Here is a 115,343-nt window from a genome sequence, read left to right on the forward strand (position 1 = left end):
TTTTCCATCAGCTATATGGTTCATTCCGTCAAATCCAGATGCTCCAGTAGTATAGACTCTCTCTTTATAAGAATCTTTTGGAGGAGTAATACAGTTTGTTGTCATAAGTATTGGTCCATTAAAACTTTCAAATTCTGAATTTTGTTTCCACCATGCATTTCCGTAATTACCTACTAGGTGAGTATATTTTTTAAATGCTGGGTAATAGTTTGCTGGTAACATTTCACTATGAGTATATACATCTACCCCTGTACCCTCTGTTTGTTTTAATAATTCTTCCATATCCTTTAAATCATGTCCACTAATTAATATTCCTGGGTTATTACGAACTCCGATATTTACCTTTGTAATTTCCGGATTACCATAAGTCGTAGTATTAGCATTATCAAGTAATGCCATAGCGTCTACCCCATATTTACCACACTCAAGTGTTAATGCAACTAGTTCATCAACGGATATTGTATCATCAGTAGTTTGAGCTAAACCCTTTTGCATAAATGCATATAAGTCACTGTTTTCATATCCTAAGTTGAATGCATGATCAGCATAAGCCGCCATTCCTTTAATACCATAAGTTACAAGTTCTCTTAAAGATCTTATATCTTCATTTTCTGTTTTAAGGACTCCTACCTCTATAGACTTAGCTTCATACTCTAAAGGCGTACCTATCCATGTTGCACATTCAGGTAAATTGGCATCTATTACTCCACCAGCATTTACAAGTTCAGTTTTAATTACCTCGCGTAATTCTAATGCCTTAGTTATTGCTTCTACAAATCTAGTTTTACTAAAATTGGCATTTGTTATAGTCATAAACAAACCGGTTACTACAAATTTGTTTACTCCTTTATTTTCTACTCCGAGTTCCCTAGCTCTTGTGCTATAAATCGATATTCCTTTTAAAACATAGATTAATAAATCTTGCATATTAGCTACATCATCTGTTTTACCACAAACCCCTTTTATCGTACAGCCTGTGCCCTTTGAAGCTTCTTGACATTGATAACAAAACATACCCATTATAAATTCCCCCTATTTTTTTGGATAGACAATAATTTTATATAATTATCTTCCATATATTAAAGTTTATTATTTTACTAACTAACTTCATCATAAATAATGTAACTGACCCGATGAACTACCTTTATTATACTTTGGGATACATTAAAAGTCGGTAACAAATGTTACACTAATACAGTTTTATATATATTATTATTTTCTTCCATCATTTTTTTGAATACCTTCATTAATAGTATATTAATGATTAATAGTATATTATGGTATAATAGCATGTAAAACAATTTAGGAGTGGATATTATGAAACATAGAACTGTTAATGATTTAATAAAATCAAGCCTTTTTCTTGCGCTTGCTATAGTATTTCAAGTAGTTGGAAAAAGCTTTCCAGGGATAAGCCAATTATTTGTTGGTCCAGCCGTTAATGCTATTCTTATACTTACAGCTGTTATTTGTGGCGGTACTTATGGGCTATTAATAGGTTTTTTGACACCCCTACTAGCCTTTCTAACAGGTCAACTTGCTAGTGCTCTAGGACCTTTTATCCCCTTTATAATTGCTGGCAACATATTATTTGTACTTAGCTTTATAATTTTAAGTAAGAGAGGTAAATACGGAAAATATTTAGGAATAATAATTGGAGCTTTTATAAAATACATCTTTCTATCTATTTCAGCATCAAAACTTATTCCCCTATTTGAACTAAATATTCCTACAAAAATAATTAACAAATTAGCAATCACTATGGGAATACCTCAGCTTATAACTGCACTTATTGGAGGATTTTTTGCATTAATTATAATTAGTCTTTTAAAGAAAAGAAAAGTTCTTATATAAGTATTATAGCTTTGCAAAAAATATTTTCCTATATTTTTTTTATTTATATTATTTTATTTACATTTTTCTTAATCTATTGATAAATTTTAGTATATCTTATATAATATATAGTATATATATAAGATTTTTAACTTTAAAGGAGGAAAAAAATTATGATGTTTTCAAATTGGTTTAAAAACCACAAAAAAGAAATGCAAAGAAAGTCAAAAATAAGAACAGCGAAAAAGGTAGTTTTTGGTGCCGCAGCTGGAAGTCTTAGCGGTATAATCGGAGGTTTACTTTTTTCACCTAAAGCTGGTAAAGAAACTAGAAAAGATATTGCTGATTCATCAAAAGAACTTAAAAACAATATTAAGGAAAAAAGTATAGTACTTAAAGAAAACATTGACAATAAAGTCACTGATGCTAAAGACAGTTTAATTGATGCTAAAGCAAAAATTTCAGAATATTTAAATGAAAAAAAAGCATCAACTGAAAGTAAAGATTCAAACATAATTACTGAAACAAAAGATACTGCAATTGCTGAAAATTTATCTCCAAATGATGGACAAGATAACGTAACTGATAAAAAATAAGGAATAGTGATGCTATTAATGTATATAAATTTTTTTAAATTAGGTCAAGGTTTATTAATTTTTCTTGGTATAATAATTATGATTATACTTATAGTAGGATTATTAAAACTTATTAAAACTATAACAAGTGTAAATTCAATTATTAAAAAAAATGAAGATGATATTGAAGAGATAATATCTATACTCCCAAAAACATTTAAAAATTGGTTTGAAATAACTGATAATGTAAAAGATGTTACTGAAGTGGTAGTTGAAAAAACCGCCAGTGTACTTAAATCAACAGACTCTCTTCAAAAATATTTAGTATACATAGTAGATATTTTAACTATTGTAAAAAATATATTTTCAAGTAAAAAGTAGGGTAACTCCTGCTTTTTTTTAAATGGACGTTACAAAAATAAAGTATGTAATATAACCATTGGTTATATTACATACTTTATTTTTATTTATCTTTTAACTTCATAAGTCGATCTTTAATTTTTTTCTCGTATCCATTTTCAGAAGCCTTATAATAACTCGTACTAAGTAACTCATCAGGCAAATACTGTTGCTTTACATAATTTCCTTCATAGGAGTGTGGGTACAAGTATCCTTCCCCTGCCCCCTGCTTCTTTGCGCCCTTATAATTTTGATCTCTTAAATAAGAAGGAATACTTCCTATATTTTTTTCTCCTATATCTTTAAGTGCATTATTAATTGCCATATAAGAAGCATTACTCTTTGGCGCAGATGCTACATAAATTGCAGCTTGCGAAAGTATTATTCTGGCTTCTGGCATTCCTACAAACTGAACTGCCTGCGCTGCATTGTTTGCCACAACCATAGCTATAGGATCTGCATTCCCCACATCCTCAGATGCGGCTATTACTATTCTTCTTGCAATAAATTTAGGATCCTCCCCTGCATATATCATTCTAGCAAGATAATGCACAGCAGCATCAGGGTCAGAGCCCCTCATACTTTTAATAAAAGCAGATATTACATCGTAATGTTCATCTCTATTCTTATCGTATTGTATATGTTTCTTTTGCATACATTCCTCTGCAACCTCAAGTGTTATATTTATAACTCCATCAATATCTCTATCCGTTGTTAGTACCGATAGTTCAAGGGCATTAAGTGCACGCCTTGCATCCCCATTTGCCATGCTAGCAATATAATTTATAGCATCTTCTTTCAAACAAATATTAGTATTTCCAAAACCTGATACCTTATCAATAAGCGCCCTTGAAATAATACATTTAATATTCTCTTCATTTAATGGTTCTAGTTTAAACAACATAGACCTAGATATTAATGCATTATTAACTTCATAGTATGGATTCTCTGTGGTTGCTCCAATTAAAATTAATGTACCCTTCTCAACGAATGGCAATAATGCATCCTGTTGGGCTTTATTAAATCTATGAATTTCATCTATAAATAATATTGTTTTAACATTGTACATTCCTAAATTATTCTTAGCCTGGGTTACCACTTCTCTTAATTCTTTTAGCCCATCTGTTACTGCATTAAGTCTAACAAAATTAGATTTTGTAGAATTTGCAATAACTTTAGCTAAACTAGTTTTCCCAGTACCTGGTGGTCCATAAAGTAACAAAGAGGTTATTTTATCAGCTTTTATAGCTCTCCATAAAAGTTTTCCCTTTCCTAAAATATGCTCTTGACCCACATAATCTTCTAATTTACCAGGTTTTAATCTCTCAGCAAGTGGTGCTTCTTTTAATAAGTTCTTTTCTGCTTGCAATTCAAACAAATCCACATAATCACCTTCAAATTTTTCGTTTTGTTTACCTTAAGTCCCTATATCTTAACTGTCATTAACTTAAAGATTTCTGTTTTATTTTTTCTGTCATCTCGTGTATTTTAACTATTCCAACTTCTCTTAGTTTTTTATTTTCATCTTCAATGCTCTTTGTTTCCTCTATACCCTGCATAATAGTATTCCAAGTTTTCTCTAGTGTTTCAATTTTTACGCTTGTTCCTCCTGCGAGTTTTGCTATATCCACACTTTGCATTCTTATATTTTCAGCATTTTTCATTAATAATTCATTAGTAGTCCTATCAAGTTCTGCTAATGAATCTGATACCAATCTTTGCTTTTTAAGTGCTATAGCTTGAATTATTCCATTTTTAAATACAGGGATAGTTATTATAAAAGCGGAGTGCACTTTTGATATCAACTTATAATTTCCCCTTTGAATCATTTTAATTTGAGGAGCCGTCTGTAGTGACACCATCTTAGCCATTTCCAAATCATATATCCTTTGTTTTAACATTTCAACAGTTTCTTTAGCATTTTGATAATTTATCACATTTATTTGTTCCCCACTTGCAGCTAGTGATTCAAGCCTCGGAATATCCTCGCTCTCATATTTTTGAGCGACCATATTACCAGCAGTGATGTATTTTTCTAATTCTCCATAATACTCAAAGTTTTGATTATACAGGTTTTCAAGTAATAAGTTAGCACTATTTATTTCCCTCTTATATATGCTAAGCTGAGTATAAATCTTGTCTATTTCTCCACCAATGGTTTTATATTTACCCATCATTTTATCAATTGCCTGACTTGGTTTACTAAATATCTTAGCAAAAAATCCAGTTTTCTCTTCCTCAAAATCTTGTTTATCAAACTTTTTCATTATACTTGTAAGTTCCTTTATCATCACACCCGAATTTTCAATGCTATTTGTTTTTATAGAGTTTAATATTTGATCGGCAAATTTAGATATTTGTAGCGCTGGTTCATTACCAAATTCTAATACAGCATTTGCATCTTTAATATTTATTTTAGATGCAATTTGGATCACTTCTGGTGAAGTTTTAAGCTGTTCCATTATACTTGTTGTTTTTTTCTCTATTATCTCATTTCCAATACTCTCATCATCTATTTTAAGTATTTGATCCTGTTTTTCCATAATTTCACTCCTCTTATATATTGGGACTTATTTTTGTTCCATCTGTCTTTCCAAAATTAGTTTTAGATATTAAACTATTAACTACTAAATAAATTTTTAAAAAAACCTTTTTTCTTATCCACATTCTTTTTAAAGTTCAACTTAAAACTAACATTCTCAAGTCTATGAATATCATACTGCTCAGGGTCAATAAAGTTTTCTACGTCATTATATCCTGAAGGATTATATATAATAATATCTATTCCCAAAGAATCCATAAAAGAAAGCATTATACAATCTTCAAAAGATAAATTTCCATTTTGTTCATTATTATAAATCACAATCTTAGGAACCTCTTCTGGATAATCAAATGATTGCAAAAGTTCTAAAATTGCCTTATCTAAATTTATTAAGACTGAAAAAATATCTACTTGTAAATCCCTTAAGTCTTCATGTTCAACATTTTTTATTATAGGATTAAGACACAACTCTTTAATTTTTTCTGCCATATCCCTCTGAAGTCCAGACCTAAGATCCTTATATTTCCACCAAGATGAATTAATCATTTCTGTAACATTAAATTTTGAAAAAGTATTATTAGGATATATTTGATCAAACTTTCCATATTCCAAATGTACAACATCCATTATAGGTAATTCATTATAGAATTTAGTAAATTTCTGAGTTATTACCCCATTAATCTCTTTCCAATAAATATCTATATTTTCATGTACACCACAAATTTTAGAGAATATATTTGGTATAACTACAGTTGAACCTGTAACATTAAACCCTTCCCTTACGTTTGCTTTTTCCTTAATCCATATATATATTTCCTCATAAGTAGTATTCAGGGTTACTGCCTCCACATTATAATCTGCAAACTGCCAAGGCCTATAAAACCCAGAATCATCTGTATATAAAGTTTTATCAAGTTCTTCCTTAGCACTAAATGCAGTGGTCTTAATTCTATCCTCCATCATACTTGGGAAAGGTTTTATTTCGGCCTTAAAATTATAGACAATCTCCCTAGAAAAGGAGTTGAATTTATCGATTTCTTGAAACTTACCAGAATTTTTCGGATTAAAATATAAAATGTCACAACCAAGAGTTGATAATAATATCAAATAAAATACCTCTGCTTTTGAAATATCGCCATAAAAAATTATCTTTGGATTGGTCCTAGTGTAATCAAAATTTTCGAATAATTCTTTAGAATAAGTATTTAACCAATGCATAATATAATTTACAATTACCTTAATATCGTCATTGTGAATTGCTTCATTACTCTTAATATAATATTCTATAAGACCCTTCAAATTATTCTTAATTTGCCTAAGCAAAACTTTGTTTTTAAGCTCCGGAAAAAAACCATTATCACTTATTAGGTTTATAATTAAAGAGACATCTATAACTTCCGTGGAAAATACCTTTATCCAGATATCATTTAATACATTTTGTAATCTTATACTAATGTCTTTATCCAAGCCTTCACTAAATCTAATGTAAGATGGACCAACCTTCTTTAACTCTTTATCTAACCTATACAAATTTTCATAATAGTCTTTCTCACTATTTTTTATACCAATAAACCTATAAAAGTAATTAGGGACAGTAACAACATTAGAATTATACTTAAATCTATCCCTTTTATATATTTCCGTTTTTAAACTGCTAATTATATCCTCATTAATGTCTAAATTTACGCTATTGATTTCTAAATTATTCAAACTATTCTTTTCCATATTCACCTAACCTTTTCAATTGTATTTCCCTGTAAATATAGTTTATTCATCCATAATAATTATACCATATTAAACTCATGATTTTTCATTCAAATACATTTAACAAAAGAGATACTAAAATTTAATTTTTAGTATCTCTTTTGTATAATTATCACCATTTATAAACGCGGCAATATTTTCTCTAATCTACTTATTAATATACTAGATAAAATCCCAATAAAGTACCCTGTAGCAATCGCTGCAACTAGTAATACTGGTAAATACACATATATTCTTAAGTTATTGATTATAAATCCTGCTACTAGCAGTTGTCCTATGTTATGAAATACAGCCCCGCAAACACTAATTGTAGGTACACTTATGTGCTTTCTTAGATACTTATAAAGTAATACCATTACTATATTGCTAAGGATACCTCCAGCAAGACTAAACATAAATGCTGGCATACCTCCACCGAATATAGAACCTAATAAAGTTCTTAAAAACATTATTAGAAATGCCTCTCTCCATCCAAGTAAAATCAATGCAACTAATGATATAGAATTAGCGAGACCTAATTTTATACCTGGAAATAAAACCGGTATCTGAGCCTCTATTAAATAAATAACTAAGGCTATTGCAACTAATGTACTAAGCAAAACCATTCTTTTTGTCTTTGTCATATTTACACCTACATCTTTTTAATTTTAAAATGTCCCACCATCTATGCCTTCATTTTTTTCTGCCTCAATATTAATTGTAAGTTTATAAGGTAAACATACAACCATCTCACCAGGTTTTGAAATCCATCCACTTTTTACACATTCTTTATGAGGACAATCGGCATCTTTTACACTGATACTATTATGTTTAACTGCTATAACATTGTAATGACCATTCTCTGTTTTTATAGTGAATTCTTGTGGCTCTACTACCTTACTTAAATCAATAGTTTTAATTACCGTGCCTGCACGCTTAATGACGGCAATTTTTTCTGACCCTTTAATTGAATTTTTGTATATAAAAGTAGCACCGGTTGTTATTAACACAATAATTAAAAGTATTATTCCAACGATCTTATCGCCCTTTTTCATAAGTAAACTCCTTATTTGTTAATTCAAAATTGTCTTTAAGTCCTGGAGTAACGTATACTTTTTTATCCTTAGTTACAAAAATAGCCTCTACGCCTTTAATAGACTCTACCAATTTAAGACCTTTATCGAGTCCCATGATAAAAGTACTTGTGGACAGTGCATCTCCATCAATTGACTTGTCTGATACTATAGTTGTACTTATAAGCCCTTTTTCAGCTGGGTATCCAGTCTTTGGATCAAATATGTGATGATACCTTATACCATCCTTTATAAAAAATCTTTCATAATTACCCGATGAAACTATTGATTTATCACTAACACTAATCGACCCTAAATATTCACCACGTGTACTTAAAGGATTCTGTATTCCTACATTCCAGTCTTTCCCATTAGGGTTCTTTCCTATAGCATAAACATTACCACCTAGATTTAAAATAGCACTGCTAATTTTATTATTTAATAGAACCTTTTTCACCTCATCAGCTGTATATCCCTTTGCTATAGCACCAAGGTCTATTGCTTGATTCGCTTGCTTTAATTTAACCGTCAAATTTTTCTTATCTAAAACAATATCTTTGTAATTAACTAACTTTAATTTATTATTAATTTCACTTTTTGAAGGTAATCTTTCCTTATCTGTTCCTATACCCCAAAGTCCTACAATTGGCTCTATTGTTGCATCAAGGGCGCCATCAGTTAATTTACTGTATTGAACTGATTTTTCTATCACAGAGTATGTGTCTGCACTAAGTTTTTGTCCTGAAATTCCAGCTTTCGAATTTAATTTTGATATTTCAGAAGTTTTAATATTAACAGACATTTTACTTTCTATATCACTTATTCTTTTTATAGCCAAATCTGTTACTGCCTGCGCGTTTTCACCATATATCTTAAAATTCATAATTGTTCCCATCATATATGTCTCTTTTTCGACTGGTTCCGCATTTTTTCCACAGGATATTAAGAATGTTGGAATAATTAATAGTAGAAATAAACAACTAATTTTATGTAATTTTTTTATGTTAACTCACCGCCTCAAACTTGTATTTAAATATATTATACCATAAACATAATTCAAATAAATGTCCTCATTAGACTTGTAATATTAAACAACTCATTACTATTTTTAATGTTTTTATACTATATAATTCTTTTATTTCTATAATAAGTTATAAATTGCATATATAAAAAACATGTGTTATACTAATAAAAAATTTACAGTATTTAAGTACTTTTGAAGTATCAGTTTTCTATATATATAATGTACTAATTTTGGGGAGGCACATATGGAAGATACCCTTAAAAATAATTTAAGAAAAAACATGCTTAATATAAGAAAAAATATGCCACATAAAGATATATGTGATTTTAGTCTAAAAATCATGGACACAATTATCGGATTACCACAATTTATAAATTGTAAGAATATAATGTTGTACATAAGTTTTAAAAATGAGGTAGATACACACAAACTTGCTACCTGGTGCCTTAACAATAATAAAACAGTAATTGCACCATATTGCATAAAGTCCAGTAGCAAAATAATACCTTTTATAATAAATAACCTTAATACTGATCTTACTAAATCTACATTCGGTATTATGGAACCAAAACATGATATATTAGTAAGGGCAAACATTGAGAATATAGATTTAATAATAGTTCCTGGAGTAGTATTTGATGAAAACTGCAATAGAATTGGCTTCGGTGCTGGTTATTATGATAGATTCCTGCCTATGAAAACAAAAAATACTTCTACGATTGGTATAGCCTATGACTATCAAATAATTGATAAAGTCCCAACCGATGTTTATGACGTGCCTCTCGATTTCATAATAACAGAAAAAAGGATAATATCTCTGAAATAAAAATCATACATATTTTTGTAACATAATTACTATATTTTATTATACTGATGTTGGAGGTGATTGCTTTGGTAAAAAAAATAGCTGCTTTTTTTGATATTGATGGTACCCTTTATAGGGAAAGTTTAATGACAGAGGTATTCAAAAAATTAATAAAAAGCGAACTAATAGAAAACGATAAATGGTACAAGGAGGTAAAACCCTATTATGTTAAATGGGATAAACGTATAGGAAATTATGACAATTACCTACTTAAAATGGCTGATATATATACTGAAGCTATAATTGGACTTCATAGATCTCAAATTGAGTTTATTGCTCATCAAATTATAAAACAAAAGGGAGATAGGGTTTATACCTATACTCGTGATAGAATTAAATGGCATAAGAGTCAGGGGCATATAATTATCACCATATCAGGTAGTCCTATCGAGCTTGTACGTGAAATGTCAATAAAATATGGTTTTGATGATTACGTAGGAACAAAATATGAATTGAACGAACATAATATTTATACTGGTGGAATTGTTCCTATGTGGGATAGTGTTAGTAAAAAAGCTTCAATAGAATACTTTGTTTCCAAATATAATATTGACTTAAATAAAAGTTTTGCTTATGGGGATACTTCAGGAGATTTCACTATGTTAAAGTTAATTCGTCACCCTGTAGCTGTAAACCCTACCAAGGAGCTTCTAGTAAATATTCTAGATGATAATGAATTAAAAGAAAAGATTAATATAATGGTAGAAAGAAAAGATGTGATTTATAGGCTACTTCCAGAACACATTCACATATAACTTATTCTTGATTTGTAATTTAATATATTTTTTTAACAGAAACTACTATATAATACTATTATATAGTATTATTTATATTTTGGGGACTTATAAAACTATATTTTGTTTTAAAAGGAGCTATATTATGTTAAAAGATTTATTTATTAATTCGACAATATTAATCACATTTATTTTTATAAATAGCCAGGTATTTAAACGGGTTTTTTTAAACGTATCAGTCTCTTATAAAAATAAATTTCTGTATGGATTAACACAGGGAATCCTAGGCATTATATTAATGCTATTTACCATAAATGTTACACCTATTGTTATTATGGATTTTCGACATATTCCAATATTACTCGCAACTCTTTATGGTGGTGGATTAGCAACAATTATTGCGGGCGTCACAATTGCAATATTTAGAATTAGCTACTTTGGCATTAGCACACCAGCTATAATAGCTTGCATTGACATTTTTATTATTGCTATATCTTGTACTTTAATATCAAAGTTAAATCTAAACAAATTTAAAAAATGGACCTATATGAGCCTTATAAGCTCCTTAATTATTGCTGCTTCATATTTTTTAATTGTTAAAAATTCAACAGCACTTAGATATTCCCTTGTTTATTTTTTGCTATCATCTTTAATAATTGGAACTCTAGCATATTATATTTCAAACTATATGTATACCTCAATCAAATTACTTGATAGACTAGAACATGAATCAACTGTAGATTTTCTTACTGGATTAAATAACGTTAGACAATATGACAATGCACTAAATGAATCTTTTTTAAATGTTAAAAATAAAAAAGAACACTTATCTATTCTTATAATAGACATAGATTTTTTTAAGAAAGTAAACGACACTTATGGTCATTTAGCTGGTGATGCCGTATTACGGCAATTAGGAATTGTATTATCTACATTTTCTAGAAGTTTTGATATTGTATCTAGAATCGGTGGAGAAGAATTTTCTGTTATTCTGCCTGATTGCCCAGCAAAGCAATCCATGGAAGTTGCAGAGCGCTTAAGACTAGCAGTTGAACTTCAAGAATTTATTCTCCCAGATGAGACTAAAATTAATATATGTGTTTCCATAGGCTCTGCTACGTACCCCGACAACGTAAACAATTTAGAAACTCTAGTTCATGAAGCCGACACAGCATTATACGCCGCTAAAAATTCCGGAAGAAATAGAGTATGTCATCCATAGAATTTTCCAATGAAAATTCAATAGATATGATGCTTGGATAGTAGAGCATTCGTTAACAGACTCTAAGTTTATTACATGAATAATTTTCTAACCCACGCCATTCGACGTCCTGTCTCAGACGTGCTAGCAGTCCTTCCTGGACTGCTTACGGAAATTTTTCATTACATAAACTAAGTGTCTATAAAACTCATTATATACTCTCTTTCGCACTCATATCTGTTTTCACTTTCATGCTTACAATTTGCTTTATTTATAAGTGTAAAGATTGCATTACAAAAACAATTTGCATTCCAATATTACATGTATTTAAAAACTAAGTGCTAGTAGTCTAGCAATAAATATAATAAATATAAAAATAACTTAGGGGTACATAACAATTATTAATTGTTATGTACCCCTAAGAATATTTTAGATACCTATTTAAAATCGTATTTATAGCAAGTATGTACTTTCTCCGAAGTGACTTGCAATAGAGGCGCAGTAACTATTAAAGTTCTATTTAGAAATTCTTCTTTTACGTATATGGAACTCTCGTAATCTTTTCAGTGACACAAAATCGACTGAAATTCTAGTATGTATTTTCTCCGAAGTGACTTGCAATAGAGGCGCAATAACTATTAAAGTTCTATTTAGAAATTCTTCTTTTACGTATATGAAATTCTCGTGAGACTCACAGGACGTGAGTCTAGCGAACCCGAGGCAGGACGCCGAGTGTGAACGCCAGAGAATCTCATATTCGAAAAAGATTAGAATTTCTTATTAGAAGTTTAAGTTACAAGCTCGTTTGCAAGTCACATAGGAGAAATTTCATACTTTTACCCTATATTTCTTTTAATAAATTCGCCATTTCTATTGCAGTTACTGCAGCATCATAACCTTTATTACCTGCCTTAGTACCCGCTCTTTCAATTGCTTGTTCAATGTTTTCAGTAGTAAGAACACCAAAAATAACTGGAACTCCTGTATCAAGTGAAACATTTGCTATTCCCTTAGTAACCTCACCAGATACATATTCATAATGAGATGTAGCTCCCCTTATTACTGCTCCTAAACATATTACAGCATCATACTTACCAGACTTAGCCATTTTTTTTGCAACTAAAGGAATTTCAAAAGCTCCAGGAACCCATGCAATTTCAACTTCTTCTTCCTCTACGCCATGACGTTTTAAACCATCTAATGCTCCTGATAATAATTTTCCACCTATGAATTCATTAAATCTTGCTACGATAATTCCGAATTTCAAACCTTGTGCTACTAATTTACCTTCATATACTTTCATTTTTATTCCTCCGATTAATTTATTATTTAATTTATTATGTTTTATCTTATTTCTTATTTTAATATTTCAGCTCCACAGGAGATGATTTAATTACTAATATAAATGTCCCATTTTTTCTTTTTTAGTTCTTAAATAAAATTCATCTTTTTCATTATGATTCATAACAATAGGTACTCTTTCAACTATATCAATGCCATAACCTGAAATGCCTGTTATTTTCTTAGGATTATTAGTCATAAGTCTTATCTTTGTAGCACCTAATAGTTCTAATATCTGAGCCCCTATTCCATAATCTCTCATATCACCTGGGAACCCTAACGCCAAATTAGCCTCTAGAGTATCCATTCCTTTATCTTGAAGATTATATGCCCTTAACTTATTTATTAATCCTATTCCACGTCCTTCTTGCCTCATGTAAAGCATGATTCCATTATCCTCTTTTGAGATAGCTTTCATTGCTGCATCATATTGTTCACCGCAATCACATCTCATAGATCCTAATGCATCACCAGTAAGACATTCAGAATGTACCCTAACAAGTACTGATTCACTACTTTTTACATCCCCTTTAACCAATGCTACGTGATGTTCTCCATTTATCTTATTTACAAATCCATAAATAGTAAATTGTCCATATCTAGTTGGCATTTCTGCCTGCGTAACCATTTCTACAAGGCACTCAGTTTTTCTTCTATAAGCAATTAAATCAACTATTGTAATTATTTTTAGATCATGTTCTTTTACATAATCCATAAGCTGTGGAACCCTAGCCATAGTTCCATCGTCATTCATAATTTCGCAAATTACGCCTGCAGGATATAACCCAGCCATTCTTGCTAAATCAACCGCTGCTTCTGTATGTCCACCTCTCTCTAATACTCCACCCTTTTTAGATGCTAGAGGAAATACATGCCCAGGGCTATTAAAATCCTTTGCTTTAGACTCAGGGTTAATTACATTTAATATAGTCATTGCTCTTTCTGCTGCGGATATCCCTGTAGTAGCATCGACTGCATCAATTGACACAGAAAAAGCTGTTCCATGTACATCTGTATTGTTTGCAACCATTGGATTTATATTTAATTTATCTAATCTTTCTTTAACTATAGGCATACATATAAGTCCACGTGCATATTTTGCCATGAAATTTATATTTGCCTGAGTAGCTTTTTCGGCAGCTATTATTATATCTCCTTCATTTTCTCTGTCCTCATCATCTACCACAACAACCATTTTCCCATTTTTAATATCTTCTAAAGCTTCTTCAATAGTACTAAATTTATACATTTTCCCAGCTCCTTATTCATTATCATCTTCGATGCTATTATCATCTTCGATGCTATTATCATTTTCAATGCTGTTATCATTATCATCTTCGATGCTATTATCATTTTCAATGCCGTTGTCATTTTAATACAATAATATTAACTAAATATATTATTGTAAAAATTTAGGAAAACCCATTTTTCTCAAGGAAATCCATACCAATAGATTTCTTTTCTTTTGGAGTTTCTCTATATTGTAATAATTTCTCAACATATTTTGCCATCATATCACTTTCTAGATTAACCACTTCACCTATCTTCTTAGTTACTAAAGTAGTTTCACCCTTTGTATGAGGTATAATTGATACTTTAAAGATATTTTCATCTACATATGCTACAGTTAAGCTAATACCATCAATTGCAATTGAACCTTTATGTACAATATATTTTAATATATCCCTTGTAGTTTCAACAGACACCCATGTGGCATTTTCCTCAATTGATAAATCTACAACGGTTCCGAGTCCATCAATATGACCACTTACTATATGACCTCCTAGTCTATCACTAGCTCTAAGTGCCCTTTCTAAATTAACGCATGAGCCTTGTTTTAGTTTTCCTAAATTACTACATCTCATAGTTTCTGCCATTACATCTACGCTAAAGCTATTTTGGCTAAATTCTGTTACGGTAAGGCACACCCCATTGGTACTAACACTATCTCCAATTTTCATACCACTCATAATATCTTTAGCATTAACAGTAATTCTTGCAGACTTAGCACCCCTAGCTATAGATTTTATCTTACCAACTTCCTCAATTAAACCTGTAAACATCTATTCACCTCCCTTATAGTTATTAATTAATAATTTATTTTTTAACGTAAGCTTCTATCATAATGTCTTCATCAAATCTAAATACCTGAGAATCCCTTAGCATAATCGAATCTTTTACAAGATTTATTCCTTTTCCACCTACTGTAGTTTTACCCGAAGTTCCTCCAAATATTTTAGGAGAAATAAAAGTAATAACTTTATCAACAATGCCTTCATCTAATGCAGAATAATTTAATGTACTTCCACCCTCAAGTAGAATACTATCTATTCCCATCTCACCAAGTACTTTCATCAAATAATTTAAATTTACCCATTTATTTTCACTAGGAGTTATTATAACTTCAGCTCCCCTTTGTTTAATAGCTTCGATTTTAGTATCACTCGCTAATTTTGTTGTAACTAGAATAGTTTTTGTTTTTTTATCACATTTTAATACCTTCGAATCTAGAGGCACTTTTGCTGTGCTATCTATAATTATTCTTATTGGGTTTGTACTTATTTTGTCTTCTCTTCTTGTAGTAAGTTCTGGATTGTCACTTAAAACTGTCCCAATTCCAACCATAATTCCACTTACCTTATTCCTTAATTCATGCACATATGCTCTAGATTTTTCATTACTTATCCACTTTGAGTCCCCAGTGGTTGTTGCTATTTTCCCGTCTATTGTCATTGCGGTTTTCATAATGCAAAATGGTTTTTTAGTTGTTATATATTTTATAAATATTTCGTTTGTTTTTCTTATTTCATTCTCTATTATTCCTGTTGTAACCTCTATACCTGCTTTTCTAAGGATTTCTACTCCTTTACCTGCAACTAGCGGATTAGGATCTATCATTCCAATTACTACTTTTGATATTTTTTTTCTCACTATAGCCTCTGCGCAAGGTGGTGTTTTACCATAGTGTGCACAAGGTTCTAGTGTTACATACATTGTTGCACCTTCTACATCCTCTTTTGCATTTAAAAAAGCGTTGACTTCCGCATGTGGCCCACCAAAATGTTCATGATACCCTTCGCCAATTATTCTATTATCTTTTACAATAACTGCACCAACCAGTGGGTTAGGATTTACAAAACCTACTGCTTTCTTTGATAACTCAAGTGCTCTGCTCATATAATAACTATCCAAATTATCACCTTCCTTAGTATGTATAACTTTAGTCAAATCATCATCTGCGATGCTGCATTAACAAATTTGGAAGTAGATTTAGATTACCACTAAAGTAATCTTCCGATACTCGGCAAATGCCACTTATAGAAGATAACAGACTTAAAACTTCCAAAATGTTGTTAATTAAAAACATATAAAATAATAAAAGCCCTGAAAACAATGTTTTCAGGGCTTAATAAGCTAATTATATATCTAGTCTATCACCTATGGTGCTTACTAAATATATTAGAATTAAAATACAAAAGTGTTTTCATAACTACATTGTATAGTTACAAATGAAAATCTTTCATATTTATCTATTCTCCTTCTCTCATCCAGACTTTACTGTCGGCTCTGGAATCTTACCAGATCTACCTTTCGGCTCGCGGGCTATACCGCCGGTGGGGAATCTAACCCTACCCTGAAGGATCTATTCAATTTTCAATTTCAGAATAACACTTTATTATTTTAGTGTCAAGCAACTATCTATGAAAATAAATGATTAATTAAAATATTAAAGTTAATACTAAATGGATTATATATATTTACAAACTATTTTCAATTTTTGCTTTACAAAGTTAACGTGATAAAGTAAAATGATATTAATAGGAATCATAAAGGAGTGTTAAAAATGAAAATTAAATTAAAATTATTAACAATAGCAATACTTTCAACTGTTATTTTAACTGCTTGTGGAAACACCCCTACAACTGATAACTCACTAAAAGACATACAAAATAAGAAAGAATTAGTAATTGGTCTTGATGATAATTTCCCACCAATGGGATTTAGAGATAAAAGTGGTCAAATAGTAGGTTTTGATATTGACATGGCTAAAGAAGTCGGAAAACGAATGGGTGTTAAAGTTACCTTTAAACCTGTGGAATGGGACGGCATTATATTGAGTTTAAACAATAAAGATATTGATCTTATATGGAATGGATTAACCATAACAGATAAAAGAAAAGAACAAATTGCTTTTTCTAACGTATATGTTCAAAACAAACAAATAATTATTGTAAATAATAAATCAACGATATCTAAAAAGAGTGATTTGAATGCTAAAATGGTAGGTCTACAACTTGGAAGTAGCAGTGAAACTGCACTTGCTAAGGATGTGGCGTTTTCTAAATCTATAAAAGAGGTCAAAAAATATTCTAATAATACAGAGGCACTACTCGATCTAAACGCTGGGCGTATCGATGCTGTTGTAGTAGATGAAGTAGTTGGAAGATACTATGTTAGTAAAAAGCCTGGTATGTATAAAGTGCTTACTGAAAATCTCGGCGCGGAAGATTATGGAGTAGGTATAAGGAAAAATGATACAGCTCTTACTGCAGAAATAAATAAACAAATAGACGCAATAAAGAAAGATGGTACTTCCAATACTATTTCAAAAAAATGGTTTGGTAAAGACATTATTTACAAATAATAAGTTGCTACTCAAACATTCTTTCCTTAAAATGTTTGAGTAATAACAATAATAATTTTGATTATTTTAAAGGAGTGTTATATTTGGCTAATTATATAGACGTTACATCTTATATTCTAAAAGGGGGTCTCCTTACAATTGAAGTATATGTTGCAACAATAATATTTTCTATACCTCTTGGAATACTAGGTGCATTAATTAAAGTCTCTAGTTTGAAAATACTTAACAAAGTTGTGGACATATACACTTGGTTATTTCGTGGAACCCCATTACTTCTTCAACTTTTTTTCACATATTTTGGTCTACCTATTATCGGTATAAAACTTTCACCTTTTACTGCAGCTGCCCTTACCTTTTCTTTGAATTACGGAGCTTACTTTACTGAAATATTTAGATCTGGCATTCAATCTATAGATAAAGGACAATATGAAGCCGCCAAAGTATTAGGCATGAGTTATAGACAAACTATGTCAAAAATAATACTACCCCAAGCTTTTAAACGAATACTTCCACCTATGTGTAACGAGGGAATTACTCTAATAAAAGATACGGCTTTACTCGCTGCAATCGGGCTTCAAGATATACTAAGAGCTGCTAGAGAAATTGTAACTCGAGATTTTACAATTACTCCTTTTATCATTGCCGCAATAATATATTTAATATTTACTTCTGTAATCGTAATGGCTTTTAAAAAACTCGAAAAAAAATATTCGGTTTACGAATAAAAAGAAAAAGTATATATTACTAGTAATACTTTCATTTCACTATGAACTACTAATTATACGTAATATATACTTTTTTTGCGTTTAAAAATAGTTGTCAGCAAAGAAGAATCTAAAACGGAATTGAAGGATGGTGGTAATATGGATTTTCTCAAAATATCTAATATAAATAAAAGTTACGGTGAAAACCAGGTTTTAAAGAATGTATCCCTAACTCTAAAAAAAGGTGAAGTAATATCAATTATCGGTCCCTCTGGCTCTGGAAAAAGTACACTACTTAGATGCGTAAGCTCCCTTGAACATATGGATAGTGGACTTATTGAATTCAATGGTGTTACTATTGCTAAGGCTCAAGAGAAAATTAATACTACCGAAGTTATTAATGCTTATAAAAAAATAGGTATGGTATTTCAAAATTTTAATTTATTTCCTCATAAAACTGTGCTAGAAAATATAATTCAGGCTCCTATTCTAGTAAATAATATAACTAGAAAAGATGCTATAGAAATTGCAAAAAAACTACTTGTAAAAGTTAATTTATTGGATAAAATTGATTCTTATCCCTGTACCCTCTCTGGTGGTCAAAAGCAAAGAATTGCTATCGCTAGGTGCCTTGCTATGAATCCTGATTTAATTTTATTTGATGAGCCAACATCTGCATTAGACCCTAAACTTGTGAGTGAAGTATTAAAAGTAATAAGATCTCTTGCTATAGAGAAAATTTCTTTAATAGTAGTTACTCACGAAATGCAATTTGCAAGAGAAATATCAGATAAAATTATATTTATGGAAAATGGTGAGATATTAGAAAATTCCACTCCCGAAGTTTTATTTACTAATCCTAAAAATGAAAGAATAAAACATTTTTTGAATTTGCAATAAAAAAATATATAACGAGAACAGTAAGTCTAATTAATAAGGCTTACTATTTCTTTTCGCTAAAAATATGTGTTTATAACTTTCTATTCCCGGGAAATAACTTGTCTTTATTTGTATAAAAATAATCAAATTTATGTTAAAGTATTGTATGAGGTTAAATCATCTCCTGAGGAGCTGAAATATTAACAACTTTGGAAGCAAATTTAGACTGCCACCAAAGCAATTTTACTAGGCTAGACAACTGTCACTTATAGAATATGGAAGACTTGAAGCTTTCAAAATGTTGTTAAAGGGAGTGATCTAGTGCTTAAGAGGAAAAATAATCTACACACATGTCATAAAAAGAAATATAAACCTTCTCCTAGAATTACCATTTATGCTGTTTTTACAGCGATTGGAGTTGCGGTTGGTATTCTATCAAGTAAAATCTCAAATACATACTTAGAAGAGTTTATGAATCAACACGTTAAAAGTAGTAATATTTTTGTTGAACTACTCAACTTTTACATAATTCTCCTTATATTCGGTCTAGGATTTCTAATACATATTGTTATTCATGAAGCAGGTCACCTTATTTTCGGACTTATGACTGGTTATTCTTTTGTTTCTTTTAGAATTGGTTCCATTACTATTATTAAAGAAAATAAAAAGTGGAAACTAAAAAAATTCAACATACCAGGTACAGCAGGACAATGTCTTATGATGCCTCCTAATTTAAGCAATGGCAAATTTCCATTAGTTATATATAATTTGGGTGGAATTTTAATGAATTTGCTATCCGCTATGGCCGGAATATTAATTGCTGTTTTTGCAAAAGGAATTTCATTTCCAATAGATGCCATATTAATTATATTTGGCGCTGGCGGTATACTTATTGCAATAACTAATGGAATTCCAATAAAATTTTTAGGCGTTCCTAATGATGCATATAATGTACTATCAATGCTGAAAAATAAAGAAGCAAGAAATGCATTTTATGTTCAACTTAGAGTTAACGGACTACAAAGCCAAGGCATAAGAATTAAAGATATGCCACTTGAAACTTTCAAGCTAAAAGAAAATGTCGATCTTTGTAATCCCCTTAATACAGCTATTAGACTAATAGAATATAATTGGTACTTAGACAATATGGACTTTAATGGAGCAAAACAATGTATTGACTCTTTTATACCCTACATTGACAAAGTTGTGTCAATATTTAAATTTGAAATTAATTGTGAGCGAATTTTTTTAGAACTTACTACCAATTGTGATAAATCTTTTATCGATGATTTGTATGATAAAAATCTTAAAAAATATGTAAAGTCAGCGAAATTTATGCTAGGCAAGAAACGGCTTCTTATGGCTTATGAAGGTTTTTATAATGAAGATAAAATTAAGGCTTTTAAATATTACGAAGAAACAAAACAGTTAGCTAAAATATATCCTGTAAGAGGCGAAGCCGATATGGAGCTAATGCTAACGGATTGGATTAAGGAAAAAATAATAAAGAATGTTTAACATTCTTTATTATCTTGTAAATGCAGCTCTGCACAAATATAGTTGAATTATACTTAAAATCAAAAATTCAACCGTCGCCATGTAACATTCCCCAATAACTATCACTTGAGTAATAATGCTTAGAAATAGTAATCCACCCATTATAGCAGATGGAAGCCAGAACTTACTATTACCTTTTCTAAAACTTAAGATTGCAGCTATAATATTACCCAGTCCAAATAATACTACCGCAATAATTCCAGGTAAAATCCAATTTTCAAAAGGAAATTTAGATAGCCACTCTTTAGGATATTCAGTAAACACTCCATTGTTTGAACTTATCATCATTACTCCCATATAAATAGCACCTACTGCTAAAACCAGGTCATAAATTCCTAACCGATTCATTCTTATTTTTTCTTTCATTATACATTTCCTCCTTAACATAATCATCTACAAAGATTACAATAATATAATCATATTATAAAATTCATTTATAAAAAAAGATTTAATTTATAACTTTTTTAGCCATAAATTTAGAATAATTAAATTCATACCAAAAATGTTTTTGGGATAAATCCTTCTTAATATTTTTCAAATAATTGTTCACTTCATTTCCAACTTTAATATTAGAATCATTTTTAAGTCTTATCACTTCTGGAATAGCGTCGTAAGATAATGTTTCTAAATAAAGAATGTCAATTTTCTGAGTTTTATAATATATGTCTATATTCTTTCTAGCAATAATTCTATCTACATTTACAAAGTTCAATAATATATACATTATCAAAGCAACTATTATTAAGACTTTATTGATTTGCATTTTCCTATTCCAAATACCGACAAGCGCTACTATAAGTAGCATAAATAACATCAGCATAAATATATGCACAAAAATTCTTAAATAGGTAAATCCATAAATTTGTTCATATAAAGTCATCTTGAAATGAGCCGAAAATAACATGTTAATTGTAAAAACTACAAGCAAAGTTAATAACACATTAGATATTATACTTGTAACCTTATTATATATTTTTATATATTTCATACTACAAAGTAATATTGTAAAATTAATTACTGTGACTGCAAATAGCTCAAAGAATCCTTTTCTAGCATATTCGGCATAGGTAAATTTAAGGGGAAGGAAGTTAGTACTTCCACCATAAAGATAAGAAAACTGAACTATTGAAAATAAAAGGTACACTGTATTTATCATAAATATAATTGTTAATACAGTTACTGGCTCCCATAAAACATTTTGATTAATATCTGTATCCTCTTCGTCATTGTATTTAAAGCTCCATATATATGAAAACATAATAAAGAAAACAATAATAACAACTAATAAATGACTTATGATTTTCCATACTTTTATATTCTCAAATATACTTGAAATATTTATTACATAATTCTTGAATACCATATCTGCTGATGTTAATAATATTAAAATAACAATTAATAATGGTATGGAAATAATCAGTCCCCTTAAAATATTTCTGTTCAAAGATTTTTTTTCTGCATTCCTAACCTTAATAATTCGTTTAACAAGTAGAAACGGTTTTAAAGCATTCTCTGGAATAACTTTAATTACTCTACTTAGTGCTTTTAGTATTATCTTTTTAGAATTCCAATTTGTATTATCATATCTAATTAAGACAGTACTTAGAGTCGTAAGTACCAATATCATAATTGCATTAAAATAGTTTAAAATACTGTTTGAATGAATAGAATAATTTAATGCAAGAAGTAATGTAGGAACAATTATTACAAGGCCAATATTTTTTTTAAGCGAAACCTCCTCCCTAATGCTCCATAAGAAAAAGCCCATAAACATAAGATAAAAAATGGGAATTGAAATACCTATTTGTTTACCATTAAAAAAAACATCATAAATAATTGCAAGTATTATTGTTATACCTATAGTATATTTTTTTTCCTTTATAGAAATTTGAGAATCTATCTTTATACTTTCTTGCCTTCTCTTTTCCTTTGATACTTTCACATATTTAGTTTCCATTTTTTATACCCCTCCATACTTCAGTACTATTATTAGTAAAATATTAATATACTATATCTCATTTAATAATGTTTTCTACAATTCCAATCATACTACTATATTAATTGATTTTCAATACATTTTTATTGTTAATCAATAAAAATGTATTGATAAGCATCATTTATCAAATCCCATAATCATAAATTTCAATAATATTCTATAAGTATATTTACAAATAATATAAGTGTATCTTTTAATTGTTGCTTTTGATATAATATTAATTGGTACTTATGAATTATTGATAATTTTGTATGTTTTATATAATATAAATGGATTAAATGTTTCTAATAAAATAAATTTTAATATAACATAGAGAGGATGATTAAATAAAATGCTTTATTATTTAGCGAATTCTATGAATTTGAGTTGGGATAAGTTTTTTATATTTATTTCAAAATCTTCAGACCCTACTTTCCAGGTTTTTATAAGTGTATTGGTTTTTATTGCATTATATCTTTACAATAATAAACTTGAAGCCATTTGTTGTGCTTTTAATATTGGAATTACTGGTTTTACCAACTTAGTGCTTAAAAACATAATAAAAAGGCCTAGACCCAATGGAATACAATTAATTGAAGCTCATGGCTATAGTTTTCCTAGCGGACATTCCTCTATTTCTACAGCTATATGTATTGTTTTTATTTACTTTATAATTAAACGAATAAAAAATAAAAAAACCGGCTATTTAATTAGTGGTTTTGTACTTATCTATTTAATTCTTGTTGGATTTAGCAGGGTTTATGTGGGTGATCATTATCCATCAGATGTTCTTGGCGGATGGGCTATTGCCATAATATGGTCTTATATTTCTATTGCTGCTTATAATTTTTGTATAAAAAAAGGTGTAAATAAATATTTAGATAAACATTTTACTTTTAGACTGAAAATATTTAAAAATAAGTCAAAGTTTATGTAAATATAATCAATAGATAATGTAAATCAAAATAAGCTAACAAAATGATAAATCATTTTGTTAGCTTATTTTTTGCAATTACATCTTTAGTTTTTTATACTATGTTTCCCTTTTGATTCTTTTTCTGAATTTTGTCTTTCGTATCTTTTGAACCTGATCTTTTTTCTGTACCTTTTTTAGCCATGGTAATCATCCTTTCAATGTGTGTTCTTTCTATTATTCTTTACAGTTTTTTTAAATTAATACACATGATTGATGATTAACATAAATAAATTTATTTGTAAATTTCCATTTCTTCTATAGCCTTCAAGACAAGCTTATCGATATCTAAAACTGATTCAGCCTTAACTATTTCAACTAGTCTAGGTTTTGTTTTCGGATGTTTTGGAACGAAAATTGTACAACAATCCTCATAAGGTAGAATTGATGTCTCATAAGTATCTATTTTTCTAGCTACTTCTATAATATCAACCTTGTCCATAGCAACTAGTGGTCTAAATACTGGTCTGTCAGCCACATCGTCACTTACTATAAGCCCTTCCATAGTTTGACTCGCTACTTGCCCAATACTTTCCCCTGTAGTTACTGAATTTATATCATATTTCTCGGCAAGTGCACATGCAAGTCTCATCATAAATCTTCTCATTATTATTGTTAATTCATCTTCTCTGCATTTATCTATAATTTCCATTTGAATATCAGTAAATGGCACTACATACAGTGTTAATTTTCCAGTGTATCCTTTTAAAATATTAGTTAATTGCTTTACCTTATCCTTTGCTCTCTCACTAGTATAGGGATGACTATGATAATAAACTGCATGCAATTCTACTCCACGTCTTGCCATCATATAACCTGCAACAGGTGAATCTATACCTCCAGATAACATAAGCATAGTACTGCCATTCACTCCATAAGGTAATCCACACACGCCCTTTATTCGTTTAGAATAAATGTATGCCATATTTCTTATTTCAATATTTACAACGCACTCTGGGTTATGAACATCTACACTTACACTATCATTACTTCTTAATATGCAGCCCCCTACTTTTCTACTTACGTCCATAGACCCTGGACTAAAACTTTTATTTGCTCTATTAGTTTCTACTTTAAATGTTTTAGCTGGGTTGCCTTCCATTTCTAAAACCGCTTGTTTTTCAATTTCTTCAAGAGTTGCTTCAACTTGTGTAACCTCACATACTTCCATTACTCCAAAAACATTTTTAACCTTATCTATAATAGTGTCCAACTGCTCCGAACATATAAACCATCTTCCTTGGTCATCAATAAACTCATATTCTAAATCTTTAATAACATTTTTTATATTATCTTTAAGTTTCTTTTCAAATTTACCTCTATTGAGCCCCTTTAAAAAAATCTCCGGCGCAAATTTTACAAGTATTAATTTTTTCATCTTTTGACACTCCTCGTTTCTTATAATTGAAATCGCATCTATTTCATAGCTTTCATCTATTTCATAGCTGTTCTATCTTTTATTCATTTTTCTTAAGAACTTTAGTGATTTATTTAATTCAATTATAACATAGTCTACTTCATCAAAATTATTTGATTCGCAAAAACTAAATCTTATAGTTCCAATTTGCTCCTCGCTTGTCCTACCAATTGCTTCTAATATTTCACTGGTTTTATGACTTTTCGATGAACATGCAGAGCCTGTAGACACATATATACCCTTTTGTTCTAATGCATGAAGAAGTACCTCTCCTTTTACCCCTTTAAAAGAAACACTTAAAATATAGGGTGTAAAATAAGCTGCAAGTGGACTATTTATTATAACCCCTTCTACCTCAGAGAGTTTCTCTATGAAATATTTTTTAACCTCTAAAACTTTATTAAAATTTTCATGCTGGTTTTTAAATACAATTTCAGCCGCCTTCGCAAAACCTGCAATACCTGCAAGATTTTCTGTACCAGATCTTAAATTTTTTTCTTGACCTCCGCCGCTTATTAAGCTACTGGGTATAAGTCCCTTTCTTACATATGCAAATCCAACCCCACGTGGTCCATGTATTTTATGAGCACTTGTAGATAATAAATCAATTTTAAACTTTTGTACATCAATAGGAATTTTTCCATAACTTTGCACTGCATCTACATGAAATTTAACTCTACTACTTTTCTCTTTAATTAATTTCCCTATTAACTCAATATCCTGAATAACTCCTATTTCATTGTTAACATGCATTATACTAACAACTTGAGTATCCTTAGTTATACTTTCTATAAGAGCATCTATGTCAATCCTACCACTTGCGTTTACATCAATATAATCAACCTTTATTCCTGAATCTACCAATGATTTAAAAGTATTAATTATACTTGGATGTTCAATTTTAGTAGTTATTATGTCAGCATTTAATTTACTTTGCGATGGTTTAGCAAACCCTTTTATAAGGAAGTTATTACTTTCACTTCCTCCTGATGTAAATATTATCTCCTCACTACTAGCATTTATGCTTTTTGCAATACCCCCACGCATCTCCCTAAGTTTTTGCTCTGCCTTAAACCCAAAACTATGTGCTGAAGATGGGTTACCATAATAGTTCCTCATAGTACCTGCGAGTGTCTCAATAACCTCCTCATAAGGCTTAGTTGTTGCACTGTTATCTAAATATATTTCCATGTTTTATCTCTCTCCTCTTAATTGACGCTACCATGTTAATTCTTAGTATACCATGTACTTTTTTATAGTCTGGATTCACTAATTTAGTTTTACATTTTTGTACAATTTTCATGAGCAATATACCATTTTTACAATTATTAAAAACTATACTTTAATTATATCATAAAATAATTTAGTTGTAAGGAGAGGTAATCATTAGTGAGTATTGATTATAAAATAACTGGTTAATAACTAAAAAAAGAAGCATAAATTACTTTCATATGCAATATCTAAAGTATGTAAATTCGTAGACGATAATATAAAATATTTATTAATTATTAATTAGTGCTACTTTACATATTTTCATAATATAAATTGACTATAAAGGAGATAATTTTATGATGCCTACCGTTAAAAGAATAAGTATTTATGAATTAAAACCAAATATGATTTTAGCTGAAAATTTAATGCTAAATGGTCTAACTTTAGTTGCAAAAAACATCTCAATAAATGTTATGATGATTAAGAAGATAATTGAATTTTACCCATCGAACACTATATATATTTATACTAATGAAAAAGAGGCTGTAACTCCTAGTATTCAAACTCCAGAAAAACGGAGCTTTATTGAAACTGAAAATTTATTAAATCATTTTTCAAGTAACATATATAAATTTTTAAATAGTATAGATGGGAATTCTAAATTGGACTTAACAGAAATAAGAACTATGTCTAAAGAAGTTTTAGATAACAATAATAATAATTACAGTTCTATTCTAAAGAGTATAACAAATTCTAGAAATATAGATGAATACCTAACTCGGCACTGCGTAAATGTTGCTTTTTTAAGTTCCATGTTAGGTAAATGGCTTAACTTAGCTCAAAAGGATTTAACTCTTTTGACTTATGCTGCCTTTCTTCACGATATTGGTAAGGTAAAAGTTAACCCCAAAACATTAAATAAGCCATCAAAACTTACAAAATTAGAATTTGATGAAATAAAAAAACATTCTGTTTACTCCTATGAACTCGTACGAAATATTCCTTATTTAGACGAATCTGTAAGTCTCGCTGTACTTATGCACCACGAGCGTTTAGATGGTTCAGGTTACCCTCTGCATTTAAAAGAAGATAGAATTAATACTTTCGCAAAAATTATAGGAATTACTGATACATTTGATGCTATGACATCTGACAAAGTCTATAGTAAAAAACAAAACCCTTTTAAAGTTTTAGAAATAATGCAATATGAAGGCATGGCTACCTTAGATTATTATTATCTAACCACTTTTATAAAACAAATGTTAAACTACTATACAGGAGAGATGGTGAAACTTAGCGACAATAGTATTGGTAAAATAGTAAAAACAGATATAAATAATATTTCTAGTCCTCTTATATCAGTAGATTCTACTTTTATAGATTTAAAAAACGAAAAAGATTTATTTATCACAGATCTTATATCTTAAGAAATAAAACATTATGAAAATCTTTCGATTAATAATTAACTATCTTTTAAAGGAGTAATAACTATGAATGATGTTGTTAAGAAAAAAAGTATACTCGCCGATATATCTTTGCTAATAGTGGCACTTATTTGGGGTGGTGGTTTTATAGCTGTAAAGGGGGCTTTAGATAGCGTTTCCCCTTTCTACATAATGGCAATACGTTTTAGTATTTCTGTACTAATCATGTTATTAGTTTTCAGAAAAAAGATTAAATATATTACTAAAAACTATTTATTTATTGGAACTATAGTCGGGCTTCTTCTATTTTTAGGGTTTGCTGCTCAAACTATTGGAATGAAATATACAACAGCTGGTAAAAATGCTTTTTTAACTGGAACTAATGTAGTTATTGTCCCCTTTCTTTATTGGATAATTAGCAAGAAAAGACCAGATACTTTTTCACTAATATCTTCTTTCCTTTGTTTTATTGGAATAGGAATGCTCACCTTAGACGGAGGTATACATATTAGTCTTGGGGACAGTTTAACCTTATTATGCGCGGTATTCTTCGCTGCTCATATTGTTTCTGTTGGATTTTTCGCAAAAAAAATTGATGTTATGTTACTTGTGATAATCCAGTTAGGAGCCTGCGCCATATTCTCAATTATAGCTGCTTTAATATTTGAACCAATACCACATTCCTTAAACTCAGGTACAATATTTGCACTTGCTTATTTAGGTATTTTTAGTACTATGCTTGCATTTATTGTACAAAACGTAGCACAGAAATATACCACCTCTACCCATACCGCCATTATTTTATGTTTAGAATCAGTTTTTGGTTCTATTTTATCCATTATAATGCTTAATGAGATATTTACATCAAAAATGATACTCGGATGTTTAACTATATTTCTTGCAATTATAACAACAGAGACTAAATGGAAATTCTTAAAGTTCAAAAAAATAAAAGAAGCTAATGTATAATATAATTATCGACCAGCTACCTCATAAGTAGCTGGTGTATAATTACAAAACCCTTAGATTCCTTATATTTCAATAATATGATATCTAAATGCATTTATAACCGTAGTATTATTATAAATCCTTACCCTGTCATTTTTCCCATAGTCTAAATGCTGATGACCATAGACAAAATATTTTGGAGAATATTTGTCTATTATATTTATAAATGTTTGGAACCCTCTATGGCAAGGATCTTCTCCATCTCCCATACCTTTTGCTGGTGAATGTGTTACTAATATATCAAATCCTTTTTTTCTCCATAAACATATTTTTAATTTTGAAATTCTCTTATGCATTTCCTTTTCCGAATATTGAAAAGGTCCTTTATTATAGGCAATTGATCCACCAAGACCTAATATTCTAATATTTTTATATACTATAATCTTATCATCAATTGGTATACATCCACCTGGTGGTTTTTCTAAGAAAGATTTATCATGATTTCCATTAACATAAAATATAGGGGCTTTAATCATATCTGCTAAGAATTCTAAATAATCTGCTTTTAAATCTCCACAAGAAATTACAATTTCAATATCTTTAAATCTTTTATGATCAAAATGCTCCCAAATATAATCATCTTCAACATCTGAAACTAATAAAACCTTAATTTTAAACACCTACTTATCTTTCGAATATTTTAATGACTTCAGAAGGAAAGTCTCCCTTCTGAAGTCGTTAATGCATCTTTTTCAAAGCTGTTGCAGCTCCTCAGGAGATGATTTATTCAATTCTTTGGCACTTCTCCTACAACATTATCTACAAACCACTCCATATATAACATATCCTCGTAATTTCCAATGTCACCATCAGCTATTCTGATTTGACCAACTGCATCAAATATTGGTCCAGCAAAAGTATGAAATTTATTTTCAATAATCATCTCTCGCATTATATCTACTAACTTTTGAGTTTGAATTGGGACTTTATGTTTTGAATAAATAATATCCACAAGTTCAGAGTCCATACCCCACCAAAAACTTACACGTTTAGATTCAGTACTAAAAATGCCTTTAAAACTACCATTTACGATATTTCTAAGTATTTTTTCATAAAACTGACCCCAATCCCATGTAATTAAAGCATAATTTGCCTCTGGTATCCATTTCGCATCATTTTCATTATATTTTAATGAATATAGTCCAAAATCTGTTGAGCCCTTACCTAAAGCTATTAGATCATTTTGCATTATAAGGTCTGCGCCACGACTTTGAAGCTCCTGAATTAATTCTCGCGAATGACTAACGTCTCCAGCTTCATTAAGCCATGAAATTAAAACCTTTGCATTAGAATTTACAGTTTTAACACCTAGTGCAAATGCGTTAATTCCTGTTATAATCTCTGTTTCATTATAAGTATCTATATATCCTATTATGTTTGATTTCGTAATAGCACCTGCTATAAGTCCTAATAAAAATCTTGGTTCATGAGACCTCCCAAAATAAGTACTTACATTTCTAAATGCTTTTACCGGTGAACAATTAAAGAATTTAATATTGTCATACTTAAGGGCCGCTCTAAGTGTTAAATTAAGACAAGATGGACATGTAGTAAATATAATATCATAATCCTCTTCACACAATTTACTTAACCTTTCATAGCTATTTTCATCATCAGCATTAAAATTTTCTATAACAAAGGTTTCTATTTCATTCCCCAATTGTTGCTGTGCATATATTCTTCCTAAGTTATGGACATAGCTCCAACCTGATGTATCAATAGTTTTTTCAAAAACAAAAGCAACCTTTAATTTTTTAGAGGTGCTTACTAGATTTGTAAATGATGTTATAACATTCTTCTTATGAACATCAAATGGCTCCGTTTGAATATCTACTGCATTATTCTTTGAAAGTATCCTAAGCTCATCTAAAAACTTCTCTACTCTTACTTTTCTTTTTGTTTCTATAAACTCATTTGATATACCATAAATTTTTATATATTCTAAAAATGCATCCCCAGTTGTAATATCTAGTTTACCTCCGCCTAATTCATAAAATGTATTTCTAAAAGGAAAATATACATTTTTTATAAAGTGCTTATATTTATTTGAAAATAAATAAAGTTCCGGTTCATACTCATCTAAATACTTGCTAAGTAAAGTAAAACTACCAACGCGCGAAAACCAAATATCATTTATACCTGTCTTATTATTAAATTCTAAAAACTCGTAATATATTGTATTCTTTATGTCATTCTCATCTCTTTTAGGAACTAACCTAGTAACCTCTCCATCTATTGAGTAAGCATCTACATATTTAAGCACACTTACACGTTTATTTCCTTCCATAACATAGAATTCATTCATATACTCATATATTTTTATAGGGTCATTTATTCCATCCTTAATATGATACGCATACACAGCTTGCCATTTCATAGAAAACTCACTGGTAATACTAGCCAGGGGGAGATAGTTTGTTGCAAAATCTCTACTCCTTGTATAAAAATATGTTCCTACTATTTTTTTTAGTGGAATGTTTTTTAAGCCCAAAGGTATTTCTGCTACTATATCTATTTTCTTTAAAACACTATCTAATGATGATATATGTCCTGAGCTTCTTTTTAATATGTCTATACTATATTTAGCTTTGGCTAATTTATTTGCTTTTTTATACTCATCAACAGATGAAAAATTCATCCTATAACCACTCCCTTGTACTATCCATTATCACAATATTTTGTTATTGTATATATTATAGTATATTAAAATATTTTTTACCATTAATTATAATATAAAATAATTATATTTTTTAAAAATATATTAAGTTTAGTATTTCATAAAAAAGTATTAATATATGGATTGAAAGAAATATAATGATATAATATAAATATAAATGTATATATTTAAAGTAATTTGAAATACTGTGTTATAAAAAATAGATTAAATTAAAAACTTAAAATTTGATGAGAAGGCGTTTACGTGAAGTGGATAAGGAAAGATGTATTTAATTTAGCACTACCAATAATAACAGAACAATTATTTGTTATATCGCTTGGTATGATAAACACTATGATGGCAGGCCGCATAGGAAAAGAAGCAGTTTCCGCAATTGGAATGGTAGATTCTGTAAATAATATATTTATAGCATTTTTCTCTGCCCTTGCAATTGGAGGTATGGTCGTTATAGCTCAATTTATTGGACAAGGAAACATAAAAAAAGCTAATGAGGCTATGAAGCAGGCTCTTTTTTCTGGACTTATAATTACTTTTGTTGTTACTATTATAATGTTTATATTTCAAGGTCCTTTAATTGGAATATTATTTGGCTCAGCCGACCCTGAAGTAATAAGTAATGCCCATACATATTTAGGTATAACTTTACTTACTTATCCCCTAATAACAATTGATTTGATAGCGAATGGACTTCTACGTGGAGCTGGTGATACAAAAACTCCTATGAAAATCAGTATCATCATGAATATTATAAATGTAATTTTAACATATACCTTTATAAATATACTACACATGGGAATAATGGGCGCTGCACTTGGCATCGCTATTGCTAGGATTAGTGGAGGTATTATTATCTTATTTGTTCTTCTACGTGGTTCAAAGATTTTGAAACTTACAAATTTAAAAAAATTCAAATTTGATAAACCATTATTAAAACTTATATTTGGCATTGGAATACCTGCAAGTATAGAGTCTTTACTTTTTAATGGTGGAAAGCTAATCACTCAAATTTATATTGTAGATATGGGAACTATAGCAGTTGCCTCAAATGCTATTGCTGGCTCCGTTGCTACTATGCTTAATGTCCCAGGAAATGCCCTATGCATTGCAGCAACAGCTCTTGTTGGAAAACATATGGGAAGAGGAGAAAGCCTTGAAGCTGAGAGTGCACTATCTTATATTACAAAGCTTTCAACTTTTGCTTTATTTGCCATAGGCTTAATATTTATACCCTTTGCAGGAAATATAACATCACTATTTATTGATGATAAGGAAATAATCCACTTAGCCTCAGCTGTACTTATAGTAAATTCTGCATGTATACCATTATGGTCTATATCATTTGTGCTTCCTGCAGGACTAAAAGGTGCCGGCGATGTAAAATATACACTAGTAACTTCAATTATAGGAATGTGGCTCTTTAGAATTACTTTAGGTTATTTACTAGGAATTGTATTACACTTTGGGCTTATAGGTGTATGGGTAGGCATGATTGTTGATTGGTTAGTTCGTGGAACGCTTTATCTTATCCGCTTTAAAAAAGGAAAATGGAAGAATAAAACTTTGATAAAAATGCAGACCTCCTCCCATTAATTTTAATATTTTGTTAATATATAGGGCTTTAAAACATGTTATACTATTATTAAATCATCTCTACAAGAGATGCACATCTGCAAAGCAGATGCACAGCTGCGAAGCAGATGAACAGCTGCTTTGCAGATGAATAGACCAAAATAAATATTTTTAAAGGATGGTTGAATTATGAACATAGCTTTCTTTCTTACACCTAAAAATGAAGTTATTTATGAAAAACCAAGTTCTACAATGAGACAAGCTTTAGAAAGAATGGAGTACCATAGATATACCTCTGTACCTTTAGTAAATGAATCTGGTCATTATGTAGGCACCTTAACTGAAGGTGATTTATTATGGAAATTAAAGAACACCCCCAATTTAAGTTTTAATGATACAAATAAAATTTTAATTGGAGATATCCCAAGACATGTTAAAAATAAAGCAGTATTAATTAATGCAGATATAGAAAGCCTAATATCGCTAGCAAAGGATCAAAACTTTGTTCCCGTTCTAGATGATAACGGTATTTTTATAGGTATAATTAAAAGAAGTGATATAATGACTTATTGTTACAATTCATTATACAAAAATAAATAATTTAAGAGTTTTATTTAACGACATTTCAGAAGGAAAGTCTCCTATTTTTATAAGTTAGAGTTGACTATCCTAGCTAATTTAAACTACAGTTAGAACATAAATCTCCTTCTGAAGTCGTTAATGTAGCTCCTCAGGAGATAATTAAATAAATTCATAAATATATTGTGATAAACAAAACACCTATTCTTGCGTAAATTGCTAGAATAGGTCTTTTATTTTTGTTACTACTCGGGCATCATAAATTATGTGAAGGTATAAGAGAGCTGAAAGAATATGGGTATGAATTTCTCCGAAAGTAGAACCAAATAAGAAGAGCAGAAACAATTGAAATCCCATTTAAAGTTCTTCTTTTGTAAGTAAAAATTCTCGTAAGACTGCCACAGGCAGTCTTACGAACCGGCGCACGCCGAATGTGAGAGATAGAGAATTTTTATTTACAAAAGATTAGAACTTCTTAATGGGATTTCACGTTTCAAACTCATATTTGGTGCCACGCCGAAGAAATTCATGGATTACATTTTTTTATTTTCAATGGCTGAGTAGTAACATATTTTTATAATAAACTAGCTGCTTCTTTGTCTATAATAATAGTTACATCATTATGAAGTTGAAGAATAGATGCAGGTATACTTGGATTAATTTTGCCTTTAACTGCTTTTTCTATAGCTTCAGCTTTATTTAATCCATTGGCAAGTAAAATGATTTTTTTAGAATTCATTATTGTCTTTATACCCATGCTTATTGCTTTTACCGGAACATACTCTATTGATTTAAAAAACCTAGAATTAGCTTCTATTGTTTGTTCATCAAGATTTACTAAATGCGTTTGTGCTTCGAAATTTATATTTGGTTCATTAAACCCAATATGTCCATTTCCGCCTATACCTAAAACTTGCATATCAATGCCACCAAGTGTTTTAATCTTTTTTTCATAAAGCGAACAAAAATCATCTACATCCTTTGCCATTCCATCAGGCATATTAATATTTTTTGTACTTATGTTTATACTATTAAATAGATTATTCATCATATACTTATAATAACTTTGAGAATTTTCAGGGTTAAGTCCATAATATTCATCTAGGTTAAAAGTTCTAACCTCTTTAAAATCAACCTCTTTTTTATTATATAATTTAATTAATTCCTTATACATACCGGATGGAGTATCTCCTGTTGCAAGTCCTAAAACACTATCAGGCTTTAACGTAACCTGACTAGCAACCATTAAAGCCGCTCTCTTACTCATTTCCTCATAATTATCTACAACTATTATTCTCATATTGGCACCACCTTATTATAATACTCAAAATATCACTTTTAAGCTTCGTACACTATTTTTCCATCGATTATTGTAAAAGACACATCTATATCATCATTAAAAATAGCTATATCTGCATCATATCCAAGCTCTAAGCTTCCCTTTTCATTATCCATATTAATTACCTTTGCTGGATTAAGTGTTGCCATTGCAACAACATCGTAAATTTCTAAATCACTATTACGAAGCATATTGAGTACTGCTTTATTTAGAGTCAGAACGCTACCTGCTAGTGTTCCATCCTCAAGCCTTGCAGCCCCATTTTTAACTATTACCTTTTGTCCACCAAGTTCAGAAACTCCACTCTTAATGCAGCCAGCTCTCATAGAATCTGTTATAAGAACCATTCTATCCGTGTGTACAGTATTTATTAGTATATTAAAAATCCCAGGATGAACATGTATTAAATCTGCTATTAACTCACAGGTTATATTACTTGAAAAAATCGCACCTACAATACCTGGTTTTCTGTGATTAAGTGGAGTCATTGCATTAAAAGTATGAGTCGCATGTGATATTCCATCATCAATTGCATTCATAGTTTCCTCAAAACTTGCATCAGAGTGACCTACTGATAATGTAATTTTAGAATTAGCTTTGACTTTTTTTATAAAATTATGATGTGTATCCTTTTCAGGAGCAAGGGTTATAATCTTAATTATATCTAAATAATCCTTTATAATATCATAATCGGGCTTTATAATATTATCTGCCTTTTGGGCCCCCTTATACTTTTCATTTATAAAAGGTCCCTCCATATGTACACCTAGAATCTTTGCTCCCGTAGTTTCTATCTTCATAGCCTCTCTTACTGCATCTAATGCTTTATAAATGCTCGTGGTATCCATAGTCATTGTAGTAGGTAAATAGCCTGTTACTCCATTTGCAACTATGGTATTACCTATGGTTTTCAAAGCTTCCTGCGAAGCATCCATAGTATCATAGCCACCACCACCATGAATATGAATATCTATAAGACCGGGAGATACAAAGCTACCCTTAGCATCAATAATTTTTAAATCATCGCAGCACTTTTCTTTATACTGATGAAAGTTTTCATTATCTATAATTGCAACAATTTTTAGATCAAATACTATTACGCTATCATAAATAATTCTGTCTTTCATAATAAGTTTTCCATTAATTATAGCTTTAATATTAATCACCTCATCATATATTTATCATTTCAATGTAATTTGATATTTATACTTATCACTTCTAAATGTTGCCTTAGTGTATTCAATTGGGATTCCATTTTCTAAATAGGTAGTTTGGCTAAATATTAATGCCAAAGCAGAATCTTCTTGATTTAAAAGTTTACTTTCATAATCATTAAGTTGAGTTGGCTCAATTGTTTGTTTTGCTTTATCTAGCTTATATCCATAATGTTTTCTAAAGATTTCATATAGTGATTTATCCTCAATCATCGCTCTAGTCATCCCATCAAATAAATAGTGTGGAAGCAATGCCGTTTCAATTGCCACTGGCTGCTCATCACTAAATCTCACCCTTTTAATCTCAATGATTTTAGTTTCATTTTCAGGCATTTTCAGTTCAATTTTATATTTCTTCGTTGCTTTTATTACTTTAAAAGATAATATCTCACTTTTAGATATAACTCCATTTCCTTCCATTTGCTCACTAAAACTTTTGAGTGGCGATATTTCACGTTTAACTTTTGGATAAGCCACAAAAGTCCCTTTTCCCTGCTCTCTATATATAAGTCCCTCATTAACAAGAGACATAATAGCCTTATTAACTGTCATTCTACTTACACCTTGTACTTTGCATAATTCTCTTTCAGTTGGAATTGAATCTCCAGGCTTTAATTCTTCATTTTCAATCATCTCTTGTAATATTTCTTTTATCTGGTAATGAAGTGGTATAGGATTATCTTTAGATACTTTTTTCAAAACTTTCCTCCTCACTTACAATTAAATTTACCTACATAACATTTATTGACATGTTGTCATGTTGTATATACCAATTGTATTTCAAGTTCACTTATAATGCAAGCTATTTCTGCAAATATATAAATATATAAATAAAGTTAAATGTATCCATATTTATTATTGCAAACGTTTGCACAAAGGTATATACTATTGCTGTTGTATCAAAGAAAGGAGCTTGCTTAATTATATCGTAAAGGTTTTAAAAAAAAATCGAGGAGTGAATTTATTTATGAAGAATAAAAAAATTTCAACATTAATTTCCTTTGGATTATTTTTAGCTTTAACTATCTCACCACTTCAAAACCTGAATTACTTTTCTAGTAATCCTGCTGTTGTACATGCTGCAACAACTTCATCTTTACCAGCTAGCACTAAAGATGGAGCAATACTTCATGCTTTTGATTGGTCATTTAATACCATTAAAAGTGAGCTACCAAGTATTGCAGCAAGCGGATATAAATCCATTCAAGTTTCACCTGTACAGGGAACCAAAGACTCAAGCACTGATCCAACTAAATGGTGGTTATTGTATCAACCAACTAATCAAGCTGTTGGAAATGCACAACTAGGATCTTTATCTGATTTTACATCATTGTGTATCACTGCAAAGAGCTATGGAATTTCAATAATAGTAGATGTAGTCATGAATCATATGGCTAATAATGGAAACAAAGATCAGTTAGATCCTTCTGTTGATTCAAGTTTTCAAAATTCAAGTTTATATCATAATCTAGGACAATGCTCAAATTGGAGTAACCGATATGACGTAACACAAAAAGGTATCGGTATGCCTGATTTAAATACTCAAACCACCGAAGTTCAAAACAAGGCAATTACTTTTTTAAATCAATGCGTTGATGCTGGGGCTTCTGGATTCCGTTTTGATGCAGCTAAACATATTGAAACAAATATAGGCCTAGACGCAGGTCAATCATGGTCTGGAAATTATTGGACCAATGTTCTTGGAAATTTGCATAATAAATCAAATATATTTGTATATGGCGAAATATTACAAGATGGAACAGTAGACAATATTGCAAACTATGAAACATTTATGAACGTTACCGCTAGTAGCTATGGTGGCAGTGTAAGAAGTGCGATTACTTCAAACGACCTAAGCAAAGCAGGAGGTATGGGTGGCCTAAATTCAACTAAAAGTGTAGATTTTGTTGAAACTCATGATACTTACGAAGATGGTTCTACTCGTGGTTTAACAGATTTGCAAAGGAAAATTGGTTGGGCTATTGTTGATTCACGTGCAGGAACAACGCCTTTATTCTTTGATAGACCAACTAGTTCAATTGGATTAAAAGGTGAATCTTTATGGAAAGATGCTGATGTTGTAGCATTAAATCAGTTCCATAATGCAATGATTGGTCAAACTGAATATTTAAGATGGACAAACAATAATCAAACAATGTTAATAGATCGTGGAACTACTGGCACCGTACTAGTAAACTCTGGTTCAAATACAAGTGTTAATTCTCCTACTAACTTAGCAAACGGAACATACACAAATAAAGCAGCAGCAAGTTGTACTTTAACAGTATCAAATGGAACAATATCTGGGAGCATTCCAGCAAATTCGGTTATTATTTTATACAATGCCGGCACTCCAACTACTACACTTACTGCATCTGCAAATATAATAGGAGGAAATTATACTTCAGCGCAAAGTGTAATTTTAACACCATCAAAAACAGCAGATATCTATTACACAACTGATGGAAGCACTCCAAACTCCTCTAGTACAAAATATACTGGAGCAATTAATGTATCTAGTAGCTTAACTATTAAGTATATAGCTATAGATTCACTTGGAGTTTCATCACCAGTATATACAGAGGCATACGTCATTAGTGCATCTACTGCCTATACCCCAAATTCAGGATATAAAGTAGACTATGACAGCAGTAAACTGTTACAAGGTAAGAGCTTTACTGTATATTATAATGGATCTTTAGCTAATTCTAGCAGTGTTTCAATGCATTGGGGCTATAATGGCTGGGTAGGTGCATCAAATGCAACAATGACCAAGCGTTCAGATGGCTTTTGGGCAGCTACTATAACTATTCCTACCACCGCTACAAAGTTAGATTTTGACTTTACCGATGGAAGTAGTTATGACAATAACAGCAGTAACGATTGGCACTTACAAGTATGGTCAGGTTCTGTTCCAGTACAGGTTAGTCCAGCGCCAGTTGCTACTAAATCTGTTACTGTATATTATAATGGAACCTTGGCAGCTAGTGCAACTTCAATGACACTTCATTGGGGATATAATAACTTTACATCCCCTAAAGATGCAACAATGACAAAGCAAGCAAATGGAACCTGGGCAGCTACTATAACAATGCCTTCAGGAAGTTACATGCTTAACATGGCCTTCAATAACAATGCAAGTACATGGGATAGTAATAACTCTGTAAATTATAACTACTCTTCAGCACAATAGTATAATTAATACTCTATAAAGCAGATCTTTGGATCTGCTTTATAGAGTATTTTTATATTTATTTTATTACTACAGCACACCCTACTCCAACCTTTATTAAGTAAATAACAAATACTATCTAGTTTATAATAACTCCTGTTGCAGGTTGCAAAACAGTTACACTGCATGTAGCTTTTTTAGTTGTATCATCCATTGAAGTTGCAGTTATTGTCGTAGTTCCTCCAGAAGTTGGTGTTACCTTCCCGTTTGAATCCACATTAGCAACAATTGGATTACTACTAGTCCACGTAACGTGCTTTACCTTTTGATTTTCCGGCATAACCTTAGCTGACAGAATTATAGAAGAATCCCCTAATTTAAATTTTAAACTACTCTGATTTAGGATGATGTTATCTACCTGCTCTGGTACGTAAACTATGCAGTAAACTAAATGATTTCCTTCCACTGATCTTCCGATAATCCCTGCAGTTCCAGTTGATAATGCAGTCACTATACCTTTATCGCTTACACTAGCTACACCCTCATTTCCACTACTCCAAATTATTGTTTGATTGGATGCATTTATTGGAAGTATATATGGCTTTAATACTAATGTACTCTTAATCTTTAAAGTCGCACTATTTTGTGCTAAAGTAATTTGTGTTATATCTTGCTTAGTCACGAAAACAAGACGAGCATCCATAATTCCTCTATCAACTGTAGTCACAACAATTAATGTCACACCTTCAGTTATTGGTGTCACTACCCCAGTATTACTCACCACAGCTACATTCTCATTACTACTGCTCCACATTACTGCTTTATTCACTGCATTACTTGGAGTAATAGTTGGGATTAATGTAAGTGGTGTCCCCACAATTAAAGGTGTTGAATACCCTGCTATAGTTATTCCTGTTGCATGTACTTTAAGATCACCAGATATAGGCCCAATTACATTTACACTACATGTGGCTTTTTTAGTCTTATCATAAACTGAAGTTGCAGTAATAACTGCACTGCCTCCAGATACTGATGCTACCCTACCATTTGAATCTACATTAGCTATGCCATAATTACTACTAGTCCATATAACACCCTTTACTGAGAGGTCATCTGGCATAATTTTGGCAGACAGTGTAACAGCAGCATCACCTAGATTAAATTTTAAACTATTTTGACTTAAACTAATACTATCTATTACCTCCGGTACGTACACTAAGCAATAAACTGAATGATCTCCATCTGCTGTTCTCCCAATAATACCAGCAGATCCTGACGTTAATGCAGTTACTATCCCGGCATCACTTACCTTAACTACATCCTCATTTCCACTTCTCCAAATTATAGTTTTGTTTGAAGCATCAATAGGAAGTATATCTGGCTTTAATGTTAATGTACTCTTGATTTTTAAAGTAACATAACTTTGGGCTAGAGTTATTGTATCTATATTTTTTTTAATCACATGAACAAGACAACCATCCATATTTCCTCTATCCACCGTTGTCACCGAAATTAATGTCATGCCTTCAGTTATTGGTGTTACAACGCCTGTTGCACTTACCGTAGCCACATTCTCATTGCTACTACGATAGGTAACTGCCTTGTTTGTTGCATTAATTGGTGATATATCCTGAGATAATGTAAATGGAGTTCCAGCGATTAACTCTAACTGCTTTGGTTTTAATGTAACGCCTGTTACATGTATTTTAGTATCCGTTATAGGTCCATTCACAGTTACACTACATGTAGCCTTTTTAGTTTTATCATAAACTGAAGTTGCAGTTATTACTGCCTTTCCCCCAGCCTTTGGTATTACTCTACCATTTGAATCTACATCAGCTATGTTGTAATTACTACTAGTCCACGTAATATTCTTTAACGAGAGATTATCTGGCAAAATTTTAGCTGACAGAACTGTTGCAGCACCACCTAAATCAAATTTCAAACTATTTTGACTTAAAGTAATGCTATCTATTACCTCCGGTACATAAACTAAGCAATAAACTGAATAGTCTCCATCTACTGTTCTTCCAATTATTCCGCAAGATCCGGATGTTATTGCAGTTACTATGCCTGTATCACTTACCTTAGCTACATCATCATCTCCACTACTCCAAATTATTGTTTGGTTTGTTGCCTTCTTGGGAAATATCTCTGGTTTTAATGTCAATGTGCTCTTGATTTTTAAAGTTGCATAATTGTTAATTAGAGTCATTCCTTTTACATCCTGCTTCGTCACATTAACAACGCAACCATCCATATTTCCTCTATCCACTGTTGTCGCCAAAATTAATGTGATTCCCGTGGATATTGGAGTTACAACGCCCTTATCGCTTACTGTAGCCACCGCCTCATTACTACTACTCCAAATTACTGCCTTGTTCACTGCATTAGTTGGATTAATAGTTGGAATTAATGTATATGGGGTTCTATCCCTTAAATCTAATTGCTTTGGTTTTAATGTAATTCCAGTTGCATGTACTTTAGTATCAGTTATAGGTGCATTCACAATTACACTACATGTAGCTTTTTTAGTTTTATCATAATTTGAAGTTGCAGTTATTATAGCGGAGCCCCCTGAGATGGGAGTTATCCTGCCATTCGAATCTACATTAACTATGCCATAATTACTGCTAGTCCACGTTATACCCTTTATTGATAGATTATCTGGCATGATTTTTGCAGATATCGTAACAGGAGCATCGCCTAAAGCAAATTTTACACTATTTTGACTTAATGTAATACTATTTACTTCTTCAGGCACGTATACTAAGCAATAAACTTGGTGATCTCCATCCACCGTTCTTCCAATAATACCAGCACTTCCTGATGTTATTGCAGTTACTACTCCTTTATCGCTCACTTTAGCTACATCTTCATTTCCACTATACCAAATTACTGTTTTATTTGAAGCCTCTGATGGTGATATAACTGGATTTAATGTAATTGTACTCTTAATTTTTAAAGTTACTATATTGTGAATTAATGATATTCCTTCTACAGCTACTACCTCTTTCACGGTGACATTAATAATACAGGTATCCATATGACCCCCATCTACTGTTCTCACCGTAATAAGTGCTATACCTTTGCCTATTGGGGTTACAATTCCTGTTGCACTTACAGTAGCAACTTCATCATTACTACTACTCCAAATTACTGATTTATTTGCAGCATTGGCTGGCGATACAGTAGCTTTTAGACTAAATGTTGCCCCACCTACAATTAGCCTTTGGTTTCCTTGAGAAGTCGTTACAGTAGTCGCATTAACAGCTGAAAAATTTACTGCGGCGCTTATATTATAAACAGATACTTGAATTTGATATAATAGAGCTATTATAAAAATTATTAATAAGTTTTTAACTGTAATTATTTTATGTTTTGTTATCAACTTTTCACTCCCTTTATTAAGATGAACAAATCAATTTCTAATAGTATATATACGTCTACTTGTTTTAACATTATATTCTATATATCGTTAATTATCCCACACACTTTAATTAATTTACTACATGACCATCCTTAAATTGAAAAAAACACCCTATAGAGTAGACTTTTTCTTTGTCTACTCTATAGGGTGTTTTCAACCTTTTGTTCTTATTAACTATTTTAATTTAACTCTTCATAGCTCTCATAGAATTTAACACTGCAATCAAAGCAACTCCTACATCTCCAAAGACTGCTTCCCACATATTTGCAACTCCAAACACTGCAAGTATTAAAATGATTGCCTTTACACCTAATGCAAATACAATATTTTGAATAACAATCTTCTTTGTGTTTTGGGCAATTTTGATAGCCAAAGCAATCTTTGATGGTTCATCTGTCATGATTACTATATCAGCAGCTTCTATTGCTGCATCAGACCCTACTCCACCCATAGCTATTCCAATATCTGCTCTTGCAAGTACTGGTGCATCATTGATGCCATCTCCTACAAAAACAATTTTTCCTTTAGGTGACTTTTCCTTTTGAAGTTTCTCAAGCTTTTCTACCTTATCCTGTGGAAGGAGTTCTGAGTAAACTTCATCCACGCCAAGAACTTTTCCAATGTTACTGGCTATATCTTTATTATCACCAGTAAGCATTACTATTTTTTTAACACCCATAGACTTTAATTTTTTTATAGCAGAAATAGAATCATCTTTTACTTCATCGGATATTATAATACTACCAACATATATATTGTCTATAGCTACATATATTATCGAACCAATATTTTTACCCTTAGTATATGAAATTTTCTCACTCTCCATGAGCTTTGCATTACCAGCTAGGACATATTTCCCTTTTACTTTAGCGCGAATACCTTTCCCAGCTATTTCTTCTACATCTTCAATATCTTTTTTGTTTACTTCTTTACCATAAGCTTTTAGTATAGATGTTGCAATTGGGTGATTAGAATAACTTTCAACAGATGCTGCATATTCTAATAATTCCTCTTCATTTATATCACCCTCTACATGCATTTGTGTAACTTTAAATACTCCTTTAGTTAGTGTTCCAGTTTTATCAAAAACCACCATTTCAACGTTATTTAATGCCTCCAAATAGTTTCCACCCTTAACCAAAATTCCATTTTTCGATGCTCCACCTATTCCTCCAAAAAAACCAAGTGGAATAGATATTACGAGTGCACAAGGACAAGATACTACTAAAAATACAAGTGCTCTATATATCCACTGTGAAAAAGTAGCACCAGGTATTAAAATTGGTGGAACCAAAGCAAGTACAACTGCACTTATAACTACAATCGGTGTATAATACCTTGCAAATTTAGTTATAAAGTTTTCAGTTGGCGCCTTTTTGCTACTAGCATTTTTAACTAAATCTAATATTTTTGCAAGTGTTGATTCCCCAAACTCTTTTTTTACCTCTATAGTCAATAACCCGTTTTTATTTATGCAGCCGGCTAGTATTTCATCCCCAGTATTAACTTCTCTTGGAACTGATTCACCAGTTAAAGCGGATGAATCAACTAATGAATTTCCCTCTATAACACTTCCATCTAAAGGTACTTTTTCCCCTGGTTTTACTATTATAATATCACCAATGTAGACCTCTTCTGGATCAACTTTTACTATTTCATTATTAATTTTCTTATTTGCATAATCTGGTCTTATATCCATTAGTGCAGATATTGACTTTGTAGATTTATTTACGGCCATATCCTGGAAGAACTCTCCTACTTGGTAAAAGAGCATAACCCCTACACCTTCTGGAAATTGCCCTATAGAAAACGCTCCTATTGTTGCAAGTGCCATCAAGAAATTTTCATCAAAAACTTCTCCTCTTAATATATTTTTTATGGCAACCATTAATACTTCTCCACCAATTAATAAATAACTTATAAGATATAATGAAAATTCAAGAAAATAATCTAATTTTAATACAACCGCTATAAGGAAAATTGCAATTCCTAATGAAAAACGTATAATTTTATTTTTATCATTTCTCTGATTATCGCCAGCATGTTCATGATCATGGCTATGATTATGTGAATGTCCCTCATGTTTAACACTTTCTATAAATTTAACATCAGGTTCTACCCTTTTTACTATTTTTTTTGCTTCATCTATAACTTTTAATATTTTATCTTCGCTTTGAAATTGAATCACTAAATTTTTATTAATAAAGTTTACACTTGCGTCTGTTACTCCATCTAACTTTTTACATTGAGTTTCAATTTTATTTGCACAATTGACGCAACCTAACCCCTCTAAAATAAATTCTTTGCGTATTATAGTCTCCATTTTCTCGCCTCGCTTTCAAAGTTTTACGTTATTTTATATATTATATTAATCATCTCCTTAGGAGCTGATATTAACGACTTCAGAAGGAGGTTTAAACCTCCTTATGAAGTTTTATTTCTGCTAAGGTAGTTTACACCCCTTTATAGAAGTGGGTGACTTTCCTTCTAAAATGTCATTATGAATTTATCTTTATGTAATAGAATATTACCTAAGTTCTTTTATGTGTATAAGTCCTTGATCAAATATTTGTTTAACATGCTGATCATCCAAAGAATAGAAGACAACCTTACCTTCTCGTCTATACTTAACAAGTCTAGCATTTTTAAGTACACGCAATTGATGTGAAATAGCTGATTGAGTCATAATAAGAAGAGCTGCTATATCACAAACGCACATTTCAGTTTCGAAAAGCACACAAAGGATTTTAATTCTTGTACTATCTCCAAAAACCTTAAAAAGTTCTGCAAGATCTGATAAAGTCTCTGCAGGTGGTATTAATCTCCTTACTTTTTCTATCTTATCTTCATGAACTGTTGAGCAACTACAAAACTCTATATCTTTATCCATTTATTTCTCCCCTCATGTGAACATATGAATTATTGTTCATGTGTTCATTATATGATATCCTATAATACTTGTCAACATTCCCTTAAAATAAAAACTCACATAATGTATTTTCACATGATGAATCATGTACAAACACATTATGTGAGTTTCAAATCTACTAAATCATTTGTTCTAATTATTACCTATAGTGCCTATATTCTTAATGATTTCAGAAATTATATCAATTCTTTTAAAGGTTGTAATAAGATAATATCCATCTACATAATCATGAATTTCCCTGGCAATATCCGTAGATATCTTAATTGCAAGAGTGGTAGCTTCTTCTTTTGAAATATCCTTATATAACTCTGTTATTTCCTCAGAAACAGTTATCCCAGAAATTTCATTATTCATAAAGCAAGCATTCCTATGACTTACAATTGGAATAATTCCGCCTAAAATTTTAGCTGGTAACTCTTTGCGTGCTTGTTTTAAGTTTTCCACAGCCTGCTTTGATAAAATTGGTTGTGTTAAAAACATAGTTACACCATTCTCTATTTTCTTTTTTGCATGGGCTAGTTGGCTACTAAAATTAATAGCATTTACATTTAAAGCACCACAAATATTAAAAGGAGATGAAAATGTTGTCTCATTTAAATTAGTAATATAATTAGCAAGTATTGCAGAATTGAAACTAAACATTGCCTTAACCTCATCTCGCAGGGCAGTAGGCACCGGGTCACCAGTAACCACTAAAACATTATTTACACCTTCAATACTTAAACCTAGAAGCAAAGCTTTTGTGGCATTAATATTTCTATCACGACAAGTCATATGCGGAATAGTTGTAATATCAAGTTCTCTCTTTAACTTACAAGCAAGTAGGCTGCTATCTACCCTAACTCTTGCAACAGGACAATCTGCAATAGTTATTGCATCAACACCTTGCTCCTTAAGGCTTTTAGCACTGTTCATAAAAAAATCTATCCCTGTATCCATAGGTGGATCGAGTTCTACCGCAATAATCTTTTTCCCCAGCCTAATTTTTTCAAGTAGAGAATTTTTAACAATTAATTTTTTAAAGTGTATTTTCTTTCCCCTTATTCTTGTAACAATTTCATGTGGAGATAAACCTTCTATATTGGCTACAGTTTCTCTTATAAATTCTGGGGTTGTACCACAACATCCACCTATTATAGCAACACCTTGTTTTGCTATTTCAAGCATTTGTCTTGCAAAATATTCTTTAGTATTATTAAAGAACATACGATTATTTATTACTGTGGGATAACCTGAATTTGGCATAATAGAAATTATTTTGTTTTCTATATTTAGAGTTTTAATATAGCTAAGTAAATGATACGGCCCCAAAAAGCAATTAAAGCCGCACGCATCTATAGTTGATATATGCGAAACTTTCTCTATAAATTTTTCACCTGATATACCATTCCTTGTAAACCCCTCAGGTGAAACTGCAAGTTCCATTAAAATATATGCCTTTGGATTTTTATCCTTAATATATTTAGAAATTTGGGGTAGATATTCATCACTACTAAAGGTTTCGAATATAAAATGCGTTGAACCAAGTTCTAAAAATAAATCTACTATTTCTTTGTAAGCCTCCCATAAATTAAGCGTCTCTAAAAATGGGATTGGTCCAATATCCGCGAAAACTAAAACATCAGTCCCTTTTGTTGCTTCCTTTGCTATTTCATAACCCTTTGTTATCACATCTTTTACTATACTAAAATCACTTTCAAGGCTAATCCTATTTGCACCAAATGTATTTGTCTTAATAGCCATGCAACCTGCATCTATATATTCCTTATGTATATTTAATATTGTATTTCTATCATAAATATTTGCAAGCTCACATTTGGCTAATGGATTTTCTTTGATACTTGCATAATATGTACCCATAGCACCATCGAAAATCAGTGGTTTTTCTTTAATATTCATATATTTCCCCTTTCTCCCAAATATAAATCTTATAATTATCAAAAATTTCTTTAGGCTAATTATATCAAAAAATTCTGATTATAGTGTACTTTAGAAAAAGTAATACTTATTATATACAAGTTAAAAATACATTTAATATAATTACCTTGGAAATATGAATTATTTTCTTGCTTATTACCATAAATGAAGTGTAAGATAATATTAGGATATTAAATAAATGAGAATGTGTCATAATCAAGAAAAATACTTTGTTTATAATGTACATAAACAACAAAAAATAAATCTTAAATGAAATGGGTGATAGAGATGGCTAAAAAAATAATAATCGTAGGCAGTGGAATAACAGCTATAACAGCTATTAAATCAATTAGAGAAATAGATTTAGATTCAGAGATATATCTAATTGGAGAAGAAAAATTTTATCCATATACCAGAATAAAATTATCCAAAAGTTTATTCGCAAGTCTTGAAGAAAATACCATACTTATTCAAAAAAAAGAATGGTATGAACAAAACAACGTGAAAATATTAATTGATACTAAAGTAGTAAGTATAGACTCAACTTCACATGAAGTATCCTTATTTGACGGCAGTAAACTTAATTACGATAAATTATTAATTGCAAATGGGGCAAGTAATAACATACCTCCAATTGATGGTATAGGTATGAACGGAGTGTACACGCTTCGAGGTCTTAATGACGCTATAGATATTAAGGAAAAACTTAGTGAGGAGACAAACGTAGTAGTTCTTGGCGGAGGAATACTTGGACTTGAAATGGCATTTATACTACATCAGCATAACATCAAAGTTACAATTATTGAATTATGTCCAAGGCTTATGCCTCGTCAATTAGACGATAAGGCATCAGAAATATTAAAAAGTAAAATACAAGCCTGTGGAATACAAATATTAACTAATACTGGTGTAAATAAAATAATAGGCACTGATAATAAAGTAGAAGGGATTCTTCTTAATGACAATGTAGAATTAAAATGTGATATAGTTATTCACTCAACAGGTATAAAACCTAATATGGATCTAATTTTAAAGACTGATATTAAAAAAGAAAGAGGAATACTCGTAAACAATAAAATGCAAACTAATATAAAAGACATTTATGCAGCAGGAGATATCGCAGAGTTTGATAATCAAGTTATCGGACTATGGAATATTGCTATAGCACAAGGCAAAGTTGCAGGCTACAATCTTTCAGGACGAGATGCAATATATGAAAAAATTACCCCAGTAACAATGCTAAATGCTTTCGGCATTTCATTATTTTCTATGGGCTCTATAGAAGAATCACAATCTACGAAAGTATTGTTATATGAAGATATTAATGGAGTAGGTTATAAAAAGATATTTATAAAAAACAATAAGATTATTGGTGCAATTGTAATAGGTGATGCTAGACGGTCACCACTCCTTAAATCTGCAATCGAAAAAGAATTACCATTAGATGAAATAGACTTGTCTAATATAACTGCTGATGAGTTATTAGATAAATTGAAAAAATAGATCATAAATATAATACTTAATGATTTATGTATATTAATTATATTATACAAACAATTAAATAATAGCCAGGGTATTCAACCATATAATGATTGAAATTCCCTGGCATTTTTATTAATTAAATCATCCCGAAATATCGTTAAAACCATTTACCTACATCTTGTAGTATTTCAAAATTTGTTAGATCATAATGAAGTGGCGTTACAGTAACATATCCATCTTTAAAATATATTGTATCAGAATCTTCCTCATGAATATCTTTTGCTGTGCCCTTAATTTGATACTGAGTTTCATTATTTTCTCCAACAGATTCTATATATTTGTTATTATACAATCTACTTCCAATTTTACAAACTTTAATTCCTTTTATATCTTCCTCCGAAAGCATTGGAATATTTACATTTAATACAATATCGTTTTGAATCTTATTTTGGGCAGCCTTAAGCAGTATTTGTCCAGCGTATTTAGCAGCTACATCATAATTTTCGGTATGAAGGTCAAACTCAACCGAAACTGCCATTGCTGGTATTTTATATATAGTCGCTTCAATTGCTGCAGAAACAGTTCCGGAATACAAAACATCTGTACCTAAATTAAAACCTCTATTAATTCCTGATACTACCATGTCTATTTTACCCTCAATAAGTTTATTAATTGCAATTTTTACACAATCCGCTGGGGTTCCATCTACGCTAAAAGCTTTTGATTTTAATCCTTTGAGCTTAGTTTCTTTAACTATAAGTGGCCTTGTAATAGTTATTGAATGTCCACACGCACTTCTCTCTTTATTCGGTGCAACTATGATTACTTCATGATTTTTTTCAAGTTCTTTAGCTAAAGCATATATCCCTTTTGCATTTATACCATCGTCGTTTGTCAATAACAATCTCATTTTCATTCCTCCAATTATTCAATAACATATTTATATTATAACAATAAATATCTATGGGCAAATATAAATTTATATTCTTTATTTTATTTTATATATTATAATAGTTGATATTAAAGCATATGAAAATAGCCTATTATATGGTAAAATGTAGTAATGATACTATATGATGTATTGTATTTAAGTATTATTCTATAACCATAAAACCTACTGTAGTATATATATATAAAAATGGAGGCTGTATTGTGGAGCGTGTTTATAATGATAGGATGACAGAAAAATTTGTAACAGCTAAGAATATTATTAAAGAACAAAATACTGAGATTAAACAACTAAAGGAATTTAAAATGGAACAAAAAGAGCAATTGGACACTATGGGAAAAGCAATGAAAGCACAAGAAGAATTTATTGTTAATATATCCCATGAACTTAAAACGCCTCTGAATGTTCTTTCTGCTACTGTACAGTTATTTAGCATGAATTGCAATAATGGCTCATTAGACAAAATGAAAGATTCAATTGTTAAATATATTAATTCGATGAATAAAAATTGCTATAGATTATCCAAACTTATTAATAATATTGTTGATTCATCAAAAATCGAAACAGGTTTTTTTGAATTGCATTTGTCAAATAACAATATAATAGAAGTAGTAGAAGATATAGTGATGTCTGTAACTAATTTTACTGATAGTAAAGGAATAAATATTATTTTTGATACAGATACAGAAGAAAAGATTATTGCCTGCGACCCAGAAAAAATAGAAAGAATAATATTAAATCTTATATCCAATGCAATAAAGTTTTCAGATAAAGGTGATGAAATATTTATTAATATTAAAACTAAGGATGAGTTTGTTGAAATATCAGTACAGGACAATGGCATTGGCATTGAAGAGAAAAACTTGGAGACAATATTCGATAGATTTAAACAGGTAGATAAATCACTATCTAGAAATACAGAAGGCTCAGGCATAGGCCTTAGCTTAGTTAAGTCGATTGTAGAGCTACATTCTGGATTCATTTATGCAGAAAGTAAAGTTGGCACAGGGAGTAAATTTATAGTTAATCTTCCCTCAAGAATTGTATCTAATGAAAATGTGGTACATAGTAACAAAATATCAAGTAAAAATGAAAACGTAAAAGTGGAACTTTCGGATATTCATTTATAATATAAATCAATTAATAAAAGTTGACTCCTGTGCACAATACAGAAATCAACTTTTATTTCTTTTTCTAAATAAAATGACACCTCTTACTAATAGTAGTAATTTAACGACCTATAGTTTTCTTAACAATATAATTTTTATCATAAATATCCTTTAGATCTTTAGTCTTTACAATTACGCGAGTATACTTCGCAACCAAAATAACACCTGAATATTTAGGAATATTAACAGTTACCTTGCCATTCTTTCCTACTATATAAGTATCAGCTGGATCCAAAACATTTGTAAGCTTAGTTCCTACAGGTGTATTAGAATCCAAAACTACTCCCTTAACATCAGTGCTTTTTCTATTAATAGCTACAACCGCATGATTGTTTTTATCATTTCTCGAATATGCCATTATATCTGCCTTGTTTGTGTCATCAACAGTTATAGGCACAATATCTCCTGTTCTTAGAACCGGATACGCCCTTCTTATATTTGTAAGTTTTGCATACCATTCAACAGTTGACTTATCTCCTTTCCCCCAAATCATTCCTCTTCTATTGTCAGGGTCATCGGCTCCTGGCATTGCAGCCTCGTCACCATAGTATATGGTTGGTGCTCCAGGGTAAGTCATTTGGATTAATGGTATTAATCTAACCTTTTGCAGTGCAGTTAGTGATGGTTCTTCTGCTATTGCCTTAACACTTTTTTGTGCTCCATCAAAATCGGATATTATTCTTTGAGTATCGTGTGAATCCACTAAATTCATCATAGCCTCAAACGCTTCTTTTGGATATTGCTCTCTCATAGCCTCCAGCTGATTCATAGATTGTACAGCGCTCATATTTCCAGTATCTTTATTCTCAACATACCCCAAAACAGCATCTCTAAATCTATAATTCATTACAGAGTCATACATATCACCAAGTAAATATTTAGAAGCATCTGTCCATATTTCACCTACAATAACATTATCACCTTGTCCTTTTACAGCTGTTCTAAAATTTCTCCAGGTTTCATCAGAAACTTCATTTGCAACATCTAATCTCCAACCATCAGATCCATTCTTTAACCACAATTTACTATTAGCATTTTTTCCATCAATTATCTCGTCAGCCCAAGATTTCACATTATACTCTGAGCCATTTAAAGCTTGAATAACTGGCATTGAATCATATCCCGCCCACCCTTCATACGAATAATGCTCTGGGTCTCCTGTTACTTTTTTAACCTTAGTGTTATTTATTACAAACCAATCTTTATAATGTAAATCTGTAATCCCAAGAGATCTCAAATCTTTAGTTACCTGTATTTCAGCTTGCTTTTGTGTTACCTTTTTTAAGTTCATTAAATCATAAACTCTTGACCAATATTGATAAGCTCCAATTGGCTTATTTTTAGACATGTACTTTCCATATCTATCAAAATAAATAGAATCATCAGAAACGTGATTAAATACACCATCTATTATTAAATGCATACCACTTTTATGAGCTTCCTTAGCAAGCTTTACAAATTCATCCATATGACCTAAAAGTGGATCTAATTGTTTGTAATCTGTCGCATCATATCTATGATTAGATATAGATTGTGATATAGGTGTCATATAAAGAGTATTTATTCCAAGCGCTTGTAAATATTTAAGTTTAGACTTAATTCCTTTAATATCTCCACCATACATTTCGTTTGCCCAAACATTATCACCTTTTGTACCTTTATAATTAGGATTAGGTTTTTGCGATCCGTCTTCATTTGTAATAAATTCTAGCGTTGGATCTTCTGGGATACTATACCAATCATTATAAAATTCATAAGGAGTATCTCCTCTTGCAAGTTTTTGTGAATAATCATTACTAGTATCTCCGTTGAAAAATCTATCAGGGAATATCTGATAAACAACTGAATTCTTCATCCAATCAGGAGTTTTAAAGTTTTTATCATATATGTTTAAGTCATAATATCCCACTGTTCCAATTTGCCCAGTCTTTCCTGGTCCAAACAACCCATCATCGTCACCATAGGCTTTTACATCAGAGCCATTTGAAACCACAAAATAATATTTAAATTGCCCAATCTTATTTGATGTTAAATTCCCTGTCCATTTATCAGAATTTACATCAAATGCATCCCCTTTTTTCATATCAACTAACTTAATACCATTGGGAGTTATTAATACAATTTTAGCTGATGTTATATCTTTTCCTGTTTTTAAATTAAAGGTAATCTGTGTATCTGTTTTCGTTGCACCATAAGGAGATTTATACTTATTATCTCTTGAGTTAAAATATATACTATTAAGATTTATAGTATTATCCGATGCATCTGTAAATGTCATTAATGTTGTTGGATCAAAACTAAAATTTACATCTTTAGCATCAGTTGTTACTTCCACTTTTCCAAAAGGATAATCTTTTCCATCTAATACTGCTTTAACATCTGAATAAGCACCTTTTTTAAAAGTAATTTTAGCACCATAGATTCCTGATAGTGAAACATCTGTAAGCTTTGTATTAGCTGGTATTCCAGTACCCAACAAATCTATATCAGCTATCTTATAATAAGTTGAATCAACTATATTATGGCTATCATCATTATACCAAAAGGTTACATCCTCTTTTATTGGTACTATCAAACTAATGTTGCTTCCAGAAGCCTCGCCATTTGCGCCATAATTTTCTGGATCCCAAGAACCCATTGCAATCTTGTACTCATAGTTTCCAGCTGGAACATCTTTTAATGTTAAGCTGTAATTACCATTACCATCATAATTTAGCTTAGTCTTATCTGAAGCTGGATCCCAAGTTGAACTTCCATCTATACCCTGTATGGAACCTGCTAGAACAACTTTTCTCCCTATATTTTTTTGCATAGTAAAAGTAGAACTTTCACCTATGGTCGCTATATTCAATGGATCTTGAGTCAACTTTCCATCAACAATAAAGTTATATTTATAATCTTTAGAGTCATCAGCCACTCTTAAAGTAACCATGAAAATCCCTTTTTTAGCATCTATAAGTGTCATCTCTTTTTTATCAGTAGTAGAACTTGTCATATCGCCTGTGAGATAAACTTGTTTTGCATTTATATCTTGGTAATTAAATGTCATAGTTCCATTTGAATTTAATACAGGACTTTTTAGAACTACTGGTTGCTCTGGCGGTGCTTGAAGTCCTAGTGCTTGAGCTATTTCATAAATACCATTCTTATGTTCTTTCATTAAAGTTTTTGCATTTGTAGGTTCTAAGTCTTTTCCAATGTTGTTAGCTGCTATAAAACTCCCAGCAAGTGTTACACTCAAATCAGATGACGGTAATGGTAACGTCGCTGATTTGACCTTATTGTTAAAAACAGGCGAAATTGTCATGACTAATAACAATGTAAGAATAAGACTTGTAATTTTCTTAAATTTTTTCATTATATCCCCCTTATATTTTAATGCAAACGGTTGCACATAGCTACATACTACATTAATTTATAAATAATTACAATAGTTCCATATGTTTATTTTAAATAAATAATCCCCTTACCTTTTAATTGAGATAAAGAGATTACTTTTATTAAAACTTAAACTTTTCAATTAATTCTATTAATCCGTTAGCTTTATTATTTAAGCCTAGAGCAAGTGAATTCATTAAATTGTTTGATTCTGATTGGTTATTAATTGTTGCTGTAACTTCTTCTGTTGCAGCTGTGTTCTCTTCTGAAATTGTTGCAATGCTATTTATAGAATCATACAAATAATTTTTTTCTTCATCTATTACTTTCATAGCATCCATTGATTGATCTACAGATTCAGATATTTTTGAGATTACTGACTTAATATCATCAAAAGACTGAATTGTACTTTTAACCTGGGATGATTCTTCTTTAAATGCTTCTTTTGCACTACCTGATATTCTAAGGGAATCACTTATAGACGTATTTACCTTATTAATAATATCCTCTATCTCCAAAGAAGCACCTTGTGACTTCTCAGCGAGCTTTCTGATTTCACTAGCAATAACTGCAAAGCCTTTCCCAGCATCACCAGCCCTCGCAGCTTCTATTGAAGCATTGAGTGCTAATAGATTTGTCTGCTTTGTAATGCTATTAATTTTATTTAGAATATTAAGAATTTCCTTTGTATTTTCATTTAATGTTGAAATAGTACTAGACACGTTATCCATTGCTTTAGAATTTTTTTCAGAGGTTTTACTTAAATCCTCTATAACAACTGAACTTTTATTGATAACTCCAATAGAATTGCCCGTAGCAGTATTAACACTATTTAAAAATGAAATACTTTTAATAATTTGACTATTAAACTTATCTGAAATTAAAGCACAACTTGCAGTTTCCTCAGTTTGTTTTGATGATCCTTTAGTTATTTCTTCAACTGCTAAAACGACTTCATTAGAACTTTCATTTATACAACTAGACAAATTTAAAATTTGGGCTGCAGATTCGTTAGTTTCTTTAGTTAATACAGCTGTTAATGAAAGCATTTTTTTAAGTTTTTCTATCATATTATTAAAGTTCTGTCCTAATTCATTTAATTCATAAATAGAATATACGTCAGTTTTAACTGTGAAATCTCCCTCAGAAACACTTCTAGCAACACCAATTATATCATTTATCGGTTTAGTAACTTTCATTGTTATGTATAGTGAAAATATCATAGTTAAAATTAAGCACCCAAAAATTATAGGAATTGACAAAATGCCAATATTATTTGCTGTAGCTGCTAGTTCATTTGTTGGCACCATTGCGATTATCTTCCATGATGTTGAATCATATGTAGAGTCATATGTAGAAACAACTCCATGTATCTTTGTTCCACTTTGTTTGAAATCAAAAATGCCATTATCTGTTTTTTTCACAGAATCCCATATTTGACTACCCACTTTTTCACCTGCAAGCTTTGCATCCTTATGTGCAATGATATTACCATCTTTATCCGAAATAAACATATACCCGCTTTCCCCAATTTTAACATCACGTAATGATGAAGCAAAAATATCCGGATCTGCATTAATAATTAAAACACCTGTATTTTTAATATTATATTTATCTTTTAATACTCTCATAAAAGATATAGTTTTTTCTTTATTCACTGAAAAAGTATTTACGTGAACTTTTGACCATATTGGTTTACCATTCGCTTTTATTACATTTTTATAATCTTGTGTATTTTTAAACTCATCATATTTAACTTTGTCAGTAACATCTGAATTAGTAGAATCAGAATTTGCAGATAACCCCTTTTCATTTAATACGTAAATACTCTTAGCAAACGATGAAGTTCCTCCACCAGACAAATTTTTCAATGTATTTGCTATTTTTGTTTTATACTGAGTTCTTTCATATACATCAGTAGTATCTGCACTTACGTTATCTAAAAAATCGTTATTTGTTAACAATTGAATTGAAATATCTGCAAAGTACTTGTCTATTACTCTAACATAATTCATATTTTGTTCTAGTATTTGAGTAGTTGACGAACCAAAATCATCAGATACCTTTTCCTTAGTAACTTTAAATGTAAGTAGCGCAGAGATTGATAGAGTAACTAATGACAACAATGTAAATGTTAAGACTAATCGTCTAAACAATCCCCCTTTAATTTTCAAATTCTTTATAACCTTATTATTAGATTTGAGCACATTAGATTTAAATCTATTAATTTTATTTTTTCTAAACCACGGTATTTTAAACTTGACATTCCCCATAGTCATTCCCCTTTGTTAAATTTATCTTTTAAATATTTTAAATTCCATAGGGTTTAAAATCAGCCCGTATTTCAACTTTATTTCTTCGCAGGTAAAAACATCTATACCAATATTACCTAGCGATATGTTTACATTATGCTGTTTATCACTATTATTAATAGCTATTAATACATTTTCGCCATTATAGCTTCTTTCAAAAACCAATACATTCTCTTTACAATAAATTGTTTTGTAATCTCCATAAATTAAAGCTTTATTATGTTTTCTAATTGATATCATGGTCTTGAAGTGGTTAAATAATTCTTTGTTTTGTTTTTCCTCATCCCAAATCATACATTTTCTGCACGCAGGGTCATCCCCGCCGTTAAGACCTATTTCATCACCATAATAGATATATGGAACTCCTTGGTAGCAAAATTGGAATGCAATTGCAAGCTTCATTCTGTCTACATTATCGCTGCACTCAGTTAAAAATCTCTTAGTATCATGGCTACCCAATAGATTCCAGAGTTGCCTTGTGATGCTCTTCATATAAAGAGTTCTATTGAATGAAAGTATATCCTCAAATTTTTCTACAGAAATACTTCTATTTGCAAAGAAATCGACTAAAGCAAATTTAAAAGGGTAGTTCATTATACTGTCTAGCTGATCTCCTTTTAAAAATGAAATTGCTTCATGTTGTATTTCTCCAATAATAACAGCATCCTTATTAGCTTCTTTAACTACTTTACTAAAAGCTCTCCAAAAATCATGGTCAACTTCATCACAAACATCCAGTCTCCAACCATCAATTCCAATTTCTTTCACCCAATATTGACCAACTTTTAATAAATATTCTCTTGCTTCTTTATTATGCGTATTTAATTTCGGCATTGCACTTACGTCATCACCAAAAGTATAGTAGGTTACCTTTTCAGTACTAACTGGATAACTATCAATAAAATACCAATCTTTATACTTTGACGCCTCTTGCTTTTGAAGTAAATCCTTAAAAGCAAAGAAGTCACTACCTGAATGGTTGAATACAGCATCAAATATGATTTTTATACCTTTTTCATGGCATTTTTTTATTAAATCTTTTGCTATGCTTAAAGTTCCAAACTGTGGGTCTATGTCATAATAATCTGCTGTATTATATTTATGGTTTGATGAGGATTTAAATATTGGAGTTAAGTAGAGCAAATTAATTCCTAATTCTTCTAAATAGTCTAATTTATCAATAATTCCTTGAATATCTCCTCCAAACATAGATTCAATTTTTACAGGCGTACCCCACTTGTCAGTATTTCTTGGGTTTATACTCTTATCTGCACTATAAAAACGGTCTGGAAAAATTTGATATACAACTGATTCTTGCAGCCAAGTAGATTCTTTATAAACATCTCCTCGAGCTAAATAAGCAAATTGAAAAGCAGTGAATTGCTTTAAAGTTGGGGCCTCATTGCTAAAACCTCTCTCATCAAAATATATTTTATTGTTATTTAAATCAATTAACTCAAAATAATATTTATATCTATTTCTCGCGACTGATATTTCTGCTTCAAAATAATCAAACAGGTTAGCTCGAGCTGTGACTTTCATTTCGCAAGCATTGTATGGATCCTGAAAGTTATATCTATCCTTGTAATACAAATTACATTTTTTAATATCATCTTTCGCGGTCCTTAAACGTAGAACTAGAGTATTTAAATCTTTACCATATGCATAGGGTGGTTCAGTAATATGATATATTGCATACTTATTCATCTTTATCTACCTCCCTTTTATCTGTGCATTAAGAAATAAACAATAATATAACAGCGAGCATTAGCTTTGATTTTAGAAATTTTAAAATCCGTTAATGATTAATATTAGAAACATTTATATTACTTGTGCAATCGTTTGCGTAAATTCAGTTTACTATTAATTTACTTATATGTCAATTTGAATTTTAAAAATAATAATTTTATTTTTAGGCTAAATTTATCTTTCTTAACTGCAACAACTCTACCATTAATAATAACCTTCTCTTTTTATTATTACATCAGTCATTAGTGCAATCCCATGCATAAATTAATAAAAGCATAACCTGCTTTATAGTAATAAAGCTATAAATAAAAAAAACTCTAGATATCTAGAGTTTTTTGAGTTGATTCTCTTTTAATTAATTTTGTATCAATAATATAATTATTGATATCTTCTTTCTCATTTTCTAATTTGTTTATTAATAGCTTAACTGCATAATAACCTAATTTTTCAGAATTGATATCTACTGATGATAATGCTGGATTTCGAAAGGCTGCAAGTGGAGTATTATTAAAACCGATAATTGAAATATGCTGACCCCCCATCTCACTTATGGCTTTTGATGCACCAAAAGCTATTAAATCATCAGTGGTAACAACCGCTGTAGGGCTCCCTTTACTTAAAATTCTTTTCATAGCATCATACCCACTATTTTCTGTAAACTCAGCTACTTGGATCATATTTTCATCCAATTTTTCACCGATATTTTCCATAGCTCTTGAGTACCCCTCTAATCTATTTATAGTTACATTAAGTTTAGGTGAACCACCTATAAATGCTATCTTTCTCTCACCCTTTTGTATAAGATAATTAACAACACTATACATTGCATCAAAATTATCATTATCAACCCATAAAATCCCGTCCGCATTTTCCGGTTTACCTATTACTACAAAAGGATAATTTGCTTCTTTCAAATAAGCAATGCATTTGTCATCCTTTCGAGCTACAGCTAAAATTATTCCGTCAACCCTTCTACTGTTAATTAAACTTGTTATATATTCTACTTCTTGATCTTCATTATTACTATAAGTATACATAATATAATATCCTTTTTTCTGAGCATAATGGCTTATGCCTCTCATAATCTGAATAAAAAAAGGATTAACAAATAAATCTTCATCAGTATTAGGAAGTATAAGTCCTATAGTCTTTGTTGTCTTATTAACTAAGCTCCTAGCTATTGCATTCGGATGATAATCTATTTCTTTCATCGCTTTGTAGACTCTTTGTTTCGTTTCATCACTAATTCTAGGATTATCTGCAATTACTCTTGAAACCGTAGATGGTGATACATTTGCAATCTTTGCTACATCTTTTATAGTTACTGACATGTTAACTTCACTTCCCAATTCATAAAAATATACTACGGTTATTTTAATACTAATCAAGGTAACTCATATACCCCTTGTGATATATACCTTTCTTTTACTATATCTCTTTTTCAAGCATCGCTAATAATTCATCAAATCTTTTTATAGTATCTACGAGCGGTTTAGGTGATGACATATCTACCCCTGCTTTTTTAAGTATACTAATTGGATAATCACTTCCGCCACTCTTTAAGAATCCTATATATCTTTCTACAGCACTTGCGCCTTCTTCTACTATCATTTTACTGAAAGAATTAGCAGCTGCAAAACCTGTAGTATATTGATATACATAGAAATCATTATAAAAATGGGGAATTCTTGACCATTCCATATCTATTCCTGCATCTACTACCATATCAGGTCCGAAATATTTCACATTTAAATCATGATAAATTTTACATAAGTCCTCTGGAGATAATGGATTACCTTGTTCAATCTTTTCATGTATTAACTTTTCGAACTCTGCAAACATGCACTGCCTAAATACTGTAGTTCTTATTCCCTCTAATTGTTGATTTATTAAGAATAATTTCTTTTTCTTATCACTCTCATTTTTAATTTGATAATCTATTAATAAGCATTCATTAGTTATAGATGCAACTTCTGCGCAAAATAACTCATACCCTGAATATATATATGGTTGAGTCTTTCTTGAATAATATGAATGAATAGAATGTCCCATTTCATGAACAAGCGTAGATACATCATTTAATTGATAATTATAATTCAAAAGCACATATGGCATAGTATCGAAGCAGCCCCAAGAATACGCTCCAGAACGTTTGCCCTTATTTTGGAAAACATCAACCCAGCCTTCATTAATTCCTTCTTTGAAAATATCTAAATATTCCTTTCCTAATGGTTTAATGCCCTCAAGTGCTATTTTAACGGCGTCTTCATATTCAATGTGACTTTCCTCTGCATCAACAATTGGTACATATAAATCATACATATGAATCTCATCAAGCCCTAGAAGCTTTTTCTTAATACTTACATACTTATGAAGAGACGATAAATTGTTATTTATAGTATCAACTACATTATCATAAACTTCTACTGGAATATTATTTGGATCTAAAGAACTTTCGAGTGCACATGAATAATTTCTTGTTTTAGCATTAAATATAAAATTCTTTATGGAAGAGGTTAAAGATGCTGTTAAAGTATTACTAAATCCTTTATATGTTGAAAATAATGTTTCAAAAGCATCTTTTCTTACTCTTCTATCCTTTGATTTTATAAAATTACTATAGTTACCTTCAGTTAATTCAATCTCATTACCTTTTTCATCTTTTATACAAGGAAATGTCATATCTGCATTTGTAAGCATTCCAAATATGTTCCCTGGTGCGCTTAAACAATCACTAACAGACGCCAAAAGCTTTTCTCCCTCTGCACTCAGAGTATGTTCCTTTTGACTTATAATATCTGCTAAATAAAATTCATATAATTTAAGCTTTGGTAGCTTAATAATTGCCTCATCAACTGCTCTCTCAGGTAATGATAACAATTCAGGAATAAAAAATGCAGTTGCACTAGAAACTTCTGCGCTATATGCATCAATCTTATTTTTAAGAACTTGAAACTCCGCCTTGCCTGTATCTTCGTCTCCTCTTAAATGTGCATATACAAGCAATTTATCTAAAAGCCTCTCGATTTCTACGTTACTTTCTAAAAATGATAATAACTCCTCAGGAGTGCCTAGTTTCCCTGAGAATTTCTGCATATTGGGTACTTTAGCCTTTAGTATTTCAAAATCTTTTTCCCAGACTGACGAATTTATATATATTTTTTCAACATTCCACTTATATTTACTATCCACTTGATCCCTCGTTTTAAGTTTTTGTACTTCACTCACTAAAATCTCCCTCTTTCTTTTTTAAATTTAAATTTTAACCATAATTTATTTATAATGTAGCTTTATCTGCATCGTAACTTATAAAATAACATAATACAAATATATTATCCTATAATTGAAAAAATAACCATACACCAATAAACTAAGTTAATAAAAGTACATGTGCATTAAGCCATTTTATTACATCCGCAATTACTTCTTCTTTATTAGTTTCATGAAGCATCTCATGACGTCCATCTTTATAAAATTTATAAGTTAAATCCTTAATTCCATGTTTTTCATAAGTCTTAACAAGTTTTAAAGCTCCTTTTCCATTTTTTCCTACAGGATCTTTATCTCCTACAAAAATATAGATAGGTAAATCACTAGGAATGTTTTTAATTTCCCCAACATCTGCTGCACTCTTAAGGCCATTTAAAAAATCATAGAAGAAACCCGCTGTAAAAACAGACCCACAGTACGGATCATCTATAAATTTATCCACTTCTTTATTATCCCGACTTAGCCAATCAAAGATTGTTCTACTAGGTTTAAAAAAATTATTATTACTTCCAAAAATCAATTTATTTAAAGTAATGCTTTTAGCCTTTCTTCCATATCTTATAATCTCTACTTTTGATGCTATTCTTCCTATATCAACAATAATTCCCTGATTGCCACATGTTCCAGTAAGAATAGCACCTTTTAATTCACTCCCATATAAACATATATATCTTTGTGTTAAAAAAGATCCCATACTCTGCCCAAATAAAAATAAAGGTAAAGTCATATTTTCTTCTTTAATAATATCAGTTATCCTATGCATGTCCTCAACCATTGAATTAAAACCATCATTACCTAAGTCTCCTAAAATATCTATTTTTCCCGCAGTTTTCCCATGGCCCCTATGATCATTAGCATACACAATAAATCCATGATTTGTTAAAGCACTTGCAAATTCCTCATACCTAGCTGCTGTCTCTGCCATGCCATGTGCTAGTTGAACTACACCCTTAACCTGTACATCCACATCTGGTGTCCATTTGTATACAAATATTTCTACATCGTCCTTACCCTTAAACGTAAAACTTTCTGATATCATACTATCCCCCCTATTATTTTATTCTTACATTTAACAATGATTTTTTTATGTTGAGAAATAACTCAGCGAAGTGAAAGTTACTTTTCCATGGATTATGCTAACAATATATACTATTCGTTTTAGCATAATCTATAAAAAAGTACTTAAATCGTATTATACCTTTAAATACAAAAAAGCCACACTAGTTAAATCTACTACTTAATAGACTTGATAGTGTGGCTCTCATTTTTTTAGCCATATTTCATGTTTCATATTTACTCTCAACAAAATTATATCACTAAAATACATATTTGGAAAGTAATATTAGGCAGTTCTATAAATTAATATTACATTTTATTTTCTTTTCAAACATATTTTTCCTTATTTCTCTAAAACTTTATATTCAACCTCTATATATTTATCTTCATCATAAAATTTATCAGATTGTCCATAAATCTTAACATTTGTATTTGTGGCATTTTCAGCAATATATTTTGCAGTATGTACAGTAACATCAATAGTTTTATCTATTAAAACAGCGGTTACTGCTCCTGCTATTTTAGAAGTTTTTGAGACTACCTTACCAACTATAGCACTATACTTCTTAGTGTTTTTAGCTAATTTATCCTTACCTGAAATTCCTGCAATAGACGATATAACATTCCCCGTTAGTCCAATACCAAATTCTGCAGTATTACCAACTAATTTTGAAGCATCAAATACCACTTTACCAATAATTGTCATATTAATCACCACACCTATATTCATACTTTTATAAATTATTATACCATATTATTATAAAATTATTACTAATAAATATGGTAAAAATTATAAAATTATTAATAATAACTTTTTATATGCCTTTTTAGAAAACATTCAAGACTGTATAAATCTTTTAAGGTATTGTATAATATATAATGTTATACAAAAATTAGAAACATACTTTATAAAGTATGTTAAAAATATAGAGGTGGAAATACATGATAAAAACTATATTTAAAGGTAGCGCAATGTTAAATCCTGTTCCTGTAGTATTAATTACATCAAAAAATAAAGAGGGTAAAATAGATGTTTTTACAGTAGCATGGATAGGTATGGCTTGTACAAAGCCACCAATGATAACTGTAGCTATAAGGCCTGAAAGACTATCATACGATTACATAAAAGAAAGTGGCGACTTTGTAGTAAATTTACCTACATCCAAAATGACTCGTGAAGTTGATTATTGCGGGGTGCGCTCTGGTAATCAAACAGATAAGATTCATGAGATGAACTTTAAAGTTGATAACGCAAAAGATGTCATAGCGCCACTACTATCTGAATGCCCCATATCTTTAGAGTGCAAAGTTAAAAGCATTACACCTTTAGGTACCCACGATTTATTTTTAGCTGAAATAGTAAATACTCATGTTGATAATAACTTAATAGATGAACTTGGAAAAATACATTTTGAAAAGGCAGATCTCATTACTTATTCTCATGGTGAATATTTTAGCGTTAATTCTAAACCTCTAGGTAAATTTGGTTACTCTGTTCAGAAAAAAAACAATAAATCACATGCAAAACATAAAAAGAAAGCTTGATTATAATAAACACAGGAATTTAATAATTTAATACTCAATAAATTAAACTATTCTAACCATTAGAGTTAGAATAGTTTTTAACTTTTTTGAATAAATTTATACTTTTTAAAACGACTTGAAAAAGTATTTCTGATGTGCTATACTAAATTTATTAAAATAACTTCCGGGAAATTTTTTTAATAACTATGAAATCGTTTAATGTTTACAAACCTATGGGATAATAAATTTACAACTAAGTTAAATTAAATAAAAATAGGGGATGGTTTAAATGAAGGTAAAAAGAAAAATTAGCACTACTTTGGTATATGTTTTTGGCGCACTTAGCGGTCTTTTGTTTGGTTATGATACTGGAGTTATTTCAGGTGCAATTCTATTTATTCAAAAACAAATGCACCTTGATTCATGGCAACAAGGTTGGGTTGTTAGCTCTGTATTACTAGGGGCTGTTCTTGGGGCTGCAATTATAGGACCAATGTCTGATAAGTACGGGCGTAAGAAATTGATTTTACTATCATCAATTATTTTCTTTATTGGTGCACTTGGATCAGCATTTTCTCCAGGGGTGACCACACTTATTTTATCACGTATTGTTCTTGGTATGGCAGTCGGTGCATCATCTGCTTTAATTCCAACATACTTAGCTGAATTATCACCTGCAGAAAAACGTGGTTCTGTGTCAAGTTTGTTCCAGCTAATGGTAATGAGTGGTATTTTATTAGCCTATATAACTAACTATAGTTTCTCCGATTTGTATAGTGGTTGGCGTTGGATGCTTGGATTTGCTGCTATTCCAGCTGCAATTCTTTTCTTAGGAGGTCTTGTATTACCAGAAAGTCCTCGTTTCTTAGTTAAAGATGGTAGGCTTAATGAAGCCAGAGATGTCTTAGATCTAATGAATAAACATAATGAAAGTGCTGTTAATGATGAACTTAACCAGATTAAGAAACAAGCTGGAATGAAAAGTGGCGGAATTAAAGAATTATTCGGCAAATTTGTTCACCCAGCATTGGTTATTGGTGCTGGACTAGCTATATTCCAACAGGTTATGGGCTGCAATACAGTTCTTTACTATGCACCAACTATCTTTACTGAGGTTGGCTTTGGTGTTCATGCGGCTTTACTTGCCCACATTGGAATTGGAATTTTCAATGTTATTGTTACTTTTGTAGCTGTAATGATTATGGATAAAGTTGATCGTAAAAAGATGTTGATATATGGATCTATCGGAATGGGAACTTCATTACTAATTATGAGCGTTTCAATGAAGTTTTCTCATGGGTCATTTACTGCTGCAATTATTTGTGTTATAGCATTAACGGTTTATATTGGCTTTTTCTCAGCTACTTGGGGACCTGTAATGTGGGTCATGATTGGTGAAGTCTTCCCACTAAATATTCGTGGACTCGGCAACTCATTTAGTAGTGTAATTAATTGGGGCGCTAATATGATAGTATCATTAACATTTCCTCCATTACTAAATTTCTTCGGTACTGGAAGTTTATTCATAGGTTATGGCGTCCTTTGTTTTGTTTCAATATGGTTTGTTAAATCTAAAGTGTTTGAAACGCGTAATCGCTCTCTTGAGGAGATTGAAGCTACTCTTAGGGCTCACGCTAATGAAAACGATAGTCAAAATATTTGTAGTTAGAATTTAGAAGAGCTGTTGCACTAAGAAATTAGTACAACAGCTCTTTCTATGTAAAAAATACAAATAAATATTTATAGTTAAATTACCTTTTTATCTAAAAAAAATAATTTTCTCATTGGCAAAAATGCCGCTCCAAGTATAGATGCATTACCTTCTAAATTAGAAAACGATACGTTACATTCTTTTTTATCATAGAAATCATTTTGCTTAAATATTTTATCTATTAATTCTGTCTCAATAAGGCTTTTATATTCTGATATTTCTCCATCAATAATTATACATCCTGGATCTAATATCAATATTATATTCTTAATACCTTCTGCTAAAAATTCTAAATAAGTATTTAATATTTTTTTTGCCTTATTATCTGTTTTAGACATCTCCATAAAATCCTTTAAACTATTATTTTTAATATTATATGCTGTTTTATATTCATCCAGTAATGCTTTTTTAGAAGCATATAATTCCCAGCATCCTTTTTTACCACAATTACATTGTTTACCATCTTTCATTATAGTCATGTGCCCAAATTCTCCTGCACGCTTATTGAAGCCTTTATAAACATTATCTGTAATTATTATACCCGTACCAATACCTTCTGTTATTGATATAAAAACCAAGCTACTTTTAACATAATTAAAATTTATAAATGCTTCTGCATATGCCGATGCATTGGCTTCATTTTCTATAAATATTGGCACTGGGAAATCACGTTCAAAATTTTTAAAGCATATATTTTTCAATTTTAAGTTTGGTGCATTCTTTAAAATTAGCTCCTCTTCATTTACCGTACCAGGTAAAGAAAAACCTATTCCCAATATTTTATATAATGGTATATCATTTATACTAATAATATTATTAATTTCTTTTTTAATTTCTATAATAATATTGTTGAAATCAGCTACCTTATCAGTAATATTAATAATTTTTTCAACTATTATACTAAAATTTAGATTGGTCAAAATAATTCTAACTTGTTCTTTTGTAATAAGTATTCCAAATGAATATCTACAATTTGGTAAAAATCTAACAATTACAGGTTTTCTTCCTCCTGAAGATTCCCCAACCTCAGTCTCATCTAAGTATCCTTCTTTTATAAGATCCTTCACATTGCTTATAACCGTTGGAATGCTTACATTAATAGCTTGAGATATTCTTAGCTTTGTAAGCTGCTTTTCTCTGTATAACAATTGAATTATTTTTTTTTGATTTGTTACCTTTATTGTTTCTTGATTTATAGTTTTTAAATTTTTCATATTATAACACCCATTTCATTATTTTATCTTACATCATAATACTTACTGTATTAATTAATGATCTTTTATAAATCGAAGAAAGTATAGAAGATGCTTTGACTTAATTTAGTAATATACTATATAATACCATAAAAAAAACTTGTAGACTCGTCTTAAATAGATAAGTCTACAAGTTTTTTATATGCTTATACCTCAATATTGTGTAATATTGAGGTATTTACTATATTATTTATTTTTCAGTCTCAATACAGTATCAACCACATTGTTAACTGTAAATCCAAATTCTTCAAATAAAACTTCTGCTTTACCTGATGCACCAAAGTGATCTATTGAAATCACACTTCCATCAAGACCCACATATTTGTGCCAACCAAATGATGTAGCTGCTTCTACTGCAACTCTTGTTCGCACTTTACTCGGAAGTATTGATTCTTTATATTCTATACTCTGAGCTTCAAATAATTCAAAGGAAGGCATACTTACAACTCTTGCCTCTATTCCCTTTGCCTTTAATTCATCAGCTGCCTTATAGATAAGTTCCACTTCTGAACCTGATGCAATTAAAATTACATCTGGTGTTTCTTTTTTACAATCCTTAATTATATATCCGCCCTTAAGAGCTCTTTTCCCAGAACCCTCATATAGGGGCAATGTCTGCCTTGTTAAAACAAGTGATACCGGTCCTTTAGCTTTAGCTACAACATAATACCAACCTGCTGCCGCTTCTTTTGAATCTGCTGGTCTAAATACTGTCATATTTGGTATAGATCTTAGTGCTGCTAACTGTTCTATAGGTTCATGTGTTGGTCCATCTTCTCCAACTCCAATACTATCATGAGTTAACACATATGCTATTGGCAATTTCATTATTGATGAAAGTCTCATTGCACCCTTCATGTAATCACTGAATACGAAGAATGTAGATACAAATACTTTTAAACCACCATGAAGATATATTCCATTAGCAATAGCTGCCATTGCATGTTCTCTTACTCCAAAATGCATGTTTGCTCCAGATCTATCTCCCGCTGAAAAATCTCCTCTTCCCTTCATATATGTTTTGTTTGAAGGGGCAAGATCTGCTGAACCTCCTATTATGTTTGGAACAAGCTTTGCTAATCTATTAATAAGTATTCCTGAAGATTGTCTTGTTGCCATTGGTTTATCGAAACTCCAAAAACTTTCATCGTCTAATAGATCAGTTGCTATTTTACCACTAAACCAAAGCTCCCATTCTTTTGCAAGTTCTGGGTAAGTTACTTTATAGCATTTTAATAACTTGTTCCAAGTTACTTCTTTAACATTCGCTTCTTTATTAAAATTTTCCATTTGGGTTTTAACTTCTTGTGGAATAGTAAAAGGATCATAATGCCATCCTATATTTTCTTTTAGTGCAATAATATTATCTGCTCCAAGTGGTTCGCCATGTGCGCTGGCTTTTCCTTGCTTAGCAAGACAACCATACCCTATTATATTTTTTACTATTATAATAGTTGGCTTTTTATCTTCCTTTTTAGCAGCAATTATAGAAGAATTTATTTCTTCTACATTGTTTCCATCAGCTACCTTTATAACCTGCCAGCCATAAGCTTCATATCTTTTAGCAACATCTTCTCGAAAAGCAATATCGGTACTTCCTTCAATAGATATATTATTAGAATCATACAACATTATAAGTTTTCCAAGTCCTAGTGTTCCCGCAAGAGAAGATGCTTCACTTGAAATTCCTTCCATTAAACATCCATCTCCAGCTATAGCATATGTATAATGATCTATAACCTTAAATTCTGGTTTATTAAACTTTTCTGCGAGGTAGCTTTCAGATATAGCCATACCTACTGCATTACAAATACCTTGTCCAAGTGGACCTGTAGTTGTTTCAATTCCATCAGTATGTTTGTACTCTGGATGCCCTGGTGTTTTACTACCAAACTGTCTGAAATTTTTAATATCTTCTACACTCAAATCGTATCCGAAAATATTAAGTAGTGAGTATAAAAGCATTGACCCATGGCCTGCTGATAGAACAAATCTATCCCTATCTTCCCATTTTGAATTTTTAGGATTATGTTTCATTTGCTTTGCCCATAAAGTATAAGCCATGCTCCCACATCCAAGGGGTAACCCTGGATGACCAGAATTTGCTTTTTGAATAGCTTCTGCTGAAAGTACCCTTATGGTATTAATAGCTAAGTTATCTACATTCATTAGATTTTCCTCCTTATTATTTACCAAAAGTTTCTTTCCAATCATTAGCAAATTTTTCTATTCCAGCATCTGTTAATGGATGTTTTATCATTTGTTTGATAATTTTAAGTGGAACGGTCGCAATATGTGAACCTGCAACTGCAGCATCTGTAACATGCATTGGGTTTCTTATGCTAGCTGCAATTATTTCAGTATCAATTCCGTGTACTTTAAATATTGTAACAATAGTTCTTATTAAATCCATAGCATTAGCATTTATATCATCAAGTCTTCCGATGAACGGACTTACATAAGATGCTCCTGCTCTTGCAGCTAAAAGCGCTTGTCCTGCACTAAATATTAACGTTACATTAGTTTTTATTCCTTCTTTTGAAAGCACTTTAACAGCTTTAAGACCATCACTCGTCATTGGAATTTTAACAATCATGTTTTTATGAATTTTAGCTATTTCTCTTCCTTCTTTTATCATTCCCTTAGAATCTAATGAAATAACTTCTCCACTTATAGGTCCGTCTACAATAGATGCTATTTCTTTTATAACTTCATTAAAGTCTCTGCCTTCTTTTGCTATTAGGGATGGATTAGTAGTTACACCACAAATAACACCCATATCATTCGCAACGCGAATATCTTCTACATTAGCTGTATCAATAAATAATTTCATTTTACGTCCTCCTAGTTCTTGATTTTCTCTTTTAAATAAAGAAATTCAGGTTTTAGTGCTGTATATAATCGCTTATAAATTTCATGATATTTACTATACAATTCAACATTTTCATTAATTGGTTTTTGATAAGTAACCTTATGAATAATAGTATCACAAGCCTCTACTACAGAGGAGTAAACTCCCACACCTACTAAAGCTAAAATTGCTACTCCTAGAGCAGGCCCTTCGCTAGAATTAATAGTAACCACTTCAGAGTTAAACATATCCGCTTGAATCTGCCTCCAAACTTCACTTTTACCGCCACCGCCTGAAGCTCTTACTTCATCCACAGTTATACCCATTTCATTAATAATATCCATACAATCCAAAAGGCTATAGCCTACACCTTCCATTACAGATCTAAGCATATCATTTTTGTTATGTCTTGCATTAAGACCAAAGAATACCCCTCTAGCATAAGGGTCTAAATGCGGAGTTCGTTCACCCATAAGGTAAGGTAAGTACATTAACCCATCAACACCTGGTTTTGCAGATTCAGCCTCACGATTCAGCTCTTCGTATACATCAATACCCGAAGAATCAGCATTTTGATTTTCTAAACCACATAAATTATCTTTAAACCATTTTAAAGACAATCCCGCTGCCTGAGTAACCCCCATAATATGCCAAGCACCTGGTACCGCATGACAAAATGTATGTACTCGTCCTTTTTTATCTATAGTAACTTTATCAGTATGAGCAAAAACAACACCTGATGTTCCAATTGTTGAAGAAATAACTCCAGGCCTAACAATACCATTTCCTACGGCACCAGCAGCCTGATCTCCTGCTCCTCCAACTACCTTAGTTCCTTCTTTAAGCCCCGTAAGTTTTGCCGCAACTTTATTAACCACTCCAGTAACTTCTTGTGATTCATAAACTTTTCCAAGTAAATTTTTATCAATATTAAGCTTTTCTAATACTTCATCACTCCATTTTCTGTTAGGCACATCTAAAAGCTGCATTCCACTGGCATCTGACACTTCAGTGCAATATTCCCCAGTAAGCATAAATCTTATATAGTCCTTTGGAAGAAGTATTTTATAAGTTTTTTCATAAATTTCTGGTTCATGTTTTTTAACCCACATAATTTTAGATGCAGTAAAACCTGTTAATGCAGGATTAGCTGTTATTTCAATTAACCTTTCAGCTCCAACTAAGCTTGTTATTTCATCACATTCTTTTGTAGTTCTTTGATCACACCATATTATTGAAGGTCTTAGGACCTGGCCTTCTTTATCAATCATAACCAAACCATGCATCTGACCAGACAAACCTAGTCCTTTAATGTCTTTTATATCCACTCCACTTTTCTGTATTGCTGAGTTTATTGTAACTACTACAGCATTCCACCAATCTTCAGGGTTTTGCTCAGCCCATCTAATTTCAGGTTGATATAGTGGGTACCCCTTGAAAGCACTTGAAATGTTATTACCTTTTTCATCAAACAATATAGTTTTTGTACCTGAAGTGCCTATATCTATACCTAAAACATAAGTCATGTAATTTCCTCCTAAAAAATTCATTAATTAAGAATAATTTTTGTAAATTAACAACATTTTGGAAGCTTCAAGTCTGCCATCTTCTATAAGTGGCAGTTGTCTAGACTAGTACAATTGCTTTGGTGGCAATCTAAATCTGCTTCCAAAGTTGTTAATATTTCAGCGACCCAGGAGATGATTTGATAATTATTTAAAAGGATTTTCTGATTTATAAAGCATTCCTTTGGGTTGATTAAATCCCAATTCTTTAACACCTAAATACTTAAATAAATTGTAAATTGCTTTTCCATAATGTCCAAATGCAACTGCGCCATGATGTGGATATCTCTTTTCAATTAATACATGTCGATAAAATCTTGCCATTTCTGGGATTGCAAAAATACCAATAGCTCCAAATGAACGAGTTGCAACTGGTAGAACTTCACCCTCTGCTACATATGCTGTTAATTCTGCTTCTGCATTGCTTTGTAAACGGAAGAATGTTATTTCCCCAGGAATAATATCACCCTCAAGCGTTCCTCTTGTTATGTTTGGTTCTACATTAGGTTCTAGAGCTCTTGCCATAATCTTTTGGTTTTTCATAGTACCACTTGTTAATTTGCAAGCAGCTGTGTTTCCACAATGAAATCCCATAAATGTATCCTTTAATGTATAATCGAATTTACCTTTGATCTCTGATTCATACATATCATTTGGTACTGTATTATTAATATCAAGAAGTGTTACAACATCTTGGCTTATGCATGTTCCTATATATTCACTTAATGCACCATAAATATCAACTTCACATGATACAGGAATCCCCATTGCAGTTAGCCTGCTGTTTACATAACATGGTACAAATCCAAATTGAGTTTGGAATGATGGCCAGCATTTATTTGCAAAAACAACATACTTTCTTGAACCCTTATGTTCTTCCATCCAGTCCAGTAATGTTATTTCATATTGAGCAAGTTTTGGCAAAATACCAGGCATCTTATTTCCCTTGCCGAGTTCTTTTTCCATGCTAGCTATTACCTCTGGAATTCTTGAATCACTTGCATGTTCATTGAAGGCTGCAAATAAATCAAGTTCTGAATTTTCTTCAATTTCAACTCCTAGATTATATAGCTGTTTAATTGGTGCATTACATGCTAGAAAATCTTGTGGACGAGGTCCGAAAGATATTATCTTTAAATTGTTAAGGCCTAATAATGTAGTAGCAACAGGTACGAATTCGCAGATCATATCAGCAACTTCGCTAGCTGTTCCAACAGGATACTCAGGTATAAATGCCTTTATGTTACGTAGTGCTAAATTATAACTTGCATTTAACATTCCACAATAAGCATCTCCACGGTTATTCATTAAGTTATCTCCACTTTCCTCAGATGCGGCAGCAAACATAACTGGTCCATCAAACTGTTTTGCAAGTAAAGTCTCTGAAGTTTCAGGACCAAAATTTCCAAGGTATACTACTAATGCATTTACACCGGCCTCTTTAACTTCCTTTAATGCCTTTAACATATGTGTTTCATTTTCAACAGTTGTTAAACATTCAAATATATCAACATTAGATTTCTTAAAATTTTCTACTACTGCTTTTCTACGGCTCTCAGATAACTCCATTGGGAAGCAATCTCTGCTTACTGCAACAATTCCTAGTTTTAATCGTGGTAAATTTTTCATTTTTTATTCCTCCAATTATTTTATTATTAATGTTCATTTTTATTTTATTGAAATGTTTTCACCCTTTAATCCGATAAATGCTCCCTCGGCTCCTAAATCAGTATCTTTATGACCAATTAGCCATTTATTTCTAGCAAATAGTAAAGCATCTTCACCAGATTTGTTTATTTTATTTTCCAGCGGTAAATTAGTATCTCTAGGCAAAACAACTACACATTTAAATCCATTTTCATTTGCATTACAAGGGGCATAATGAAGCGACGTCGCATAAACCTCTATTATTGTACCAGCCGGAACTAAAAAGGCTTCTATATTTGAAGTATCATATGAATAATCTTCTTTAATATCTTGAATACAACCTAAAAGCAAAATAAAATCAGTAACTGCCACATTTATTTCAGATGACCTATGATATTCAACTGCGTTTAGTAAATAATTGTTACCATTGCAATATCCTACTTGAATAGGCAATTCACCAAATTTCCTAATTTTTAAATCATTAGCAATTTTTAAAATTTCAAATTCTTTAATTGATGGTTCATAAACTACATCTGTTGGCATTGGTGTCGTTTTCATTTTTTCAATTAATTCAGAACAATTGTAATTATTTAAAATATGTCCATATTTTTCGAACTCAATATCTGTAACTTTTTTTATAATCATATTCATCTTCCCTTCCGTTTAAATATTTAGATTGTACTTAAATAACTTTTTAAACTCACTTTAATAAGTTCAGTTTACATCTCTTTTGCATTTTGTGCAATAGGTTTATGTAACCTTTTTCATTTTTTTATAAAAAATCAATAAAAGCTTGTATTATTTTCTAAATTACATTAAATATTACAGCATTCTTTCAATCTATTCGCTCAGCTAACATGCTGGACGTACAAAAAGCCTAGCATAATTGCTAGGCTTAAATTCTACCATTTTCATTATATCAAATCTAATTCTTGAAAACTTCGAATTCCATTATTATTTATTTGGTACTGTTTTTGTTGGTACTGCTTTTGTTGGTATTGTTTTTACTGGCATTGTTTTATTCTCAGACTTCTTATCCATTCTTAACATTTCGCCTATTGCTGATATACTACCAAAACTTGACAATATTTCATTTGGAAGTATAAGTTTATTAGCTGGATTCTTAGACATCTCTGTAAGAGCTTCTATCTGTTTCAATGCTATTACAGTTTCATTTGTACCTGACTCAATTATTGCTGTATTTACTTTTCTTATAGCTCCTGCTTCTGCAATTGCAATTGTCTCTATAGCACGAGCCTTACCTTCTGCTTCTAAAAGTTGTGATTCCTTAAGTCCTTCTGCACGTCTAATAGTAGCTTGTTTTTCAGCTTCAGCATTTAATATTTGAGCTTGCTTATGTCCTTCTGCTCTTTCAATTTGGCTTTGTTTTTCACCTTCTGCTGTAAGAATAAACGCTCTCTTATCTCTCTCTGCTCTCATTTGTTTTTCCATAGCTTGTTGAATCTCATTTGGTGGAACAATGTTTTTTATTTCTACAGACAAGATTTTTATTCCATAAGCATCTGTAATTTCATCAATTATTTCAAGAAGCCTAGAATTTATTCTATCTCTTCCTGATAATACATCATCCAGTGTCATGTCTCCCACAATATTTCTCATATTAGTAATAGTAGAGTACACAATACCTGATTTATAATCCTCAATGTTATACACTGCATCTCTTGAATTAATAACCTTATAGAATATAACATTATCAATTGATATATTTACATTATCCTTAGTTATAACATTCTGTGGTTGTATGTCGAGTATTTGTTGCTTAGTAGAAATTTTTCTACGAACGAAATCAGCAAATGGAATTGTAAAATGCCAACCCGGCTCTAATATCCTGTGAAACTGACCAAATCTTTCTATTAGAAGCACATACCCTGTATTAACAATTTTAATAGATGTTAAAATCATAACAACTATTAGTAATAATAAAACTAAACCTATAATAGGACCCATAACAAATTCCTCCTTAAATTTTAATATAACTTACGCTTTAGCTATTAATAATTTATTTCCTTCAATACCAGTAACTCGTACTAAGTCACCTTTTTTTAAAGGTTCGCCATCATTTTTAACAGTCCAATAAATTCCTTGAAACTTAATATTTCCTTTTTCATCAACATCTTTTGTTAATGTGAATTCTTTTCCTACATATCCTTCTTCCATAGTCAAAGTTTTTTTCACAGTTTTGCTTATGGTCTTCTTAACTATAGGATAACCTACAGACATGGCCAATCCACTAAGTGCTATAAAAATAATTATTTGAACAAATATTGGTGCATCGAATCCAATAGAAATAATTGCTCCGAGTGCTCCAGCAGCAAACCATACAAACATAAAACTACTAGTTGTAATATCAATGGCTATTGCCGCCACTGCCACAACTATCCAAAGTATCATCGGCGTCCAGATCATATTGTACCCCCTCACGAATATAAAATTTTATTAACTTTAACAACTTATGTCATTATTAATCTATATCCTAATTATATAACTTTTATAAGTTTTATAAGTTTTAAAGCCAATATTTATTACTATAGATTATTTATAAACAATATTCATCTTTTATGAATTGAACTGATGAATTTTTATAATGTTATAATTATATTATATTGTATATACTAAACTTTATAAAGTTTTATTTTAATATATTATATATTTTTTTGTACATTTCTGTTATTTAACCGGCTATTATTACAAATTTACTCTCATATACTTAATATTACTTAACATGGAAATTGTTATTTCTAATGTTAATATAAACCATTAATTAAAGCATTGGTAAAATAATCATTAACGTCTCTACTAATGTATTCAAAATAATGATATAATTCTACTAAATATTTGTTATATAAATTGGTATTTGCATATACTATATTTGAAAAACCAAAGAAAGGTCGTGAATTAGTTTGGAAACTTCTTTTATAAAAGTTTCTGCTGCTTGTCCTATAGTAAATGTGGCAGATATAGAATTCAACTTAATTAACATACAAAAATGCATTAATCAGGCTTACGCGGAGAACTCAAAATTCATAGTTTTCCCAGAGCTTTGCATAACAGCTTATACTTGCGCAGATTTGTTTTTGCAACAGCAATTAATTAAAAAATCTGAAGATGCAATTAAATCTCTATGTGAGTTTTCGCAGAATAAAGATATATTAATTGCTGTGGGCTCTCCACTTTACTTTAATGATTGTCTATACAATTGTGCTTACATAATATTTAACGGAAAACTTTTAGGAATAGTACCAAAAAGCTATATCCCTAATTACTCTGAGTTTTACGAGAAAAGATGGTTTGCAGAGGGTCTTGGCATAATAAATAAAACTGTAAATCTTTCTTTTGCAGATGGCGTTCCTTTTGGAACAAACTTATTATTTACTTGTGGAAATATTAAATTTGGTTTTGAAATTTGTGAAGATCTTTGGGTAACCATTCCTCCAAGCAGCTATTTATCTCTTCAAGGTGCAAATATAATTGCTAACCTATCTGCTTCTAATGAATTAGTTAGTAAGGCTGATTACAGGAAATCCTTAGTAGCATCTCAAAGTGCAAGGTGTATGTGTTCTTATTTATATGCTTCCTCTGGTGTTTTTGAATCTTCTACCGATTTAGTTTTCAGTGGTCATCTTTTAATTAGTGAAAATGGTTTATTATTAAAAGAAAATAATAGATTTCAAAGAGACAACGAAGTTATCACTTCTATTATTGATATAAATAAATTAGATAGTGAAAGATTAAAAAATACAAGTTTTAGAAATACTAATTCCATATGTCCTTTTGAAATCAAAGAAATTTCTTTCCAATTTAAGAGTTTAGATTTTGGTATCTTTAATAGAGATATTGATAAATATCCTTTTGTTCCGTCAGACCTACTTGCGCGTGAGGTCCGCTCAGCAGAGATATTTAATATTCAATCTTCCGCTCTTGCTAAAAGATTTTCATACACTGGACTTAATAAAGCGATAGTTGGGATTTCCGGAGGACTTGATTCAACACTAGCACTACTTGTTATAGTTAAAACCTTTGATAAATTAAAAATACCACTAAAAAATATTATAACTATAACAATGCCTGGTTTTGGTACTACAGACAGAACTTATTTGAATGCAGTAAATCTATGCAAAAATCTAGGAACTGATCTTCGTGAAATTAATATAGTTGATGCGTGTCTTTTACATTTTAAAGATATAGGCCATCCAGTAGAAAAACATGATGTAACTTATGAAAATGTTCAAGCAAGAGAACGGACACAAATTCTTATGGATCTTGCAAATAAAGAAGGCGGACTGTTAATAGGTACCGGTGATTTATCAGAACTTGCTTTAGGTTGGTGCACATATAATGGAGACCATATGTCTATGTACTCTGTAAATTGTTCAATTCCTAAGACATTGGTTAGATATTTAGTCAAATATGTAGCAGATAAGGAATCATCAAAACAGGTTACAGACATTCTTTTAGATATTCTTGATACCCCAGTAAGTCCTGAACTTATGCCCAAAGATAAAAGTGGGAAAATAACGCAAAAGACTGAAGACATAGTAGGACCATATGTACTTCATGACTTCTTTCTTTATTATTTTATGAAGCAAGGAGCAACTCCTGAGAAGATATTGTTTTTAGCAAAACAAGCATTTAAAGGCGATTTTGAAGAAGTTGTAATAATTAAATGGTTTGATAAATTTATAAAGAGATTTTTCACTCAACAATTTAAACGTTCAGCACTACCTGATGGTCCCAAAGTAGGATCAATAAGTGTTTCTCCAAGAGGAGATCTTAGAATGCCATCAGACGCTAGTTATAATTCTTTCCTCTAATATTTTTTAACACAGAAAAAGTATATGTATTCCGCGTATTGCAATACGAATAATGCATTGAATCGAGCTTTAGAACTCCGTATTTACTTTTAATTAATTTGTTTTTTTTATCAAATCAAGTAAAAATAAAGTTACTACTCAGGCATCATAAATCATGTGAAGATATAAGAAATCTGAAAGAATACGAGTATGAATTACTCCGGAAGTAGCACCAAATAAGAAGAGCCGAAACAATTGAAATCCCATTTAAAGTTCTTCTTTTGCAAGTAAAAATTCTCGTAAGACTGCCACAGGCAGTCTAGCGAACGGTTGCACGCCGAATGTGAGAGTTAGAGAATTTTTATTTACAAAAGATTAGAACTTCTTAATGGGATTTCACGTTTCAAACTCTTATTTGGTGCCACGCCGGAGAAATTCATGGATTGAAATACGCGTAATATATACTTTTTCACTTATATATATCAACTATTAACCCTGAAATTTCATCAATAGTATTTGCTACTTTAAGATTGTCTTTTTCTTGACTAAGTAACATCTGAGTAAGTTCCTCTAATTTAGCGTCCACAGTATCTACTGTTATAAAATATTGTGTTTGCCAAAAACTAATATCTTTTTTCACCTCATACATGTGTTTTAAAACAGAATCCAAATATTCTTTAATTAAATTTTTATATGCTTTAACGTCAGCATAACATTTTGTAGTACTTAACCTATTTCCTTTCTTTTTTATGTCATCCATCATATCCTTTAACTGCTCATCTGATTTATTATGCCTAGCATTACTAAAGTTTTGAGAAAAATCCATTTTGTTTTTGACATTTTTTTTATCTGTTGAAATAGTCGAATTTCTTCTAGTTCTTGATATTTCCATAACTAACTCACCTCCAATTTATCTATATTACTGTAGTTATCTTTTTTATCTTTTACATTCTTATGTACATTATAACGAACTTTCACAGAAATAATAGCTACAACAAAAAATAAGTTTTTACCCTAAAATAATAGCTTAATTTGCAATTTTAGTTTATATTAGTATAATTATATTTAAGGTTATAATAACCTTAATATAACAAATTAAATTATGAGAGGTGTCCCAGTGAAAAGATTACTAATTATGTTTTTTTCTTTCTTTAAAATAGGATCTTTTACCTTTGGTGGAGGTTATGCCATGATCCCACTTATTGAGGCTGAAGTTGTAAGTAAAAAAAAGTGGCTTTCAAAAGAAGATTTTTTAGATATAGTTGTTATTTCTCAGACTTTTCCCGGAGCCTTAGTTGTTAATTGTAGCTTGTTTATTGGTTATAGAATTGGTGGTCCACTTGGAGCTATTATTGGACTTCTAGGAGTGGTTTTACCTTCATTTTTTATAATTTTATGCATAGCTGTTTTTTTTATGAAATTTCGTCAGTATTATTATGTGAATTTAATTTTCAAAGGTATTTCTGCTGCAGTACCCGTACTTGTACTTATAGCTGTAGTAAGCTTATCAAAATCTCTAAAGAAAAACTATGCAAATTTTATTGTAATTTTATTGTCGATTGTAAGCATATTATTTTTTAAAGTACATCCTGTTATAGTTATACTTTTGTCTGGTTTATATGGAGTTATATTTCTTGGAAAGAAGGTAAAATAAATGAGTATTTTAATTGAAATGTTTATATCCTTCTTAAAAATAGGTGCCTTTAGCTTTGGTGGAGGTTATGCTATGCTTCCACTTATCGAAAGAGAAATTGTAAAAAGCAATAATTGGATTAGTTATAAAGAGTTTGTTGATATTATTGGTATATCACAGATGACTCCAGGACCAATAGCAATAAATTCAGCCACTTTTGTAGGTTTTAAAGTAGCTGGCATTTTAGGCAGTATTGCTGCCACACTAGGTGTAATTTCCTTTTCTTTTATTTTAGTTACTATTGCAAATCATTATATTGTAAAATTTAAAGAGTCATATATAATGAAAGCCGCCCTTGCTGGTATGAGGCCCGCTATGATTGGTCTTATAATTTCTGTATTTTTATCTTTAGGACGTGAATCTTATAAAGACATTAAAAGCGTAATAATCGGATTTATAATATTTGGACTACTACTAACTAATAAATTTCATCCAATTATAACAATACTGATTTCTGGAATATTAGGCATTTTATTATATGGCCTATTACCAATATAAATTTTTTAATATTTTCCTTTGTTTACCAAATATATTTATTGTTTCATTTATAATAATATGATATGATATATTTAATGTACTAAAGGGGAGTAGCGAGGGCAGTTTTTCTGCTTTTAATTGTTCGTCATCACGGTGTACTAAATTGCACCCGGATAATTAACTCAATAGATGTTGCCAGACCTTTGTTCTATTTTTTAATAGAGCAAAGTTTTTTTTTGTCTCTAATAATTCTCACTATAATTAGAAATACTATAAAAAGAGGTGGTATTAATGTTTGCACGCAAAACTATAAAAGAAGTTCTAGAAGAATTTAACTCAAATTTAGAAACAGGACTTTCCCAAAAACAATCAGAAATACAAAGAGAAAAATTTGGACTTAATCAGTTAGAAACTAAAAAGCCTAAAACACTGTTTTCCATGTTTCTGGCCCAATTAAATGATATTTTAATTTACATTTTAATTGCTGCTGCTGTAATTTCTGCACTTCTTGGTGAAACAAGCGATGCGGTTATAATTGCTATCGTAATTGTTATTAATGCTACTGTCGGAATTATTCAAGAATCTAAAGCAGAAAAAGCTCTTGATGCACTAAAAAAATTATCCACTCCAAAAGCCGTAGTTAGGCGTGATGGAGAGGTAAAAGAAATTCCATCTCGCGAAGTTGTACCTGGCGACATTATTATTATTGACGCAGGTCGATATGTACCTTGTGATTTAAGGCTACTTGAAACTGCAAATTTAAAAATTGAAGAATCTACACTTACAGGAGAATCTGTACCAGTTGATAAAATTGCGACGCTTGTATTAAATGGTGATGATATCCCACTTGGCGATCAAAAAAACATGCTCTTTATGTCAACACTCGCAACATATGGTAGAGGTGTCGGCATAGCCGTGTCTACTGGAATGGATACTGAGATTGGTAAAATTGCTAAAATGTTAGACGAAAAAATAGATACAGAAACACCACTACAAAAAAAACTAGCACAGCTTGGAAAATTTCTTGGAATAGGTGCATTATTTATATGTGCCCTTATGTTTATTGTTGGTGTTCTTCAAAAGAGAGATCTTTTTGAAATGCTTCTTACATCAATCAGTTTAGCTGTTGCAGCTATCCCTGAAGGTCTCCCAGCAATAGTCACTATAGTGCTTGCTATGGGCGTTCAAAAAATGATTAAGCAAAACGCAATTGTACGTAAACTACCTGCTGTTGAAACTTTGGGTTCAGTAAATATTATATGTTCAGATAAGACAGGAACCTTAACTCAAAATAAAATGACTGTAATAAAATTTTATGCAGGTGAAACCCTCGAAAATATTGAAACTTTAAATATTAATGATAAAGAGCACAAGCTGCTACTTGAAAATCTTATTTTATGTAATGATGCTACTTATTCCGAGAGTTCAAAAACAGGTGATCCAACAGAAATTGCACTACTTATACCTGGTATAAACAACAATATACTTAAAGATGAACTCGAGAAAAAACACCCGCGAATTGATGAAATTCCTTTTGAATCAGATAGAAAATTAATGACTACTGTAAATAAATATGATGATGAATATTATGTAATGACAAAAGGAGCAATTGATAATCTATTAAATCTATGTACTAAAACCTATATCAAAGGTAAGATAATAGACATTACGCCTGAAATAAAAAAAGACATAATAGCAATATCTAATAGCATGTCTGATGATGCATTAAGGGTTTTAGGTGCAGCTTACAAAGTTCTTAAAACAGATCATGTAACTATTGATTCTTTAGAAAATGATTTAATATTTATTGGACTTGTTGGCATGATAGATCCACCAAGGCTTGAGGTTAAAGACTCTATTGCACTATGTGAAAAATCTGGAATTAAGACTGTAATGATAACTGGTGATCATCAAAACACAGCTTTTGCTATAGCAAAAGACCTTAATATTACAGTTGATCCTAAAGCCGTTATGTCTGGTAGCGAGCTTGATAAAATTTCAGACGTCGAATTAAATAATAAAATTGATAATATTAGAGTGTTCGCAAGAGTATCCCCAGAACATAAAGTGAAAATTATAAAAGCTTTTAAATCCAAAGGAAACATCGTATCAATGACTGGAGACGGAGTAAATGATGCACCCTCTCTTAAAATGGCAAACATAGGTGTTGCAATGGGTATAACAGGTACTGATGTAGCTAAAGGTGCAGCTGATATGGTGTTAATAGATGATAACTTTTCAACTATTGTTGCTGCTATAAAGGAAGGAAGAAACATCTTTCGTAATATCAAAAAGACTGTAATATTCCTTATATCATGTAATGTTGGAGAAATTATAGCACTATTTCTTGCAATACTTTTAGGTTGGGCATCTCCTCTTCGCCCTATCCATATATTGTGGGTTAACTTAATTACAGATACACTTCCCGCTCTAGCTTTAGGAGTCGATCCTGGTGACCCTGACGTAATGAAATATAAACCACGTAATCCAAAGGATAGTTTATTTAAAGGTGCGACCTTAAGTTTAGCTCTTAATGGATTGTTAATTGGAATACTAACCCTAGCAGCATTTGTAATAGGCGCAAAATATTATAGTGGAGCAACTAGTTTATTCCCACTATTCCCAGAAGGTCTTAAACGAGAGGCTTTAGAACATGCACAAACTATGGCTTTTGTAGTACTTAGTTGTTCGCAACTTGTTCATTCATTAAATATGAGAAATGAAAAGAAGTCAATATTCCAAATAGGTTTATTTTCAAACAAATATTTAATTGGATCTATTGTTTTAGGCCTAATGCTACAAATCTTTATAATAACAATACCACCACTTGCAAAGGCGTTTAGTGTTCATGCTTTGAGTGTTCAGGATTGGGGTTTCGTTACTTTATTGTCCCTAATGCCTCTATTCTTAAACGAGATTGTAAAAATATTTAAACGTGTCTCATCTAAGGTACAAGAAATTGAATAAATAAATAGAGGTTGACGAATTAATTCGTCAACCTCTATTTATTTGAATAATATATATCTATATTTTTTTATCTTAGTATTGAGATTACTGTGCATCATATTGTTTTGTTAATTGTTGTTTTCCTGTAACTTTACTATTAGCATCCATTTTGCATGTATTTTTAGCTTCTTGCGACGTAAAATATACATTTCCATCAACTTTAGTATCTATCAACTGAAAGTTATTTGCGCTAATGTAAAGATCCCCTTTAAAAGTTCCGTGTTCCATACTGGTTTGAGTACTTTTAATAGTTAATTTTGGTACTGCTAAAGTAAATCTATCTCCTATGTTCTTAGCTTTGTCTAGACTGTAAAGATTTATCTTACGTTCCAAAAGAGCTTTATCATTTCTAAACTCACCATCAACTACAAGGTTTTTGTTTATAGTTAGGCTTTTTTCCATATTAATAATCTGTGTACCATTTTTACTTATTGCCTTTTCAAAAGCAATCGCAGTGTTTACTCTATTTGAAGTTGTTACTAATTCCTTTTTTCCAGTAACTTTGCTTTTAGCATCCATTTTACATGTATTTTTAGCTTCAGTTGTAGTAAAATATACATTTCCCTTCACTGTAGTATCTATTAACTGAAAATGGCTTGATGACACATATAGATCACCTTTGAAGGTTCCATGTTCCATACTTGTTTTAGGACTATTAATAGTTAATTTTGGCACAGTTAAAATAAATTTAGCAGTTATGCTCTTGTTTTTATCTTGACTATATAGATTTATATTACGTCCTATAACACTTTTATCTTTTTTGAACTCACCGTTAACTACAAGATTTTTATCACTAGTTATGTTCTTTTTCAAATTAATAATCCATGTACCATTGCTACTTATGGCCTTTTCAAATTCATTTGCCGTACTTACCATTGAAGTTGCGGTTATTACCTTTGGCGTTGTTTTAGGTATTTGAGTTGGAACTTTCATGTTACACCCAACTAGTAATATGCTTAATATAGCCGATGTTAATAATATGGTTTTTGATTTCATTAAAAATCCTCCTTATTAATAAAATAATTTTTTCTTTGAATATAGTATAACCAAAAAATAAAAATTCATGTTTAATAAAAAAATTAAACCATTATTCACATATATAAACATATTTTCAATACTAATTTAATATATTGTTTTTTACAACATCAAAATGTTTCAAAAAATATTAAACGGCTAAAGCCTTTTTATATTTAAGGCTTTAGCCGTTTAAGTAATTTCTATTATTTATTCTTTTTCTATTTCTTCTAATTTAGTCTCTTGTTCTTCTAATTTAACATCTTGTTCTATTAATCTAGTACCATCTGTGTCTTGGATAATCCAGCCACTTTTCATAAGCCCACCTAATGCCCTTTTAAATGCATTTTTACTGGTTTTAAATGTTTTCTTTATATCATCTGGAGAACTTTTATCATTGTATACCATAGAACCACCAGACTTATCTAAGAATTCTATTATTTGACGTTCAACTAAATCTCTTTCTTCTAGTCTTGGTTTTCTTGCTGTTACGTCCATTTTCCCATCTTCATAATATTTCTGTACTCTAACAGTTAGCCTGTCTCCAGGTATAACATTCGCATAATTCTCGTTTCTTAGAATAACAGCTCTATAAATATCATCAATAGCTATCATTAATGTACCATTAGTCTGGATTCCGTATACTGTACCCTCCACTTCATCATCAATTTCATATGAATCTGTATCATATAAATATTTATCAATAAAAGTAGTAGCTGCAAGTCTTCCAGTCTTATCTAAATATATATAGAAAAGATATTTTTTACCTGTTTCTAAACTATAATTTTCCTCTTTAAAAGGGACCAATATATCTCTTTCTAAACCAATTTCAACAAAACTTCCTATTGTAGTCATATCAACTACCTTAAGATAAGCTAAATCACCAACTTTTGCCATTGGTCTTTTCAAAGTTGCAATTAATCTATCACTTGAGTCCCTATATATAAACGCTTCAACTTCATCGTCAATTTTAAGGGCTCTACCTACTGTACTTTTCATTGGTAATAATACATCATCATCCGTATTATCTGTCTCAGCCCCCAAGTAGTAACCAAAATCTGCCCTTCTAACTACTTTTAGACTATTAATATCTCCAATTTTTATCATTTAATATCCCCTACCTTTTTTAAACTTTTGACCAATCTATATATTTGTTAAGAATATCTACAAATTCGACTAAATACTTTTCTTCTAGCTTTGTAAATCTTCCTATCTCTTGGCTATCTAAATCTAAAACTCCATAAACTACATCATCTTTTATTATAGGTATAACAATTTCTGAATTTGTTGAAGAGTCACAAGCAATATGTCCTAAGAAATCATGAACATTTTCTACAAGTTGAGGTTTTTTTTGAGTTACAGCCGCTCCACATACTCCCTTGCCTACTTCTACTCTATTACAAGCCGGAAGTCCTTGAAACATTCCAAGAATTAATGTGTTACCACGAAGTATGTAAAAACCTGCCCAATTCACCCTATCCATAATTGCTTTAATTATTGCCGTTGCATTACACAAATTTGCTAGGTCATTTTTTTCTGAGCTAAGCTGCCCTTCTAAAAGGATGAGCATATATTTATATTTCTGCTCACTTGTCATCTTTTCTACTGCATTTAATTTTATCATTTTTCTAGCTCCTTCAATCTTTTACTCCATAATTAATTATTTTGCAATATATTTCATTGAAAGTTCTACATAATGATTTGCATTTTCCTTTATGCTTTGCTTTTCCTCAACTGTTAGTGTTCTTATAACCCTTGCTGGCACTCCCATACATAAAACGCCGGATGGTATTTTTTTCCCCTGCGTAACTAAGCTACCCGCTCCAATTATAGTATACTCTCCTATTTCTGCACCATTCAGAATTGTGCTTCCCATTCCAACTAAAGTATAATTTTCAATTGTACAACCATGTATTATAGCATTATGTCCTATAGTTACATAATCTCCGATATTAACAGCAAAATCATCATCATTATGAATCGTTACATTATCTTGAACATTTGTATAAGCACCTATAGACATAGAATTCAAATCACCTCTTAATACAGCTCCAAACCAAATGCTGCTATACTCTCCTATATCTACATTTCCTATAACGTCTGCGCTACTAGCAATAAAAGTATTTTTGTTTATATTCGGGATTTGTCCATCGAATTGATGTATCATAATTTCATCCTCACCTCTTCCATAATAATAAATACAATATCTTGTTATATAATAAGCATACATTTATTATACTACATTACATGTTAAATAAGCCCGTAATTAGTCATAATTTGAGTTAATTTATTATTTGATTTTTCGTAAAAAATATTATATAATACCATATGTAGTAGCAAATGTTTTTCAACTACTACATATGGTATTTTATTTAAAAATACATAAAATATACCTAAATAATTAAAATAACTACTTAGGTATATTAATTTCAAACATACAGAATTATATTTTACATGATTTAAGATTAATATGCAACTAATAGGAGGTGTCTATACTAGTTTTTTTAAGCTAGTATTCATTATGGCAGAGATAAAAAATTTGATTAAACGAGTTTTCACAAAGGAATTAGAAAAGAATAAAGCAATTACTGTTTTTGATTTATTTAATTGGAAAAAGGTAAATGTTTTGTTAAAAGACCATAAAACAAATAAAGTACTTTTAGACATGAAGGATTTAGAATTTCCAGAAAACTACTCACAAAATTCTTGCGATATAATCGCTTCAAAATATTTTAGAAAATCTGGTCTTAATAATAAAAAAGGTTATGAGGATAGTATGAAACTTGTAGCTCATAGACTTGTTAATTTTTGGTGTAAATCTTTAATAGACGAGACTATTATTAAATCTAAGGAAGAAGAAAGTATTGTTTATGATGAATTAATATATGCATTTTTAAATCAAATGTTTGCTCCAAATTCTCCTCAGTGGTTTAACACTGGCCTTAACTTATCTTATGGCATAAAAGGTGGATCATTAAATAACTTTTATTATGATGAAAAATCAAAAACCATAGTAAAAAGTAAAGATGCTTATACACGAACTCAAGCCTCAGCTTGTTTTATTTTATCAATTGAAGATAAATTACTCGGAAAACATTCAATTTCCGAGCAGTATGTAACAGAAACCAAATTGTTTAAAGGTGGTTCTGGTACTGGAACTAATTTTTCGAGCATTCGTGGCATTGGAGAAAAATTATCTAGTGGTGGTATTTCCTCAGGTCTCATGAGTTTTTTAAGAGGCCTTGATAGGAATGCTGGTGCAATAAAATCTGGCGGAACTACAAGGCGCGCAGCTAAAATGTTATGCCTTGATATAAACCATCCTGAAATAATGGAGTTTATGACCTGGAAAGCTAAAGAAGAAGATAAAGTAAGGGCTCTAACTAAAATGGGTTATGATGGTAGTTTTGAGGGAGAGGCTTATGAAACTGTTTCTGGTCAAAATGGAAACAATTCTATAAGATTCTCAGATGAATTCATGACGAAAGTTGATAATTTATCAAACGAACCCAATAAAACTATTACCCTTAAGGGCAGATGCGACCCAGCGATTGACAACGATATAAGTGTAAAAAAATTATGGGATACCTTTAATGACGCTGCTTGGAAATGTGCAGACCCAGCTCCCCAGTTTGATGACATTTTTAATGCATGGCACACTTGTCCTGCTGGAGAAGATGGAGAAGTTGGCGCTAAACATAATAGAATTAATTCAACTAATCCTTGTGGAGAATATGCCTTTTTAGATGATACTTCTTGTAACTTAGCATCTATTAATATATATAAATTTTATGATGCTAAAACTAAAAAGTTCGATGTAGATGGATATGTACATTTAATAGGACTTACTCAGTTAGTTCTTGAAGCTTCAATACATTGGGGACAATTTCCAACTGAAGATATAGCAAGAAAAACTTATTTGTTTAGAACCACCGGTCTTGGACTATCAAATTTGGCTTCATTATTTATGGTTATGGGCTATCCCTATGACTCTGAAGATGCTAGAAATATAGCATCATCTCTAACTGGAATAATGACTGCGCAGTCTTATTATGTTTCATCCTTGATTGCCAAGGAATTATCTCCTTTTGAAAAATATGATATCAATAAAGACTACATGCAGATAGTTATAAGAAATCATGCAAGGGCAGCCGGCGCAATAAAGAGTGACTTTGAAAATCTTAACTATGAACCTATAAAAGTTGATCATGCTATTTTAAATAAAGACTCTTTGGGTGCCATAAGTGAAACTTTAAAAAGTTGCTGGACAAAAGCATTAAGTAGCGGCGAAAACTATGGTTTTAGAAACGCTCAAGTTACAGTTTTAGCTCCTACTGGTACTATTTCATTTGCTATGGATTGCGGTGCAACATCTGTAGAACCATATTTCAGTCATTTTGTTTATAAGAAATTATCTGGTGGCGGTTTTATGACCATCGTAAATCCTGTAATTAAAGATTCTCTTACTAACCTTGGATATACAGAGAGTGAAACAAATGATATTTTTGATTACATTCTAAGAAAAGAAATGGTTGATGAAAACGGCTTTAAATACGAAAAAATTGTGGACGGTAAAATCGAGGGTGCTCCTCATTTGAAACGGGAACATTTATCTATATTTGATACAGCAAATAAGTGTGGCAGCGGTAAAAGATATATTTCATTTATGGGACACGTTCTTATGATGGCAGCAATAACCCCTATGATATCTGGTTCTATATCAAAGACCGTAAACTTACCTAAAAATGCTACTATTGAAGATTTTAAAGAAGTTATATTAACTTCTTGGAAATTAGGCGTAAAAGGTATCGCCTTATATAGAGATGGTTCAAAGGCAAGTCAACCATTAAACACTACACTATCCGAGGATAAAGAACTATTACTTGAAGATTTATCATATGATGCTCTTTTAAAGAAAGCAAAATCATTACAAAAAACTTCAAATAAATCACATTCAATTCGTGAGAAACCAATTGGGATACGTTATGGCACTACTCATCCTGCTCAAATTGAAGATGTGAAAATCTACACTACTGTTAATAGGCGTTCAAATGGAGAGATTTCTGAAATATATATAACAACAGACAGAGAAGGCACTATTATTACTGGATTACTAAATTCTCTATCTAAAGCAATATCAGTTATGCTTCAACACCACGTTCCTGCAGATGCTATCTCAAAGATGCTTCGAGGTCAAAAATTTGAACCTTATGGTTTTGTACAAAAACATCCTTATATTAAATCAGTTTCATCTATTTCTGACTTGATTAGCAAGATAATTGATATAGAGCTAGGTGACTATAGTAGGTGTCAAATTAAGCCTGACAATTATGAGAACACAAATATTCCAAGTAACCCATTAATCCCTGTTGAAAATGAAATTTCAACTACTTTAGAGGGAACTGAAAATGTTGTATCCCCTGCAAGTAAAGATGATGGTAAGATCCAAGGTGAAAGATTGTACTCTGAAACTTGCTCACTTTGCTCAAGTACTAGGCTTGTAAGAAATGGTACTTGTAAAGTTTGCCTTGACTGTGGAACTACAACTGGATGTAGTTAATAACTACATTGCAAATGGCATAATATAGTATATGCCGCCCTGTCAAACCAATTATGACATGTATAAATACAAGGTACTCTTTTAGAAGAGTACCTTTTTATTTTGATTTTTTTTCCACCGCCAAACAAGTTTTTTATATAGAAATGTTATTATTGACATCATATGCAAGCAATGTATACTTATAGTATACTCGAATATACTTTACAACCTGGAGGGTAATATCCATGGAAATTATAGAACGCAAGGAAAAAGAACGTTTAGTTCGTAAAAACAGATGATGGATTCAATCTTTTATTAAGGTCTATTAAATCATCTCTTAGGTTGCTGAAATGTCGTTAAAAATAAAGGAGATTAGTTATGACTATTGTACGAAAAATAGTATTAGTTGTAATCTGTATAATGGTTTTGTCGGGTGGATTAATTGGAGGAAAATATTTGATTTCTGTGCATAAATACAAGAAAATAGTAAGTGAACTTAAAATTGGTAGCGTTGATTTATCAAAGGTTTCTGATGGAATATATACCGGTTCTTGTAATGCAGAATTTGTTGCTGCAAAGGTTTCAGTTACAGTTAAGGATCACAAAATTAAAGATATAATCCTACTAAGCCATAAAACTGAAAGAGGAAAAAGTGCAGAGGTTATACCAGGAAATGTAGTTAAGGCTCAAAACCTTCACGTAGATACTATTACAGGCGCAACAAACAGTAGTAAAGTAATTTTAAAATCCATTGAGATTGCATTAAACGCTGGTAAATCATAAACATATATAAATCTTAACACTTCACTTGATAACCACAAGTTTGTTCAACTTTCTAGAATATAGTTGAAAAATTAAAAACTTAAAATTAATAATTGTTAAATGTTAAAAATCCTGCTAATTAAATAAATTAGCAGGATTTTAAATTTATTTAAACAGACTTTATATGTGGTATAATATTACTACTCAGTAGACAAATTTCACAGAATTTATTAATTAAGTTTAAGGGAGATGCATCTATGAAACCAAATGTTAAAAATATAAGCATTTATGATCTAAAACCAAATATGATTTTAACTGAAAATTTAGTACTAGATGGCGTAACTTTAGTTGCAAAGGAAATTGCATTAAATAGTTCAGTTATAAAAAAAATAGTAGAGTTCTACCCATCAAACACTGTACACATTTATGTGAGTGGAGAAGAACTCGTAGTTCCTAGTTCACAAAATTCAAGAGAGCAAAGTTTAATTCAAACTGAAAATATATTAAATCGCTTTTCAAATAAGATAGATATATTTTTAGATAACCTACAAAAGGATTCGCAGCCAGATTTAACAGAAATAAAAGTTATGTCTAAAGAAATTTTAGATAATCTTAGCGATTATGGTTCAATTATAAAGAATATAACAAGCTCTAAAAATATAGATGAATATCTTACGCGCCACTGTGTAAACGTTGCACTTTTAAGTTCAATGCTAGGAAAGTGGCTTAATTTACCTAAGAATGAATTAACACTCTTGACTCATACTGCTTTTCTTAGTGATATCGGTAAGACTAAAATTAATCCCACCGTATTAAATAAACCTTCTAAACTTACAAACTTAGAATTTGATGAAGTTAAAAAGCATTCACTTTATGCTTATGACCTTATAAAAAATATTCCATTATTAGATAAGTCCGTAATTTTAGGTGTTCTTACACATCATGAACGTTTAAATGGGTCAGGTTATCCTCTTGGTTTAAAAGAAGATAAAATTAGTACTTTTGCAAAAATAATAGCAATTGCAGATACATTTGATGCAATGACATCAGAGCGAGTCTATAGCAAGAAACAAAATCCCCTTAAAGTGTTAGAGGTTTTGCAACATGATTGTATTGATTTATTAGATTATAATTATATAACTACCTTTGTAAGACATATGTCAAACTACTACACGGGTGAAATGGTAAAACTTAATAAAGGTTCTATTGGAAAAATAATTAAAATAGACATAAATAATATATCCAAACCCCTTATATCTGTTGATTCAAATTTTATAGATTTACAAAAGGAAAAAAATCTATTTATTATAGATATGCTACCCTAATAATTGCATGGACTTATGTACGAATTAGAATTAAAATAGAGTTATTCTAATAATAATTTATGAGGTGATTATATGTTAAATTTTGATTATTCAATTCCAACTAAAGTTTTCTTCGGTAAGGGTAAAATTAGTGTTTTACCTAAACAGATAAAAAAATATGGTACAAAAGTACTCCTTGTATATGGAGGAGGAAGTATAAAGAAAAATGGTCTTTATGATGATATAGTTAATGGACTTAAGAAAAATTCAATTGAATTTTGGGAACTTTCAGGTGTAGAACCAAATCCAAGAATAACAACTGTAAGAAAAGGTGTGGAAATTTGCAGAAAAAATAAAATTGATCTAGTACTTGCTGCTGGTGGAGGAAGTTCTATTGATTGTTCAAAAGCTATCGCAGCAGCTTACTACTATGAAGGCGATGCATGGGATATAATTAAAAACCCAAGCAAAATTTCTAAAGTGCTTCCTATAGCTACTGTATTAACCTTAGCCGCAACTGGATCTGAAATGGATACTTTTGCAGTTATTACAGATATAGATGTCAATGAAAAACTGGGAACGGGCCATCCTGATATGGCGCCAAGATTTTCAATACTAGATCCTACTTATACTTTTTCAGTACCACAAAATCAAACAGCGTCAGGAACAGCAGATATAATGAGTCATACTTTTGAGGCATATTTTAGTAGTACAAAAGAGGCTTTTCTTCAGAATAGGATGGCTGAGGCAATTCTTAAAACTTGTATAAAGTATGGCAAAATAGCAATAGATGACCCTAAAAACTACGAAGCAAGATCAAATTTAATGTGGGCCTCAAGTCTTGCAATAAATGGCTTATTAAGTTTTGGAAAAGATAGTAACTGGGTTGCTCACCCAATGGAACATGAACTAAGTGCTTATTATGATATTACGTATGGAGTAGGTCTTGCAATTTTAACTCCACATTGGATGAAATATATTTTAGATGATACCACTGTAGACAAATTTGTTGAATTTGGAGTAAATGTATGGGATATTGAAAAAGGAGCAGATAAGTATGCCATTGCAAATGCTGCAATAGCTAAAACTCGCAAATATTTTGTATCACTTGGAATTCCTACAAAACTTAGTGAAGTTGGAATCGACGAAAGTAAATTAGAAGAAATGGCAAAGAAATCTGTAAGATATGGAAAAATAGGCAGTTTAAAACCTATAGATCATAATGATGTGCTAAGCATATTCAAGGCTGCATTATAAAGTCAAATTGTCTTTCTAAAATAAAGATTAATAATTAGTTATAAAATAAATATAAAAACATCACTATTTTAAAATTAAAATAGTGATGTTTTTATATTATTTATTCAAACTTAAACATTTCAAGTTTCCCTTGAAGTTCCTCAATTAACACTATAAGATTATTAGCATGGCTATTAACTTCTTCTGAAGACGCAGATTGTTCTTCCATTGCAGCAACTATCTGCTCAGTAGAAGCAGAAGTTTCTTGTGCCACTTCTGATATTGCATCTATCATTGTAACCACATTATCCTTATTTTCATTAGTTGTCTTTATCCCTAAAAGTTCTTCTTTAACCTCGGACAATACCTGATCAATTGAAGATGTGATCCCTTGCATTGAAGTATTTATATTTGTTACTGCTTCCTTTTGAATTTCATTAATTCCATTGGTTTTATTCATAAATTCAACTGCAGAGCTTGTATCAGTTATTATGCTATCAATAATTTCTTTAATACTCAATGACGAATCTTTTGATTTTTCAGCAAGTTGCTTTACTTCATTTGCAACTACTGCAAACCCTCTTCCTGCCTCACCTGCTCTTGCAGCCTCAATAGAAGCATTTAATGATAAAAGATTAGTTTGCTCTGAAATATCCGCGATAACATTTGTAACTTCTGCTATATTATTAGATTTTTTATTTAATTTATTAATAATTTCAGAAACCATTGCAAGTGATGTCTCAAGCTTTGCATATGAACCTTCTAGGGTTCTAACATCATTATTACCTTTACCAATATCATTTGTAGTTTTATTTAATAAATTTTCTATTAAATTTGATTTACCACTAATTGTTTCAATTTCATGTCCAAGGCTTACGATAGCTGTAGCTCCATCCTCAATATGTTGAGTTTGTCCTTGTGTTCCTGAAGATATCTCTTCTATAGATTTTGTTACCTCTCCGATTGCTATACTATTTTGTTCGGATATAGTAATCAAACTACTTGCCGTTCCTTGTACCGCTTTAAATTTTTGGTTTAACTCAGAAATTAGAGAATTTAAATTTCTTGTCATATCATTAAAATCATGTGATAGCTCTTCTAATTCATCACCTGTTCTAATATCTAATAATATTGTCAAATCACCTTTAGCTGTTTTATTAACTACATCTTTAATACGTTTTATACCTTTTACCATTTTATCACTTGTCATAAAAGCTAATAGAACTACTAGTATCAATGACACAACTAAAACTATAATACTTAACATAACTAGATAATTCACTTTACTTGTAACTACTGATGTAGGTTTTAATGAAATCATCTTCCAATTTAACCCTTCTATCGTGGAATAAGATGCATCGTAAGTGGTCGCCCCTATGGTAGCCTTAGTTGTTCCTTTCTTATCACTATAAACATTATCAGCCCAAGAATATTGTTTACTAAAATCTTTTTTATTGGCTACAATATCTTCAGTTCCTTTATCATCACTTTTTCCTGAAAAACTTGGAGCTATGTTTTTGCCCATTTGAGTAAATAGTGAAGAGCTTATTAGAGTTCCTTTGTTATCAAGGAAAATTAATTTATTACTATTTCCTTTCTCAAGGGTTGTCCTAACATCCCCTAATGATGTTAAACTAATATCATATCCTACAGCTCCTATGAACTTACCGTTTTGTTTTACAGGATAAGTAATAGAAATCATCATTTCATTTGTTTCTCCTGTATCCTTGTAAACATCAAACCATACTGTATCTCCCTTTGCTTTTGTATTTTTAAAAGCTTCTAAATTTAGTGCGCCTACATAAGGAGTTGGCGGTACTGGCACCATGTCCATGAATCCTGTTTTTGCACTAATATAATATGTAGCAACAAGAGATTTATCATTATCTTTTGCATTCTTAAGTATCTTTCCTATCATAACATTTTTATCTTTACCGTTATCCACTGTTCCAATTCCATTTGCTATTTCTTTAATAGAAGATTCGTATTTTGATAAATATGTATTTATATTTTGACCTGAGCTTTGTGCAATAATAGAATTTTGTTCCTCTGTTGAAGTTTTTATTTGTTTATATGAATACGTTATAAAAGTTCCTGCAAGTACACATGAAGCTACTAGTGTTGTTAAACTCATTGATAATATAAACTTCTTTTTAATTGACGTTCTTTTAACTCTTTTTTCTTTTGCTTTTTTTTCTTGCACGATTTTAACCCCTTACGATTATTGTTATGTTTAAAATAATATGATAATTTCTGCATAAGCAGCTTAAACATAGCCTAATTTTTATTTTTTAATACCTTATATAATTATTATATTCACTCCCCTATTGAATATATATTCCCCTATAATCATCATATGTTATTATTTATTATATTTTACTAATATTTTTAACTAGTGTCAAATATTTTAAAAAAAGAAGTACAAATTCCCATAAGAAATTTGTACTTCTTTTTTTATTTTTTATTATTCTTAACTCTGTTTGGTTTAGCCTTAGGCCTCATAACTACATCATTTTTTTTATCTTTCTTATAACTGGTATTTGAATAATTTGATTTAGAACTAACTCTTCTTTTCATAAATCCTGCTAAATCCATAAACCATAAAGCAAAAATAACAAATACTCCTGGCAGTACATATTTAGCTACAAAAGCCGGCATAGTCGGCCATAGGATTATAGGTGCTATAAAAAGTATTATAGCTATTGCAAGCACTACCCACTTGCTAATGTTTATTTTACTTAGTAAATAAGTTTTTAAAGCATAATAGATTATAAAAATTACAATTGAAAATGCTATCATACTAAGTATTTGCATGGCAATATTCATATTTATTCCACCTTTCATATAAATAAGTCTATACTATACATTATCAAACATTTTCCGATATATATCAATAGTTTAGACATTAATTAATTTATCTAATTATATTTGTATTAAAAATAAATTTATGCTAAAATATTTTTGGGTAGTATCGATTGCGAACTGCACTTAGTTGTTTAACATATTATAACCAGTATAATCTGCTCATATCTATATGAATGGGACGGCGCTTCAACAATATTTTTCTCTCAGTTATCTGAGATGTTTTTCTAAATTTACTAATTCGAAATATTTCATACTAGTGGTTACAGCTCCAAAGGAGATGACTTAACTTCTGGTTTTCTTTTAAATATAAACAATTCAAATGCAATCGCATATTTAATTTACCCTATTTTCGCATTTTGTTATAAATGTATTATTTTCAAAATTTTATGCAGTGCTTATTTTCCTATATATAAGAAGCAAAAATTATAAATATTATTTCAAATAATATTTAAAAATTCAGGAGGGTTAACAATTGAAAAATTCTGTTTCAACCTTTATATCAGCAAAAAAAGCAGGTACTAAATTAACAATGCTTACAGCTTATGATTATTCAATGGCTAAAATTATTGATGAATGTGGCGTTAATGGTATTTTAGTAGGAGATTCATTAGGTATGGTTTGTCTTGGGTACAAAGATACCTTAAGTGTAACTATGGACGATATGCTTCATCATACTAAAGCTGTCGCTCGCGGCACTAAAAATGCACTTGTAGTAGGGGACATGCCTTTTATGTCTTATCAAAGCTCTATATACGATGCAGTTAAAAATGCAGGACGATTTTTACAAGAAGCGGGAGCATCCGCTATAAAACTAGAAGGTGGTGCTGTAGTTTGTCCTCAAATTAAGGCTATAGTTGCTGCTCAAATACCTGTCATGGGTCATATTGGTCTAACTCCTCAATCAGTTAATATGTTTGGAGGCTTTAAAGTTCAAGGAAATAATAGCATAGACGCTAAAAAACTTATTGAAGATGCTAAAAAAATAGAAGCTGCAGGTGCGTTTGCTATTGTACTTGAATGTATACCATCAAAACTCGCAAAGCTTATATCAGATGCAGTAACTATCCCAACTATTGGAATAGGTGCTGGTGGTGGCTGTGACGGTCAAATTTTAGTATATCAAGATATGTTAAATATGTTTGAGGATTTTAAACCAAAGTTTGTAAAAAATTTTGCAAATGTCGGTGACTTAATGAGATCTGGATTTAAATCATATATTAAGGAAGTAAATGAAGGAACTTTTCCAGCGAGTGAACACTGTTTTAAAATAGATGATGAAATCTTAAATAATTTATATTAAATTTAATTAAGAAAGGAAGTGTACTAGGCATTAATAATGCGTAAACATGGGATGTTACTAATGCCTCTATTTAATGAATACTGTAAAAACTATAAAAGAAGTACGTCATCAAGTTAAAGTTTGGAAAAAAGAAGGTTATAGCGTTGCCTTAGTTCCTACTATGGGATCTTTACACTCTGGCCATGAAAGTCTAATAAACCGCGCTGCAAAAGAAAATGAGAAAGTTGTGGTAAGTATATTTGTAAATCCAATACAATTTGGAAAAGGTGAAGATCTAGATTCTTACCCAAGAGATCTACATAAGGATGAAATTGTATGTGACAGTGCTGGAGCAGATTTAATATTTGCACCAAAAGCTGACGAAATGTATTATAAAGATATAGAGGCAAGTGTCAGTGTTAAAGAACTTGCAACAGGTCTATGTGGTGCTAAAAGACCAAATCATTTTGCTGGAGTATGTACTGTAGTTTCAAAACTTTTTAATATAATTCCTGCGGACAAAGCTTATTTTGGTGAAAAAGATGCTCAACAGTTAGCTATAATAAAAAGAATGGTAAGAGACTTAAATTTTGATATAGAAATTATTGGTTGTCCCATTGTACGTGAAAAAGATGGACTTGCAAAAAGCTCGCGTAACATGTATCTATCATCAAAAGAAAGAGAAGCCGCTTTAATTCTAAACAAAAGCTTAACTAAATGTAGAGATGCCTTGTCAAATGGAGAAAAATCAACAAAACTTTTAAAAAAAATTATAAAATCCGAAATTGAAAAGGAAGTTTTGGCAAGGATTGATTATATAGAAATTGTAGATGCTTTTTCCCTTGATGTTATAGATATTGCATGCAAACCTATTCTTGTAGCTATTGCCATATATATTGGTAAAACAAGATTAATAGATAATTTTATATATGAAGCTTAATAAAATATTTTTTTAATACTGTAATAATTTAAAAATAATTGTAAACAATAATATCACAAGACTTTATGAAAGAGGAGATGTTTACAATGAAAGCATTAGATGGTACTGCACTAGTATTAGTTATTATAGGCGCTATAAATTGGGGATTGATTGGTTTCTTTAGGTTTGATCTAGTATCAAGCTTATTTGGCACTGGTTCAGCATTAACAAGAATTATTTTCGCTCTAGTAGGTTTATGTGGTTTATATGCTTTATCTTTCCTCGGAAGAGACAGAGATAGCAACAGAGACAGAACTGAAGTTAAATAATATCTAAATAAATATGTTATAAACATAAAAGAAGCCGAAATTAAAATTCGGCTTTTTTTATATTCAAATTAAATCTTAATTGCACCAAAGCCATCCTATTAGTAACTCTTATTACAATTAAACTTTGTGCTCGTTTTTTACTTACATCTTGTATAATTTTAGAATACTTTTTATCTAACATCATTATAATAACCCCTGCTTTAGATTGAATTTCATAACCATTAGATTTTTTTACTATAACCAAATTCTCCCATTGGCGGGGAGTGTAATTTGTAAAATTCATTTCAAAAACTATCCCCTGCTGCTCCAGTAAAACGAGTAAACTATTATATTGATCATGCAGCATATTATTTTTAAACTTTAATCCATCGGTATTAAAATTATTATGTTCTAATATCTTACTTTTATCAATTAATTCTAGTTCGTGTTGTTTTTTTATATCATCTAACTTCTCAATTTTACGGTTCATATTCTCTAAGTAATTATCATTATTATCTTCATCCATAATTATTACCTTGCCTTTCATAGTATTCTTTAGGTAGAATAGAGTTGAGGTGATTAATATATGAATAAATTTATAGACTCGATTATTTCATTTATAGAATATATAAATAAAAATATTAAATTATATCTAACATCATTTTATAATAAAACATACTTTTTAATCAATAAAAATTTTGAATTAAATAAAATTTATAAACCAATTTTAAAAGAAAAATCAGATGCAAACAAGAGATTACAAGAAGCAATAAATGCTGTAACTCATAAAAATAAAGAAGTGGAAAATAGCATAATAAATTTTAAAAATGAAAATATTTTGCTACAAGATAAAATATCTATAATTCAAGACCTAATAACCAAAAGGCATGATTAATTATAATACAAACAAAAAAAGCAGCAGATTCTAGCTGCTTCTTTCTCCGTTTTCCTTATTTAAATTATCTTGAATTATGTTTTTTACTACATCAGATATATTTGCTTTTTCTTCCTTAGTCATACTATCAAGATATATAGGTTTATCAAAAACAAGTTTAGCATTTGCCTTTTTAATTTTACCATTATTGCCTTCAAATGCTTTATACGTATCAAAAAACGTTACAGGAACAATAGGTACTCCTGCCTTTATTGCAAGCCTCATACTACCCTTCTTAAATTCTCCCATAGTATTACTTCTACTTCTAGTGCCTTCCGGGAAAATAAGCATAGAATATCCGTTTTTCAAATATTCAACCCCTTGTGCGATATCCTTAAGCGCCTGTCTTGGATTTTCTCTATCCATAAATACACAATGTATTTGTTTCATCCAATAACTCAATATTGGTATCTTTATCATGCTTTTTTTAGCAACAGCTCCAGTAATATTATTCATATTAGATAATATTACTGGTATATCAAAATCACTTTGGTGATTTCCAACAAAAAGGCAAGCCTCCTTTGGTATATTTGATCTACCAATAACAGTCAAATTCAAATTTGCAGCCTTTAGTACAAACTTAGCCCAATTCGTAGCAACATCAAGTAGATATATCTCCGCCTCTTTTAAAGATTTTTTAGTTTTTATTCTGTTGAATTTTGGTTTCTTAAAGTTTATCCAAATCAAATTAGTAATAATAAGTATATAAAAATATATAGTTCTCATATATCTGTTCCTTTCATGCTTTAATTTAATTACAAATTTAATTATACTAGTTTATAGGTTTTATTTCAAATAACACATACGATATTGATATTTATTTATATATTTGGGCAACATCATTTATGTAAATAAATATTATTAGGAGATTAACTTTATGCCAAAGAAAACCTGGTTAAGATACGCCTTAATTTGTGTTTCAATAATTTTTGTAATTGTATGTACAACTATAACTTACAGATCTACTATAAAAACTAATTTAGATTTAGAAAACAATATGGTAACTCATTTTATAGATGTAGGTCAGGGAGATTGCACCCTTATTCAAGTGAATAATAAAAACTTACTAATTGACAGTGGCACAAGTGATTCAAAACAAAAACTAATTAGGTATTTGAAAAAAAATAATATCACAAAACTAGATTATATAGTTGCAACTCATCCCCATGCAGACCACATAGGAGGTATGGCAAGTATTATTAAAAACTTTGAAATTGGTGAGTTTTGGGCACCTAAAGCCTTAGAATCTACTGGGGTATTTAATGATATGATCGACGCTCTTCGTGCTAAAAATTTAAAAATAAAAATAGCTTCCCCTAATACTTCTTTAAATTTAGGTCCTAATACCACCTGCATCATGTTATCTCCAAATAAAACCACCTATGATAATCTAAATAATTACTCTTGCACTCTAAAGATATCATACAAAAATTCAACTTATTTATTTACAGGTGATATAGAAACCCAGGCAGAAGATGAGTTAATGGCTAATAATTATGATTTATCAGCTCAGATACTTAAAGTTGCACATCATGGTAGTAAATCATCTTCTTCTGAGGGATTTTTAGATAAAGTCTCTCCAAAGATTTCCATAATAAGCTGTGGCATAGACAATGATTACGGTCATCCAAATAAAGAAATATTAGATAGGCTCAAAAAATTAAACTGCATCGTTTATAGAACTGACCTAGCTAAAACTATTGTACTTATAAGCGATGGGACAAAAATAAAAAAGCTATCATTTCCATTAGTTAGATGAGCCCTTTTGAGTATTCTTCAATGCTGAAACTAGTGCCTCTACACAAGCTTTAATATCATTGTCGCTAGACATACTATTTCCGAGTTCAATAATTGATGCTTTGTTAGATAAGTCTTCATTGTAAAAAGATATTCCATATTGATAAAAGTATATTCCTGATTTAACACCATTTGAATTTTTAATATTTCCTATTAGACTATCAATAAATCTTTTATTTGATTCATAACGCGGATTTTTTTGAGTAACAGCAAATTCAATTCTTTTGGTATTAGAATTGCTGTTATCTGCTAAACTGTCTCGATGTATGTCCAATAAAATAGTATTTGAATAATTCTTTACATTTTTTGTTATCATATCACGTGTTACATAATATGAATTATTATAATCTTTAGGTGGTTTAACTTTTATAAAATGACTATTAAAGCCTTCTTTAACAAGCTTATCATTTATTAAAGCACCTACATCTGTAACTTTTATTCCAGAGGAATAAGTTTCATTGGGATGACTATTATAGATTACTATGTCAGCCGAAAATGGTACTATAGGATTTTGGGTAGCAGTTGCTGACTTTTTTATATTAGATAACGAGAGTACACTTGATGCATTTTTAACTAAGTTTTTAGAAGTCGCTACTGGTGTTTTTACTTGTAATGTTGTAGCTTTAACAATGTTTTTATCTGAACTTATGCTGGAAGTGTTTATTGCAATACCGAAGCCACCTATAATAGAAACAACAACAACACCCAGTAATATACCTTTAATATTTATCTTATTATATTTTGAAATCATAATAATCCTCCTTTTCATTTCCAGCCTATTTAAGACCATTGAGGTAGTCCCAACGAGCCTATTACCTTTCCCACCCAACTCCAATACTTTTATTATTGTATTTCCATATAGTATGTTTTTACCTTCTCCTAAATAAGAAATAACTTGACCATCACAGGAAATTTCACAATCTTGTCTCATTTTATAAAAACCGTAGAGCAAGATTGGATTAAACCAATAAATCATGGATAATAAAGTAGTAATCACATTTATAATTAAGTCCTTACTTTTCAAATGAGTTAGTTCATGCATTATAATATATTTAAACTCTTCGTCACAAATATTTGCGGCTACGCTTACTGGTATTAATATTTTTGGTTTAAAGAGTCCACATAAAGATGGAATACTTAATTTGTCAGAGTATGTTAATTCAACCTCAGTTCTTATATTCATATCTTTCATGCATTCATTTAGAATAGTTCTATGTGTACTGACCACATTTTTAAAGAATATCTACCTATATTATTTAGTTTTTTATATCCTATAACTAATATTCCGATTGATAATACAAAACCAAACAACCATATGAAACAAAACACTTCTTCAAGATTTAATTTTGGGGTTAAAGGCGTACTCATAGTATTAATAATTACACCTTTACTTAGAGAAGGTACCTTACTTATTAAGTTTGAAGCCCCAAAATCTGAAACTGTAAGTCCTGTTGGAGAACTAGTTTGTTCTATTTGTGTTTGTACTTGAAAATTTTTATTTAAATTAAAAATATTTAATGGGCTTTGTGGTCCATTAGGAATTATCAACTTTATTACTAAAATCAACCATATATAATAGTGAAAAGTAGAATTCAATTTATTTCTAAATATCCCTTTTATAATTAATATCATAAGTACAATTATGCTACCGATTAAAGATGAAAGTACGATCTTTTCAAAAATATTTAATAAATTCATATACATCAACCTTTAGTTTTACTTGATTGATTAAGTATTCTTTTTAATTCTGCTATATCTGTTTCAGATATTACTTCTGACTGGACGAAGGTTAAAAGCATAGATTTAATAGAACCATTAAATACTCTATTAACAAACGACAAGCCTTCCAATTTTATACATTCGTCTTCTGATACCAAAGGAAAATAAAGATATTCATATCCAATTTTATTGAATCCTATTGCACTTTTAGTTAATAATCGATTTATCAAAGTTTTAACTGTAGCTGGCTTCCATTCTGATTTATCCTTGAGCTTGTTTATAATATTTATTGCTGAGATCTTAGGACTAATCCATATTATCTTCATTATTTCCCATTCAGCATTTGTTATTTTAGGAATTTCATACATTTTATAACACCTCATTTCAATTACAACTGAAACCGCTTAATTTACAATTGTAATTTATATTATTTCTATACTATATTCTTAGTTATAGTAATTATGTTAAATTTTAATAATTATATTAATACAATGTTTAATTTAATAAAACATAATTAATGTTGGAGGGAAGAATTGCTATTGGGAATAGACTTAATCTTGATGAGTGTAAGAACCTTTCTGAATTTATTAGAAGTGAATTATGATGATTATAATGTGAATGAATAACAATATGAATTTCTCGGTCAGTGACGCCAAATAAGAAGAGAAGAAAGAATTGAAATCCCATTTAAAATTCTTCTTTTCCAAATATTAAATTCTCGTATGACTGCCACAGGCAGTCTAACGAACAGGCTACAAATCAAATGGGAGCACGTAACAATTAATAATTGTTACGTGCTCCCAAGAACTGCCCAGAGGCTGAGAATTTTATATTTTCAAAAGACTAGAATTTCTTAATGGGATTTCACGTTTTAAACTCTTATTTGGTGCCACATAGGAGAAAATAATTTTAAATTAAAATAGTAAATTTAATTAAACATAACAATACTATACCCACAACTATTCTATAAACTGCAAAAACCTTCATAGGTTTTGTCTTTAAATAAGCAACAAATCTTTCAACTACAAGAAGTGCAACCAAAAATGCAACTATAAAACCAATAATCAAAGTAATAATCTCTCCACCACTAAAATTCATACCAGTTTTAAATAAAGTGAGTGCTGTTGCTCCTACCATAGTTGGTATTGCAAGGAAAAATGAAAATTCAGTTGCAGCAACTGTAGAAACTCCACAAATCCAACCTCCCATTATAGTAGATGCAGATCTAGACATTCCTGGCCAAAGTGCCAAACATTGAAAACACCCTATTTTAAATGATTGTTTAATATTTATTTTTTCTACGCTTTTTGTTATATGTTTATTTCTAAATTTATTTTCAATAATAATCATTAGAACTCCGCCAACCACAAGTCCTATTGCTACGGTACCTGGATTAAAAAGATATTCGTCTATTTTATCATTTAGAAGAAACCCAAAAATTGCAGCCGGTATAAATGCAACTATAATATTAGTCCAAAATTTAATACCTGATGGCTTAAGCTTAAAAAATTCCACAACCGAGCCCCATATTTTACTCCAATATAAAACTATAATAGCAAGAATCGCACCTAATTGAATTACCACCTCAAAACTATTTGCAAACGCACCTTTAAAATTTATAACATTTCCCACAATGATCATATGACCTGTGGATGAAATAGGAATAAATTCTGTTATTCCTTCGACTATTGCAATTATTACTGCTTTTAAAACCAATATAATGTTTAAATCCATCTAATGTTTGCTCCCTTCTAAAAACAATTTGTAATTTTAATTTATAATATACTGAATCCATTAATACAATTAATGCTTAATATTCTTTTTCATAACTCCTCCTTGCATGTCCTCTTTGTTCTTATCATATATATTGCACCTATTACTAAAACAGTGCCAACTATCTGCATAACTGTTACATGATCATGTAATATAAAAAACGATAAAAGCATAGCAGTTGGTATTTCTAGATTACCAATTATAGATACCTTAAGCGACCCTATATATTTTATGGCCGCATATAATAATGTTAAAGGAATAATCTCACAAAATATGGCAAGAATCGTTGTATAGATTAAAAGGTCTTTTGTTATATCACCTCTAAAAACAAATACAGGAAATTTATATACCATAAGGCTTATTAGTGAAAAAAGCGTTGAATAAGCATTGATAGTTAATGGACCAATTCCCTGTAATTTTTCTTCACTATAAATATTCATAAATGCATAAAACATTGCACATATTAAAGCAAATATTACTCCAATAAGAGAATACTTTGGCCTACTTGATAAAATATCCAGGGTTAAAAGGCAACCCAAAAATGCTAAAAACACAGCAAAAATTTTTATATAACTTATTGAATCTTTCTTAAACACCGCTGAATATATGAATACCATTATAGGATATGTATATAGTAATATAGCCACCATTTGAATAGGTAAATAGTTATAGGCGGTATAATAAAACACTGTCATAAATGTATTCCCAACAATTCCAAGTACAGCAAGTCTTAATAATTGCTTTTTAGTTACCTTAAAGGACTTCTTATTAAAAATATACATGCTTACAAACATTAATGGAACAGCTATAATATATTGAAGTGTAAGTAAGCTTATAGCATCAATTCCAAGACCGGAAGCTAACTTTACAAATAGCCCTGCACTACCGAATAATATAGCTGAAAAAATCGAATAAATATATCCTTTACTAATTAAAATAGTATGATACCCCCAGTACTTAAGTCAAATATTTTGCTTGTTATAGTTATGCATATAATTATATTCTAACAAATACGCACCTAAAAAGCCACAACAATAAGAAGCCCTTAAGATGATTTAATTATAAGTTACATTAATATGTTAGACATTTACGTTAGTATGTTATAAAATTGTATTATCATAAATATAAAATATAATAAAAGTTCTGCAAATATTAGTAAAATTAAAATTCATAAGTACAATTAAAGGATGTGTTCAAAATTAAAATTCAGTCGTTACTCAGTATATTAGTTTCAAAATTTGTTATGAAGTTATCGAAGTCTATATTTCAAGGCGGCACTAATTTCCCAGGAAAAATCGCCTTAAAACTTGATAAGAACATTTTGAAAACAATTGCTAATAATTATGAGGTTATACTTATAACCGGTACAAATGGTAAAACAACAACAACAAGCATGATTTATAGCATTGTAAAAGAAAGTAAAAGGCCTGTAATTACTAATAATACAGGCGCAAATATGTATACAGGAATAGTTGCATGTTTTATTTCAAATTATTCATTTAAAAAGTCTCTACTTAAAAAAATTGCAGTTATAGAAGTTGATGAAGCTAATCTTAAATTTGTAACTGAGTATATAACTCCAAAAGTAATTACTATAACTAACCTATTTAGGGACCAAATGGATAGGTATGGAGAGGTATATACAACCCTTAAGAAAATACTTGTGGGAATTGAGAAAGTTCCTGAATCAACTCTTATTCTTAATGGTGATGAATCTTTATTTGGAAACTTGAATCTTAAAAATGATGTGCTATACTATGGTTTTGGAACTAAAATTAATGAAAATAAAATTGTAGATATAAATGCAGATGCTAAATTTTGTACAATATGCAAAACTGCCTACAGTTATAATTTTATAACCTACAATCATCTTGGAGATTTCTATTGCCCTGGATGTGGATATAAAAGACCGGAGCTTACATACTTTGTAGATAAAGTTATTGATTTAAATACCAGTGGTTCATCAGTTTCTATTAACAATAAAGAATATTACATAAACCAACCAGGTACATATAATATTTATAATGCTCTATGTGCATACTCCGTAGCAAAGGTTCTTGGAATTTCAGATACTACTATAGAGCATTCTCTTAAAACTGTAGCTAGTAGCTTCGGTAGACAAGAAACTCTAGATATTGATGGCACCGAGGTCAAAATAATACTCGTTAAAAATCCCGCTGGTTATGACGAAGCAGTAAACACCATTAATCTTGACAAACGCAAAATAAATTTATCTCTTATGTTAAATGATAATTATGCAGATGGCAAAGATGTTTCTTGGATTTGGGATGTAAATTTTGAGCGTTTAACAAGTCTTGATGTTAACAAAGTTATGATCTCAGGAATACGTCTGTACGATATGGCAATAAGACTTAAAGTAGCTGGTTTTTCATCAGATTCTTTCCTCCTTTGCAGCGATGAAGAAACCCTACTTAATGAAATTAAATCTTGCAATGGTGAAATAGTATATATTCTCGCAACCTACACTGCAATGATAAATTTAAGAAAATTTCTACACACTAAAGGTTATATAAATAAAATTTGGTAAAAAATTTAAATAGAAGGTGAATAACATGGAAATTAATATTTGTCACCTATATCCTGACTTATTGAATGTATATGGGGATGTAGGAAATATTTTAATACTAAAACACAGAGCAGAGCTTCGAGGAATCGAAGTAAACATTGTTAATGTATCTATGGGCGATATTTTTAAAGCAGAAGATTATGATATTGTTTTTTTTGGAGGCGGCCAAGATTATGAGCAAACTATAGTTTCTCCAGATTTAATAGAACTTAAAAAAGCATCAATGGAAGAATATATAGAAAGTGGAAAAGTATTTTTAGCAATTTGTGGTGGATATCAATTGCTTGGGAAATACTATACAACTCCAAGTGGTGAAAAAGTTGATGGTCTTGGGATTTTGGATATCTACACTGAAAGTGGTGACAAACGCTTTATCGGTAACACAGTCATTCATAATGAAACCTTTGACGAAACCTATGTAGGCTTTGAAAATCATTCCGGAAGGACCTATATTAACGATTTATTACCCCTTGGCAAAGTTGAAGCTGGCTATGGTAATAATGGAGAAGACGGTTACGAGGGTTGCGTATATAAAAACACCTTCTGTACTTATTTCCATGGTTCGCTGTTATCTAAAAATCCTGAGCTTGCAGATAGATTGCTTACCCTTGCATTAAACAATAAATATGATGAGGTTGCTCTAACTTCCCTAGATGATAGTCTGGAAATTAAAGCTAAGGAATTTATAATAAGGAGAGAAACTGCAAAATAAATATCGGTATGAATTTCTCCGGAAATGGCATCAAATAAGAAGAGTATAAACATTTAAAATTCTTCTTTTGAAAAATTAAATTAAAAAGATATATACAATATCTACAGCCTATCGGCTAAAAGATTTTTTTGATGATTTAAAAATGTTTTTACACAAAAAAGTATATATTACGTATAATGCATTGAGCAAACTTTAGGTTTTCTTTAAGCAATTTCGTTCCAAAGGAACGAAAAGTCCTTTCTTTAGATATAGAAATACATAATAGAATGAACTTCCTCTGGAAGTGACTCCAATAAGAAGAGCCGAAACAATTGAAATTTCATTTAAAATTCTTCTTTTGCAAATATAAAATTCTCGTGAGACTGCCACAGGCAGTCTAGTGAACCGGCTGCAAGCCGAATGTGAACGACATAACAATTAATAATTGTTATGTCCCCCAAAGAACGACCCAGAGGAAGAGGATTTTATATTCGCAAAAGATTAAAATTTCTTAATGAAATTTCATGTTTCAAACTCTTATTGGAGGAACGCAAGAGGAAGTTCATTGGATCACACTTTTTTATTCTTATTTCTTATTTTCAATGGCCGAGTAGTACCATAAAAAAAAGATGTAATTTTGGATAAATCCCAAATTTACATCTTTTTTTCTAGTTGTAATGCCAAACTAAAATACTTTATAGAATCAGTCACATTAGATAGCTTATGGTACATACTTCCCATTTCTAAGTAACGAGCATATATATCTTTCTTATTTCCAAACTTTAATAATGAATCTAAAGATAAATTCATATACATCTCTGCACTAGAAGCGCTTCCTTGTCTATCAAGAATAATTGCTTTATAATAATAACTTTTCTCTATAAACTTAATATCATCTAAATTGATTGCATAATTTAATACTTCATCAGAAATACTCTGTGCAAGATCCACTACATCATTTTTAATAAGTTCTTTAACACAATTAAGCATAAATTCAACTAGTCCTACCTTATCATCTCTCGGATATACACTTAACCCCTGACTTATATATTCAACTGCTTTTTCTTTCATATTACAGTCAAACATTGTTGACCCATAATTTAAGATAGCTATCGCCTTATATTGTAACTTATCTTTATATAACTGGTAAGATTTTTGCTCATATTTTTCAAAATCGTCATTTTTCATTCTTATAGATAAAACGGCTAACATATGATATATCTTTGCTGCGCTAAGATCTGTATCCACATGATTAACCAAATCTAGCAACCTTTTTCCTACCTCGAAAGCACGTTCATAATTTTCTAATTTAATATTACAAGCAGCCTCATTATACGTGACTATAATTAATTTTTTATAATTTATAACCTCACTATTATAAAGACCTTTCCTTACATTACGATAATAACTAGATGCTTGAAGAAAATCTTCTTTTATATATAAATGTCTTGCCATATCTATATAATAAGTTAATTTATTATCCTCTATAGACGTTTTTAAATATAAATCATAATACTCTGAGGTAATAGCTTGAGCATTCTCAAAATCTTTTTTATCTAAGTAAACATTAAATAACATATGCATTAATTCAATGGCTAAATCATAATACTTATATTTTTCAGCAACCTCTAAATTGTAGGATACATTATTTTTATAAGTTTCATCCTTAGCATCCACATTATCTTCATTTTTAGCTTTTCCCTTTATTATTTTAATATTTTCCTTAACTTGATCAAATACATTTTCATTTAGATATGCAAGATCTATATCTAGTTTCTTACTAATTAATTCTAATACCCAAGGTTCTGCTATAACTTTATTATTTTCTATACAGCTCATTTTAGATACTGATATTTTATCATCACATATCTCTTTTAAAGTAAATCCTTTATATATTCTACTTCTTTTTATCTTTTCTCCCGTTGATAATATTTTCATTCTCATCACCTATCCACAAATTGAGTAATTTATTTGCAAAATTACCCATAAATATTTTTACTAAATTATTCCTAGTCTTTTAAATATCTCTACACCTTCATTTAAATATTTAGCTGCATCTATATTTCTTCCACCGTCAACATAGAACTTTCCAATCATTATAGATATTTCAGCCGCTTCCTTTAGTTTATCTTGCTCTTTTACAAATATTAGCGCCTTAAGTAATGTATTTTCGGCTTCCTTCTTATTGTCTTCTAATAAATCAACTCTATATTTTAATAAGTAATACTGAAATAGCGCCTTATTATTACCTTCTTCTATATAATCCAGTATATGGCTTAAAGCCTCTTTAGCTTTACTTACAGATTTAAGTTTAATATAATTTTCACAAATATTAGCTAAGGTATCTATTAATTTTAAGTCATTAGTGTTCTGCCTAATCTCTTTAGCCTTATTTAAGTGTATAAATGATTCTTCAATATTCTCAAATTCATAAAACAATCTTCCTAAATTATTTTCTATCTCAGAAATATAAGTTAAATTGTTAATTTCTTTAAATACTTTTAAAGTAATCTTCGAGTATTTTATAGCATTCTTAATGTCACCTTTTTTATTGTATCCATCTGCAAGTAATAGGAGTGAATTAGCATACTCTTCTTTACTACTTATTTGATTGAATTTTTCCTTAGCTAAATAGCAATATTTTATAGCATTTTCCATGTTTTCTAATTTAAAATAAGTATGACCTATATAATAATATATTTCACCCAGTAGAAAATCATTTCCCATCTGATTATCTATAAAAACTTTTTCAGCTTGCTTAAAATAACTAGAAGCTGACTGATATCCCCTTAGCTTAAGTGATATTTTCCCAAGTTTTAACAAAGTTTTAATTATTTCTTCATAAGAATTATTTTTAATAAAGATAACATTTGCTGAAAGAAAAACCTGTTGAGCTGACGAAATATTTTGCTTCTCCATGCATATATCGCCTCTTAAAGACAAATTTCTACCTCCTTGATACTCTAATTTATATTTTTCACAGTAATATATAGATTTATCAATGTTTTGCTCAGCTTGCGATAAATCGCTATTCAAAATTTGAGCTTCAGCAACATTTTGGTAGAACAAGCATATCCTTTCAGCTTGAGCTTCCTCTGACTCCAATAAATATTCGACAGTTGTATTTAAATTGCTTGCCAGATACTCCAATAAATCCATACTAGGATTAGATTTACCTGATTCAACTAAACTAATTTGTCCTGGAGTTATTCTACTACCTGCAAGGTCTTTTAATGTCATGTTAAACTCTTTTCTTTTCCTCTTTATCTTTTCTCCCATGGATAATATTTCCATAATCACTCATCCTTTACAACATGGTAATATAATAATATTAATTTGTACAAATCGACAATTTTAATTCAATTATAACATAGTTCACCTATAATATTGTAAATATATGAATAGATTCTAAATTGATACTAAAAATATTAAAGACTCCAAACACTATTTTTATTAACATAGTTTGGAGTCTTTAGAATCATTCTTATAAAACACGGTCCTTCATATTATCGTACATGTCGCCTGCTATATTCATTACCATCTTACCTGTTTTTTTAGCCCTTCTTCTTGTGCTTCTATCCATATTAGGAATTAACATCATTCCCGCAGCTACACCAATTATTGCACCTGCTGTAATTGTTGATATAAATTTATTTTGCATAAATTACACACCCCTTCTTTATTTATTTATTCTTTATAGCATGTGCATTTTCTAATTGAATAATGTATTATTTTAAAACTAAATAATTTCATCTAATAGTAAAAACAAAAATTTACATTGGAATACTTATCCTATAGTATAAATTTTTTATGAATAAACATCTGAAAGTTCTACTTGTATATTTTCATCACGACTTCTCACATTACTACTATAGAGCATATTTTCATTAAGTACCTTATTTTTAGGAAGTCTTACTGTAAACTTGCTTCCCTTCCCAAATTCACTTTCAACATATATACTACCCCCATGTAATTCAACAATCGACTTAACTAAACTAAGGCCAATACCTGTACCCTCTGCATTTCTTGATAATGATTTATCCACCTGACTAAATCTGTCAAATATTATATCCAAATGTTCCTCTTCAATGCCAATACCATTATCTTTAACTGATATCTCAACAAATTTATTCTTATTCTTATTCTTAACACAGACAAATATTTCATCACCTTTATCTGAAAATTTTATAGCATTTGATATTAGATTTAAGACTATTCTTTCTATTTTTTCTGTATCACAAGCAATAATATTTTCCTCACAGTCCGTGTCAAAAACAATGTTTAAGCCCTTGCTGTCAGTCAGATTAGTTAAAGACACTACAATTTCTTCAACAATTTCAACTATATTATTATTAGACAAGTTCAATTTATAAAATCCAGCTTCTATTTTTGATAAATCAACTATATTATTAATAATTTTAGACAATCTATAAGAATTCTGTTTAATGGATTCTATATATTTAATAATGGAATCCTTTTTATCATCAAGCGAACCGCTAGTACAATACAAGTTAAATAACTGAGCCGTTGCAAATATAACATTAAGCGGGGTCTTAAGTTCATGTGATACATTAACAAGGAATTCTCCTTGCATTTTTAAAGCTTTTTTCATAACCATATTTGACTTAATTTCAGGAGTAACATCTATTAGTAGAATTACTATTTCACGAATTTCACTATTCACTTCAAATATAGGCTCAAATACAACATTAAAGTATACTTCATTTCCATTTAAGATTAAACTTCTTTTATTTAAATACTTTATTTTTTTGTCCTTTAAAACTTCAGAAATACACTTGTAATATTCACTTGATTTAAATTTCCCAAACAAATCTTCAATTTTATTACCCTTTATCTGAGTAATTGATTTAATTTTGGGCTTAAGCGATTCAACGATACTAAGTCCTTTTTTATTAATATCCACAATTTTAAAATCTGGACACGTTAATCTAACAACAGGTAAATCAAACGTGTTCACCATGTTGTTCAAGAATTCATAACGGCTTCTTGTAATTTCTTCGTGTTTAAAATAGTCTGTCATATCCCTACTGCAAAGAACTCCTAAACTAAATTTACCATTGCTATCATAAATAGGTGTACCATTAATATCTACTTGTAATGTTTTGTTCGGGGACTTAACTATAACTCTCATATTTTTAAATTCTTCGCCCCTCATAACTCTATTCGCTGGAATATTTTCACTATCAAGTTGCTTTCCATAAGTATCATAAAACTCTGATGTATCATAACCCTCACTTATATTGTCCATGCTATTGTAAGACGCATGGAACAATTCTCTTGATGTTTTATTTACTAATATATATTTCCCTTTATCATCAAAAATAGCAATAGAATCGGCTATATTTTCTATGATAGCCTCTAATTCCTTTTTCTGTTCCTCTATTTTTCTTGATTGATTTATTGTTTCTGTAATATCGTGAAAACAAGACACTATTATAGTTAAATCACCCTTTGCATTATAAATAGGAGTTGAACTAATTTCTGCATAATATTCTTTATTAGGGTGGCGTACAAAAATCCTAACATTTTTTGATTTTTCACCTCTTAATGCTCTAACTGATGGAAAGTCTTTAAATGCTAACTGCTTTCCAAATATATCGAACACTTCAATGTTCTTAAAAGCATCAGCTATATTAATTCCTATATCTGATTTATAAATAACCCTCCTTGCTTCCGAATTCACCATTATAAAATCGCCCTTATTATTAGCAAACATTACCCCTTCAGATAGATTTTCAATAATGCTAAGTAGTTGAGTATTTTGCTCCTCAAGCTTCTGATTTCGCTTCTTAAGCTCCTTGTTTTCATCGCTAATAATCTTGTACCGCTTCTCAATGCTTAAATTCTCCAATATATCACCTCAATATTTCTATATTACTTTACATTAATCATTTTTAATAGATAAGTAATAAAATTTGTTTTTTCATCACTACTTAGGTTCAAAAGTAAGCTATTTATGTCTTCGTGATTAATTTTATACTCTTGAACAATTTCACTAAATAAATATGTCCTACTTTGCTCCTTATTTTGTTTTTTATTTGGTTCTATTTTAATATTAGAATCCTTAATGTCATTCGGGTCTTTAATAATTATATTTGCTTCTCCCTTTGATGCTATTGAATAAATTTGATCCCTTACCGCCTTGCTAGCAACATTTATAGTTTTACTTGCTAGCCACTTTTCCACAACCTTATCTGATTTTATTGCGAGTCTCTCCTTACATTTCTCGTCAACAAGTTCATTAAACAAATCCCCCGTATGACTATCTACTTTGACAAATATAACCTCTATTCCACTCTTCATAAATTCTTGCATTTTGTTGTAATACTGCTTTGATGATTCCTCTTTCCTATCCCAGAACCCCGTAGCATGATAACAAATCCCTATATAATCATGAAATATTACTACTTTCTTTTCTCCTAGGCTTTGCGCATACTGACATCCTTTTACCGCACCTTCTAGTTCCCCTGCAATTTGTCTTATGTTTTTATTAGGATCACTATTTCCTTTGCCACTCTCTATATGAAGAACCACATCATCACGAACTGCTACCATTCCATAAGAATACTCCATAGTTTGTGAATTATAACTTCCATCCACATAAATATGAAGGATATCCTTTGGATAATTATTATCTATTTTATCTAAAATAATAGGTGCGCCATTTAAAAACTTTTCAGCTTCAATTCTATATTCGAAGCTCTTATATTTAGCACCTTTTACTCCTTTTACATATTTTAAG

General features: G+C 30.4%; 94 protein-coding genes and 1 riboswitch (2 of these 95 cut by a window edge). Of the genes, 35 read left to right on the forward strand and 59 right to left on the reverse strand.

The features are described 5' to 3' along the window. On the reverse strand, positions 1-1,020 hold the 5' portion of the coding sequence (hcp, locus tag KPL37_RS00285; RefSeq protein ID WP_216145161.1) for a hydroxylamine reductase. 624 nt of this gene lie to the left of the window's left edge; the window shows 1,020 of its 1,644 coding nt (coding positions 1-1,020); it begins with the start codon at positions 1,018-1,020; the stop codon falls past the left edge of the window. A 297-nt stretch (positions 1,021-1,317) separates the two neighbouring features. On the opposite strand from hcp, the gene KPL37_RS00290 reads away from it, so the two are divergent. From KPL37_RS00290 to KPL37_RS00300, 3 genes are all read left to right on the forward strand, one after another. Further along, positions 1,318-1,854: an ECF transporter S component gene (locus KPL37_RS00290; RefSeq protein WP_216145163.1), complete on the forward strand. Its 537-nt coding sequence runs from the start codon at positions 1,318-1,320 to the stop codon at positions 1,852-1,854. A 152-nt stretch (positions 1,855-2,006) separates the two neighbouring features. Then, positions 2,007-2,429, forward strand: coding sequence for a YtxH domain-containing protein (locus KPL37_RS00295; RefSeq protein WP_216145165.1), 423 nt, complete (start codon positions 2,007-2,009; stop codon positions 2,427-2,429). A gap of 78 nt (positions 2,430-2,507) precedes the next feature. Further along, the gene (locus KPL37_RS00300) at positions 2,508-2,789 is read left to right on the forward strand and encodes a hypothetical protein (protein ID WP_216145167.1); all 282 of its coding nucleotides are present in this window, start codon (positions 2,508-2,510) and stop codon (positions 2,787-2,789) included. 82 nt (positions 2,790-2,871) lie between these two features. On the opposite strand, the gene KPL37_RS00305 is transcribed toward KPL37_RS00300, so the two are convergent. The 6 genes from KPL37_RS00305 to KPL37_RS00330 form a co-directional block, all read right to left on the reverse strand. Then, complete coding sequence (locus KPL37_RS00305; RefSeq protein ID WP_216145169.1) at positions 2,872-4,191, reverse strand: replication-associated recombination protein A; 1,320 nt, start codon at positions 4,189-4,191, stop codon at positions 2,872-2,874. A 58-nt stretch (positions 4,192-4,249) separates the two neighbouring features. Then, the gene (locus KPL37_RS00310) at positions 4,250-5,350 is read right to left on the reverse strand and encodes a toxic anion resistance protein (RefSeq protein WP_216145171.1); all 1,101 of its coding nucleotides are present in this window, start codon (positions 5,348-5,350) and stop codon (positions 4,250-4,252) included. 77 nt (positions 5,351-5,427) lie between these two features. Next, positions 5,428-7,074 carry a YceG family protein gene (locus KPL37_RS00315; protein WP_216145173.1) on the reverse strand — a complete coding sequence of 549 codons (1,647 nt, stop codon included), beginning with the start codon at positions 7,072-7,074 and terminating at the stop codon, positions 5,428-5,430. Between the two features lie 158 nt (positions 7,075-7,232). After that, a complete protein-coding gene (locus KPL37_RS00320) occupies positions 7,233-7,736 on the reverse strand; it encodes a Gx transporter family protein (protein ID WP_216145175.1) in 504 nt (167 codons plus the stop codon). A gap of 24 nt (positions 7,737-7,760) precedes the next feature. Further along, positions 7,761-8,147 (reverse strand): NusG domain II-containing protein, encoded by a 387-nt coding sequence (locus KPL37_RS00325; protein ID WP_216145177.1) that lies wholly within the window; start codon positions 8,145-8,147, stop codon positions 7,761-7,763. Next, positions 8,131-9,063: an FAD:protein FMN transferase gene (locus KPL37_RS00330; protein WP_216145178.1), complete on the reverse strand. Its 933-nt coding sequence runs from the start codon at positions 9,061-9,063 to the stop codon at positions 8,131-8,133. The genes KPL37_RS00325 and KPL37_RS00330 overlap by 17 nt, the downstream gene beginning before the upstream one ends. 370 nt (positions 9,064-9,433) lie before the next feature. On the opposite strand from KPL37_RS00330, the gene KPL37_RS00335 reads away from it, so the two are divergent. The 3 genes from KPL37_RS00335 to KPL37_RS00345 all read left to right on the forward strand — a co-directional run bounded on the left by KPL37_RS00335 (position 9,434) and on the right by KPL37_RS00345 (position 12,010). Then, the gene (locus KPL37_RS00335; protein ID WP_216145180.1) at positions 9,434-10,015 is read left to right on the forward strand and encodes a 5-formyltetrahydrofolate cyclo-ligase; all 582 of its coding nucleotides are present in this window, start codon (positions 9,434-9,436) and stop codon (positions 10,013-10,015) included. Positions 10,016-10,062: 47 nt separating this feature from the next. Then, positions 10,063-10,809 (forward strand): HAD-IB family hydrolase, encoded by a 747-nt coding sequence (locus KPL37_RS00340; protein WP_216145182.1) that lies wholly within the window; start codon positions 10,063-10,065, stop codon positions 10,807-10,809. 124 nt (positions 10,810-10,933) lie between these two features. Next, positions 10,934-12,010: a diguanylate cyclase gene (locus KPL37_RS00345; RefSeq protein ID WP_216145183.1), complete on the forward strand. Its 1,077-nt coding sequence runs from the start codon at positions 10,934-10,936 to the stop codon at positions 12,008-12,010. A gap of 820 nt (positions 12,011-12,830) precedes the next feature. On the opposite strand, the gene ribH is transcribed toward KPL37_RS00345, so the two are convergent. The 4 genes from ribH to ribD all read right to left on the reverse strand — a co-directional run bounded on the left by ribH (position 12,831) and on the right by ribD (position 16,522). Continuing rightward, the gene (gene ribH / locus KPL37_RS00350; protein WP_216145184.1) at positions 12,831-13,292 is read right to left on the reverse strand and encodes a 6,7-dimethyl-8-ribityllumazine synthase; all 462 of its coding nucleotides are present in this window, start codon (positions 13,290-13,292) and stop codon (positions 12,831-12,833) included. Between the two features lie 93 nt (positions 13,293-13,385). Continuing rightward, entirely contained in the window at positions 13,386-14,579 is a 1,194-nt protein-coding gene (locus KPL37_RS00355; protein ID WP_216145185.1) for a bifunctional 3,4-dihydroxy-2-butanone-4-phosphate synthase/GTP cyclohydrolase II, read from the reverse strand. 163 nt (positions 14,580-14,742) lie between these two features. Next, positions 14,743-15,393 carry a riboflavin synthase gene (locus tag KPL37_RS00360; RefSeq protein ID WP_216145186.1) on the reverse strand — a complete coding sequence of 217 codons (651 nt, stop codon included), beginning with the start codon at positions 15,391-15,393 and terminating at the stop codon, positions 14,743-14,745. 34 nt (positions 15,394-15,427) lie between these two features. Next, entirely contained in the window at positions 15,428-16,522 is a 1,095-nt protein-coding gene (gene ribD / locus KPL37_RS00365) for a bifunctional diaminohydroxyphosphoribosylaminopyrimidine deaminase/5-amino-6-(5-phosphoribosylamino)uracil reductase RibD (protein ID WP_216145346.1), read from the reverse strand. A 340-nt stretch (positions 16,523-16,862) separates the two neighbouring features. Next, positions 16,863-16,976, reverse strand: a riboswitch (FMN riboswitch). A 198-nt stretch (positions 16,977-17,174) separates the two neighbouring features. On the opposite strand from ribD, the gene KPL37_RS00370 reads away from it, so the two are divergent. From KPL37_RS00370 to KPL37_RS00385, 4 genes are all read left to right on the forward strand, one after another. Next, positions 17,175-17,975 carry an amino acid ABC transporter substrate-binding protein gene (locus tag KPL37_RS00370; protein WP_216145187.1) on the forward strand — a complete coding sequence of 267 codons (801 nt, stop codon included), beginning with the start codon at positions 17,175-17,177 and terminating at the stop codon, positions 17,973-17,975. A gap of 83 nt (positions 17,976-18,058) precedes the next feature. Continuing rightward, entirely contained in the window at positions 18,059-18,700 is a 642-nt protein-coding gene (locus KPL37_RS00375; RefSeq protein ID WP_216145188.1) for an amino acid ABC transporter permease, read from the forward strand. Between the two features lie 138 nt (positions 18,701-18,838). Further along, the gene (locus KPL37_RS00380) at positions 18,839-19,579 is read left to right on the forward strand and encodes an amino acid ABC transporter ATP-binding protein (protein ID WP_216145189.1); all 741 of its coding nucleotides are present in this window, start codon (positions 18,839-18,841) and stop codon (positions 19,577-19,579) included. Positions 19,580-19,879: 300 nt separating this feature from the next. Next, on the forward strand, positions 19,880-21,076 hold the full coding sequence (locus tag KPL37_RS00385) for a site-2 protease family protein (protein WP_216145191.1): 1,197 nt from the start codon (positions 19,880-19,882) through the stop codon (positions 21,074-21,076). A gap of 9 nt (positions 21,077-21,085) precedes the next feature. Here the strand turns inward: KPL37_RS00385 and KPL37_RS00390 are convergent, their stop codons facing one another. Further along, on the reverse strand, positions 21,086-21,481 hold the full coding sequence (locus tag KPL37_RS00390; protein WP_216145193.1) for a hypothetical protein: 396 nt from the start codon (positions 21,479-21,481) through the stop codon (positions 21,086-21,088). 82 nt (positions 21,482-21,563) lie between these two features. Beyond that, complete coding sequence (locus tag KPL37_RS00395; RefSeq protein WP_216145195.1) at positions 21,564-23,072, reverse strand: DUF4153 domain-containing protein; 1,509 nt, start codon at positions 23,070-23,072, stop codon at positions 21,564-21,566. 370 nt (positions 23,073-23,442) lie between these two features. On the opposite strand from KPL37_RS00395, the gene KPL37_RS00400 reads away from it, so the two are divergent. Next, a complete protein-coding gene (locus KPL37_RS00400; RefSeq protein WP_216145197.1) occupies positions 23,443-24,027 on the forward strand; it encodes a phosphatase PAP2 family protein in 585 nt (194 codons plus the stop codon). A gap of 271 nt (positions 24,028-24,298) precedes the next feature. Here KPL37_RS00400 and thiI read toward each other — a convergent pair whose 3' ends face one another. Both thiI and KPL37_RS00410 read right to left on the reverse strand, forming a co-directional pair. Beyond that, on the reverse strand, positions 24,299-25,441 hold the full coding sequence (gene thiI / locus KPL37_RS00405) for a tRNA uracil 4-sulfurtransferase ThiI (protein ID WP_216145199.1): 1,143 nt from the start codon (positions 25,439-25,441) through the stop codon (positions 24,299-24,301). A gap of 72 nt (positions 25,442-25,513) precedes the next feature. Beyond that, positions 25,514-26,671 (reverse strand): cysteine desulfurase family protein, encoded by a 1,158-nt coding sequence (locus KPL37_RS00410; protein WP_216145200.1) that lies wholly within the window; start codon positions 26,669-26,671, stop codon positions 25,514-25,516. Positions 26,672-27,048: 377 nt separating this feature from the next. Here KPL37_RS00410 and KPL37_RS00415 point away from each other — a divergent pair, with 377 nt between their 5' ends. Both KPL37_RS00415 and KPL37_RS00420 read left to right on the forward strand, forming a co-directional pair. After that, positions 27,049-28,119: an HD-GYP domain-containing protein gene (locus KPL37_RS00415; RefSeq protein ID WP_216145201.1), complete on the forward strand. Its 1,071-nt coding sequence runs from the start codon at positions 27,049-27,051 to the stop codon at positions 28,117-28,119. Between the two features lie 63 nt (positions 28,120-28,182). Further along, on the forward strand, positions 28,183-29,085 hold the full coding sequence (locus KPL37_RS00420) for a DMT family transporter (protein WP_216145202.1): 903 nt from the start codon (positions 28,183-28,185) through the stop codon (positions 29,083-29,085). Positions 29,086-29,147: 62 nt separating this feature from the next. On the opposite strand, the gene KPL37_RS00425 is transcribed toward KPL37_RS00420, so the two are convergent. Both KPL37_RS00425 and KPL37_RS00430 read right to left on the reverse strand, forming a co-directional pair. Next, the gene (locus tag KPL37_RS00425) at positions 29,148-29,744 is read right to left on the reverse strand and encodes a metallophosphoesterase family protein (RefSeq protein WP_343216199.1); all 597 of its coding nucleotides are present in this window, start codon (positions 29,742-29,744) and stop codon (positions 29,148-29,150) included. A 107-nt stretch (positions 29,745-29,851) separates the two neighbouring features. After that, positions 29,852-31,762, reverse strand: coding sequence for a BMP family ABC transporter substrate-binding protein (locus KPL37_RS00430; protein ID WP_216145203.1), 1,911 nt, complete (start codon positions 31,760-31,762; stop codon positions 29,852-29,854). Between the two features lie 282 nt (positions 31,763-32,044). On the opposite strand from KPL37_RS00430, the gene KPL37_RS00435 reads away from it, so the two are divergent. Then, on the forward strand, positions 32,045-33,391 hold the full coding sequence (locus KPL37_RS00435; protein WP_216145204.1) for an MATE family efflux transporter: 1,347 nt from the start codon (positions 32,045-32,047) through the stop codon (positions 33,389-33,391). A 168-nt stretch (positions 33,392-33,559) separates the two neighbouring features. Beyond that, positions 33,560-33,970 carry a CBS domain-containing protein gene (locus KPL37_RS00440; RefSeq protein WP_216145206.1) on the forward strand — a complete coding sequence of 137 codons (411 nt, stop codon included), beginning with the start codon at positions 33,560-33,562 and terminating at the stop codon, positions 33,968-33,970. A 553-nt stretch (positions 33,971-34,523) separates the two neighbouring features. On the opposite strand, the gene nagB is transcribed toward KPL37_RS00440, so the two are convergent. From nagB to KPL37_RS00455, 3 genes are read right to left on the reverse strand one after another with little or no spacing between them, the layout of a single operon-like run. Next, positions 34,524-35,249, reverse strand: a complete 726-nt coding sequence (gene nagB, locus KPL37_RS00445; protein WP_216145208.1) for a glucosamine-6-phosphate deaminase — start codon at positions 35,247-35,249, stop codon at positions 34,524-34,526. Positions 35,250-35,287: 38 nt separating this feature from the next. Further along, positions 35,288-36,445: an N-acetylglucosamine-6-phosphate deacetylase gene (gene nagA, locus KPL37_RS00450; RefSeq protein ID WP_216145351.1), complete on the reverse strand. Its 1,158-nt coding sequence runs from the start codon at positions 36,443-36,445 to the stop codon at positions 35,288-35,290. Positions 36,446-36,469: 24 nt separating this feature from the next. Then, the gene (locus KPL37_RS00455) at positions 36,470-37,201 is read right to left on the reverse strand and encodes a GntR family transcriptional regulator (protein ID WP_216145210.1); all 732 of its coding nucleotides are present in this window, start codon (positions 37,199-37,201) and stop codon (positions 36,470-36,472) included. A 268-nt stretch (positions 37,202-37,469) separates the two neighbouring features. Between KPL37_RS00455 and KPL37_RS00460 the strand changes: the two genes are divergently transcribed. Next, positions 37,470-39,695 carry a carbohydrate-binding protein gene (locus tag KPL37_RS00460; RefSeq protein ID WP_216145212.1) on the forward strand — a complete coding sequence of 742 codons (2,226 nt, stop codon included), beginning with the start codon at positions 37,470-37,472 and terminating at the stop codon, positions 39,693-39,695. Positions 39,696-39,813: 118 nt separating this feature from the next. On the opposite strand, the gene KPL37_RS00465 is transcribed toward KPL37_RS00460, so the two are convergent. From KPL37_RS00465 to KPL37_RS00480, 4 genes are all read right to left on the reverse strand, one after another. Continuing rightward, on the reverse strand, positions 39,814-43,065 hold the full coding sequence (locus tag KPL37_RS00465) for an Ig-like domain-containing protein (RefSeq protein WP_216145214.1): 3,252 nt from the start codon (positions 43,063-43,065) through the stop codon (positions 39,814-39,816). Between the two features lie 223 nt (positions 43,066-43,288). Further along, positions 43,289-45,427 (reverse strand): heavy metal translocating P-type ATPase, encoded by a 2,139-nt coding sequence (locus tag KPL37_RS00470; RefSeq protein ID WP_216145216.1) that lies wholly within the window; start codon positions 45,425-45,427, stop codon positions 43,289-43,291. Between the two features lie 204 nt (positions 45,428-45,631). Beyond that, entirely contained in the window at positions 45,632-45,994 is a 363-nt protein-coding gene (locus tag KPL37_RS00475) for an ArsR/SmtB family transcription factor (RefSeq protein WP_216145217.1), read from the reverse strand. Positions 45,995-46,165: 171 nt separating this feature from the next. Further along, complete coding sequence (locus tag KPL37_RS00480) at positions 46,166-47,932, reverse strand: bifunctional homocysteine S-methyltransferase/methylenetetrahydrofolate reductase (protein ID WP_216145218.1); 1,767 nt, start codon at positions 47,930-47,932, stop codon at positions 46,166-46,168. Positions 47,933-48,238: 306 nt separating this feature from the next. On the opposite strand from KPL37_RS00480, the gene KPL37_RS00485 reads away from it, so the two are divergent. Further along, a complete protein-coding gene (locus tag KPL37_RS00485) occupies positions 48,239-49,453 on the forward strand; it encodes an NAD(P)/FAD-dependent oxidoreductase (RefSeq protein ID WP_216145219.1) in 1,215 nt (404 codons plus the stop codon). Positions 49,454-49,589: 136 nt separating this feature from the next. On the opposite strand, the gene surE is transcribed toward KPL37_RS00485, so the two are convergent. Next, entirely contained in the window at positions 49,590-50,342 is a 753-nt protein-coding gene (gene surE / locus KPL37_RS00490; RefSeq protein ID WP_216145220.1) for a 5'/3'-nucleotidase SurE, read from the reverse strand. Between the two features lie 242 nt (positions 50,343-50,584). Here surE and KPL37_RS00495 point away from each other — a divergent pair, with 242 nt between their 5' ends. Then, the gene (locus KPL37_RS00495) at positions 50,585-51,511 is read left to right on the forward strand and encodes a sensor histidine kinase (protein ID WP_343216200.1); all 927 of its coding nucleotides are present in this window, start codon (positions 50,585-50,587) and stop codon (positions 51,509-51,511) included. A 100-nt stretch (positions 51,512-51,611) separates the two neighbouring features. On the opposite strand, the gene KPL37_RS00500 is transcribed toward KPL37_RS00495, so the two are convergent. The 7 genes from KPL37_RS00500 to KPL37_RS00530 form a co-directional block, all read right to left on the reverse strand. Beyond that, complete coding sequence (locus tag KPL37_RS00500) at positions 51,612-54,908, reverse strand: alpha-amylase family glycosyl hydrolase (RefSeq protein WP_216145221.1); 3,297 nt, start codon at positions 54,906-54,908, stop codon at positions 51,612-51,614. 142 nt (positions 54,909-55,050) lie between these two features. After that, on the reverse strand, positions 55,051-57,201 hold the full coding sequence (locus tag KPL37_RS00505) for a methyl-accepting chemotaxis protein (protein ID WP_216145222.1): 2,151 nt from the start codon (positions 57,199-57,201) through the stop codon (positions 55,051-55,053). A 21-nt stretch (positions 57,202-57,222) separates the two neighbouring features. Then, positions 57,223-58,947, reverse strand: a complete 1,725-nt coding sequence (locus tag KPL37_RS00510; protein WP_216145224.1) for an alpha-glycosidase — start codon at positions 58,945-58,947, stop codon at positions 57,223-57,225. Between the two features lie 359 nt (positions 58,948-59,306). Then, positions 59,307-60,320: a LacI family DNA-binding transcriptional regulator gene (locus KPL37_RS00515; RefSeq protein ID WP_216145355.1), complete on the reverse strand. Its 1,014-nt coding sequence runs from the start codon at positions 60,318-60,320 to the stop codon at positions 59,307-59,309. A 97-nt stretch (positions 60,321-60,417) separates the two neighbouring features. Next, a complete protein-coding gene (gene pepF, locus KPL37_RS00520; protein ID WP_216145227.1) occupies positions 60,418-62,217 on the reverse strand; it encodes an oligoendopeptidase F in 1,800 nt (599 codons plus the stop codon). A 142-nt stretch (positions 62,218-62,359) separates the two neighbouring features. Next, on the reverse strand, positions 62,360-63,298 hold the full coding sequence (locus tag KPL37_RS00525; RefSeq protein ID WP_216145229.1) for an alpha/beta hydrolase: 939 nt from the start codon (positions 63,296-63,298) through the stop codon (positions 62,360-62,362). A gap of 360 nt (positions 63,299-63,658) precedes the next feature. Further along, positions 63,659-64,045 (reverse strand): hypothetical protein, encoded by a 387-nt coding sequence (locus KPL37_RS00530; protein WP_216145231.1) that lies wholly within the window; start codon positions 64,043-64,045, stop codon positions 63,659-63,661. A 212-nt stretch (positions 64,046-64,257) separates the two neighbouring features. On the opposite strand from KPL37_RS00530, the gene KPL37_RS00535 reads away from it, so the two are divergent. Continuing rightward, entirely contained in the window at positions 64,258-64,860 is a 603-nt protein-coding gene (locus KPL37_RS00535) for a flavin reductase family protein (protein ID WP_216145233.1), read from the forward strand. Between the two features lie 268 nt (positions 64,861-65,128). Then, the gene (locus tag KPL37_RS00540) at positions 65,129-66,508 is read left to right on the forward strand and encodes a sugar porter family MFS transporter (protein WP_216145235.1); all 1,380 of its coding nucleotides are present in this window, start codon (positions 65,129-65,131) and stop codon (positions 66,506-66,508) included. Between the two features lie 77 nt (positions 66,509-66,585). Here KPL37_RS00540 and KPL37_RS00545 read toward each other — a convergent pair whose 3' ends face one another. From KPL37_RS00545 to KPL37_RS00580, 8 genes are all read right to left on the reverse strand, one after another. Beyond that, a complete protein-coding gene (locus tag KPL37_RS00545; RefSeq protein WP_216145236.1) occupies positions 66,586-67,764 on the reverse strand; it encodes an ROK family transcriptional regulator in 1,179 nt (392 codons plus the stop codon). A gap of 225 nt (positions 67,765-67,989) precedes the next feature. Then, a complete protein-coding gene (gene tkt, locus KPL37_RS00550) occupies positions 67,990-69,972 on the reverse strand; it encodes a transketolase (protein ID WP_216145237.1) in 1,983 nt (660 codons plus the stop codon). Positions 69,973-69,988: 16 nt separating this feature from the next. After that, positions 69,989-70,636 (reverse strand): fructose-6-phosphate aldolase, encoded by a 648-nt coding sequence (gene fsa / locus KPL37_RS00555; protein ID WP_216145238.1) that lies wholly within the window; start codon positions 70,634-70,636, stop codon positions 69,989-69,991. Positions 70,637-70,647: 11 nt separating this feature from the next. Continuing rightward, positions 70,648-72,180 carry a xylulokinase gene (gene xylB, locus KPL37_RS00560; RefSeq protein ID WP_216145239.1) on the reverse strand — a complete coding sequence of 511 codons (1,533 nt, stop codon included), beginning with the start codon at positions 72,178-72,180 and terminating at the stop codon, positions 70,648-70,650. A 186-nt stretch (positions 72,181-72,366) separates the two neighbouring features. Next, positions 72,367-73,848 (reverse strand): L-fucose/L-arabinose isomerase family protein, encoded by a 1,482-nt coding sequence (locus KPL37_RS00565; RefSeq protein WP_216145240.1) that lies wholly within the window; start codon positions 73,846-73,848, stop codon positions 72,367-72,369. Positions 73,849-73,887: 39 nt separating this feature from the next. Further along, positions 73,888-74,511: a DUF4867 family protein gene (locus tag KPL37_RS00570; protein WP_216145241.1), complete on the reverse strand. Its 624-nt coding sequence runs from the start codon at positions 74,509-74,511 to the stop codon at positions 73,888-73,890. A gap of 309 nt (positions 74,512-74,820) precedes the next feature. Further along, a complete protein-coding gene (locus KPL37_RS00575) occupies positions 74,821-75,834 on the reverse strand; it encodes an SPFH domain-containing protein (protein ID WP_216145242.1) in 1,014 nt (337 codons plus the stop codon). Between the two features lie 30 nt (positions 75,835-75,864). Continuing rightward, complete coding sequence (locus KPL37_RS00580) at positions 75,865-76,293, reverse strand: NfeD family protein (protein WP_216145243.1); 429 nt, start codon at positions 76,291-76,293, stop codon at positions 75,865-75,867. A 494-nt stretch (positions 76,294-76,787) separates the two neighbouring features. On the opposite strand from KPL37_RS00580, the gene KPL37_RS00585 reads away from it, so the two are divergent. Beyond that, positions 76,788-78,698 carry an NAD(+) synthase gene (locus KPL37_RS00585; protein WP_216145244.1) on the forward strand — a complete coding sequence of 637 codons (1,911 nt, stop codon included), beginning with the start codon at positions 76,788-76,790 and terminating at the stop codon, positions 78,696-78,698. Between the two features lie 448 nt (positions 78,699-79,146). Here KPL37_RS00585 and KPL37_RS00590 read toward each other — a convergent pair whose 3' ends face one another. After that, a complete protein-coding gene (locus KPL37_RS00590; RefSeq protein WP_216145245.1) occupies positions 79,147-79,569 on the reverse strand; it encodes a YaaR family protein in 423 nt (140 codons plus the stop codon). Between the two features lie 210 nt (positions 79,570-79,779). Here KPL37_RS00590 and KPL37_RS00595 point away from each other — a divergent pair, with 210 nt between their 5' ends. From KPL37_RS00595 to KPL37_RS00605, 3 genes are all read left to right on the forward strand, one after another. Next, positions 79,780-80,331, forward strand: a complete 552-nt coding sequence (locus tag KPL37_RS00595) for a chromate transporter (protein ID WP_246578067.1) — start codon at positions 79,780-79,782, stop codon at positions 80,329-80,331. Beyond that, entirely contained in the window at positions 80,332-80,868 is a 537-nt protein-coding gene (locus KPL37_RS00600; RefSeq protein ID WP_216145247.1) for a chromate transporter, read from the forward strand. 270 nt (positions 80,869-81,138) lie between these two features. After that, the gene (locus KPL37_RS00605) at positions 81,139-83,814 is read left to right on the forward strand and encodes a cation-translocating P-type ATPase (protein WP_216145248.1); all 2,676 of its coding nucleotides are present in this window, start codon (positions 81,139-81,141) and stop codon (positions 83,812-83,814) included. An 84-nt stretch (positions 83,815-83,898) separates the two neighbouring features. Here KPL37_RS00605 and KPL37_RS00610 read toward each other — a convergent pair whose 3' ends face one another. From KPL37_RS00610 to KPL37_RS00625, 4 genes are all read right to left on the reverse strand, one after another. Continuing rightward, the gene (locus tag KPL37_RS00610; RefSeq protein WP_216145249.1) at positions 83,899-84,849 is read right to left on the reverse strand and encodes a hypothetical protein; all 951 of its coding nucleotides are present in this window, start codon (positions 84,847-84,849) and stop codon (positions 83,899-83,901) included. 228 nt (positions 84,850-85,077) lie between these two features. Further along, complete coding sequence (locus tag KPL37_RS00615) at positions 85,078-85,974, reverse strand: CvfB family protein (protein WP_216145250.1); 897 nt, start codon at positions 85,972-85,974, stop codon at positions 85,078-85,080. A gap of 19 nt (positions 85,975-85,993) precedes the next feature. Beyond that, a complete protein-coding gene (locus KPL37_RS00620; RefSeq protein ID WP_216145251.1) occupies positions 85,994-86,491 on the reverse strand; it encodes a GAF domain-containing protein in 498 nt (165 codons plus the stop codon). 36 nt (positions 86,492-86,527) lie between these two features. Next, on the reverse strand, positions 86,528-87,034 hold the full coding sequence (locus KPL37_RS00625) for a gamma carbonic anhydrase family protein (protein ID WP_216145252.1): 507 nt from the start codon (positions 87,032-87,034) through the stop codon (positions 86,528-86,530). 354 nt (positions 87,035-87,388) lie between these two features. Here KPL37_RS00625 and KPL37_RS00630 point away from each other — a divergent pair, with 354 nt between their 5' ends. The 4 genes from KPL37_RS00630 to KPL37_RS00645 all read left to right on the forward strand — a co-directional run bounded on the left by KPL37_RS00630 (position 87,389) and on the right by KPL37_RS00645 (position 93,729). Further along, positions 87,389-90,427, forward strand: coding sequence for a vitamin B12-dependent ribonucleotide reductase (locus KPL37_RS00630; RefSeq protein ID WP_216145253.1), 3,039 nt, complete (start codon positions 87,389-87,391; stop codon positions 90,425-90,427). Between the two features lie 357 nt (positions 90,428-90,784). Continuing rightward, positions 90,785-91,189, forward strand: coding sequence for an FMN-binding protein (locus KPL37_RS00635; protein WP_216145254.1), 405 nt, complete (start codon positions 90,785-90,787; stop codon positions 91,187-91,189). A 236-nt stretch (positions 91,190-91,425) separates the two neighbouring features. Continuing rightward, the gene (locus KPL37_RS00640) at positions 91,426-92,493 is read left to right on the forward strand and encodes an HD-GYP domain-containing protein (protein ID WP_216145255.1); all 1,068 of its coding nucleotides are present in this window, start codon (positions 91,426-91,428) and stop codon (positions 92,491-92,493) included. 72 nt (positions 92,494-92,565) lie between these two features. Next, positions 92,566-93,729, forward strand: coding sequence for an iron-containing alcohol dehydrogenase (locus KPL37_RS00645; RefSeq protein WP_216145256.1), 1,164 nt, complete (start codon positions 92,566-92,568; stop codon positions 93,727-93,729). 100 nt (positions 93,730-93,829) lie between these two features. On the opposite strand, the gene KPL37_RS00650 is transcribed toward KPL37_RS00645, so the two are convergent. Next, positions 93,830-95,911, reverse strand: coding sequence for a methyl-accepting chemotaxis protein (locus KPL37_RS00650; RefSeq protein ID WP_216145257.1), 2,082 nt, complete (start codon positions 95,909-95,911; stop codon positions 93,830-93,832). A 251-nt stretch (positions 95,912-96,162) separates the two neighbouring features. Further along, positions 96,163-96,534 carry a hypothetical protein gene (locus KPL37_RS00655; RefSeq protein WP_216145258.1) on the reverse strand — a complete coding sequence of 124 codons (372 nt, stop codon included), beginning with the start codon at positions 96,532-96,534 and terminating at the stop codon, positions 96,163-96,165. A 511-nt stretch (positions 96,535-97,045) separates the two neighbouring features. Between KPL37_RS00655 and panB the strand changes: the two genes are divergently transcribed. From panB to KPL37_RS00670, 3 genes are all read left to right on the forward strand, one after another. Continuing rightward, complete coding sequence (gene panB, locus KPL37_RS00660; RefSeq protein ID WP_216145259.1) at positions 97,046-97,873, forward strand: 3-methyl-2-oxobutanoate hydroxymethyltransferase; 828 nt, start codon at positions 97,046-97,048, stop codon at positions 97,871-97,873. 73 nt (positions 97,874-97,946) lie between these two features. Continuing rightward, entirely contained in the window at positions 97,947-98,792 is an 846-nt protein-coding gene (gene panC / locus KPL37_RS00665) for a pantoate--beta-alanine ligase (protein WP_216145260.1), read from the forward strand. 86 nt (positions 98,793-98,878) lie between these two features. Next, the gene (locus KPL37_RS00670) at positions 98,879-99,100 is read left to right on the forward strand and encodes a DUF378 domain-containing protein (protein ID WP_216107761.1); all 222 of its coding nucleotides are present in this window, start codon (positions 98,879-98,881) and stop codon (positions 99,098-99,100) included. Between the two features lie 40 nt (positions 99,101-99,140). On the opposite strand, the gene KPL37_RS00675 is transcribed toward KPL37_RS00670, so the two are convergent. Further along, positions 99,141-99,605 carry a hypothetical protein gene (locus tag KPL37_RS00675; protein WP_216145261.1) on the reverse strand — a complete coding sequence of 155 codons (465 nt, stop codon included), beginning with the start codon at positions 99,603-99,605 and terminating at the stop codon, positions 99,141-99,143. 60 nt (positions 99,606-99,665) lie between these two features. Between KPL37_RS00675 and KPL37_RS00680 the strand changes: the two genes are divergently transcribed. Then, positions 99,666-99,974 carry a hypothetical protein gene (locus tag KPL37_RS00680; protein WP_216145262.1) on the forward strand — a complete coding sequence of 103 codons (309 nt, stop codon included), beginning with the start codon at positions 99,666-99,668 and terminating at the stop codon, positions 99,972-99,974. Positions 99,975-100,004: 30 nt separating this feature from the next. Here KPL37_RS00680 and KPL37_RS00685 read toward each other — a convergent pair whose 3' ends face one another. Beyond that, positions 100,005-100,739: a lysophospholipid acyltransferase family protein gene (locus KPL37_RS00685; protein ID WP_216145263.1), complete on the reverse strand. Its 735-nt coding sequence runs from the start codon at positions 100,737-100,739 to the stop codon at positions 100,005-100,007. A gap of 151 nt (positions 100,740-100,890) precedes the next feature. Between KPL37_RS00685 and KPL37_RS00690 the strand changes: the two genes are divergently transcribed. Then, a complete protein-coding gene (locus KPL37_RS00690; protein WP_216145264.1) occupies positions 100,891-101,772 on the forward strand; it encodes a ComEC/Rec2 family competence protein in 882 nt (293 codons plus the stop codon). Here the strand turns inward: KPL37_RS00690 and KPL37_RS20010 are convergent. The 5 genes from KPL37_RS20010 to KPL37_RS20215 form a co-directional block, all read right to left on the reverse strand. Beyond that, positions 101,761-103,002 (reverse strand): M56 family metallopeptidase, encoded by a 1,242-nt coding sequence (locus tag KPL37_RS20010; RefSeq protein ID WP_281418606.1) that lies wholly within the window; start codon positions 103,000-103,002, stop codon positions 101,761-101,763. The genes KPL37_RS00690 and KPL37_RS20010 overlap by 12 nt on opposite strands. An 8-nt stretch (positions 103,003-103,010) precedes the next feature. After that, on the reverse strand, positions 103,011-103,508 hold the full coding sequence (locus KPL37_RS20015) for a M56 family metallopeptidase (protein ID WP_281418607.1): 498 nt from the start codon (positions 103,506-103,508) through the stop codon (positions 103,011-103,013). A gap of 5 nt (positions 103,509-103,513) precedes the next feature. After that, positions 103,514-103,897 (reverse strand): BlaI/MecI/CopY family transcriptional regulator, encoded by a 384-nt coding sequence (locus KPL37_RS00700; protein WP_216145265.1) that lies wholly within the window; start codon positions 103,895-103,897, stop codon positions 103,514-103,516. Positions 103,898-104,438: 541 nt separating this feature from the next. Further along, the gene (locus tag KPL37_RS00705) at positions 104,439-105,263 is read right to left on the reverse strand and encodes an undecaprenyl-diphosphate phosphatase (RefSeq protein ID WP_216145266.1); all 825 of its coding nucleotides are present in this window, start codon (positions 105,261-105,263) and stop codon (positions 104,439-104,441) included. Between the two features lie 89 nt (positions 105,264-105,352). After that, positions 105,353-106,240: a DMT family transporter gene (locus tag KPL37_RS20215; protein WP_343216202.1), complete on the reverse strand. Its 888-nt coding sequence runs from the start codon at positions 106,238-106,240 to the stop codon at positions 105,353-105,355. Between the two features lie 251 nt (positions 106,241-106,491). Between KPL37_RS20215 and KPL37_RS00715 the strand changes: the two genes are divergently transcribed. Beyond that, positions 106,492-107,850 carry a Mur ligase family protein gene (locus KPL37_RS00715; protein ID WP_216145267.1) on the forward strand — a complete coding sequence of 453 codons (1,359 nt, stop codon included), beginning with the start codon at positions 106,492-106,494 and terminating at the stop codon, positions 107,848-107,850. 25 nt (positions 107,851-107,875) lie between these two features. Beyond that, positions 107,876-108,601 carry a type 1 glutamine amidotransferase gene (locus tag KPL37_RS00720; RefSeq protein WP_216145268.1) on the forward strand — a complete coding sequence of 242 codons (726 nt, stop codon included), beginning with the start codon at positions 107,876-107,878 and terminating at the stop codon, positions 108,599-108,601. A gap of 633 nt (positions 108,602-109,234) precedes the next feature. Here KPL37_RS00720 and KPL37_RS00725 read toward each other — a convergent pair. The 5 genes from KPL37_RS00725 to KPL37_RS00745 form a co-directional block, all read right to left on the reverse strand. Beyond that, positions 109,235-110,518 (reverse strand): helix-turn-helix domain-containing protein, encoded by a 1,284-nt coding sequence (locus KPL37_RS00725; RefSeq protein ID WP_216145269.1) that lies wholly within the window; start codon positions 110,516-110,518, stop codon positions 109,235-109,237. 60 nt (positions 110,519-110,578) lie between these two features. Beyond that, complete coding sequence (locus tag KPL37_RS00730) at positions 110,579-111,874, reverse strand: helix-turn-helix transcriptional regulator (protein WP_216145270.1); 1,296 nt, start codon at positions 111,872-111,874, stop codon at positions 110,579-110,581. A gap of 190 nt (positions 111,875-112,064) precedes the next feature. After that, positions 112,065-112,241, reverse strand: a complete 177-nt coding sequence (locus KPL37_RS00735) for a YtxH domain-containing protein (protein WP_216145271.1) — start codon at positions 112,239-112,241, stop codon at positions 112,065-112,067. A 147-nt stretch (positions 112,242-112,388) separates the two neighbouring features. Beyond that, positions 112,389-114,452, reverse strand: a complete 2,064-nt coding sequence (locus tag KPL37_RS00740) for an ATP-binding protein (RefSeq protein ID WP_216145272.1) — start codon at positions 114,450-114,452, stop codon at positions 112,389-112,391. 23 nt (positions 114,453-114,475) lie between these two features. Then, positions 114,476-115,343, reverse strand: partial view of a ribonuclease H1 domain-containing protein gene (locus KPL37_RS00745; RefSeq protein WP_216145273.1) — the 3' portion only. 92 nt of this gene lie beyond the right edge of the window; the window shows 868 of its 960 coding nt (coding positions 93-960); its start codon lies beyond the right edge, outside the window; it ends in the stop codon at positions 114,476-114,478.

This window comes from Clostridium frigoris (genome assembly GCF_018861865.1).
Taxonomy (GTDB): domain Bacteria; phylum Bacillota; class Clostridia; order Clostridiales; family Clostridiaceae; genus Clostridium_AD; species Clostridium_AD frigoris.

Bases quoted from the DNA above. Each gene is read 5' to 3' on its own strand.
- KPL37_RS00700 (WP_216145265.1), bottom strand. From the start codon at position 103,897: ATGTATGAAATTCCTAAAATAACAAATGCTGAATGGGAAATAATGAAG.
- ribH (WP_216145184.1), bottom strand. From the start codon at position 13,292: ATGAAAGTATATGAAGGTAAATTAGTAGCACAAGGTTTGAAATTCGGA.
- KPL37_RS00475 (WP_216145217.1), bottom strand. From the start codon at position 45,994: ATGGATAAAGATATAGAGTTTTGTAGTTGCTCAACAGTTCATGAAGAT.
- KPL37_RS00730 (WP_216145270.1), bottom strand. From the start codon at position 111,874: ATGGAAATATTATCCATGGGAGAAAAGATAAAGAGGAAAAGAAAAGAG.
- KPL37_RS00460 (WP_216145212.1), top strand. From the start codon at position 37,470: ATGAAGAATAAAAAAATTTCAACATTAATTTCCTTTGGATTATTTTTA.
- KPL37_RS20010 (WP_281418606.1), bottom strand. From the start codon at position 103,002: ATGAAAGATATGAATATAAGAACTGAGGTTGAATTAACATACTCTGAC.
- KPL37_RS00325 (WP_216145177.1), bottom strand. From the start codon at position 8,147: ATGAAAAAGGGCGATAAGATCGTTGGAATAATACTTTTAATTATTGTG.
- KPL37_RS00565 (WP_216145240.1), bottom strand. From the start codon at position 73,848: ATGAAAAATTTACCACGATTAAAACTAGGAATTGTTGCAGTAAGCAGA.
- KPL37_RS00640 (WP_216145255.1), top strand. From the start codon at position 91,426: ATGAAACCAAATGTTAAAAATATAAGCATTTATGATCTAAAACCAAAT.
- KPL37_RS00600 (WP_216145247.1), top strand. From the start codon at position 80,332: ATGAGTATTTTAATTGAAATGTTTATATCCTTCTTAAAAATAGGTGCC.
- KPL37_RS00355 (WP_216145185.1), bottom strand. From the start codon at position 14,579: ATGTATAAATTTAGTACTATTGAAGAAGCTTTAGAAGATATTAAAAAT.
- KPL37_RS00345 (WP_216145183.1), top strand. From the start codon at position 10,934: ATGTTAAAAGATTTATTTATTAATTCGACAATATTAATCACATTTATT.
- KPL37_RS00415 (WP_216145201.1), top strand. From the start codon at position 27,049: ATGATGCCTACCGTTAAAAGAATAAGTATTTATGAATTAAAACCAAAT.
- KPL37_RS00300 (WP_216145167.1), top strand. From the start codon at position 2,508: ATGATTATACTTATAGTAGGATTATTAAAACTTATTAAAACTATAACA.
- panC (WP_216145260.1), top strand. From the start codon at position 97,947: ATGAATACTGTAAAAACTATAAAAGAAGTACGTCATCAAGTTAAAGTT.
- KPL37_RS00380 (WP_216145189.1), top strand. From the start codon at position 18,839: ATGGATTTTCTCAAAATATCTAATATAAATAAAAGTTACGGTGAAAAC.
- KPL37_RS00470 (WP_216145216.1), bottom strand. From the start codon at position 45,427: ATGGAGACTATAATACGCAAAGAATTTATTTTAGAGGGGTTAGGTTGC.
- KPL37_RS00480 (WP_216145218.1), bottom strand. From the start codon at position 47,932: ATGAATATTAAAGAAAAACCACTGATTTTCGATGGTGCTATGGGTACA.
- KPL37_RS00630 (WP_216145253.1), top strand. From the start codon at position 87,389: ATGGCAGAGATAAAAAATTTGATTAAACGAGTTTTCACAAAGGAATTA.
- KPL37_RS00545 (WP_216145236.1), bottom strand. From the start codon at position 67,764: ATGAAAAATTTAAAAACTATAAATCAAGAAACAATAAAGGTAACAAAT.
- KPL37_RS00295 (WP_216145165.1), top strand. From the start codon at position 2,007: ATGATGTTTTCAAATTGGTTTAAAAACCACAAAAAAGAAATGCAAAGA.
- KPL37_RS00610 (WP_216145249.1), bottom strand. From the start codon at position 84,849: ATGAAATCAAAAACCATATTATTAACATCGGCTATATTAAGCATATTA.
- KPL37_RS00720 (WP_216145268.1), top strand. From the start codon at position 107,876: ATGGAAATTAATATTTGTCACCTATATCCTGACTTATTGAATGTATAT.
- KPL37_RS00310 (WP_216145171.1), bottom strand. From the start codon at position 5,350: ATGGAAAAACAGGATCAAATACTTAAAATAGATGATGAGAGTATTGGA.
- KPL37_RS00655 (WP_216145258.1), bottom strand. From the start codon at position 96,534: ATGAATATTGCCATGCAAATACTTAGTATGATAGCATTTTCAATTGTA.
- KPL37_RS00515 (WP_216145355.1), bottom strand. From the start codon at position 60,320: ATGTCAGTAACTATAAAAGATGTAGCAAAGATTGCAAATGTATCACCA.
- KPL37_RS00315 (WP_216145173.1), bottom strand. From the start codon at position 7,074: ATGGAAAAGAATAGTTTGAATAATTTAGAAATCAATAGCGTAAATTTA.
- KPL37_RS00595 (WP_246578067.1), top strand. From the start codon at position 79,780: ATGAGAGGTGTCCCAGTGAAAAGATTACTAATTATGTTTTTTTCTTTC.
- KPL37_RS00725 (WP_216145269.1), bottom strand. From the start codon at position 110,518: ATGAAAATATTATCAACGGGAGAAAAGATAAAAAGAAGTAGAATATAT.
- KPL37_RS00500 (WP_216145221.1), bottom strand. From the start codon at position 54,908: ATGAAAAAATTTAAGAAAATTACAAGTCTTATTCTTACATTGTTATTA.
- KPL37_RS00685 (WP_216145263.1), bottom strand. From the start codon at position 100,739: ATGAGAACTATATATTTTTATATACTTATTATTACTAATTTGATTTGG.
- KPL37_RS00340 (WP_216145182.1), top strand. From the start codon at position 10,063: ATGTTGGAGGTGATTGCTTTGGTAAAAAAAATAGCTGCTTTTTTTGAT.
- KPL37_RS00675 (WP_216145261.1), bottom strand. From the start codon at position 99,605: ATGGATGAAGATAATAATGATAATTACTTAGAGAATATGAACCGTAAA.
- KPL37_RS00395 (WP_216145195.1), bottom strand. From the start codon at position 23,072: ATGGAAACTAAATATGTGAAAGTATCAAAGGAAAAGAGAAGGCAAGAA.
- KPL37_RS00625 (WP_216145252.1), bottom strand. From the start codon at position 87,034: ATGATACATCAATTCGATGGACAAATCCCGAATATAAACAAAAATACT.
- KPL37_RS00680 (WP_216145262.1), top strand. From the start codon at position 99,666: ATGAATAAATTTATAGACTCGATTATTTCATTTATAGAATATATAAAT.
- KPL37_RS00575 (WP_216145242.1), bottom strand. From the start codon at position 75,834: ATGGGTCCTATTATAGGTTTAGTTTTATTATTACTAATAGTTGTTATG.
- KPL37_RS00530 (WP_216145231.1), bottom strand. From the start codon at position 64,045: ATGAATATAGGTGTGGTGATTAATATGACAATTATTGGTAAAGTGGTA.
- KPL37_RS00430 (WP_216145203.1), bottom strand. From the start codon at position 31,762: ATGAATTTTTCATCTGTTGATGAGTATAAAAAAGCAAATAAATTAGCC.
- KPL37_RS00335 (WP_216145180.1), top strand. From the start codon at position 9,434: ATGGAAGATACCCTTAAAAATAATTTAAGAAAAAACATGCTTAATATA.
- KPL37_RS00290 (WP_216145163.1), top strand. From the start codon at position 1,318: ATGAAACATAGAACTGTTAATGATTTAATAAAATCAAGCCTTTTTCTT.
- KPL37_RS00400 (WP_216145197.1), top strand. From the start codon at position 23,443: ATGCTTTATTATTTAGCGAATTCTATGAATTTGAGTTGGGATAAGTTT.
- KPL37_RS00670 (WP_216107761.1), top strand. From the start codon at position 98,879: ATGAAAGCATTAGATGGTACTGCACTAGTATTAGTTATTATAGGCGCT.
- fsa (WP_216145238.1), bottom strand. From the start codon at position 70,636: ATGAAATTATTTATTGATACAGCTAATGTAGAAGATATTCGCGTTGCG.
- KPL37_RS00525 (WP_216145229.1), bottom strand. From the start codon at position 63,298: ATGATATCAGAAAGTTTTACGTTTAAGGGTAAGGACGATGTAGAAATA.
- KPL37_RS00615 (WP_216145250.1), bottom strand. From the start codon at position 85,974: ATGATAAAAATTGGAGATATTAATAGTCTAAAAGTAGTTAGAAGGGCA.
- KPL37_RS00485 (WP_216145219.1), top strand. From the start codon at position 48,239: ATGGCTAAAAAAATAATAATCGTAGGCAGTGGAATAACAGCTATAACA.
- KPL37_RS00735 (WP_216145271.1), bottom strand. From the start codon at position 112,241: ATGCAAAATAAATTTATATCAACAATTACAGCAGGTGCAATAATTGGT.
- tkt (WP_216145237.1), bottom strand. From the start codon at position 69,972: ATGAATGTAGATAACTTAGCTATTAATACCATAAGGGTACTTTCAGCA.
- KPL37_RS00540 (WP_216145235.1), top strand. From the start codon at position 65,129: ATGAAGGTAAAAAGAAAAATTAGCACTACTTTGGTATATGTTTTTGGC.
- KPL37_RS00635 (WP_216145254.1), top strand. From the start codon at position 90,785: ATGACTATTGTACGAAAAATAGTATTAGTTGTAATCTGTATAATGGTT.
- KPL37_RS00535 (WP_216145233.1), top strand. From the start codon at position 64,258: ATGATAAAAACTATATTTAAAGGTAGCGCAATGTTAAATCCTGTTCCT.
- KPL37_RS20015 (WP_281418607.1), bottom strand. From the start codon at position 103,508: ATGAATTTATTAAATATTTTTGAAAAGATCGTACTTTCATCTTTAATC.
- KPL37_RS00330 (WP_216145178.1), bottom strand. From the start codon at position 9,063: ATGATGGGAACAATTATGAATTTTAAGATATATGGTGAAAACGCGCAG.
- KPL37_RS00410 (WP_216145200.1), bottom strand. From the start codon at position 26,671: ATGGAAATATATTTAGATAACAGTGCAACAACTAAGCCTTATGAGGAG.
- KPL37_RS00690 (WP_216145264.1), top strand. From the start codon at position 100,891: ATGCCAAAGAAAACCTGGTTAAGATACGCCTTAATTTGTGTTTCAATA.
- KPL37_RS00510 (WP_216145224.1), bottom strand. From the start codon at position 58,947: ATGAATAAGTATGCAATATATCATATTACTGAACCACCCTATGCATAT.
- KPL37_RS00370 (WP_216145187.1), top strand. From the start codon at position 17,175: ATGAAAATTAAATTAAAATTATTAACAATAGCAATACTTTCAACTGTT.
- nagB (WP_216145208.1), bottom strand. From the start codon at position 35,249: ATGAGAATAATAGTTGTAGATAATTATGAGGAAATGAGTAAGAGAGCG.
- xylB (WP_216145239.1), bottom strand. From the start codon at position 72,180: ATGACTTATGTTTTAGGTATAGATATAGGCACTTCAGGTACAAAAACT.
- KPL37_RS00570 (WP_216145241.1), bottom strand. From the start codon at position 74,511: ATGATTATAAAAAAAGTTACAGATATTGAGTTCGAAAAATATGGACAT.
- KPL37_RS00390 (WP_216145193.1), bottom strand. From the start codon at position 21,481: ATGAAAGAAAAAATAAGAATGAATCGGTTAGGAATTTATGACCTGGTT.
- thiI (WP_216145199.1), bottom strand. From the start codon at position 25,441: ATGAAAAAATTAATACTTGTAAAATTTGCGCCGGAGATTTTTTTAAAG.
- KPL37_RS00620 (WP_216145251.1), bottom strand. From the start codon at position 86,491: ATGATAAAATTAAATGCAGTAGAAAAGATGACAAGTGAGCAGAAATAT.
- KPL37_RS00505 (WP_216145222.1), bottom strand. From the start codon at position 57,201: ATGGGGAATGTCAAGTTTAAAATACCGTGGTTTAGAAAAAATAAAATT.
- surE (WP_216145220.1), bottom strand. From the start codon at position 50,342: ATGAGATTGTTATTGACAAACGACGATGGTATAAATGCAAAAGGGATA.
- KPL37_RS00420 (WP_216145202.1), top strand. From the start codon at position 28,183: ATGAATGATGTTGTTAAGAAAAAAAGTATACTCGCCGATATATCTTTG.
- KPL37_RS00645 (WP_216145256.1), top strand. From the start codon at position 92,566: ATGTTAAATTTTGATTATTCAATTCCAACTAAAGTTTTCTTCGGTAAG.
- KPL37_RS00605 (WP_216145248.1), top strand. From the start codon at position 81,139: ATGTTTGCACGCAAAACTATAAAAGAAGTTCTAGAAGAATTTAACTCA.
- KPL37_RS00705 (WP_216145266.1), bottom strand. From the start codon at position 105,263: ATGGATTTAAACATTATATTGGTTTTAAAAGCAGTAATAATTGCAATA.
- KPL37_RS00360 (WP_216145186.1), bottom strand. From the start codon at position 15,393: ATGTTTACAGGTTTAATTGAGGAAGTTGGTAAGATAAAATCTATAGCT.
- KPL37_RS00590 (WP_216145245.1), bottom strand. From the start codon at position 79,569: ATGGAAATATCAAGAACTAGAAGAAATTCGACTATTTCAACAGATAAA.
- KPL37_RS00580 (WP_216145243.1), bottom strand. From the start codon at position 76,293: ATGATCTGGACGCCGATGATACTTTGGATAGTTGTGGCAGTGGCGGCA.
- KPL37_RS00320 (WP_216145175.1), bottom strand. From the start codon at position 7,736: ATGACAAAGACAAAAAGAATGGTTTTGCTTAGTACATTAGTTGCAATA.
- KPL37_RS00440 (WP_216145206.1), top strand. From the start codon at position 33,560: ATGAACATAGCTTTCTTTCTTACACCTAAAAATGAAGTTATTTATGAA.